Annotated in this window: 95 protein-coding genes and 4 pseudogenes (1 of these 99 only partly in view); 64 read left to right on the plus strand and 35 right to left on the minus strand. The window is 65.2% G+C overall.

The window, feature by feature from the left end:
* The 5 genes from AADX97_RS00265 to AADX97_RS00285 all read left to right on the plus strand — a co-directional run.
* Positions 1-368: the end of a phosphodiester glycosidase family protein gene (locus AADX97_RS00265; RefSeq protein ID WP_374232911.1), read on the plus strand. The gene continues 448 nt to the left of window position 1, outside the view; only the last 368 of its 816 coding nucleotides appear in the window; its start codon lies off the left edge, out of view; the stop codon is at positions 366-368.
* 1,314 nt (positions 369-1,682) lie between these two features.
* Positions 1,683-3,182, plus strand: coding sequence for a hypothetical protein (locus AADX97_RS00270; RefSeq protein WP_374232910.1), 1,500 nt, complete (start codon positions 1,683-1,685; stop codon positions 3,180-3,182).
* A 515-nt stretch (positions 3,183-3,697) separates the two neighbouring features.
* Complete coding sequence (locus tag AADX97_RS00275) at positions 3,698-7,078, plus strand: hypothetical protein (RefSeq protein WP_374232909.1); 3,381 nt, start codon at positions 3,698-3,700, stop codon at positions 7,076-7,078.
* Positions 7,079-7,093: 15 nt separating this feature from the next.
* Positions 7,094-8,371, plus strand: coding sequence for a hypothetical protein (locus AADX97_RS00280; RefSeq protein ID WP_374232908.1), 1,278 nt, complete (start codon positions 7,094-7,096; stop codon positions 8,369-8,371).
* 617 nt (positions 8,372-8,988) lie between these two features.
* Positions 8,989-9,816 carry a DUF3530 family protein gene (locus tag AADX97_RS00285; protein WP_374232907.1) on the plus strand — a complete coding sequence of 276 codons (828 nt, stop codon included), beginning with the start codon at positions 8,989-8,991 and terminating at the stop codon, positions 9,814-9,816.
* Between the two features lie 182 nt (positions 9,817-9,998).
* Here AADX97_RS00285 and AADX97_RS00290 read toward each other — a convergent pair whose 3' ends face one another.
* Positions 9,999-10,619 (minus strand): plasmid stabilization protein, encoded by a 621-nt coding sequence (locus AADX97_RS00290; RefSeq protein ID WP_374232906.1) that lies wholly within the window; start codon positions 10,617-10,619, stop codon positions 9,999-10,001.
* Positions 10,620-11,259: 640 nt separating this feature from the next.
* Here AADX97_RS00290 and bet point away from each other — a divergent pair.
* The 10 genes from bet (at position 11,260) to AADX97_RS00340 (ending at position 21,339) form a co-directional block, all read left to right on the plus strand.
* Entirely contained in the window at positions 11,260-12,294 is a 1,035-nt protein-coding gene (gene bet / locus AADX97_RS00295) for a phage recombination protein Bet (protein WP_374232905.1), read from the plus strand.
* Between the two features lie 105 nt (positions 12,295-12,399).
* Positions 12,400-13,416 (plus strand): YqaJ viral recombinase family protein, encoded by a 1,017-nt coding sequence (locus AADX97_RS00300; protein WP_374232904.1) that lies wholly within the window; start codon positions 12,400-12,402, stop codon positions 13,414-13,416.
* A 305-nt stretch (positions 13,417-13,721) separates the two neighbouring features.
* A complete protein-coding gene (locus tag AADX97_RS00305; protein ID WP_374232903.1) occupies positions 13,722-14,675 on the plus strand; it encodes an AAA family ATPase in 954 nt (317 codons plus the stop codon).
* Positions 14,672-15,034, plus strand: a complete 363-nt coding sequence (locus AADX97_RS00310; protein WP_374232902.1) for a hypothetical protein — start codon at positions 14,672-14,674, stop codon at positions 15,032-15,034. Before AADX97_RS00305 ends, AADX97_RS00310 begins: the two co-directional genes overlap by 4 nt.
* A gap of 84 nt (positions 15,035-15,118) precedes the next feature.
* A complete protein-coding gene (locus tag AADX97_RS00315) occupies positions 15,119-16,183 on the plus strand; it encodes a DUF3150 domain-containing protein (RefSeq protein ID WP_374232901.1) in 1,065 nt (354 codons plus the stop codon).
* A 114-nt stretch (positions 16,184-16,297) separates the two neighbouring features.
* Positions 16,298-18,130 carry a VWA domain-containing protein gene (locus AADX97_RS00320; protein WP_374232900.1) on the plus strand — a complete coding sequence of 611 codons (1,833 nt, stop codon included), beginning with the start codon at positions 16,298-16,300 and terminating at the stop codon, positions 18,128-18,130.
* A 262-nt stretch (positions 18,131-18,392) separates the two neighbouring features.
* Complete coding sequence (locus AADX97_RS00325) at positions 18,393-19,178, plus strand: N-6 DNA methylase (RefSeq protein ID WP_374232898.1); 786 nt, start codon at positions 18,393-18,395, stop codon at positions 19,176-19,178.
* An 81-nt stretch (positions 19,179-19,259) separates the two neighbouring features.
* Positions 19,260-19,763, plus strand: coding sequence for a RadC family protein (locus AADX97_RS00330; protein ID WP_093036220.1), 504 nt, complete (start codon positions 19,260-19,262; stop codon positions 19,761-19,763).
* A gap of 99 nt (positions 19,764-19,862) precedes the next feature.
* A complete protein-coding gene (locus AADX97_RS00335; protein ID WP_374232897.1) occupies positions 19,863-20,912 on the plus strand; it encodes a toprim domain-containing protein in 1,050 nt (349 codons plus the stop codon).
* A 166-nt stretch (positions 20,913-21,078) separates the two neighbouring features.
* The gene (locus AADX97_RS00340) at positions 21,079-21,339 is read left to right on the plus strand and encodes a histidine kinase (RefSeq protein WP_374232896.1); all 261 of its coding nucleotides are present in this window, start codon (positions 21,079-21,081) and stop codon (positions 21,337-21,339) included.
* Between the two features lie 174 nt (positions 21,340-21,513).
* Here the strand turns inward: AADX97_RS00340 and AADX97_RS00345 are convergent, their stop codons facing one another.
* Positions 21,514-22,596, minus strand: a complete 1,083-nt coding sequence (locus tag AADX97_RS00345; RefSeq protein ID WP_374232895.1) for a hypothetical protein — start codon at positions 22,594-22,596, stop codon at positions 21,514-21,516.
* A 100-nt stretch (positions 22,597-22,696) separates the two neighbouring features.
* Between AADX97_RS00345 and AADX97_RS00350 the strand changes: the two genes are divergently transcribed.
* The 12 genes from AADX97_RS00350 (at position 22,697) to brxL (ending at position 40,083) form a co-directional block, all read left to right on the plus strand.
* Positions 22,697-22,954, plus strand: coding sequence for a hypothetical protein (locus AADX97_RS00350; RefSeq protein ID WP_374232894.1), 258 nt, complete (start codon positions 22,697-22,699; stop codon positions 22,952-22,954).
* Between the two features lie 291 nt (positions 22,955-23,245).
* Positions 23,246-23,452 carry a helix-turn-helix domain-containing protein gene (locus AADX97_RS00355; RefSeq protein WP_374232893.1) on the plus strand — a complete coding sequence of 69 codons (207 nt, stop codon included), beginning with the start codon at positions 23,246-23,248 and terminating at the stop codon, positions 23,450-23,452.
* Positions 23,449-24,288 (plus strand): BrxA family protein, encoded by an 840-nt coding sequence (locus AADX97_RS00360; protein ID WP_374232892.1) that lies wholly within the window; start codon positions 23,449-23,451, stop codon positions 24,286-24,288. The genes AADX97_RS00355 and AADX97_RS00360 overlap by 4 nt, the downstream gene beginning before the upstream one ends.
* Positions 24,289-24,299: 11 nt before the next feature.
* Positions 24,300-24,836, plus strand: a complete 537-nt coding sequence (locus AADX97_RS00365) for a hypothetical protein (RefSeq protein WP_374232891.1) — start codon at positions 24,300-24,302, stop codon at positions 24,834-24,836.
* 14 nt (positions 24,837-24,850) lie between these two features.
* A complete protein-coding gene (gene brxC, locus AADX97_RS00370; protein WP_374232890.1) occupies positions 24,851-28,603 on the plus strand; it encodes a BREX system P-loop protein BrxC in 3,753 nt (1,250 codons plus the stop codon).
* A gap of 7 nt (positions 28,604-28,610) precedes the next feature.
* Positions 28,611-30,716, plus strand: coding sequence for an Eco57I restriction-modification methylase domain-containing protein (locus tag AADX97_RS00375; protein WP_374232889.1), 2,106 nt, complete (start codon positions 28,611-28,613; stop codon positions 30,714-30,716).
* Complete coding sequence (locus AADX97_RS00380; protein WP_374232888.1) at positions 30,716-31,591, plus strand: Fic/DOC family protein; 876 nt, start codon at positions 30,716-30,718, stop codon at positions 31,589-31,591. The genes AADX97_RS00375 and AADX97_RS00380 overlap by 1 nt, the downstream gene beginning before the upstream one ends.
* Positions 31,581-33,491 carry a hypothetical protein gene (locus AADX97_RS00385; protein ID WP_374232887.1) on the plus strand — a complete coding sequence of 637 codons (1,911 nt, stop codon included), beginning with the start codon at positions 31,581-31,583 and terminating at the stop codon, positions 33,489-33,491. Before AADX97_RS00380 ends, AADX97_RS00385 begins: the two co-directional genes overlap by 11 nt.
* A 22-nt stretch (positions 33,492-33,513) precedes the next feature.
* On the plus strand, positions 33,514-34,566 hold the full coding sequence (locus AADX97_RS00390) for an AAA family ATPase (RefSeq protein WP_374232886.1): 1,053 nt from the start codon (positions 33,514-33,516) through the stop codon (positions 34,564-34,566).
* Complete coding sequence (locus AADX97_RS00395) at positions 34,563-35,396, plus strand: hypothetical protein (RefSeq protein WP_374232885.1); 834 nt, start codon at positions 34,563-34,565, stop codon at positions 35,394-35,396. The genes AADX97_RS00390 and AADX97_RS00395 overlap by 4 nt, the downstream gene beginning before the upstream one ends.
* A complete protein-coding gene (locus AADX97_RS00400) occupies positions 35,393-38,017 on the plus strand; it encodes a PglZ domain-containing protein (RefSeq protein WP_374232884.1) in 2,625 nt (874 codons plus the stop codon). Before AADX97_RS00395 ends, AADX97_RS00400 begins: the two co-directional genes overlap by 4 nt.
* Positions 38,018-38,028: 11 nt before the next feature.
* On the plus strand, positions 38,029-40,083 hold the full coding sequence (gene brxL, locus AADX97_RS00405) for a protease Lon-related BREX system protein BrxL (protein ID WP_374232883.1): 2,055 nt from the start codon (positions 38,029-38,031) through the stop codon (positions 40,081-40,083).
* Between the two features lies 1 nt (position 40,084).
* Here brxL and AADX97_RS00410 read toward each other — a convergent pair whose 3' ends face one another.
* From AADX97_RS00410 to AADX97_RS00460, 11 genes are all read right to left on the minus strand, one after another.
* Positions 40,085-40,987, minus strand: coding sequence for a reverse transcriptase family protein (locus AADX97_RS00410; protein ID WP_374238597.1), 903 nt, complete (start codon positions 40,985-40,987; stop codon positions 40,085-40,087).
* On the minus strand, positions 40,974-41,285 hold the full coding sequence (locus AADX97_RS00415; RefSeq protein WP_374232881.1) for a helix-turn-helix transcriptional regulator: 312 nt from the start codon (positions 41,283-41,285) through the stop codon (positions 40,974-40,976). The genes AADX97_RS00410 and AADX97_RS00415 overlap by 14 nt, the downstream gene beginning before the upstream one ends.
* A 1,005-nt stretch (positions 41,286-42,290) precedes the next feature.
* Complete coding sequence (locus AADX97_RS00420; protein WP_374232880.1) at positions 42,291-42,599, minus strand: hypothetical protein; 309 nt, start codon at positions 42,597-42,599, stop codon at positions 42,291-42,293.
* Between the two features lie 90 nt (positions 42,600-42,689).
* Entirely contained in the window at positions 42,690-46,442 is a 3,753-nt protein-coding gene (locus AADX97_RS00425) for a conjugal transfer protein TraG N-terminal domain-containing protein (RefSeq protein ID WP_374232879.1), read from the minus strand.
* Positions 46,443-46,457: 15 nt separating this feature from the next.
* Complete coding sequence (locus AADX97_RS00430; protein WP_374232878.1) at positions 46,458-47,900, minus strand: conjugal transfer protein TraH; 1,443 nt, start codon at positions 47,898-47,900, stop codon at positions 46,458-46,460.
* On the minus strand, positions 47,897-48,886 hold the full coding sequence (locus AADX97_RS00435) for a conjugal transfer protein TraF (RefSeq protein WP_374232877.1): 990 nt from the start codon (positions 48,884-48,886) through the stop codon (positions 47,897-47,899). The genes AADX97_RS00430 and AADX97_RS00435 overlap by 4 nt, the downstream gene beginning before the upstream one ends.
* On the minus strand, positions 48,870-49,421 hold the full coding sequence (locus AADX97_RS00440) for a FlhC family transcriptional regulator (protein ID WP_374232876.1): 552 nt from the start codon (positions 49,419-49,421) through the stop codon (positions 48,870-48,872). The genes AADX97_RS00435 and AADX97_RS00440 overlap by 17 nt, the downstream gene beginning before the upstream one ends.
* 53 nt (positions 49,422-49,474) lie before the next feature.
* Complete coding sequence (locus AADX97_RS00445) at positions 49,475-49,789, minus strand: hypothetical protein (protein WP_007195496.1); 315 nt, start codon at positions 49,787-49,789, stop codon at positions 49,475-49,477.
* Entirely contained in the window at positions 49,774-50,880 is a 1,107-nt protein-coding gene (locus AADX97_RS00450; RefSeq protein WP_374232875.1) for a lytic transglycosylase domain-containing protein, read from the minus strand. The genes AADX97_RS00445 and AADX97_RS00450 overlap by 16 nt, the downstream gene beginning before the upstream one ends.
* Positions 50,873-51,163: a hypothetical protein gene (locus AADX97_RS00455; protein WP_374232874.1), complete on the minus strand. Its 291-nt coding sequence runs from the start codon at positions 51,161-51,163 to the stop codon at positions 50,873-50,875. Before AADX97_RS00455 ends, AADX97_RS00450 begins: the two co-directional genes overlap by 8 nt.
* Positions 51,132-52,160, minus strand: coding sequence for a ParM/StbA family protein (locus tag AADX97_RS00460; protein ID WP_374232873.1), 1,029 nt, complete (start codon positions 52,158-52,160; stop codon positions 51,132-51,134). The genes AADX97_RS00455 and AADX97_RS00460 overlap by 32 nt, the downstream gene beginning before the upstream one ends.
* A 660-nt stretch (positions 52,161-52,820) precedes the next feature.
* On the opposite strand from AADX97_RS00460, the gene mobI reads away from it, so the two are divergent.
* The 9 genes from mobI to AADX97_RS00505 all read left to right on the plus strand — a co-directional run bounded on the left by mobI (position 52,821) and on the right by AADX97_RS00505 (position 61,898).
* Positions 52,821-53,393: a conjugative transfer protein MobI(A/C) gene (mobI, locus tag AADX97_RS00465; protein WP_374232872.1), complete on the plus strand. Its 573-nt coding sequence runs from the start codon at positions 52,821-52,823 to the stop codon at positions 53,391-53,393.
* An 81-nt stretch (positions 53,394-53,474) separates the two neighbouring features.
* Complete coding sequence (gene mobH, locus AADX97_RS00470; RefSeq protein ID WP_374232871.1) at positions 53,475-55,712, plus strand: MobH family relaxase; 2,238 nt, start codon at positions 53,475-53,477, stop codon at positions 55,710-55,712.
* Entirely contained in the window at positions 55,709-57,529 is a 1,821-nt protein-coding gene (traD, locus tag AADX97_RS00475) for a conjugative transfer system coupling protein TraD (RefSeq protein ID WP_374232869.1), read from the plus strand. Before mobH ends, traD begins: the two co-directional genes overlap by 4 nt.
* An 8-nt stretch (positions 57,530-57,537) precedes the next feature.
* Complete coding sequence (locus tag AADX97_RS00480; protein ID WP_374232868.1) at positions 57,538-57,918, plus strand: hypothetical protein; 381 nt, start codon at positions 57,538-57,540, stop codon at positions 57,916-57,918.
* On the plus strand, positions 57,908-58,576 hold the full coding sequence (locus tag AADX97_RS00485; protein ID WP_374232867.1) for a DUF4400 domain-containing protein: 669 nt from the start codon (positions 57,908-57,910) through the stop codon (positions 58,574-58,576). Before AADX97_RS00480 ends, AADX97_RS00485 begins: the two co-directional genes overlap by 11 nt.
* Before the next feature lie 136 nt (positions 58,577-58,712).
* Positions 58,713-58,994: a type IV conjugative transfer system protein TraL gene (traL, locus tag AADX97_RS00490; protein WP_374232866.1), complete on the plus strand. Its 282-nt coding sequence runs from the start codon at positions 58,713-58,715 to the stop codon at positions 58,992-58,994.
* A complete protein-coding gene (locus AADX97_RS00495) occupies positions 58,991-59,587 on the plus strand; it encodes a TraE/TraK family type IV conjugative transfer system protein (RefSeq protein ID WP_374232865.1) in 597 nt (198 codons plus the stop codon). Before traL ends, AADX97_RS00495 begins: the two co-directional genes overlap by 4 nt.
* The gene (locus AADX97_RS00500; RefSeq protein WP_374232864.1) at positions 59,584-60,588 is read left to right on the plus strand and encodes a type-F conjugative transfer system secretin TraK; all 1,005 of its coding nucleotides are present in this window, start codon (positions 59,584-59,586) and stop codon (positions 60,586-60,588) included. Before AADX97_RS00495 ends, AADX97_RS00500 begins: the two co-directional genes overlap by 4 nt.
* Positions 60,585-61,898, plus strand: a complete 1,314-nt coding sequence (locus AADX97_RS00505) for a TrbI/VirB10 family protein (protein WP_374238598.1) — start codon at positions 60,585-60,587, stop codon at positions 61,896-61,898. The genes AADX97_RS00500 and AADX97_RS00505 overlap by 4 nt, the downstream gene beginning before the upstream one ends.
* 112 nt (positions 61,899-62,010) lie before the next feature.
* On the opposite strand, the gene AADX97_RS00510 is transcribed toward AADX97_RS00505, so the two are convergent.
* Positions 62,011-63,879 carry a serine hydrolase domain-containing protein gene (locus AADX97_RS00510; RefSeq protein WP_374238599.1) on the minus strand — a complete coding sequence of 623 codons (1,869 nt, stop codon included), beginning with the start codon at positions 63,877-63,879 and terminating at the stop codon, positions 62,011-62,013.
* 273 nt (positions 63,880-64,152) lie between these two features.
* Positions 64,153-64,446 carry a hypothetical protein gene (locus AADX97_RS00515; RefSeq protein ID WP_374238579.1) on the minus strand — a complete coding sequence of 98 codons (294 nt, stop codon included), beginning with the start codon at positions 64,444-64,446 and terminating at the stop codon, positions 64,153-64,155.
* 657 nt (positions 64,447-65,103) lie between these two features.
* Between AADX97_RS00515 and AADX97_RS00520 the strand changes: the two are divergent.
* The 9 genes and pseudogenes from AADX97_RS00520 to AADX97_RS00560 form a co-directional block, all read left to right on the plus strand.
* Positions 65,104-65,769, plus strand: a pseudogene (locus AADX97_RS00520) (VTT domain-containing protein); the annotation flags it as partial.
* 223 nt (positions 65,770-65,992) lie between these two features.
* Positions 65,993-66,271 (plus strand): annotated as a pseudogene (locus tag AADX97_RS00525) (FAD-dependent oxidoreductase); the annotation flags it as partial.
* A 108-nt stretch (positions 66,272-66,379) separates the two neighbouring features.
* The gene (locus AADX97_RS00530; protein ID WP_374232862.1) at positions 66,380-66,808 is read left to right on the plus strand and encodes a hypothetical protein; all 429 of its coding nucleotides are present in this window, start codon (positions 66,380-66,382) and stop codon (positions 66,806-66,808) included.
* Between the two features lie 147 nt (positions 66,809-66,955).
* Positions 66,956-67,036, plus strand: coding sequence for a K(+)-transporting ATPase subunit F (kdpF, locus tag AADX97_RS00535; RefSeq protein ID WP_363928884.1), 81 nt, complete (start codon positions 66,956-66,958; stop codon positions 67,034-67,036).
* Positions 67,037-67,128: 92 nt separating this feature from the next.
* Positions 67,129-68,838 (plus strand): potassium-transporting ATPase subunit KdpA, encoded by a 1,710-nt coding sequence (kdpA, locus tag AADX97_RS00540; RefSeq protein ID WP_374232852.1) that lies wholly within the window; start codon positions 67,129-67,131, stop codon positions 68,836-68,838.
* Positions 68,835-70,943, plus strand: coding sequence for a potassium-transporting ATPase subunit KdpB (gene kdpB / locus AADX97_RS00545; protein WP_374232851.1), 2,109 nt, complete (start codon positions 68,835-68,837; stop codon positions 70,941-70,943). The genes kdpA and kdpB overlap by 4 nt, the downstream gene beginning before the upstream one ends.
* A gap of 200 nt (positions 70,944-71,143) precedes the next feature.
* Positions 71,144-71,770: a potassium-transporting ATPase subunit KdpC gene (gene kdpC / locus AADX97_RS00550; RefSeq protein ID WP_374232850.1), complete on the plus strand. Its 627-nt coding sequence runs from the start codon at positions 71,144-71,146 to the stop codon at positions 71,768-71,770.
* Entirely contained in the window at positions 71,767-74,487 is a 2,721-nt protein-coding gene (locus tag AADX97_RS00555) for a DUF4118 domain-containing protein (RefSeq protein ID WP_374232849.1), read from the plus strand. Before kdpC ends, AADX97_RS00555 begins: the two co-directional genes overlap by 4 nt.
* 131 nt (positions 74,488-74,618) lie before the next feature.
* Entirely contained in the window at positions 74,619-75,308 is a 690-nt protein-coding gene (locus AADX97_RS00560; protein ID WP_374232848.1) for a response regulator, read from the plus strand.
* 2 nt (positions 75,309-75,310) lie between these two features.
* Here AADX97_RS00560 and AADX97_RS00565 read toward each other — a convergent pair whose 3' ends face one another.
* Positions 75,311-76,795 (minus strand): TrkH family potassium uptake protein, encoded by a 1,485-nt coding sequence (locus AADX97_RS00565; protein ID WP_374232847.1) that lies wholly within the window; start codon positions 76,793-76,795, stop codon positions 75,311-75,313.
* A gap of 380 nt (positions 76,796-77,175) precedes the next feature.
* Positions 77,176-78,552 (minus strand): sigma-54-dependent transcriptional regulator, encoded by a 1,377-nt coding sequence (locus AADX97_RS00570; protein WP_374232846.1) that lies wholly within the window; start codon positions 78,550-78,552, stop codon positions 77,176-77,178.
* A 370-nt stretch (positions 78,553-78,922) separates the two neighbouring features.
* Between AADX97_RS00570 and AADX97_RS00575 the strand changes: the two genes are divergently transcribed.
* Both AADX97_RS00575 and AADX97_RS00580 read left to right on the plus strand, forming a co-directional pair.
* Positions 78,923-79,501 (plus strand): Uma2 family endonuclease, encoded by a 579-nt coding sequence (locus tag AADX97_RS00575; protein ID WP_374238797.1) that lies wholly within the window; start codon positions 78,923-78,925, stop codon positions 79,499-79,501.
* 1 nt (position 79,502) lies between these two features.
* Positions 79,503-81,956: a DUF255 domain-containing protein gene (locus tag AADX97_RS00580; protein WP_374232844.1), complete on the plus strand. Its 2,454-nt coding sequence runs from the start codon at positions 79,503-79,505 to the stop codon at positions 81,954-81,956.
* 53 nt (positions 81,957-82,009) lie between these two features.
* Here AADX97_RS00580 and AADX97_RS00585 read toward each other — a convergent pair whose 3' ends face one another.
* Complete coding sequence (locus AADX97_RS00585) at positions 82,010-82,378, minus strand: hypothetical protein (protein ID WP_374232843.1); 369 nt, start codon at positions 82,376-82,378, stop codon at positions 82,010-82,012.
* 13 nt (positions 82,379-82,391) lie between these two features.
* Here AADX97_RS00585 and AADX97_RS00590 point away from each other — a divergent pair, with 13 nt between their 5' ends.
* On the plus strand, positions 82,392-82,790 hold the full coding sequence (locus tag AADX97_RS00590; protein ID WP_374232842.1) for a rhodanese-like domain-containing protein: 399 nt from the start codon (positions 82,392-82,394) through the stop codon (positions 82,788-82,790).
* Between the two features lie 199 nt (positions 82,791-82,989).
* On the opposite strand, the gene AADX97_RS00595 is transcribed toward AADX97_RS00590, so the two are convergent.
* Both AADX97_RS00595 and AADX97_RS00600 read right to left on the minus strand, forming a co-directional pair.
* A complete protein-coding gene (locus AADX97_RS00595) occupies positions 82,990-83,655 on the minus strand; it encodes a DoxX family protein (RefSeq protein WP_374232841.1) in 666 nt (221 codons plus the stop codon).
* 58 nt (positions 83,656-83,713) lie between these two features.
* Positions 83,714-84,028 carry a DUF3179 domain-containing (seleno)protein gene (locus tag AADX97_RS00600; protein ID WP_374232840.1) on the minus strand — a complete coding sequence of 105 codons (315 nt, stop codon included), beginning with the start codon at positions 84,026-84,028 and terminating at the stop codon, positions 83,714-83,716.
* Positions 84,029-84,332: 304 nt separating this feature from the next.
* Here AADX97_RS00600 and AADX97_RS00605 point away from each other — a divergent pair, with 304 nt between their 5' ends.
* The 6 genes and pseudogenes from AADX97_RS00605 to AADX97_RS00630 form a co-directional block, all read left to right on the plus strand.
* Positions 84,333-84,857: a sigma-70 family RNA polymerase sigma factor gene (locus tag AADX97_RS00605; RefSeq protein WP_374232839.1), complete on the plus strand. Its 525-nt coding sequence runs from the start codon at positions 84,333-84,335 to the stop codon at positions 84,855-84,857.
* A gap of 174 nt (positions 84,858-85,031) precedes the next feature.
* Entirely contained in the window at positions 85,032-85,499 is a 468-nt protein-coding gene (locus AADX97_RS00610) for a DUF302 domain-containing protein (protein ID WP_374232838.1), read from the plus strand.
* A 154-nt stretch (positions 85,500-85,653) separates the two neighbouring features.
* A complete protein-coding gene (locus AADX97_RS00615) occupies positions 85,654-86,511 on the plus strand; it encodes a DUF692 domain-containing protein (RefSeq protein WP_374232837.1) in 858 nt (285 codons plus the stop codon).
* Positions 86,504-87,283, plus strand: coding sequence for a DUF2063 domain-containing protein (locus AADX97_RS00620; protein ID WP_374232836.1), 780 nt, complete (start codon positions 86,504-86,506; stop codon positions 87,281-87,283). Before AADX97_RS00615 ends, AADX97_RS00620 begins: the two co-directional genes overlap by 8 nt.
* Positions 87,284-87,476: 193 nt before the next feature.
* Positions 87,477-89,435, plus strand: a complete 1,959-nt coding sequence (locus AADX97_RS00625; RefSeq protein ID WP_374232834.1) for an ATP-binding protein — start codon at positions 87,477-87,479, stop codon at positions 89,433-89,435.
* Positions 89,436-89,806: 371 nt separating this feature from the next.
* Positions 89,807-90,649 (plus strand): annotated as a pseudogene (locus AADX97_RS00630) (peroxidase family protein); the annotation flags it as partial.
* Positions 90,650-90,709: 60 nt separating this feature from the next.
* Here the strand turns inward: AADX97_RS00630 and AADX97_RS00635 are convergent.
* On the minus strand, positions 90,710-91,147 hold the full coding sequence (locus AADX97_RS00635) for a rhodanese-like domain-containing protein (protein ID WP_374232833.1): 438 nt from the start codon (positions 91,145-91,147) through the stop codon (positions 90,710-90,712).
* A gap of 223 nt (positions 91,148-91,370) precedes the next feature.
* Here AADX97_RS00635 and AADX97_RS00640 point away from each other — a divergent pair, with 223 nt between their 5' ends.
* On the plus strand, positions 91,371-91,760 hold the full coding sequence (locus AADX97_RS00640; protein WP_374232832.1) for a cupin domain-containing protein: 390 nt from the start codon (positions 91,371-91,373) through the stop codon (positions 91,758-91,760).
* A gap of 28 nt (positions 91,761-91,788) precedes the next feature.
* Here AADX97_RS00640 and AADX97_RS00645 read toward each other — a convergent pair.
* The 3 genes and pseudogenes from AADX97_RS00645 to AADX97_RS00655 all read right to left on the minus strand — a co-directional run.
* Positions 91,789-92,082, minus strand: a pseudogene (locus AADX97_RS00645) (S-formylglutathione hydrolase); the annotation flags it as partial.
* A 105-nt stretch (positions 92,083-92,187) separates the two neighbouring features.
* Positions 92,188-93,342 (minus strand): alcohol dehydrogenase, encoded by a 1,155-nt coding sequence (yqhD, locus tag AADX97_RS00650; RefSeq protein ID WP_374232831.1) that lies wholly within the window; start codon positions 93,340-93,342, stop codon positions 92,188-92,190.
* 32 nt (positions 93,343-93,374) lie between these two features.
* Complete coding sequence (locus tag AADX97_RS00655) at positions 93,375-94,259, minus strand: pirin family protein (RefSeq protein WP_374232830.1); 885 nt, start codon at positions 94,257-94,259, stop codon at positions 93,375-93,377.
* Between the two features lie 217 nt (positions 94,260-94,476).
* On the opposite strand from AADX97_RS00655, the gene mtgA reads away from it, so the two are divergent.
* Positions 94,477-95,193 (plus strand): monofunctional biosynthetic peptidoglycan transglycosylase, encoded by a 717-nt coding sequence (gene mtgA, locus AADX97_RS00660; RefSeq protein WP_374232829.1) that lies wholly within the window; start codon positions 94,477-94,479, stop codon positions 95,191-95,193.
* 80 nt (positions 95,194-95,273) lie between these two features.
* On the opposite strand, the gene AADX97_RS00665 is transcribed toward mtgA, so the two are convergent.
* Positions 95,274-96,197 (minus strand): SDR family oxidoreductase, encoded by a 924-nt coding sequence (locus AADX97_RS00665; protein WP_374232828.1) that lies wholly within the window; start codon positions 96,195-96,197, stop codon positions 95,274-95,276.
* Positions 96,198-96,409: 212 nt separating this feature from the next.
* Between AADX97_RS00665 and AADX97_RS00670 the strand changes: the two genes are divergently transcribed.
* Positions 96,410-97,111 (plus strand): SDR family NAD(P)-dependent oxidoreductase, encoded by a 702-nt coding sequence (locus AADX97_RS00670; protein ID WP_374232827.1) that lies wholly within the window; start codon positions 96,410-96,412, stop codon positions 97,109-97,111.
* An 87-nt stretch (positions 97,112-97,198) separates the two neighbouring features.
* Here the strand turns inward: AADX97_RS00670 and AADX97_RS00675 are convergent, their stop codons facing one another.
* Positions 97,199-97,558: an HPF/RaiA family ribosome-associated protein gene (locus AADX97_RS00675; protein WP_374232826.1), complete on the minus strand. Its 360-nt coding sequence runs from the start codon at positions 97,556-97,558 to the stop codon at positions 97,199-97,201.
* Positions 97,559-97,899: 341 nt separating this feature from the next.
* On the opposite strand from AADX97_RS00675, the gene AADX97_RS00680 reads away from it, so the two are divergent.
* The 3 genes from AADX97_RS00680 to AADX97_RS00690 all read left to right on the plus strand — a co-directional run bounded on the left by AADX97_RS00680 (position 97,900) and on the right by AADX97_RS00690 (position 99,587).
* Positions 97,900-98,247, plus strand: a complete 348-nt coding sequence (locus AADX97_RS00680) for a DUF4351 domain-containing protein (protein ID WP_374232825.1) — start codon at positions 97,900-97,902, stop codon at positions 98,245-98,247.
* 274 nt (positions 98,248-98,521) lie between these two features.
* Positions 98,522-98,932, plus strand: coding sequence for a DUF6444 domain-containing protein (locus AADX97_RS00685; protein WP_374232824.1), 411 nt, complete (start codon positions 98,522-98,524; stop codon positions 98,930-98,932).
* A gap of 430 nt (positions 98,933-99,362) precedes the next feature.
* Entirely contained in the window at positions 99,363-99,587 is a 225-nt protein-coding gene (locus AADX97_RS00690; RefSeq protein ID WP_374232823.1) for a hypothetical protein, read from the plus strand.
* Between the two features lie 6 nt (positions 99,588-99,593).
* On the opposite strand, the gene AADX97_RS00695 is transcribed toward AADX97_RS00690, so the two are convergent.
* The 4 genes from AADX97_RS00695 to AADX97_RS00710 all read right to left on the minus strand — a co-directional run bounded on the left by AADX97_RS00695 (position 99,594) and on the right by AADX97_RS00710 (position 102,748).
* The gene (locus AADX97_RS00695) at positions 99,594-100,376 is read right to left on the minus strand and encodes a uroporphyrinogen-III synthase (RefSeq protein ID WP_374232822.1); all 783 of its coding nucleotides are present in this window, start codon (positions 100,374-100,376) and stop codon (positions 99,594-99,596) included.
* On the minus strand, positions 100,376-101,302 hold the full coding sequence (hemC, locus tag AADX97_RS00700) for a hydroxymethylbilane synthase (RefSeq protein WP_374232821.1): 927 nt from the start codon (positions 101,300-101,302) through the stop codon (positions 100,376-100,378). The genes AADX97_RS00695 and hemC overlap by 1 nt, the downstream gene beginning before the upstream one ends.
* 331 nt (positions 101,303-101,633) lie before the next feature.
* Positions 101,634-102,383 carry an NRDE family protein gene (locus tag AADX97_RS00705; RefSeq protein ID WP_374232820.1) on the minus strand — a complete coding sequence of 250 codons (750 nt, stop codon included), beginning with the start codon at positions 102,381-102,383 and terminating at the stop codon, positions 101,634-101,636.
* 146 nt (positions 102,384-102,529) lie between these two features.
* Positions 102,530-102,748 (minus strand): hypothetical protein, encoded by a 219-nt coding sequence (locus AADX97_RS00710; protein ID WP_374232819.1) that lies wholly within the window; start codon positions 102,746-102,748, stop codon positions 102,530-102,532.
* 184 nt (positions 102,749-102,932) lie between these two features.
* Between AADX97_RS00710 and AADX97_RS00715 the strand changes: the two genes are divergently transcribed.
* The gene (locus AADX97_RS00715) at positions 102,933-105,791 is read left to right on the plus strand and encodes a 2-oxoglutarate dehydrogenase E1 component (protein ID WP_374232818.1); all 2,859 of its coding nucleotides are present in this window, start codon (positions 102,933-102,935) and stop codon (positions 105,789-105,791) included.
* The gene (odhB, locus tag AADX97_RS00720; RefSeq protein WP_374232817.1) at positions 105,788-107,044 is read left to right on the plus strand and encodes a 2-oxoglutarate dehydrogenase complex dihydrolipoyllysine-residue succinyltransferase; all 1,257 of its coding nucleotides are present in this window, start codon (positions 105,788-105,790) and stop codon (positions 107,042-107,044) included. Before AADX97_RS00715 ends, odhB begins: the two co-directional genes overlap by 4 nt.
* A gap of 185 nt (positions 107,045-107,229) precedes the next feature.
* Here the strand turns inward: odhB and AADX97_RS00725 are convergent, their stop codons facing one another.
* The 5 genes from AADX97_RS00725 to gloB all read right to left on the minus strand — a co-directional run bounded on the left by AADX97_RS00725 (position 107,230) and on the right by gloB (position 112,538).
* Positions 107,230-107,853, minus strand: coding sequence for a flavin prenyltransferase UbiX (locus AADX97_RS00725; protein ID WP_374232816.1), 624 nt, complete (start codon positions 107,851-107,853; stop codon positions 107,230-107,232).
* A 16-nt stretch (positions 107,854-107,869) separates the two neighbouring features.
* The gene (mpl, locus tag AADX97_RS00730) at positions 107,870-109,228 is read right to left on the minus strand and encodes a UDP-N-acetylmuramate:L-alanyl-gamma-D-glutamyl-meso-diaminopimelate ligase (RefSeq protein WP_374232814.1); all 1,359 of its coding nucleotides are present in this window, start codon (positions 109,226-109,228) and stop codon (positions 107,870-107,872) included.
* Positions 109,229-109,380: 152 nt separating this feature from the next.
* The gene (locus AADX97_RS00735; RefSeq protein WP_374232813.1) at positions 109,381-109,896 is read right to left on the minus strand and encodes a hypothetical protein; all 516 of its coding nucleotides are present in this window, start codon (positions 109,894-109,896) and stop codon (positions 109,381-109,383) included.
* A 72-nt stretch (positions 109,897-109,968) separates the two neighbouring features.
* Entirely contained in the window at positions 109,969-111,504 is a 1,536-nt protein-coding gene (lnt, locus tag AADX97_RS00740) for an apolipoprotein N-acyltransferase (protein ID WP_374232812.1), read from the minus strand.
* 257 nt (positions 111,505-111,761) lie between these two features.
* Positions 111,762-112,538 carry a hydroxyacylglutathione hydrolase gene (gene gloB, locus AADX97_RS00745; protein ID WP_374232811.1) on the minus strand — a complete coding sequence of 259 codons (777 nt, stop codon included), beginning with the start codon at positions 112,536-112,538 and terminating at the stop codon, positions 111,762-111,764.
* Positions 112,539-112,837: 299 nt separating this feature from the next.
* On the opposite strand from gloB, the gene AADX97_RS00750 reads away from it, so the two are divergent.
* Positions 112,838-113,743, plus strand: a complete 906-nt coding sequence (locus AADX97_RS00750) for a C1 family peptidase (protein WP_374232810.1) — start codon at positions 112,838-112,840, stop codon at positions 113,741-113,743.
* Positions 113,744-113,946: 203 nt separating this feature from the next.
* The gene (locus AADX97_RS00755) at positions 113,947-114,963 is read left to right on the plus strand and encodes a hypothetical protein (protein ID WP_374232809.1); all 1,017 of its coding nucleotides are present in this window, start codon (positions 113,947-113,949) and stop codon (positions 114,961-114,963) included.
* The last annotated feature ends 380 nt before the right edge of the window (positions 114,964-115,343 follow it).

Here is a 115,343-nt window from a genome sequence, read left to right on the forward strand (position 1 = left end):
TCCGGCGTGGCCGGTTCCAAGATCACCCGCACATCAGCGCCTTGTTGCAGACCGGACCCTATCTCGTGGAAAACGCACGCCCGGTGCGGGGCCTGTCCACCGCCGATCCGCGGCGCCGCACCTTCGTCGCCACGGATTGGCGCGGACACTGGGTCATCGGTGCGACCACGAGCAGTCTCTCCCTCGCCGAGCTCGGGGACATTCTCGCTGTCCCGGACGTCCTAACGCCTTGGAGGGTGGATCGCGCCATCAACCTCGACGGCGGATCCTCGACGGGATTCTTCTTCGAGCGCGGCGCCGACCGGGCTCCCATGACCCTGCAACCCTGGAAACGCGTGCGGAACCTCCTCGGAATCTGCCCGCGTTGATCCGTGCCGAGGGAGCGAAACCGATCGGCCAGCACCCCACTGCGAAGATGGATTCCGGAAAGCGACATCGGCATCGGCACTCGGAGCCCCCAAAGGGCAGGCGCCGGCGATGCCATCACCGGTGCCCGGCGGTAAGCCGACGGTTGCCATGAGTCTGCTCGACTTGGTGGACGCGGTCTGCTGCCAGTCGAGTCGCCGGCATTCGTGGCTCCTCCGCCCCAGGAGCGGTCAGTCGCGGATCCTTGGCACTGCGGCCCGGAAGGGGCGCTATCGGCAATACTGTGGACAGTGGAATTTTGTCCGTCGGAGTCCGCAATCGCCCAGACAGCCGACGGCCGTCCTGCGCAGGAGCGCCACATGCTGTGTCCACCGAACTTAGTGCGCCTGGAAATTCGCACTTATGCTCAGTTACCACACCGCCCAGCTAGACAAGATGCCTGTGTTATGCTGCGATTCCTTTAAAATAGAGTTCTGCGATGACATTCGGCGGCATATCTTGCGTGCAACGACATGCAAGATCTCCCTGTGCCCGCGATTGGATGCCACTTACCATTAATTTTTTGGCTCTTCTGATTGGATGATTTCTCTCAGTCATTTAGTTTGCGGTGTACCAAGAGGCAATGGTGATCTCGCTATTTGCCTGAAACACCTCGGCTCCACTTTATCCACTCTAGGCGACTATCTGGCTCCGCGCGGTAGAGTGCGTACTGTTGATAGACTCGTATCTCCGTTTCTCGCTCGTAGTGTCCTAGAAGTTGCATGTACCAGCATCATCGCGCGATGGGATCCGTTCAGAGTCTTAGCTCTAGCAAAGATTCAATCACAAGGCACCTACGACCCATCTCGTAAGGTCGCGTCCGCAATTCAGTGGTCAGGGGACGTACTAGCCAAAGATCCCGGAGGCGCTAAGCTTTGGGATAGAGAAAAGAAGCCGGATAACTTTGATCGGGCACTACTTAGTGATCATCAGGATGTAATTCTCTGGCAACCCGCTTTTGCCGTACTCTTAGACCACCTCGCCGGTTATTCTGGTGCAAGTCAGTCACTCCAAGATCTCGTTAACATGGAGCCTGCAAGAATAGTCCCGCGTCTAAGGGGTACCGCAAGTAGACTCTACTCCCGCGCTTCAAAGGGAATCCACCACGAGTTCGTACTTTCACTTTCCTCATACTACGACGATGCAACGTTAGCCGAGCTTGCAAATGAAACCCTGTGGCTAAGCGCAACGATGGGGCTTATTATCAATTTTAGCGAGCACGCCGCATTTCCCATCACCCACATTCGCGCAGTGAAGATCTACGAGGAACTCGGGCTTTGACCGACACTACAAATCACCAGTTGACGGAAGAACGCTCCCTTGTCCTAGCTGCCGAAGAGTGCCGCCCGGAGCTTTTTGATGCAATCCATAAGTTCTCGGATCATGATCAACGAACGATCCGAAAACTGCGTGCGCACGGGCCCGTCTTGCTTCAGGGGGGGCGCGGCACCGGGAAGAGCGCTTTTATGATCGCGGCCTCTCGGCAAATGGCTCCGCACAGCCCCGATTCGGATATTCTCGGGTTGTATGTGAGCCTAAGGTATGTGCCCTTGCTCAAGGCGACTGGCGACGCCTATGAAAGGCTTTTCTGTCAATGGGTCAGCGGTCGAATCCAACACTCTCTGGCTGACACTCCTTTCGAGTTCTCGGATTCTCAAGATCTAGCGCAGCTCAAAGCGAATCTATCGGAGTTATCCAAGCGCGCGGATCGACGCGTTGTTCTGCTATTTGACGATGCTGCCCACATTGGACGCGAAACGTCATTGGGCGTTTTCTTTGACATATTCCGTACTCTTTCCAGTGATTCCATTAGCTGCAAAGCAGCGATTTATCCCGGTGTCACGGAATTTGGCACCAGATTCGACGTCTACAACGACGCCAGCCTGATCGATGTTCTCAGATCGCCGGAGCAAGCTGGTTTCTCACAGCTTTTCCTCGATATACTAACTTCACGTTATCCGATACTTACCGGCCAACGTGTTACGGGCTTTTCTTTGCATGAACTTGCGGCATTTGTGGGCTCCACCGTTCTTGGCAATGTGCGTGGGTTTGTTTTTGCAGTTAATGATCTATTGGACCATCTAGAACAAGACGCAAAGATTGGCTATACCGCAGTTGGGCAGTCTTTGCTTAGACTGGCAGCTACTTACTATTGGCCGCTGCTTGAGGAAGTGCGACCTAAGCTTGGCCGCTACGCGCCAGCCGTAGAGGCGGCGCATGAAATCGCAGATACTCTTTTTCAAGCGTGCGCATCCACTGAAGCCCAATCCGTGATTGTACACAGAAAACTGGTTGCAAAATATGCAAAACCATTTGAAATACTAGAGTACGCTGGTTTTCTGACGCGACGAGAAGCTTCTCGTGCACTGAAATCGGGGGGGCGTGGCCCTAGGTTCGCAGTGAATCTCTGCAATCTACTAGAGCAGACTGCTGGCTCACGCCTTACCGCTAAACTTTTTGAAAATTGGTTGACGAGAAGCAGCCAGACAATAGAACTCCACGAACGAGGAGAGCAATTCGCAAACATACCGATCCCGGAGCCTGACCCTAACAACAATCTGGAGATCCTTCAACTACCGGTAAGCCTCCTGCGTAAGAGTCCTGCGTACCCGTATGGGTTAACGGAGCGCAAACTTGACGTCCTTCAAAACGCTGGTATTCGCACGATAGGCGAGTTAGCGGAAGCGTCCGATGACGACCTTCTTTCGCTAGAAGGAGTCGGCCCTACTTTCTTGGACCGCTTTCGATCAGTCGTCAGTCAGGCGATCTGGATGTAGATTGTGATTCCTGTCACATCAGCAAGGATCTCGGAACGGGAGGTGTCTGCAGGAGAGAGAGCAATTTGAGTTTATTTGATTTGATCGACCACATGGATAGCTCGACGGCCGGTATTGGCTCTTGAGCAGTCAGTGTGAGCGAGGTACCCAGAGTCCGCCTCGCGTAGTTCAGTAGCCCGACCTGGATCGTGGAATAGGCGCTCCGCCCCATTACCTGTCACCCAACTCTGGGGGCGATCAGGAAGGACTCTGCCATTGCAAACGCTAGCGCTTCGTAGGTCGGCGTCTGCAGTGGCCTGCTCAGCCTGCAGCCGCCGCTTTCATGAGTTACGTGTACTTTCCACAGTAATGTTTCTCAGAATTTCGAATCATTGATTATCGCTCTATGCTGGATCCTCAATGCTCGTCGAGAGGTTCATAGAATCCATTTCTTACGGAATTTTCGGGAGATGGTTCCGGGCGTTCTGATGTTGTTGGCGCGCCTTTGATGCAAAGCGAACACCTGCGACTACTACATGACCACCCACTTGCTATCCGAAACGACTGAGAACCTCCTCAGCAGACAGAAAGCAATCTTGCAAGAGGATCTAACATCCGGAGCGTTTGAGAAACTGACGGCGGCGTTGCTCAGCGAGCTACTGGGAGTGACGATCGCCGTTGCCAAGTCTGGCTTCCAACATGGAGGGGACGCAGGACCAAGCGGTCGTCAAGGGCGGCGATTCCGTATCGAGACCAAACGTTACGGCGACACAACCAGCCTCAGCGCCCGCGAGTTACTCGGCGAAATCGACCACGCCGTGAAGAATGATCCCGCTATTGAGGCATGGTTTCTTACAGCCACCCGATCCGTACCGGAACAACTTGAGCAAGATCTGCTATGGAAAAGTGACGCACTCGGTCTTCCCATCGCAGTCATCGACTGGAAATCGGACGGGTTTCCAGCTCTCGCTGCGCTCTGCACTTCCGCTCCCCATGTCATCAAGACGATGGTTTCGAAGGAGGCAGGAGACCTCGCCCAAAGCTTGGCGTCGGAGGGGGAGGACGCCCTCTCATCGCTGAGACGCGATCTCGAGAGCTGGAATCTCGGTTTTGAACGCCTGCGCGCCTTGTCGCTCGAACGGCTGACCACAGTCTGGACCACGCCAACGACCTCGATGGCGGCGCTCGGTCAGGACGCGGCGGGCGGCCACCATCCCGGGACCATCCGGCGGCAACGGCCCTTCGCCGCCCTTTCCGCATGGTGGAGCGGTCGAGAGATGGTCGATGCACCGGCTGCGGTGGTTGGATGGGAAGGGGTCGGCAAGACTTGGGCGGCACTGGATTGGCTGACCGATCGGCAGGCAGAGATGCCTATCGTCCTGGTGGTTCCATCCAGTGCAGTTGCTGAGATTGCGAGTGTCTCACTTCCCGCCGTCAAACGTTTTGTCGGTGAGCGCCTATACGAGCTGACCGAAGCGCGGGACGCCAAGCATTGGCAGATGCGCTTCGATCGACTTTTGCAACGGCCCCTCGACGAGGGGCCTGTTCTTACCTTCCTGTTCGATGGCATGAACCAGGAGCCGTCTGTGCACTGGCATGGCCTCATTCGGATTTTTCAAGACACGGTATTCTCGTGTCGAGTCCGACTCATCCTGACGACCCGTCACCTGCACTTCACGGACAAGTTGTCGTCGCTACGTGGCCTGATCACAGCGCCCGAGGTCATCGCCGTCGATCCCTACGACGATGCCCCTGGCGGCGAACTCGACCAGCGCCTTAAGGCGGAAGGCTTGAGCAGAGACGATCTGCATGAAGATCTCGTCCCTCTGGCACGGACGCCGCGTCTGTTCAATCTGGTGGTCCGCTTTCGCGATCGTCTGGTGGATGCCGGCCAAGTGACTGTGCATCGGCTTCTATGGGAATACGGACGTGACACGCTGGGAGTTCGCGCGGGCAAATCATTCAGCGAGGAGGCATGGCACGACTGGCTGCAGGAGGTAGCGCGGCGATATTTAGATGGTACGCGGAACTACAATCTGTGCGAACTCGGTCAAACAGTCGCCCGCCTTGACCTGACGCCTACAGACACGTTTCGACGTCTAAGCGACATCGCCGATGCGCAGTTTGCGACAAGCAGAACTGCGACGTGCATCGAGTTCACTCCCACCCTCGTGACGCACGCGCTGGCTGCTGCCCTGCTCACCGATATCGATGAAGTTAGGGTTCAGGATCATGCTGCCGTCGAGCGACGTCTTGTGGAATGGCTCGATCCCATCCAGAGCTTGGACGAAAAGGCCGAGATTCTTAGGGCGGCGGTCTCGATTCTGCTCGAACGGGATGCCGAGCCGCCGTCTGCGATAATTTCCAGCTTTGTCTTCGAATGGCTACATTCGCAGAACATCCCCGACGAGCACCGCAGTGAGCTTGTCCGCATCGCAGCACCGCTCTGCGACGCCCTGCTTGATACGATCGGGCGGCATGGCGACGGAACGCGCACGTCCGCTAGGCTCTGGGCAGTGAACGCACTACGCTCGGTACCTCGCGCCGACATGGACACCCTAACCAAGATTGTGGATCGTGCGATCCGCTGGCTACGCGTCGTGTCGAGGGATGTAGACCCGCCGAATGGAAGGCACGTCGATTCGGAAAGGGCGCGCGCGAACCGTCTTCTGACGCGAATCGGGTCCGATGCAGATGGGGCGCGTACTGTACTAGAAGCACGTCTAGTGTTTGTCGAGCGCCACTCTGACGCCGCAGCCGCGACAATACCATCCTTACTTGAAGGTTTCCCGCTGGCGATGGCAGTGCCCGTCTTTGAGGCTGCCGCGCTAGTCATGGCGATCCGTGGACGCGTAGATTATTGGGACGCTCTCAAATGGATGTGCTTGCTTAATGACGTCGACTTCAATGCGACGGCAGGCGCACTGCGGAGGAGATCAGCCGAGATTGCCGCACTGACTCCCGAAGCCGGCATCCATCCCGAACTACCCCTCCGCATGGCTGCGTTGCTATTGTGGCTGTCGGGGAATGAGGATGACGAGGCGGCCGCCGCGCGCTTGAACCCCCAACTCGACCAAGTCTTGTCTTACGCGCGTGACTATGCGGCGAACCCCGCGGAAAGCTGGTTCATGCTGGAACGACGCCACGCCGAACAGGTTCTGAGCGATAAGGCTATCGCATTGCACCGGAGGATCGACCGGACAAAGCGCTTCTTTTCCGATCCGAACTTCTTTCCGCCGGCCGACTTCTGCAAGGAGATCCGGGAGCATGCGGCCGGCTTTGACGTTTCGGCGCTGGACAATAGCCGGTCGTATACCATCGAGAATCATGCATTCAGGGCTCTCGCACCCGTACTTGCGCGATGCGCACCGGACGCGCTTGCCCATCTCCTGCGCAGGAAAATGGCAGGGTTCGCGTCGAGGCCGGCCGAGCAACGCTACGCAACTGCGGTACATGCCCCCGAACAGCTTCTGCTGGTGAACGAAGAGTGCGCTGCGGCGGCGCGCGTGCTTCGGGTAAATCACCTGGAGCACGATGAGAACAATGAGTTACTCGCCGCCACTCGACTGCTGGTTCTCGAGATTCTAGATCTGGCTGCACCGGATCAAATCATCGCCATCATTGATACGGACCTCAAAGACCTTCTCGAGGATCTCGCCAATGTCCTTAAGCCCCTGTCGAGCGAGGAGGCCGATTCGCTCATTCGGTACTATGCTGCCGGGACAATGAAGCAGATCTCCGACTTGGTTCGGTTGCTCTCTGAATCCGCGACCGACCTGAACCAAGAGGCTTGGCAATGGTTGGCCTCCCTCGCGAGGGTCGAAGGGTTCAAGTACCGGGGCGCCGTGTTCAAGATGCTCAACGCGACCGATCCCCAACGCTTCGGCCGGGCGCTCTCGGATGCAGGCTGGAAATAGCAACCCGACGAGGATATGTGGTGCAACCACTATGGTTCTCTGGCGCTGATTGCCGGCACGTCCGGGCTCCCCTTCGAGCAGAGCATCTCATCGATCGCGCCGTGGCTTCTGCTGAGGGCGGTCGTGGTGCGTGGCGGATCGGCGGCGGATGCGCATCTCGCGGCCGAGCTCTTCGGTGCGATTCTGGGTATTCCTGTGGCGGAGGCCCCCGATCTCGGATCGGACATTTCGGTCAACAGCGAACAGCGCATGATCGACCCGTTCAGTTTTTCAATCACAATCCGGCAGGAGGGCGAAGATGATCCATTCGCCGCATTACGACTTGCGGCAATGGACCCGGAGAAGCTGCACGAAGTCCGTCAGCGGGCCGTCGACACGGCCGTGAGCCGCATCAATGCGGCCCTAACTTCCGGTGCGAGCCTCTACCTTCATAACGTCGATGCATCGGACTTCGTACCGATCATCAAGTATGAGCCGGCAGCGATCACGAGTTGGCTGGAAGGTGCAGAAAGTGTTACCGCCGACTTCAAGCGCCGTGTGTGGCTCGCTGAAGGTGTCTACCTGGCACTCTGCGACGCGCTCTTGTCTTGGTCAACCGACCAAGCTAAGACCTTATGGAATGGTCTCCGCAAGGCTCTGGTGACCCGCTATCTGGGAAAGGCGCGGGTCGACGAGACGATCAACATGCTCTTCCGTTCATCAAGCGTACCCGAAGTGCTTCGCGAGGAACTGCTCAGCCTGACCCGGACGAACACTGACCAGGGGTTGCTTGAACTCGCCATCGCAGCAAGCACGAACGGAGCGTGGGCGTGGCTCGATCAGGTTATCGCCACCGATTTGGCTTCCGGCGTCGTCTGGCGCGAGCAGCGCGCCGGCAAACTCGCCGGATTTACCACGGGCAACGACCTGCCCGTTTCTGGGGCTTGGCCCGAGGGCCAAGCGGAGGACCTCCGGACCTCCCGGCAGAGGGAGACAGCACACTGGCGGCACAAGGAAGCCTGCGCTCGACACTGGTGGAACGTCTACTGGCATGAAGCGTCCGACGTCGATGCCTATGCTGCCTGGGTGCTTTTCTTGGAAACCGCCGACCGACGGGCGTACAAGTGGATGGCCTTCAAAGAAGGAGTGGTGGACCGCGCGGCCACTACCACTCAACGGCGGCTGGCGCACTTCCGTTTGAACGAGGGCAAGCTGAAATCAGTGATGGGCAAGCAGGAAAAGCAGTTGGACCAGCAGTTCCTGGGACGAAAAATCATTGAGGGGATCGGGCCCTGGGGAAAGGAAAGCGATTGACTGCGCAGCGTATGCCCCTTTCGTCATCACGGGTCCGGAGCATGATCGAATGCGATCCGGATATTTCAATTTGCGGAGAAACCCGGCAAACCACAAAATCGCGAGCGTTGTTCCCGTCTCGACAGCCTTTTGTCCGCGATGACCGGTTTCCGTTGTTGTGTTGCCAGACGGTGCGGCACAGTGAGTGTCAGCTCAGGGTCGTGACTTGTCACTGGTTGAAGCGCGAGGGACTTTCCGCTACCAGGATCGAACGGTCACTCGTGGTCTCTCCGGCACTCACCGGTTGCGGGGCCAAGCGGCACTGGGCTGGCTCGCCCCACTGACCCGGAGAGCAGCAGTGGGGACGCCCGACGGCCGAGCCTGTGCGCCTTGGATATTGGCCGGCCGCTGATCTGCAGCCCTTCGAGCACCGCGTTCCTGCGGGACCGGATCGAAGAGAGCGGGACTCGCGACAAGCCCGGTCTCGGTCTATGGTGATCGTTCGGAGCACAGAGCAACTCCGACCGAATAGGGCTATATGCCTGAATCCGAGGAGACTCTCGAGCTTACACGGGGCGATTTGTCGAGTAGATGCGCCCCCGCCGCACCGAGATCCGCACAGCACAGGAGGCCAACCGATGACGAAGACACCGACCACCCTGCCCACCCTGTCCATCTTGCTCGCCTTGGTCGTTGCCAGTCCGAGCGGACCGATCCATGCCGACACCGCCGCTGCGCCGATCCAAACGACCGGCTCGGATCTCGGCAAAGAGCTGCGTTGGCGCGAGCAGATCGTCGACAGCCTGATGGACGGCGAGGCCGTCGATCTCACGGCCGGCGAGGCGACCTTTCTCGGGCTTTATACCGAGGCCGAAGAGGACGCGGGCCAGGGTGCGATCATCGTGCACGGCATCGGCGTTCACCCCAACTGGCCACAGGTGGTCTATCCGCTGCGCACCGCTTTACCCCGGGACGGATGGAGCACCCTCGCCATTCAGATGCCGGTCCTGGCGAACGAGGCGACCGGGGCCGATTACGCGCCGCTCATCGCCGAAAGCGCCCCCCGCCTCGCTGCCGCCGTCGCCTATCTGAAGGCACATGGCGCCGAGCGCATCGTCATCGTCGCGCACAGTCTCGGCGCCACCATGGTCAACGACGCCCTCGCCGCCCGTTCCGACGACGTCGATGCTTATGTGGCCATCGGCATGTCCAGCAGCGGACTTCAGGCCGGTCGCGACAACGTCGAATTGGTGCGCAGGATCACCATCCCGATGCTCGACCTGTTCGGCGAGAATGATCTGCCGGCGGTCATCTCGGGGGCCCGGGAACGCGCCGAGACCGCCGCTGCGAACCCCGGCTATCATCAGGTGCAGATCCCCGGCGCGGACCATTTCTTCGAGGGATATGAAGAGCCCTTGATCGAGACCGTCGTTCAGTGGCTGGACCAGACTGTGCCGACCCCGTAATGGCTGGGGACCGCCTCACGGGGCGACCGCGCAACGACGGCGACGCGGGCTTGGTGACGCGTCGACGACGCCGACTCCGAGTGAAGGGGCGTGCCCGCCTGAGGCTCGAACCGCAGGCACAGGACGACAGGCGAACGCCGGTGATCGCCATGACCGGATCTACGGAGCGTCGGGGAAGCTGATTACGTGGCAAACTCCTCCTCGTCTCCCTCCAACTCGCCCTCCTCGTCCAACACCACCACGGAAGTTGCTGCGGCATCCCCGGCGGCGATCTCCTCCTCCTTGCCTTGGCGGCGCGCGAAATCGCGGGCACGCGCTTCGATCTCGACGATGCGTCGACCGACTGAGAGGAGCTCGTTGCGCCAGGTGTAGACCGCATCGGCGCGTTGGCGGTTGCTGAGGAGGCCGCTGAGCCAGAGTGTGTCGATGCCGACGGTGAGCCGGTCGAGGGCCTGGATCAGATTGGCGTATTGGGAGAGCTGGGGCGAGGAGATGCGGAAAGTGACCCGGCTCGGGTTGGTGTAGCGCGGCACGGCGGCGATGCCGTTGGCGCTCTTCAAGACCTCCACGCGGGCGATCTCTTCGTCCAAGCGTTGTGCGAAGGCGCCGAGCAAGCCGTCGACCAGGCCCTCGACCTCTTCCATCTGTCGGGCATCGCCGATCGCGTGGAGCACCACGTCGATCCCGTAGAGGGCGCGCGCGACACGGATCAGGCTGCGGCCGACGACGCGGTGGGCATGTGCCGATTGCAGGGTGACGGGGACGTGGAATTCGGGGCGGCTGTAACCTCTCGGGGCGGGCATGGGGATGCTCTTTGCGGCTGTTCGGGGTCGCCAGCCTATTCCGACCCCGAGCGTGTTCGCACCGGTGAAAAGAGCCCGGAAACGCTTGTTTTTCGACCAGGCGGCAGCCTTGCAATCGCCCTTCGCCTGCGCTGGAATAGGTGCGCGGTAGCTGGCCGCGGCTCCCTGCGAGCCGAAACGTCCGCCCGGACGTAACAGCCGAAACCACCTCCACCCAATCGCAAGCGGTCGCTGCGAAGGCAACCTGCCTTCAGGTGTCGTCGACAGTCCTCCACGTCGATCGCGCGCCCGTCTTCGTCGAACGTTCCGCAACGCACCGACCTTACCCCGAGGATCGACGCCGCGCCCTGTCGCTGCGTGCGTGTGCACGCCCTCGTCCGAACCCCATCGATTCCCCTGTCCCCTGCGCTGCGACCGCGTCCGTGACCCGCACGGTCCGCAGCGGACAGGCGATTCACGCGTCATCCGTTCGGTTCTCCCTGCACGAGACCGACCGACGGGGCCGCTGACCCCGGGCGTTTGCCCGAATACAGCCGAAACCAGCCGCCGGCCCTGCCGGCTCACCCGTCCCGGGGAGACTGCCGCTCCCCGGGGGCGAGGTGCGTCTCCTCGGGTTCACCCACCCGATGGAGACCATACCATGGCCACGCGCCGCAGCAGCACGACCCCAGCCCTGACCAGCTCGCTCGTCCCCAGCCGCCTCCCGGTCGCCCCGAGCGTCCTCGCCGAGATCGGCCTGGACGCCGGGACCTGGGCGGTGCTTGCCGACTCGATCTTCCCCAACGCCAAGACACCCGAGGGCGTGATCCTCGCGGTGCGCTATTGCCAGGCGCGCGGCCTGGACGTGATGAAACGCCCGGTGCACGTCGTCTCCATGTGGTCGACCGCGCTCGGACGTTACGTCGAAACGGTTTGGCCCGGCATCGCCGAGGTCCAGATCACGGCGGCGCGCACCGGCCTGTGGGCCGGGCTCGACTCGCCGCGATTCGGACCGGAGCTGACCAAGACCTTCACCGGGACGGTCAAGCGCGACGACAAATGGACCGAGGTCGCCGTCACCGTGACCTTCCCCGAGTGGGCCGAGACGACGGTCTATCGAATGGTCAACGGGGTGCGCTGCCCCTTCTCCGAGATGGTCTTCTGGGAGGAGACCTATGCCCGACAGGGCCGTGCGGAGGTGCCGAACGAGATGTGGCAGAAGCGTCCGAAGGGACAGCTTCTCAAATGCGCCAAAGCGGCGAGCCTGCGGGCGGCCTTTCCCGAGGAAGCCGGCTACACCGCCGAGGAGATGGAAGGCAAGGCCATCGAAGGGCATGCCCCCGTCGACGCCGCCGTGATCGAGGGCGAGATCGTCACCGCGCAACCGACCACGAAGGAGCCGAGCGACACGGCCACCCCGAGTCCGGTCGACCAGACCTCCGTCTCCGAAACCGCCCCGGCGGATCCCGCACAGCGGGATGCCGTCATCGACGCGCAGGTGGCCAAGCAGGTCGCCACGCTCGTGGAGCGGGCCTGTAAGGTCGGCGCCTGGGGTCAGGCCGAGGACTATGCCCGCGCCCGCTTCAACGGGGCGCATCTGGCCTACGCCCTCGCCGAGTTGGAGCAGGCGGCCGCGCTGTCGGTCGTCACGAGGAAAGCCAAGACCGCCGAGGCGCCCGTCGCCGAAGCCGCCTAGCTCCCATGACCGCCACGGACGGCGGTCATTCGATTCCGATCATCCACCCCCCGGGGCACGCGCTGCCCCTCGGGGACGGTGCCCCGTTTTATTCCGGAGCACCCCATGCACGTCATCGACATCACCCAACGCACCCCCGACTGGCACGCCTGGCGTAACGCCGGGGTCTCGGCCTCCGATGCCGCGGCCGTTCTCGGCGTCTCGCCGTACAAGACGCCGTGGCGGCTGTGGGCGGAGAAGATCGGGATGCTGTTGCCCGAAGACCTGAGCGGCAATCCGATCGTACGCCGCGGCAACGCGCTCGAAGACACCGCCCGTCGGGGCTTCGAGGAACGCCACGACACCTTGCTGCTGCCGCTCTGCGGCGAGTCCGACACCCATCCCGTCATCCGCGCGTCCTTCGACGGTCTGGACAATGACGGAATCCCGGTCGAGCTCAAGGTGCCGCACGAGAGCACCTATCTGCAGGTCCTCGAGCACGGGGTCGCCTCGGAGGCCTACCGCCTCTATTGGCATCAGGTCCAGTGTCAGATCCATGTCGCCGACGCCGCCGAAGGCTGGCTGGTGTTTCATCGGGCGCCGGGCATCGCGGTCGACTTTCGCATCCCGCGCGACGAGACCTTCATCCGGGACACCTTGGTGCCGCGCTGCCTGGAGTTTCGGGCGCGCGTGGAGAAGAAGCAGGAGCCCGAACGCGATCCCGAGCGGGATCTCTACACCCCGTCCGGCACGGACCTCGAGACCTGGACCCGGCTGTCCGGGGAGTACCGCACGCTCGCCGCCGAGAAGGCCAAGCTCGACGCCGCGCTCAAGACCCTGAAGTCGGGTCTGGACGGCATCGAGTCGCAACTGTTCGCCTTGCTGGGCGACTTCGCGATGGGCGAGAGCGCCGGGCTGCGGGTCCTGCGCTACGCCGTAGCCGGAGCGATCGACTACAAGGCCGCCCTTGCGGACGTTGCGCCCGATGTCGATCCGCTGCGTCTGGAGCGCTATCGCCGCGCGCCGTCCGACCGGGTCAAGATCACGACCCTGAAGGATGGCACGGCAAGCGTTGCGTTCGACGCGGCCGCGCTCGACGCGATGCAGGATCCCGCGGAGACGGAGCACGGCTTCTACTTCTGACCACGCGGATCCAGGCCCATGGACGGGCCTGCGATTCGCGTACGCCATCCGATCCCGCAGTCCAAGACACCCCGGCCCCGGCCGGCGGCTGTCCCGTCCCGACCGACAAAACCGCGGTCTCGATCGGACAACCGAATGACGTGATGTCCCTGCCGGACATGACGACTCCGCGAGCTGAACGGGCCGACTCTCGGCGACACAGCCAACCCCAGTCCTCTGCAACCCAAGCCCCCCGGGGAGACCTGCGCTCCCCCCACGGGAGGCGTGCGTCTCCTCGGGATCACCCACCCGATGGAGACCACACCATGACCGCCAGCCAACGTTTCGATGTCGCGACCACCTTCAACGTCAAGGCCCGTCCGGGTCTGGAAGTGATCGGTTTCGCCGACGACACCCACCCGCACATCCCGGTGCGCAAGCCCTACGTCTTCAGACCCGAGCTGCTGCGCGACGTGCTGGCCTTCCTGCACGATGCCGGCGGCGACGGCCTGTTCCTGACCGGACCGACCGGATCGGGCAAGACCAGCCTGATCCTGCAGATCGCCGCCCGGCTCGCCTGGCCGGTGCAGTCGGTCACCTGCCACGGGCGCATGGAGCTGGCGGCCCTGGTCGGCCAATTCGTGTTGGTGGAGGGCAGCACCCGTTTCGTCCACGGACCCCTGTCCACGGCGGCGCGCGACGGGCACCTCCTGGTGCTCAACGAAACCGACCTGATGGACCCGGCCGAGCTGGCGGGTCTGAACGACATCCTCGAGGGCCATCCGCTGGTGATTGCGGAGAACGGCGGGGAGGTGATCCGGCCCCATCCGAAGTTCCGGGTCGTCGCGACCGGCAACACCGCCGGTGCCGGCGACCGCTCGGGACTCTCCCAAGGGGTGCTGCGACAGAACCTCGCCTTCATGGACCGTTTCCGGGTGGTGCAGGTCGGCTATCCGGAGCCCGAGACGGAGCAGGATCTGATCGCCGCGGCGGTCCCGAAGCTGCCCGCGGAGATCATCGCGAAGATGATCCTCGTGGCCGAGGAGGTACGGCGCCTGTTCCTGGGCGCCGGGACGGAATCCGGGGAGCTGACCGTGACCATGAGCACCCGGACCCTGGTGCGCTGGGCCACGCTGAGTCTGGCGTTCAAAGGCGCTCCGAACGTCTTCGAGTATGCCCTGCAGCAGTCCTTGACCGCCCGCGCGGAGCCGGAGCAGCGCGAGGCGATCCACCGGATCGCCGCCGATGTCTTCGGCGACTACTGGGGTGCGAAACCGTGAGCCCGCTGTTTCGGCTCTATCGCTACGACCACGGCGACGGGACCGCCAAGGAATGGGCCTACGCCGATCTCGGCAACGGGACGGCGCAGATCCGTTGGGGACCGGCCGGTCGTCTGCGGCAAACCCAATCCAAGCCGTTGCCGATCGCCCTCGAGCGGGCACGCGAGAAGACGCTCAAAGGCTACGTCGCCGTCGGCCGGGCGGACATCGATGCGACCGGGGCTGTCGTGCTCCTGTCTCGGGACGGTCCGGATCAGCGGGTGACTCCCGGCGGACCCGCAACGCCCAAGCTCGACCCCAAGCCAGCCCGCGACATCGCCGCCCTCTTGGGCGCAGATGACGGCGGGTTTTACTTCTAAACCATCTCGACACACGGCCGACCGCGGCGCACGTCTTCGCCGCGAGGCGATCGCGTGCGTCCCGGTTCGCCCGGGAGCCCACCGATGCACACGATCACCCACGTCACCGACCGGATCACTCTGGTCATGTTGAACGTCGCCATCTGGTCCGGACGCAAGAAACTGCGCGCCGAGGACCTGAAGCTCGGCACCGAAGTCCCGCCCGAGGAGCTGGTCTCCTTGGGATCGAAACGGGTCTGCGACCCCGAGCCGCTCAAGATCTTTCACCGCATCAAGAAGGGTGCGGAGCGCACCTGCCTGCAGGTCGGAACCCGCTTTCTCGGCGGGTTTGCCGTACCGCATGCCCGTGCCGAGTCGATCGCCGAGAAATTGGCGGTGCTGAAGGTCGAGTTCGACGCCGAAACACAGTCCTTCCTGGCCGGTTACGACCGGGCGTTGGAGGAGTGGATCTCCAATCTGCCCGCCTGGGAGGAACCGATCCGTCGGGCGATCGAGCCGGCGGAGATCGTCGGCACGCGTCTGCGTTTCGGCTACCAGATCGTGCGGATCGCCCCGGCGGAGCAACCGGGGACGCTGGAGGAGGAGGTCCACGGGCTCGGCGACGGCATCTTCGCCGAAGTCGAGCAGATGGCCCGCGAGCTCGAAGGCAGCTTCGAGGGCAAGGAGAAGCTGCATCGCCGTGCGCTCGGCACCTTCCGGCGCATCCGCGAGAAGCTCGCCTGCCTGTCCTTCGTGGACCGGCGCATCCATCCGGTGGTGGACACCCTCGATGACTGGTTCGCCCGCCTGCCGGACGGCCCGATCGAAGGCCCGATCTTCAACGAAGGCATGGGGCTCGCACTGCTCCTCGCGGATGCCAAGCGCATGGCGCGCCACGGGGCGGGCCAGTGGGCGGTGCAGCAGGACGGCGAGCCGAACGACAGCGACATGGCATCGGACGCCACGCCGACCGAGGTCACGCCGTTGCCGCTCGCCGTGCAGTCCGCGATGGACTTCGAGGCCGAGATGGACGCCTTGTTCGGCGATGTGCCGATTGAGGCCGAGACAGGCTCCGAAGCGCGGCTCAACCAGCCGGACAACCCGCCGGAGCCCGCGTTCTCCAGGCCCGTCGAGGAGACGGTCGCGGACGTCGAGGGCTTCTTCTTCTGAACCGACCCTGAACCCGAGCCGGCGCATCCGCGCCGGCTTCCCATCAATCCACCCGACCGGGGTACACCGACCCCGCCGGGGTGGTGTGCCCCTTCTTTCACTCAGGAGCACACCATGACACCCAAGACCTTGACCGACGCACTGCCGATCGTCGCCGCCGCCTACGGGCGCAAGTTCGGTATCCCCGTAAGGGTCGGCGGCACGCAGGCCCTCACCGACGGGGGCGTGATCGTCATTCCCGCGATCGGGACCGACCCGACGGCTCGGACGCTGGCGTGGGGCTATCTGGCCCACGAAGCGGCCCATGTCCGCTATACGGACTTCGCCCTGCCGAGGGCACACACGCCGCTGGAGCGGTTTATCCAAGGCGTCATCGAAGACATCCGGATCGAGGGCGAGCTGATCGCCGTCTATCCGGGGACCCGCAGGACGCTCGACGCGGTCGTGGCCGCTCTGGTAGCCGACGGGTCGTTGTCGGCGGTCTGCGAGACCGAGCCTCCGTCCGACATCCTCGGCAACGGGTTCCTCGCCCTGGCCCGGCATCGCTACCGCAAGCAGGAGGCGCTGGCGAGCCACGCCAAGGAGGCCGACCGCGTCATGCGGACGGTCTTCCAAACACGCTTCGTCCATCGGCTGCAGGGACTCATGTCCGAGATCCCGCGGCTGGCGAGCACGGCGGCGTCGATCGACCTCGCCCGGAGGATCGTCGGGTTGATCGAGGAGGAATCGCAAGAGCCGCCGCCTCAGGCGCCGCAACAGTCCGACGCGGAGCGCGACGCGGGCTGCGACCCGGAATCCGATCCTGACGCCGGGAACGGAGCGGGGCAAGACGACGACGATGCTCAGGAAACGTCCACGGACAGTCCGTCCGGAGACGACGCCGAAAAGGGTGATGCCGGAGACGGAGGATCCGAGAACGGCGCATCGGCAGGCGATGGAGGAGAGGATCGGGACGAGGAGGACGAAAAGGGCCAAGACGGTCGAAGTACCGACTCCGGGACAGGCTCGTCCGAACAGAGCCTGAACCAGGGTCGAGAGACCGAGCAGACCAACGACCCCGACAGCACCACGACAGGCAACGACGCCGGCCGTGCACTGCAGCAGGCGCTCTCCGCCACCGACGCCGACCTTCCGGAGGATCTCTTCGCGTCAGTCGCCCAAGCTCTGAACGGGCAACACCGCGATCCGGCGACGCTGCTTCCCGCAGCGGAGGCGTACCTCGGGGACGTGCAATCGGGACGGATGGCCCTGGACCGCGTCAAGGGACACTCCGCGAAGCTCGCCGCACGTCTACAGGGCTTGATCGAGACCCACACCCTGGAACGCGCCCGAGCGGGTCGTCGCGGACGATCCTTGAGTCCACGTCACCTGCACCGCGCCGGTGTCGGCGACCCACGGGTGTTCCGGATCCGGGAGCAGGCGATCGCGCCGAATACGGCGCTGCATCTGCTGGTGGATCTGTCCTCGTCCATGAGTGCAGGCCGAGATGCGATCGCGTTGGATGCCGCCGCGGCGTTGGCGTTGGCGCTGGAGCCCGTCAAAGGCGTCTCGCGCGCGGTGACGGCGTTCCCGAGCCTGCAGGGTCACGCGGAGAAGGTGACTCGGATCCTGACGCACGGCGAGCGGACGGCGTCCCGCGTCGGGGCGTTCGTCCAACGCGGTCGCGGCGGCACGCCGATGACCGGGGCGCTGTGGTTCGCCGCAGCGGATCTGCTGGCCCGTCGCGAGACTCGCAAGGTGATCATCACCCTCACCGACGGAGAACCCGACGACAGGCGCACCGCCGCCGACCTGATCGAACGGGCCGGCGCGGCCGGCATCGAGATGATCGGCGTGGGCATCGCCGTGGACGTCGGGCGTCTGTTCCCGATCGCCGTGCGCATCGATGCCGTAGCGGACCTGAAGAGCGCGCTGTTCGGGATTGCCGAGCAGCTTCTCCTGACCTGAACTGACCCCAGCCGTCGGGACCTCGATCGGCCGTCCACCGCGGACGGCCGGTCCGGGTCCGGGAGGTGTGCTCGCCGTGGACGCGCTCGCGCGTTCATCGCCAGCACGGTTCCCCGGATCCTCGCTGCCGAGGATCCCCGAGAAGCGGTCGCTGGCCGCCCGGTCCACCGGAAACACAGCCGAACCCACTGATCCAATCCACCCCGCGGGGAGAGGCACTCTCCCGCGGGGACGGTGCGTCTCCCCTTCACCGGAGAGACGCATGTCCACACCCCACCCCGCCCGCGCGCTTGCGGGCATGATCGAAACCCTCGCACGTCGCGGCGACCATCGCCCCGATGAATGGCTGCGCTTCCTGACCATGGATGTCCTCGCCGGCTTCGGCGAGCGACTCGAAACCCCCTGGGACGAGCGGCGCCACACAGCGCTGTTCGAGCTCTCCGGCCTCTACGGACGGCTCGTCGCCGAGAACCCCTGGCGCGACATCCTGGGCGCCGTCTACATGGAGCTCAGCGCGCACGGCCAACGCAAATGGATGGGGCAGTACTTCACGCCCCAGTCGGTCGCGGATTTCATGGCCGAGATCAACACCGGCGATCTGGATCCGTCCGCCCATCCGAAGGACCGCTTCGTCACGGTCCTGGAGCCGACCAGCGGTGCGGGAATCCTGCTGCTGTCGGTCTGCAACAGCGTCGCGACGACACACGGTGCCGAGGCGCTGCGGCGTCTGTCGCTCACGGCGATCGATCTGGATCCGCTGTGCGCACGCATGACCGCCTGCCAGCTGCTCGCCAATGCGGCCCTGCACGGCCCGCTCGGGGAGATCCTGGTCTACCGCGGCAACGCGCTCGGCAACCCGGCCGATCTGGAGGTGGTGACGCATCGCCTCGCCGCACCCCGACGCGTCGCAGGCCGTCCCGAGCCGATCCCCGAGGTCCTCCCGGCCCTCGCACCACAACGCCTCGCGGCCGTCATGGCGGCCACCGAGAGCCGTCAGTTGAGCCTCTTCGACGACGCGGCCTTGCCGTCGCTGCAACGCACGGCCTAACCCGACAGCCATCCACCCCGCGGGGACACCCTTCCCCGCACGGGGGACGTGTCTCCCCGCTTGACCCCGGAGACACATCCCATGAAGAAACCCCAGCTGTCACTCCCCCTGGAACCCGACCACATGCGCCGGGCCGACCTGCCGGAAAGCGATCGAGAGCTGGTGGCCAACGCCATCCGCTGCCTGGAGCAGAAGTACCTGGTCAAGCAGGACTGCCTGACCAATCCGGAGGCCACGCGCAACTTCCTCAAGCTGCGGCTCTACGGCCTGCACTACGAGGTCTTCGCCTGCCTGTATCTGGACAACCGCCATCGCGTCATCCGCTACGAGGAGCTGTTCCGCGGCACCATCGACGGGGCCAGCGTCCACCCCAGAGAGGTCTTGCGCAAGGTGGTGGAGACCGGTGCGGCGGCGGTCATCTTCGCCCACAACCATCCCTCGGGCGTTCCCGAGCCCTCCCAAGCCGATCTGCGCCTCACCCAGCGCCTGCGCGAAGGTCTGTCGCTGTTCGACGTGCGGGTGATCGATCACATGATCGTCGGCGACGGCGAGGCCGTCTCCATGGCCGAGCGCGGCGTGCTCTGACGGTCGATCGACCATCGCAAGGAACCCGATCCATCCACCCCGCGGGGCCGATCTCCCCGTCGGGGAGGTGTGCCCCGCCCGACCTCGGAGACACACCGCATGAACCACTCGAGACGACAGATGACCATCGACGCACGCACCGTCCGCGAACAGGCCCGCGGACGCTGGATCGGCATCCTCGGTCGGCTCGCGCCGACCCTGGAGTCTGCACTGGCCCGTCCGGGTCGACACGTGCCCTGCCCGGTCCACGGCGGATCGGACGGGTTCCGGGTCTTCCGCGATGTGGCGGAAACCGGCGGCGGGATCTGCAACAGCTGCGGCCCCCGGCGCGACGGCTTCGCGTTGCTGATGTGGGCCAACGCTTGGGGCTTTCGCGAGACCTTGGAGGCGGTCGCCAGGGATCTGGGGCTCGACACGGGACACCCGCAGTCGATCGCAGCGCGACCGAGACCCGTCGTTGTAGTCCCACGCACGGATCAAGACCCGACCATGGCAGAGGCCGCGCTTCGGCGCGTCTGGTCCGAGACCCTGGACCCCGACGACCGACAGGCACTCCCGCTGCGGCGGTATCTGTCCCGGCGCGGCATCGATGCCGAACCCGACCCGCGCGTGCTCCGGTTTCATCCGGGGCTCGCCTACTACGCCGGCACGACGCGCATCGCGACCTTCCCGGCGCTGGTGGCCAAGGTGTCGGATGCCGAGGGTCGCTCGGTGTCGCTGCACCGGATCTACCTCGACCGCGCGGGACACAAGGCCCCGGTCGCGCATCCGAAGAAGATGATGCCGCCGATCGGCACGCTCTGCGGGGGAGCCGTGCGGCTCTACCCGGCCGGTCCGACACTGGGGATCACCGAAGGCATCGAGACCGCGCTGGTGATCCGCCAGCGCACCGCGATGCCGGTCTGGGCCGGGATCTCCGCGACCCTGCTGCAGCGGTTCGTGCCGCCGCCCGGGGTCGACCTGGTCGTGATCTGGGCCGATCTGGATCGCTCGGGAGCCGGGGAGCAGGCCGCCCTCGCGCTGCGCGAGCGACTTGTCTCCCGAGGCATCCGGGTGGCTCTGCACCTGCCGAAAGGGCCGATCCCGGTGGGGAGCAAAAGTCTCGACTGGTGCGACCTGTGGCGCCTCGACCTGCGCGCGGTGGCCTGACCAAACGGTGAACGCATCGACCGGCACCCCCGAGGGTGCGCGGTCGGCGAGGTGACCCGTCAACCCAAGCAAACCCGCCGTGGCGAAAGCGCCGGCGGGTTTTTTGTTGCGGCATCGAGCGGCGCGCGATACTGAACCCCTTTTGGCTACTCACCGACGATGCCCGATGCCCGAGACGACAATGCTTGATTGGTTCGATGCCGGCAGTCGCGTCCTCGAAGGCGCTCGGACGCCCGAGCTGTTTCCGCCGCTCGACGACACGGACGCCCAGCGTGCGTGGCTCGCCGGGTTCGCGGGCGCTTGGGCGGAACGCAGCGGCGACGAATCCGCCGAGGATGCCCTGGTCGCGGCCCTGGAGGGGCGCCCTGCCCTGCTGAGACAGCTTTGGGAGCAGGGTCCGGGCAAGATCGCGCGCAGCTGGTCCTGACCCTGCGGTACCCACGCGCGTCGCCGGTCAAGACCGGAGCGGCGCCCGCTCCGACGGCGCGCGTTCGGTCCCCGGCCAGGCGGAGTCACTTAGAGCGCGCCCACGCAGACCTGTCGCCCGATGCACCGCACCTCGGCTTCCACGGCGTTGGCGGACGGGGCAGGACTGCCTCAATCATCGCAGAAAACGCCCTCGACGCGTCACGTGGTCAAAGCTCCAAACATGAGCGTTAGGGGCATGGGTGCAGCGGCCGACCAAGCGCCTGCCGAAAAACTCGATCCGACCGGATTCCACTCTGACGGCGCTGCGGCCGCTCCCCTTACCACAGAGCGGGCAATCGGCGACGTAGCGCGCGAGTCGTATCTTGGGCGACTCGATGCCCCTGGGGTCCCGCCGTAGTTCGAGCACGTTCTCGTCGAACCCGCTCCATGGCTGCCAGAATATCGGTGCTTTCGCCACTCCATCTGTCACGAGCTGGACCCAGCGCCGCAAAAAAATCCAGGCAAGGAATCCTAGCCAGAGGGTCGCCATCGCATGTTGGAGGAATGCCAACGTGTTAGGAGTTGCGATGAGCAACCAAGCCCATAGCAGCGTCAAAAGCACGAGCAGATACCCTGACAAAGTCACTCCGGCCAGCAGCACACCACCGGCCCAACTCCTCGTGGCCAGGCCGTCGACAGGTAGCCATTGAAAGATCTTCGGAATCGATATGTTCTCGGCCAGATACTCGATCTCCGGCACATAGGAAAATCGCACTCGTAGCTCGGTGTGCCGCGCGGCGCCGGTTGATTCGACCTGTCGTTCATCCTGGTTCGGCAGGTCAGCCAAGATAAGGCGGTAGATGTTCGGCCTGCCCTTGCGGCCGGATTCTTTGTCGGGCTTGGCGTAGACACGCATTTCTTCATCACGAAAGCGCTGATGCAGCGCGCTGTCCTCTGCGTTGTCCTTGGTTGGCCAGATTTTTTCCGTGAGCCTCTTCCAGTGATTCCCGACCCGCACGTTCGACCGTTTCTCTGCGAACCAGACCGCGGCTTCCTTGTCTCCCTCTTCCGCCATCACCTTGGCGATGTCCTCCGCATACCAGCCGTCTTTGCCGTCAGGGCGGCCCCGCTCCTCAAGGCTGCAGAGGGCACGCAACACCAGAACAGGCTTTGTCTGGTCCCGCCAGCCCCAGTCTCGGTCCACGATTTCGCGCAGCACGGCTGCGGCGCGCTTCAGCAGCTCGGCATCATCGCGATCAGGCTGTTCAGCATCCATTGATTCAGTTTCCAAAGTGTTTTGGTTCTGTTTCGTGCTCGGTGCGCCGCGCAGTCTTGGGTCGACCACGATCCCCAAGATCAACCCGCGGAGGCTTACAGTGGAAGCGCAGAGCTCAAGTACGAAACCTAGACACCCACGTACCGCCCGCGAGCAAGGCAAGCTCGCATATCGCCAGGGCGTCGCCCTGTCCAAGAACCCGTTCCGGGACACCGGAGACCGTCTCGCCTGGACGGAAGGTTGGATCTATCAACGTACCCACTACCCGACCGCGCAGGATGCCAAGGAAGCAGCAGACGACGCCGATTGCCTGTCGCCGCGGGTTGGCGACGACGACGGCTACAAGGGTTACTGCTAAGGCCGAATCCGCCGCATCCGTCCGGGCGCGGCATCATCCTGAGCGCGAATCGTCATTTCTGCCGAGCGAATCCTGAGCGCGATGGGCGCTCAACGACCGTGCCTCTGCAAGGTGCTGTAGGTGCTCTCGCCGAGGGGATCGCCGCCTGAATCAACGGCCGTAGACACCGAGCCTGAACGATCCTCACCGACTGACGCCTGTTATGGTAGCATTGCGCCACTCACAAGAGGTGCGGAGTGCTGCCGGAATCAGCTCGCACCGTCCCAACCCGACCGTGAAGGGTATCCGTGCTTGAACACTGAGCGTTGGGTCTCCGTGGACGACGTGGCCGCCCACCTCGGGGTCACCAAAGACTCCATTTATCGTTGGATCGACAAGCGCGGGCTGCCCGCCCGGAAGATCGGCCGCCTCTGGAAGAGCAAGCTCTCGGAGGTCGATGCCTGGGTCGAAGCCGGCGGCGCTGTCGAGGACCAACGAGAGCAGCCTCGAGATCGATGAACCCTCCCGCCCGTTCACTCGATCCACTGCGCCCGCTGATTTCCGCTGCGCCCCAGGGGCAAGCGCTTAGCCGTCCGACATGCACGGTACCTGGACTCGACCCTGAGTCGCCTTACGTCTCGCGCCTATCTGCGCGCTCGGCGCTTTACAACGATCTCGCACTGCTGCTCGACGCAGCGGAGGCTCCTCTCGACGTCAACGCGTTCCGGCAACTCGTCACTGACGAGAACAGGTTGTCCCGAGGTTCCGACGCGGCACGCCGCAAGCTATGGCAGGAGCTCAAGTCGCGCTACCTGCTCGACGGCGAGCACCCACTGTTCGCGGCCTTCTGGCATGAGTGGTCGCGCTCGGCCACGGACGCAGAGCGCGCATTGACCGCCTACTGCATGCTGGCGCTCAATGACCGGCTTGTCGCCGACCTGGGCACCGAGTTCCTCTACCCGCGCCTGCGCCGCGCGCCCTTCGCGCTGCGCGTCGATGACGTCCTGACCTTCCTTCGGCACGCCCAACAGCCGCATCCGGAGGTACGCCAGTGGTCTGCAAAAACCACGGTGGCGGTGGCCCAGAAGTACTGCGCAAGCATTCGGGATTTCGGCCTCGCCAAAGGCACGAGCAACAAACAAACGATCCGCCCTGCACTCTACGGCGCGCCGACACGCCTGCTGATTCGCGCGCTGCGACTCACAGGAGCACTGGATCTCGCATTGCTCAACGCACCGCTGTTCAAGCTCCTCGCGCTGGAGGGTCCGGAGGTGATCGATGCGTTGGGCGAGCTGAATCGGGACGGTCAGCTGCGGTTTCGCATGCAAGGCGACATCGTCGAACTGGAGATCTGAGGGAAAGCGCGATGCAAGCGGGATTCGACGCACTGATCGACTTGGTTAGGAAGCCCTACCGCACCGAGGGTGGCGTGAAGACGGATCGGTCGGTTCTGCTCGTCTACACGCCGGAGCGGGAGCTGGAATTCCGCGAGCAGCTTCGGGACCACTTCCTGCCACGCATGGAGGCCGAGGGGCACGTCCACCGTGCGCTTGACGTCACCGGCTTCCTCTTCGAGGGTCTCGACCAGCAGACCATCGCCAACCTCTGCGAGGACGAGTTCGATGATTACCAATGGATGAAGCAGGGCCTGGCCTCGCGCATCGAGCTGTCGCTGACACAGCATATCACCAGCCTTGCCACCCAGATCCCGGGCGGTACGGTGATCGTCTACGCAACGCTCGCGCTGTATCCCCTGATCCGCTTCGGTGAGTTGCTCAGGGGACTGCGCGACCTGGACTGCCGCATACTCCTCGCGTTTCCCGGCGCGGAGCGCGGCGGCAAGCTCTATTTTCTTAACCAATCCGATGGCGGCAACTACCTCGCCGTCAAGCTGATGATGTAGCGGAGGCAAGGACCGTGACGACCGTTCGAGACACCATCAAGCGCGACATCGCCACGAAGGTCGAAGGCGTCGTCAAGGTCTTCGACCGTGCCGCACTCGCCGCCGAGATCCGGGAGTTCGTCGTCACCGACAAAATCGAGGCCGAGCTCAAAAAGATCTTCGACACCTTCACCCGCGTAAGCGAGGTGCTTCGCCTAGGGGGCACGCCGCTCGATGTGATGGGCATCTGGGTTTCCGGGTTCTTCGGCTCGGGCAAATCCCACTTCTCCAAGGTGCTCGCGTACCTGTTGCAGAACGACCTGTTGGGCGATGGCACGGGCGAGTACTGCATCGATGTCTTCATCAAACATCTGTCCGATACCCAGCGCGGCCAGGACCTGCGCCGGCGCTTGGCCGAGATCAAATCGCACACGCAGATCAAGACCATCGCATTCGAGATCAAAAGCCGTCAGTCCTTGAGCAACCCCAACTCCGTCGGCGAAATCCTCTTGGGGGAGTTCTATCGCAGCATCGGCCTTGCCGAGAACTTCATCGTGGCGCGCATCGAGCGCCAGATGCAGAAGCGCGGCCTTCTGAACCATCTCGCCAGCGCCTACGAGGCCAAGTACGCCGTATCCTGGCGCGGACCGGAGGGCCGGGACGACCTGATGACCGTACGCCGTCGGCTGGCCGATCTCCTACCCGATCTCGATCCCGTCGAGTATCCCGATCGGCGCGCCGCGGCCAACGCCCTCGGCGACATGTTCCGCCACGCGACCATCACCGCCGAGGGCATCGCCGACGAGCTGGTCGCCTGGGTCGATGCCCAGAAGACCACCGGCGGCAGGGTCCAGCACCTCGTCTTCGTCATCGACGAGATGGGCACTTTCATCGGGGACTCGAACGACAAGATCAGCGAGCTCAACGCGCTTGCCGAGATGATCGGCAACAAGGGCAAGGGCAAGGTCTGGCTCATCGCAACCAGCCAGCAGGACCTCGAGAAAGTCGTCGACCGCACGAACTTCCAACCGGCGCTGGTCGGTCGCTTGAACGCCCGGTTCGAGCTCAAACCGCACCTGATCTCCGACGAGATCAACAAGGTCGTCTCCGAACGCATCCTCAAGAAGCATCCGGCGGCCGAGCCGGAGCTGCGCGACCTCTACAGGGCCCACGAGGGTCCGTTTGCGCAGCTCTCCGACATCAACGCCAGCCGCCATCTGGGCAGCCTTTCCGAGCGCGCCTTTATCGACTGTTACCCCTTCCTGCCGCACCAGATTCGACTCGCGCAGGACATCTTCGAGGCCCTGTCCGGGTTTCGCATCTCCGGCGGCGTCCGCTCCATGATTGCCGTCGTCATGGAGACCATCCAGGACCTCGCCGACAAGAACCTCGGCGTTATCGCGAGCTTCAACCAGGTCTTCGATTCGGTCGAGAACGATCTGCTCTCCCAGGAGTACCTCGGCGCCTCCGGCATCCGCGCCATCCACGAGTCCGATCAGCGCGTGCAGGGTGCCCCCGTCGCGCCCGAACGCGTGCTTAAAGTGCTCTGGCTGCTGCAACGGGTCAGCTGGGTGCCCCGCGTCCCGGAGACACTTGCCAAGCTCTTGATCCAATCCGTGGATGAAGACTTTATTGCCCTGCGCGGCCAGGTCGAAGACACCCTGCACCGACTCCAAGCCGCCGGCTACGTGGCCCGCGACGAGGCCACGGGGGAGTGGAAGTTCCTCAACGAGCGCGAGCGCACCATCGAGCAGGCGATCCAGGACATGCTCCGCCCCGGTAGTCCCAAAAGCATCACCACCGCCGCGGTGCGGCGCACCTCGCAGCAGTTCTGCAAGAACGACCTGATCACCAAGCGGCGCCTGCCGAACTTCGCAGTCAGTTACGGCAAGACCAAGGCCACCTTCCCCTATGCCGTCTCATTGGATGGTGAAGCCATCGCGAGCGGCCCGGAGCTGGAGGTGGACTTCATCAGCCCCCTTGCCTCCGGCCGCAAGCTGGCCATCGAGAACGCCCGCGGCCTCAATCAGACCGCAGGCATCAAGGGGCGTCGCCTCTGGTGGGTCGCCAGCCCGTCCGATGCCCTGGAAGCCCGCCTCAAGCGCCACGAGGCCCTCGTGCAGGTCACCGGTGACAAGCGTTTCACCGAGGACACCTCCGCCGACACCCAAGATGCCCTGTCCGAGAAACGCAAAGAGCGCGACGAGCTACGCGCGGGACTGGTGCGGGACCTGGAGCGTGCGTTCCTGACCGGAACCCTGTTCTATGGCGGACAGGAAATCGAGCTCGAAGGCGAGCCCGATCTCAAAGGCCCCGTGACCAGCGCCCTGGAAAGCATCATCCCAAACCTTTACTCCGGCTTCGCCGTCGCCGACCGGGACTACGACTTCGCGCAGGACATCCGGGCACTACTGAACCCCGCGAACACCGCGCTGCACGCCGTCGCAGCAGACCTCGCCCTGTTCGACACCCAAGGCAGCCTGCAACGAGAGGCGCCGGTGATCCAAACCCTGCTGGAAGTCGTCTCCGACCTGGAGGACGAGGGCATCGATGCCAATGGCGCAACGCTGATCGACGCCGCCGACAGCAAAGGCTTCAAGGGGTTCGAGCGTGCGCCTTTCGGCTGGCCAAGCGAGATCGTGCGCCTGGGCCTCGCTGCCTGTTTTCGCGCCGGCGCCCTGTATCTGGAGCAGCATACCAGCGCCGGCACCAGCCCCCAGTACGACTACAAGGGCACCGCGGACACCTTTCTGAAAGTGACGGCTTTCAAGAAAACCGTCTTCCGCATCGCCGAGACCAGCCTGTCCGTCGACCAGATCAAGACCGCCAGCAAGGCATTGATCGGCCTCGGCATCACCGGTACACCTGAATCCGGCAACGCGATCGCCGACGCAGTGCGCAAGCTGGGCGCCGCGTTGCAGGCTGAAGCCATGGCAGCCGCAACCCTTGCGGAACAGGGGCTTCCAATACCCGACGCGCTGCTCGACGGGGCAACCGTGCTGGACAAGGCTGTGAAGGCCAAGGACCCGACGGCCACGATCGTCGCCTTCCTCGATCAACAGACCCAGTGGCAAGCGCTGCACGAGCATCTCGCGAAGCTGCGGGCCTTCATCGATGCCAAGCGCCCAGCGGACTTCGAGACATCGGTCAAGCTCGCGGAGCTGGCGCGAAACCATCCGCTTCCGGAGACGGCACCGACCGCGACGGATCTCAATCAGGCCCTCAAGGACATGGATGCCATCATCGCCGACAAGGCGGTTGTCGACCGTTGGTCCGACTATCGCGCCGCATTCGAGCAAGCCCGTGACGCCTACCGCAGCGCCTACCTCGCGACCTACGATGAAGCACGCGCCCAAAGCGAGGTCGTGCGCGCGGAGATCGAGTCCGGCAGCGCGTACTCTGAGGCGCCGGCGCCCGCTCGGGACCAGGTCATCGAGGCCCTGTTCGGCACTCGGTTCGGCATCGGCGGACCCTGCCACTACCCATCGATCACGCTGCCCACGACGCAAACCCTGCTGGAAGCTTGCGCCAAGCACAGCCTGACCGCGCTGCGACAGGCCCTACTGGCATTGCCGACCTACCGCAGCCAGGCAGAAGAGCAACTCCGCGCACTGGTGACGCCGCCCCCGCCTCTACCGCCGCCGGAACAAACCTGGGAATGGCGGCCGTACAATGCCCTCGCCGGCAAGCGATTCGAGACCACGGCCCAAGTGGATCAGGCCCTCGATGCGATCAGTGAAGAGCTGAAAGCGCAGATCGAGAAGGGCCTGGTCGTGGTGGTGAAGTAACGCCACGATGACAGGCACCAGTCACGGTTCGCCGCAAGCGGCGCTGTCCGGCACCCACAAGGACACCGTCAAGGCCTGGGTGCCCAAGGCCCGGGCGCTGCTCCAGAAGGACCTCAAGGCGCAGCTCGACCGGCTCGGGATCCCGGACTCGGGTAAGCCTAAGCCGCTATCGGCCATGCAGCTCCAGTCCGAGGCGCAGGCGATACGCGGGCGTCTTGACGCGCTGCTGCACCGCGACAGCCTGGCCGAAGGCACCGCCAAACGCGGCTACGACAACGTGCTGCGGGAGCTGACCTATACACACCTCAACCGCCTGGTGGGCCTCAAGGCCATGGAAGCACGGCAGCTGCTCTACCTGCCGCCTCCGAGCGCCGCCGCCGAAGGCGCGGTGCCCGAGGAGACCGAGGTCATCACCCCGGTCCCGGGCCAAGCCCGCTCCCGCTTCCTGCGCGACTTCCGCGCCGCAGGCGGCAGCCGCTACAAGTACGAGGACGATGCCGAAGAGGCGTTGCTCCGCGATGGCCTCACCGCCGCATACCGGCACCTGAATACCGAGATCCGGCTAGTCTTCGACCCGGACCATGAATATGCCTGCGTCTGGCCAACCCACGGCTGCCTGGTCCGGCTCATCGATATGATCAACAAGGACCTGCCCGCGGAGGCCTACCGCGCCGCCGACTTCCTCGGCTGGATCTACCAGTTCTTCAACCGAGACGAGAAGAAGCGGGTCCGCGACGAGACCAAGGGCACCCCGCGCAGCCCCTACGAGCTGTCGGTGATCAATCAGTTCTACACACCCTTCTGGGTGGTCAAAGCGCTGGTGGACAACACCCTCGGCCGCCTGTGGCTCCAGATGCATCCGGCATCAAAGCTGAAGGCTTCGGCACCCCCGCCGCTCCCCGGCGAACGGACCGACCCGCGCCCGGTCGCCGATTATCTCGTCCCCCGCACCGGCGAGCGCATCCGCTATCAGCGTCTCGGCGAGGACGGCAAGGTCCATCACTACAAGCGCGCCCGTGACATCCGGCTGCTGGACCCCGCCTGCGGCACCATGCACTTCGGCCAGTACGCCTTCGGGCTCTTCCTGCAGATGTACCTGGACGAGATCGACCATGCCGGCGAGGATGGCTGGCCCGCCGAGCCGAGTGTGCGTGACCCAGCCGAGATCCCCGCAGCGATCCTGGAGCACAACCTGTTCGGCATCGACATCGACCCGCGGGCCATCCAGATCGCCTCCCTGTCCCTGATGCTGACGGCCAAGGAGGCAGGACTCGGGCTCGGGCTGTCCCCCGCGGACGTGAAGATCCGCCGCAGCAATCTGGTGGTCGCCAGCGCCGTCAATGTGGGCGAGGAACAGCTCGGCGCCCTCGTCGACAACCTCGGACCTCGTCTCGGCTCACCGGCGCTTCGGGACCGGCTGTTCCATGCGCTCTGGGAGAACCTGCGCTACGTCGGCGAGATGGGCAGCCTGATTCAGGTCCACGAAGGCGTCTCCGCCGTCTTTGACGACTGGGTCGAGGCCCAAGCCAAGGCTAAGGGTCTGGGCAAGATCATCCCGGACGACGAGCTGCCGCTGTTCGCCCAGGCGGGCATGATGGACAGCATGGATCGCGACCTCGCCAAACAGCTCGTGCTTCAACGCAAGCTGCTGCAGGCCGAGGCCGACGCCTTGCAGCAGGAGTTGCTCGCGGCCATCGAATCCGCCGCCGGAGCCGATACCGGAAATCCCGCCGAGCGCCTATTCGCCGAAGACACCGCACGCGGCCTTGCCCTGTTGCAGATCCTCTCCCGTCCCTACGACGTGGTGGTCATGAACCCGCCCTACGGCGCCTTCGTGCCTAAGGTCAAGAAGCTGGTCGAGGCGGCTTATCCGCTGACCAAGAACGATATCTACGCCGCCTTCATCGACCGGGCCACCCGCATCGTGGAGCCCGAGGGCTACATCGGCGCGCTGGTCTCGGCGACCTTCGTCAACCTCAAGTCCTTCGAGAAGCTGCGCACCGAGATCCTGCTCAAGCGCAATCCGCTGATGATCATGCTCGATCTCGGTTTTGGCATCCTTGACGACGCCACCGTCGAGGCCGCGGCCATCGTGATCAAGGGAAGCCAATAGTGACGCAAGCGAGACCACAGATCATCTGGTGTTGGGCAGAGCGGGACTTCGGGTTCCGCTTCCGCGCCGGCAGCGGAAGACAAACGGCCGACTACTATCAGGCGGCCCGTCCCGGTGACTTTTACATCGTGGACAAGTCCAAGCGGAAGCTGCCCAAGGAGCAGGCGGAAAGCCTGGCGGAAAGCGGCATGGCGCCGACCTCGCCGCGGACCGTACCGAACCCCTGGCAGAACTACAATCAAGACTGGGATTGGATCACCACCGCCGACGGCCTGCTGCTGAACTACGCCGGTTGCTTGGATCGCGAGGAGATCGATCGGCGCGAGGACGAGGGTGTTGCCCGCGCCATGGAATATGTTGCCTCGTTGCTGGAGCGCCCCGAGCCGGTGCCCCTGACGGTTCCGCTGCTGCAACAGCTCCACCGGGAGCTGATGGGCGCCATCTACCCCTTCGCCGGCACCTGGCGTACGGTCGCGTTGCACAAGGGCGACGGCCCCACCAAATGGCCGCTGCCGCCAGGCGGCATCCTGTCCGTCATCGATGTGCTGGATCGAGACGTGCTGCGGCGCTCGCCGGTGATCTCCGATGACGACGACCAGGTCTTCGCCTACGTCAGCGAGGTCATGAACGAGCTGCTGGCCATCCATCCCTTCCGCGAGGGCAACGGGCGCACCGCCTTCATCCTGGGAAACCTGATCCTGATGCAGAACGATATGCTGCCGTTGGACGTCTACGACCGGCGGCACGACGAGGCGGCCTACTTCGCTGCCTGCGAGGCGGGACGCATTGACAAGGACTATGCCCCGCTGGCCGCGCTTCTCTCCGACTGGCATGACGCGGCTTACGAGCGTTGGGAGGCGAGCCGTGGCGCGTAAGCGGGTTGACGTTCGGGCAATCCTCGCGGACGCCGATTTGCGCCGAGAGCTGATGGTTTCGACCATTCAGGCAACGCAGGCGCGCGAAGGAATTGAAACCACAGCAGAACAAGCTGATCGGGCCTACTACGTCGTAAGAGAGGCCGAGAACGCCGTATTCTTCGATCTTGAGCGATATCGTGGAGCAAAGCGCACGCAATCGGATCAACGACAAGAGTTTTTCGTTCGAAGTATTCTTACCGACTCGCCTTTTTCTCGATTTGATGTGGCTAGACGTGATTTCTTAGAAATTGAGGGCGCCCCCTTAGCGTTCCGCAGAATCGGCCTCGTAGCCCACCTATTTCGCGAACACCCGGCCCTTGATCCGTCCGAAGGCACGGTGAAGCAAGGGCTTGCGACATCAGAGGACAGCCGCCGGTTGCGTATGTTTTGGGAGATTCCTGCGCCAAGTTCTAACCAAGAACGCAGGTGGGTTCCTTTCGCAAAAGGCGGAGAGTTCAGTCGCTTCTACTTCGACCACTACTTGATAATTAAATGGGCCAACAATGGCCAGGAGTTGAAAAGCCGAATAAAAGAAAAAGAAGGATCGGAAACCAAGCGAATTTATAGCCAAGATTGGTATTTCAAGCAAGGCTTGACATGGCCGCGGCGCACCGCTAAGGGATTGAATATGCGCAGGCTCCCTTCGGGTTCGATATTCGCCGACAAGGGACCTGCTCTATTCGTACATGATCAGGCAAACGAAAACTACCTACTTGGCGTCACGAACTCCACGCTTTTTGAGTATATTTTCCGATGTAAGACTTCCTTTTCCTGGGAGGTTGGCATAATGAAATCGATGCCCATGCCACAAGCCTCCGCCGCGACAAGATCCTGCATCGCAGAATTTGCCGACTCAATATTCGGACTCAAACTTCAATGGGATAGAGGAAACGAGATATCTACCCGTTTCATCGCGCCTTGGCTAAGTGAACCGCTTAAAGACAAGTCCTTACAAGGAAGCCTTGATGCCCTAAAAGCACAAGAAACCGAGGCGCAGCGCAACCTTGAAAACGTTTATTCCCAATTGGAGACGAGAGTTTACCGGCTTTATGCGATCCCGGACTCAACCCGCACCATAATCGAAGAGACCCTCAGCGAGCGCCCGCCCGAGATTCTCTGGCCACAAATGGAAGGCAAGACTTCGGATCAGAAGCGCATGGAGCACGTCTGGCGGCTGCTCTCCTATGCCGTCAAGCGCGTCGTCGAAGCCGACGCGGACGGCATCGTGCCGCTCATCGCCATCAGCGGCGAGACAGCGCTGGTGGACCGGGTGCGCGATGAGCTGGCAGCGCTGTTCCCGGACCAGGACGCTTACCAACTGGAGGTGGACATCGGCAACGAGCTGCGGCGCAAGGTAAAGGGCTACCGCAGCGTCGACGGCATCGACGAATGGCTGCGGGACTGCTACTTCGACTACCACGTATCGCTGTACAAAAAGCGCCCGATCTTCTGGCACATCGCGAGCCGCCCCGGCCGCGGCGACTGCGCCTTCGGCGCACTGGTGCACTATCATCGCTTCGATCAGAACCGGCTCGCGAAGCTGCGCGGCAGCTATCTGCGCGACGCCATCGCTCTTTTCCGCCGCGAGGCCGGCCTCGCGGATAAGGACGGTCGCATCGAGGACCGCCAAGAGTCGCAGGCGCACCTCGAAGAGGCCGAGGCCCTCAACGAGCGCCTGCGCTGGGTGCAGGAGGGCATCAACGGCCCGCCAGCCCCCGGCGACTGCCGCATCCGCACCCCCTGGAAGTCCGACGACGAGCTTCCCGACGGCTGGCAGCCGGACCTGGACGACGGCGTGGCCGTGAACATCCGCCCGCTCCAGACCGCCGGCGTGCTGCGGGTGGAATCGGTCCTCTAAACGGTTACGAAGGCTTCACGACATGGCTGCATCACCGCAGTTCGCGCTCACCCATCTGCACATTCGCGACCTTGGGGGCCTACGTGCGCTTGATCTGCCACGGGATGGGCTCGGTTGGATGAACGGCTTTCCGCCCGTCAGCATGGTCGCCGGCGCCAATGGGAGCGGCAAGACCACGTTGCTGAACGCCATCGCCAGTGCCGCAAAGATCCTCGCCGTGACGCTTGATGCCATGCCGCTTGAGATGCTGCCGGCCGAGTGTCGGATAGACTTCCGACTCGGCGCTGGCACCGCACGCGCGCTGAACCTGCGCTTCCTCGTCGGCAACGAGGCCTTCTGGCAGGCCCATGCAGCCGAGAATTGCTTCGGCTATGTGCTGATGGATGAGCGAGATCGCGCGATCGCCAGGACGCTCGGTCCAGACGTGGAGAATCTGCGCAAGACCCTGGGCAAGAAGAAATCGTTCCTGGACAGCGGTTGGCCGCGGCTGGTCTTCCTGCCGTCGGAAGACCGAGACCTCGTAGTGCCCGATGTCGCGTACAAGGCGCCCGGCAAGTTGGAAGATGAAGCCGGCTTCGTCGTGGTCTGGCAACGACTCGGTCCAAAGACCTGGCGCGGTTCGACCATGGAATTGCTCTTCTCCGCGCGCTGGGCGGACCTGAACGCCAAGGAGCAAGGTGAGCCGGAAGCGGCAAGCAACTTCGCTCGATTTGCCCGCGCCTTCTCGGCGCTGACGGGCGGGACCAAATCACTGGACTGGACGCCCGAAGGCGCCCTGGTCGTCCGTCTCGCCTCCGGCGGCACCCACGGGCTGGAGCGCCTGAGCAGCGGGGAGCGGCAGGCAGTGTTGCTGCTGGCCGAGCTGCGGCGTCTATGGCGTCCCGGCTCATTGATCCTGATCGATGAACTGGAGCTGCACCTGCACGATGCCTGGCAGGGCAAGCTGCTCGATATCGTCTGCGATATGCAGGCGGAGTTGGGCGGACAGGTCATCATCACCACCCAGAGCCACTCGATGTTCGAGATGGCCGACTTGGGCACGCGGGTCTTGCTGGGCCGGGAGGGCCTGCGATGAACGACAGAGAGCGTCTCGGTCGTCTTCAAAGCGATCTTCAGCGCGCCACCACCGTGATCTATCTGGAGGGCAAATCCGACCCCGCTGTCTTTTTCGCGACGCTTGGCGTCGCGCGGCCGAGAAGCGACATCCACCAGGATATCTATGTCGTCGGATTGGGCGGCAAGGCGAGCGGCGGCGCGGAGATCAAGGCTCTGGTGCGCGTGGCAAGCGAGCACGGCTTGGCCAAAGCCCCCGGAGCCGGCCGCATCTTCGGCATCATCGATGGCGATGGCCGTGGTCTGTCAGCGCTGAACGCGGAATTCCAGGCTCCGTTTGCCGGACCCTTATTCTCCTGGCCGACCTATTGCATCGAGAATCTGCTGGCACGGGCAGCCTGGCCCGCGACCTGGGGAGGCCAGCCGAACTGGCAGGACGTACTGACCGGCTATGTGCCTTACGCGGCATTGAACCGCATCCATCGGTCGATCCAACGGGACCTGGAAACACTTGGATTGCATCGATTCCGAAGCCCGGAGCAAGGGCGCCCACTAGAAACCATTGAAACGGTCGAAGCTGCATTGGCGCAAGACAAGCACCTCATCGCGAACCGCGATGTCAGCGCCGAGTTCCAGGCCGCAGTCGCCTCGGTACGAGGCGAGATCGACACCTCGATCGAGCATGGGCATGCCCAGATCAACGGCAAGTGGCTTTGCCGCCATTTCGCACGTGTGCGGACCGGCAACAGCGAGGAGCAATGCGTAAGCGAATGGGCGGATGCCGTTAGAGCCGCGGGAGGACTGCACGCGGTCCGCGACTGGTGGCAGAGGATCACCGGAACTGCGCCATGATCCTGGAAGCGCTGACCACCCAGATCGCCCAGCGCTTCCAGCACGAGAAGCGGGCGCAGGTCTGCCTCTGGTTCGACCCGGAGCGGGATTTCCTGCGCTTGCTGCCGGCCCTGCAGCGGCATCTGGAGGCCCAGGTGCCGGTACCCTTTCGTCTGCTGGTCTACGACCCCGAGCAATTCCGGGGGCAGATCTGGCTCAAGCACCAGATTCACCATGCCTTGTCCGGGCTGCCGGAGGCAGAGCGTCGCGCGTGCCGATTCCTGCTCTACCTACCCTTATCGGAGGACCGTCTGGACGGCCCCGATGAGCGCGGCGAGCACCACCTGGAGTTGTTGACCGAGTACCGGCACGCCGGTGTGGTCTGGCGCCTGGGAGGCAAGCGGCCGACGCTGTTTCGGTTTCTGCGCGCGGCCGATGTCCCCTTGCCGAGCGATCCGAAGGCCCAGCGCCAACTCTACGAGGGCGGCTTCGATTCTCTGCTGGCCAAGTATGCGGCGCGCTTTGCCGAGCATTCCGCGGCGCATTGGCAAGTGCCGCTGACGCCGGAGCTGGCGCGGGCTCAGGTGCTCGGCGATCTCGATCAACGGCTGATCGACATCGCCGCAGCACCGGAGCTGGCCTGGCGCGAACTCAAAGACCAGGGCCTGCTGCCGGAGCTGGCGAAGGCGGTGAGCGCGCGCTACGGCTTCCCGGACCAGGCCGGTATGCCCGGCCAGTGGGCCGCAGACCGCGACCGGCCGGAGCAATGGCCTGCACGGGACTGGATCGATGCCCTGGTGGGCACGCTGGCGCTCACCGAGACCTTTCTCGGTTACGGCTCGCCGGCGGACTTTCCGTTCGCGGATCGGCTGCCGCCCGCCACCCTGCGCAACCACCACACTGCGCTGCTGCAACGCTGGCTGCGGGACGCCGAAGGCCGCGGGGCGTGGGACCGCATCGTCGCGACGGTGGAGCGGGACCTGGACCTGTCCAGTTGGGCCGCGGACCGCGATGGCCAGGCCTTTGCCTTTCCGCACTTGGTGCGGTTGCGCTGGCAGCGAACACTGAAGGCACTGGAAGCCGCTGCGGCGAAGGCCTCCAGCACTGAAACCTTCTTCACAGAACGCCGCAATGCGATCAAGCGCGAGGCGGAATTCAGCCGCGCCAGCGATTCGCCGGTGGGCGCCTGGAGCCTATTGCTGCGACTCGCGGACCTGCTGGATGCCTGCAAAGCAGGGCAGGCGCAGGTCCGCCAACATGGCCAAGGCCCGGGCGTCCGAGACATGGTGGAACTCTATGTTGCGAACGCCGGCCGGATCGAACAGGCACACATGGCCGTGCGGCGCGAGGCTGATGAGCTTGGACTGCCCATGATCAGCGCCATCGCTGACCGCCATTACGCGGACTACGCCCTCGCGCTGAACGGATGCTTTTTCGAGCGCTTCGCACAGCAGGCAACCGCAGGGATCGATGGGCTGCCGGATGCCGGCGAGAAACTGGCGAGTGGTCTTTGGGGCGCGAAGGGTCGGCGGGCCGTCATCATCGTCGATGCACTGCGCTACGACTGCGCGCTCGCGCTGGGGGATGCCCTACCCGGCTTGGAGGTGTGTATCGAGCCGATGCGCGCGGAGCTCCCGACCGTCACGGCCATGGGCATGACCGCCTTGCTGCCGCTGGGTTCTGCAACGCTGTCGCTGAGCACCAGCGGCAACACCCTGCGCCCACTGGTCGACGGACAGGATTGCTCTGCCCGCGCCAAGCGCTTGGCCTTGCTCTCGGCGTTTGGTGCCGACTGCCGTGACATCGACGACGTCGAAGCGCTACCCGATGCGGACGGCCTCGGCGAGCTGCTGGTGGTGTTTGGCCACGATGAGATCGACGACATCGGCCACGGCCAGGGCAGCACCCTCATCCGCCACCTGCATCTGGAGGTGCAGCGGCTCGCGCGCCTGGTCCGTCAGCTGCACCGCTTTGGCTATCCGGACGTGCACGTGGTCACGGACCATGGCTTCGTGCTGTTGGACGAGAACCGCTTGCCGGAGCAAGTGCCCTGCGACAAGGACTGGTGCCACGTACTGAAGGAACGCTACGCAGTGGTCCCCGCCCATGCGGACCTGCCGCTGACCAGCTTCCCGACCCGCTGGGACGCCGAAGTACGCATCGCGGTGCCGCCTGGATTGTCCTTCTTCAAGCTGGAGAAGTCTTTCTCGCACGGCGGCGCGGCATTGCAGGAGCTGGTGATTCCGCATCTGAGGTCCAAAGCTGCGACGCCGCAGGAGAAGCGGATCGGTGTCGAGGTTGTCCTGCCGACCTACGAGCTGATGCGCACAGCGGTCAAGGTGATTCTGCGGCCGACCTTGGAGAAGGGAGGGCAGTCGGGGCAGATGTCGCTCTTCACGCCGAAGGGTCGGACCCTTGAGCTCGACGTGCGACGATCCGGCGCCGCGAGCGTGCTGGCGACGCCGGCACCAAAACAGGTCCAGCTCGACGCCGCCCAGATTGAGCAGCCGGTGAACTTGTTCTTCCACTCGGCACAGAGCTTCGCGAAGGGCGAGCTGCTGGAGCTGGACATCCGCGACCTCGATACCGGCGAGCAGTTTCCGCCTGGCGGCATCAAGCTGACGGTCGGCAGAGACATGTGACGAGAACCCAGATGAACGATGGCCCAATCACCCTCGACGATCTTGACCACCTTGCCACCGAGGCCTTTCCGGGGCTGGTAGTGCGCAAGGATCTGTTGCGCCGGATGCGCTCCTCGTTCGGTGTGCCGGCGTTCGTCATCGAGTTCCTGCTTGGCAAGTACTGCGCGTCCACCGACGAGGAGACGATCAACGAGGGCCTGGAGTTCGTCCGCGAGACCCTGTCCAGCAAATACGTGAAGCCGGACGAGCGCGAGGCGGTCAAGTCCGCCATCAAGCAGCAGACGACCTACGATGTCATCGATAAGCTCGACGTCAAGCTGGTGGAGACCCACGACAAATACTGGGGCCGTCTGTCCAGCCTAAACCTGGACTATCTGAACGTCGACGACGCCGACGTGCGCGCACACGACCGGCTTCTGCTCGGCGGTATCTGGGCCGAGGTCACGCTGCGCTACGACGACGCCTTCATCTTCAAGGGCCAGAACCGGCCCTTCTTCGTCGATGCCATCCGGCCGATTCAGCTCTCCAATCGAAACATCGACAGCTTCATCGAGGCTCGGCGCCGCTTCACGCGAGATCAGTGGCTCGACCTGCTCATGCGCTCCATGGGTTATGAGCCGAATCACCCCTACTACACCCAGCGGCGCAAGCTGCACTACATGCTGCGGCTGATCCCCTTCGTCGAGAAGAATTTCAACTCCGTCGAGCTGGGTCCGCGCGGGACGGGCAAGAGCTTCGTCTACCAACAGATGAGCCCCTACTGCCACCTGGTCTCCGGCGGCCAGACCACGACGGCGCAGATGTTCGTGAACTTGTCCACCGGCCAGCGCGGCTTGGTGTGTCTGTGGGACGTGGTCGCATTCGACGAGGCGGCCGGGATTCGCTTCAGCGACAAGAGCGGCCTCAACATCATGAAGGGCTACATGGAGGACGGCGCCTTCAGCCGCGGGCGCGATATGATCAACGCCGAGGGCTCCATCGTGTTCGTCGGCAACATCGACGGCGACATCGAGACCATCGTTCGTACGTCCAACCTGTTCTACCCGATGCCCGACGAGATGGATACGGCCTTCTACGACCGCATTCATGCCTACATCCCCGGATGGGAGTTCCAAAAGACCTCTGACGACGCCTATACCAGCCACTTTGGACTGGTGACGGACTACCTGGCCGAGGTCTTTCGGCAACTGCGCAAACAGAGCTTCGCGGACTATGCCGATCGGGACTTTGCCTTTGGCAGCCACTTGGGCGGCCGCGACCAGAAGGCCGTGCGCAAGACAGTCTCGGGGCTGATCAAGCTGCTGCACCCGGACGGCGAGGTCACACGGGAAGAGGCCGAGGAATACCTCGCCTACGCGATGGAAATGCGCCGACGCGTCAAAGAGCAGCTCAAGAAGATGGGTGGCTTGGAGTACTGGGACACAAGCTTCTCTTATATCGACCGCGAAACCGGCCAGGAGACCTTCGTCCCGGTACCGGAGTCCGGTGGAGGCGCACTGATCGCGGAGGGTGGTCTACCCGCAGGCAGCGTCTACACCATCGGCACCGACGCCGCTGATCATCGGCTGGCACTGTTCCTGATCCAATCCCAGATGAATCGAGGCTCCGGACGCATCATCCCGCTCGGCAACCTGTCGGCAAAGATGAAGGAGGCTATCAAGACTGCGGACGCCTACCTGAAAGCCAACCTCGGCAACCTTGGCATCAGCCACGACCTGAAGGGCTACGACTTCAGCATCCAGGCCATCAACCTGAATCAGGCAAAGGAGGGTTCCGAGACCGCGGTTGCCTTCTTCGTCTCCCTCGTCTCCTCAATCCTCGCCCGGCCCGTGCAGGATCAAACCGTCATCCTCGGCGAGATGAGCGTGCAGGGCATGCTCCTCAAAGCCTCATCCCTACCCGAACGCATGCAGCTCGCAGTTGAAGCCGGCGCCAAACGCATCCTGATCCCCAGCGAGAACAAGCGCGATGTCGCCGACGTGCCGGACGCCATTTTGACCGCGATCCAATGGCAGTTCTATGACAGCCCCACCAAAGCGGCCATCATGGCCCTTGGGTTGACCTAGCCTACGCAGCGGCTCTTGGTGGTCGAGTTGTCACTTGCTTCGCCTGTGCCTGGTACCCTTGGATCATCCGCTCAAGCAGTTCCCTTTCCTGCGCAGAGGTGCAAATCGCGATTTCGCCTCTGAGGCGACCTAGCTTCTCGTAGTGCCGATGAGGCAGCTTCGGTCCGTCAGGGCCGAGTATGACACCGGTGACTTCCCGTGCCCGCCCCTGCTGGAAGCGCTTGGCCTTGTGGTACAGGAGGCCGTTCCTGAAGACGGCTTGCTTGACCTCCCATACCAGCCGCTCCGGCACACGCGGACCAGAAATCGTGATGTCGTCCATGTACACACTCAGCCGACACTCGTATTCCAGCGCAAGGCTTGCGATCGCTGCCCACATGTCACAGTGAGCATAGAACGAGAGGATTGGGCTCGTCGGGCTCCCGGTCGGAAGGTGCCCTTGATAGGTCGAGAGCACTGCGAGAATGCCGGCAACGTCCTTTGAACACTCCATGATGCGCTGGAAAAACCAAAACACCCGTCGCGACGGCGTTGATGCGAAGTAGGACTTCACGTCGAGGCAGATCAACTCTGCCCCAGTCTCGTGGATTAGGGCGTTCTTTACGTACGATTTCCCTTTGACCGGACAGTAGAGAAAATCTGGCGGTGTAATTCTGGACAGCAGCGTGGCGACACGCTTCTGAACTCTGGAAAGCTCCGGTTTCGGTGACTCTATACGTCTCGTTTTACCGCTCTCAGATTGGTTATCCCATTCGTTGTAGCCAGATTCTTGACAATACTTTGCGATTCTCCGAAGGCCGGCAGCATCAAGCCCGAGCAGCTCTGCTAACCGGCGTTTCGATGCCAAGCGATAGAAGGGCGACTGCGTGTGCGCATAAGACACGACCGGCTTAGCCCTCGACATGAGCTCGTCCCGATCGCTCGGCGATAAACTCCAGAAGCGCAAGGATCTTTGATGAAATCATCACTCTTGCCTTGTCAACTCTCGGATCTTCGCCATCCAGACTCTCCGAGAAAAAAATAATAGATGAAGTTGGTATATCGAACGCCTCGGAATAGCGTTTAAGCAGCGCAAGCGTGGGCGTCTTCTTGCCTGACTCGATCTCCGACAAATGCGATTTCGATACGTCTAGTCGATCAGCGAGTTCCTTTTGCGTCATATCGTGAAAAAGACGCATGGTTCGAAGGGCTCGGTTAATCATAGTTCACTTTGGGATTGATAAGATGCAGGGCATACGCAAGGTACATATTCGGGCTGGCGGCTTAACATTTCAGAAGCTTCAGCAACTCGACGACAGCTCTTATTAGAAAAACAAGAACCATGCCGAGCTTGATCAGAAGCCTAAGAGTTACCGGATTGCAGAGCCAGCGCAGCCAACTCGTGCGCTCACCGGCAGTAGGCCGCCCCTGTCGTTCGTCGTGTTCGTTACCCATAAGGAAAATTTCCTCCGTTGCAGTCAACAGCACAATTGCTGTGACCGTCGCCCCAACAGAGGACGGAGCACGACAGTTTGTTACCCGAATTGCACTTTAGGCGCGGCTTCGCCGCCGCGCCTAAACGCGACGGACACCGCGGGGCATGGGACCAGGCCCCGCCGGACTGCCGGCCAGAGGTTGGAAAGGTTGACCCTTCCTCAAGCTACCGGGGTAGCTCAGTGAGTGGCGAGTATCTCCGTTTCGATCACGACTGTGGGGAAGTCTAAGGGCCGGAAGTTCTTTAGTCAAGAACCAGTTTCGCTCAGAGCGATGTAGTTGTATCTACATATGATCACATACCACAAGATATAGTAGTTGTGGCGACGCTGACGATCTTCCAGGTTCAGTCGTCGCAGCGCTTTCTTTCGGTTCCGATGCCCGCTACCGCTTCGGTGGGCGTCCTATCGCGCCCTATCGTGGAGAGTCGGGCTGGCGGTGCCGCACAGTCGTATCGCAAAGGAGTCGCAAGCCAACTGATGACCACCTGCGGCTGACTCCAGGAACCGCAGGTCTCCCTGAGTCAGGACAGATGTCACCTTCGCCAGCAGCCAGATTTCATGTCAGCCCATGCGCCGAGGTCTTGGCCCAGAAGCTGTTTCTCGGCACCCTGATCAGCGAGGGTCGCCATCCTGCATACTGATAGGATCCGCCGGCCGGGGGGAAGAAGCACCGCTCCCGTTGCTTGGGCGAACCTGCTTCTTTGCGGGTGCCCTGGGCGGGACGCGGAACCCCTAAACTCGATCTGAAAAAGCGTCCTCGCCGTAGGAATAACCGGTTGCATCGACGCCACTCGGAGAGTCCATCGGCATTCCGTTCGATGGGTTGATCCAGAAGTCATCGCTCTGCGCATCGGCCTGCTGTGCGCTCCCGTCCCGCGGGAAGGTCAACCAGAGGGCCACCATCCCGAACAACAACGCCGTGGTGGCCACGTGCCTGTCGAGCAGGAACATGCCGACGAAACCGCAGGGCACACCGATGATCCACCAGACACGCGACCGCACCGTTTTCAACGCACGCACTACGCGCTTGATCCTGTTCATCCCCAACCTCCGATCCGCTCTTGAAACTTCATCGGGACAGTGCCGTGGGGTCGAAGTGAAGAGGCCCTTCAACCTCGACGAGACGACACTTCAGGACCCCGATCGCTCGCGAATCTCACCGAGCATCGCGATCACGACACCGTAATCGATGCGGGCTTTGTTGACACCGTCTTTCTGATAGAAGCTCTCGTTCGACGCATCCTTGGGTAGCCCGGCCCAGATGCGCGACAAGTTGTGGGCGAAGTCGTGATCGGTGATCCGACCACGCATCCAGCCGCTCATATCGGCATCGTTTGCGAGTCGCAATGCCATCCGATCCTGGAGTTGACGGCTGAACAACTCCTCGCCCGTCAACCCCATCCGATCGATCAACCGGTCGAAGGTGTCCGGAATGATCTGATAGCGACCGATCGCCGAACCTCCGTTTCCGCTCTCCAAGAGTCGACTCTGGAGCGCCCGTACCTCGGAGACCGTCATCCGGGTCAGGTCGATCTCGTTCTGGTCGGCCTTGCCGAACCAGGCGTTGTAGTTGCCGCGTGATTCGGGTCGGGCCAGCAGATCCAGCACCTCGCCGCGAGGTCCCGGTGTCACGCTGCGTTCCGTGACCGGGGTTCCGCTTGGCCGGGGAGCGCCGCTCGGTCCATCAGTCTTTTTTTTTGCGCCGATGCCTTGCGTATTGTAGGTGCCGATCAAGCGCAGATCGCTGTCGTCGCGCGACACCGCCGAGCGTTCGACGAGGTCGGCCACATGTTGACCCCTCGCGCCGCCTCCCGCCTCGTCGATGACCGCTTGACGGGCCGCCTGTTGCGCGTCGCTCGGCGCGAAGGCAAACACGGAATTCGTGGCTTCCCGGAACAGGGTCTGCTGGGAATCCGTCAGGCCGTGGCCGGCAACCTGCTGCAGACGGGCGTCGATCATGGCGCCCCGTGCCTGCGTCCAGCCGACCTCGCCTCCTGCAGCCTCCCGTCCGGCGGCGACCGCCGCGGAGACATCGCCTCCGCTCGCCAGGGTGGAGCCGAAGGCCTTCGCGGCCGCGACGGTTTGCCCAATGGCAGCACTTGCTCCTGCGCGGGCCAAAGCCCCCGAGTCCGCAAGCTTCACGAACGTGCCCCCGACTTCGTTGTGGACGGCCTGCGCTGCCGGGCGCGGCAAGATCGCACGCCGGTCGATCTCCGCCCCGATGCGCTCGCGCACCTGCTCGCGCACCTGATCCTGTCTGGCGGCAAGGCCCTCTGCTGCCGACTCGCGGTTGGCGGCGTGGAAGTTGTCGGCGGCACTTGGCCGATACCGGGTTTCAACCGAACGCCCGTGCGCCTCGATGTCGCCACGCAGGCCTGCGACGTTCTCGCGAGGATCCCGCACATCGCCGTTTTCCACAGCGCCTCGAGCGGCGCCGAAGCGCGGAGCGGACTCGCGCAGATCATCGTTGCCGTGCGGGTTCACCGAAGGCGCGTGTGTTCCGAAGGTGTCCGCCAGAATGCCGTACCCGGCCTCCTTCGCGCTCTGCGCCTCCGCGGGGGTGAATCGCCGCAAGGTCGTTCCGTCCGCATGCCCGATCAACAGCGCGACACCGGCCGCAGCGCTCGCCGCGTCGCGGTTCAGGTTGCGGGCGTAAGCCCATGAGCCCGAGAGTTGCTGGTGATCCCCGGTCAGATTGCGCCGGTCGATTTCCCGGTGCAGCCGATCCATGAGCTCCGGATCGTTGGAAATCGCATTGCCGATCTCGGCGGCGCCGTAGGTACCCATGGCCCCGTAGCGGCGCGCCAAGGACTGCTCGCGTTCCAGCGAACGCGAGGAGGAGACCACATCGGCTGCGTCCTTCTCCAACCGCGCGCTTTCGTCGCTGGAGAGCCGCTCCGCGAAGACGTTGCGGCTGCCGGATTGGGAGTCGGCGCGGATTGATTCGGCAAGACGCGCCTCGAAACCGGAATCGCCCGAGACACGGCGCGCGATATCGGTCGCCATGGTGTCGGCGACCTGCTCGGACACATTGTATTGGCTGCGCAGTTGGGTGCCGATATCGCCCGCCAGCGCAGCCTGGCCCGCACCCGTGCGGCCTTTCGCCGCGACGGCTCCGGCAATGATCCCCGCCATCTGCTGCGTGCTGACGCCGCTGCTCTCATACTTGTCCGTGAACCCCCGCGCCTCGCTCATGATCGCGCGATCCGTCGCACTCCCTGTCGCCCCGTAGTCCCAGTTCATGGACCGTGAGGCAAAGGACTCGCCGGACCTCGACGCCGACGCAGTCGCAGTGCCGGCCAGCGAGGAGGAGAACCGCGTGCTCGCCTGTGCCACCGACTGCGCGCTGGATCGCAGGCTGGTTTGCAGGCTCCCGCCGACATCCGCCGACCAGAGCACGGAATTGGCGTTCGGCGTCGTCGTACCGGTGAGCGGGGCATGGGTCTTGAGCGACCCCATCGACAGGGCGGCCGCGGGGTTCACCGCATCGGGGCTCGCGATCTTCTCGTTGATGTGGTCGCCGCCTTGCAGGCGTCCGGCCAAATGGGTCGCGGTGACCGCCGAGCCGTAGATCAGCATCAAGGAGATCGCCGGCGTGCTCGCCGCGAGCATCCCGCCGACCCCGAGATAATCCGAGAGGATGAAGTCGAGCTTCCACAACGCGAAGATCGAGGGCAGCTCCAGGTTGCCCATCCCGGCATTGCGCAGGGCGTCGAGTTTGCCTTGGGTCGTCAGGATAATGTAGAGGTTGATCACGGCGAGGATCGGCTGCCAGAGCTGGATCCAGAGGCCGAACAGCAGGTACTTGCCGATCATCCGGATGCCGATGGTGCCGAGCCCGACGGCGAAGACCATCAGCGGGGAGACGGCGAACAGGAACGCCTCGAAGAAGGTCATCATGGGGCGCACGATACGCGCGAAGAGGGTCTCCTCGGCGGCCCATTGGGTGTTGCGCTGCTGGGCCGCCTGGGTGATGGTCGCGGCGGTTTCCCAGCGCCCGAGCTCCTCCCACACCTGCGCCTCGCCCTTGGGCAGGACGCTCGCCGCCACCGACATCACCATGTAGTTCTGCGCATCCACCCCGGCGCCGGCGACGGCATCCAGAGCGGTCTGCACGGCGTTGTCCACCTCCCCGGCCTGCACGGCGAGGGTCGCCGCCAGCGAGCCGCGCAACGCCGGCAGGAACTCGGTGGTGGTGTAGGCGGACAGATCCGCCCAGGCATCGTCGCATTCCTTCACCGTCGGGGCCCCGCCCAACCACAGCTCGGTGGTCGGCATCGGATTGGCCACGGCCAGGGCGCCGGTCCAGCTCGGATCGCGCAGCACGCTGTCCAGGGAGCGCTGTCCGGTGTCGACCTCGTAGAGCACGCACTCGGCAATGTAATTGACGAAGGAACGCTCGATGTCGGCGCCCGGCGTCGGGCTGTTGGCCGCACCGAGCCGCGCGCGCGAGAGGGTGCCCGCACGCACGCTCTGCAGGATCTGCAGGGGTGCGGCGAACCCGTAATCGGTCATCGCCGGGGTGGAGAACGCCTGCTCGAAGAGCCGGGTGACGCCGTACCCCACCTGCGAGAGCGCCGAGCCCACGGCGGCCACGCCCAAGGGGACGTTGTCGACCCGGTGCACGGCTCCGGAGTAGAGGTCCTCCACGCTCACCCGTGCGCTCGGACCGAACATGCCCAGGTAGATGACCAGCGCGATCAGCATCTGCTGGTACTGAGGTGCGCGCGCCTGCACCAGGCCCTGAAAGGTCACCAGGATGACGCCGATCAGGAAGCCGACCCCGGCGAGCTGGCTCATGTGGCCGGTGCCCATGAGCATGGCCACCGCATTGAGGACCGCCGCGAGGTAGGCGGCGTCGCCGATGGAATAGATTTCGAACATGGAAGCCGCCGTGCCTCAGCGTTGGTCGGGGGTGGACTCGGCCCGGCCCTTCACTTGGGCGGACAAGTCTTGGTAGTAGGCAAGCAGGGTCTGGGCGTTGCCGTAGCGCTCGGCGAGGACGGCGTATTCGCGATACACCTGCTCGCGGGCGCCCTTGATCTGCTCGGCGACCTTGGCGGTGTAGGCGCTTCCACCCATCGCGAGTGCGCTCTCCGCGGCACGCAGCAGGTCGGACATGATCAGCTGGGCCATTTCCAGCGCGATCACCGGGGCCGCCTGCTTGGCGAAGATCCGCGCCAGACCCGCGTCGTGACGGGCGAGGTTGCGCAGCTGTGCCCCGATGCCGTTGGGGGCGAGCTCCATGAAGGCTTGTTCGCGGGCGGTCGGTGCGCTCGCGCCCAGACGAAACTTCTGCACCAGACCGACGCTGCCCGCGACGTTCGGATCGCCCAGCAGCAGATGATCGGTGTACTGCACCAACCCCACGGTCTGGGTATCGGCGATCACGCTCGGCGCCATGCAGCCGTTGACCGCGGTGTCGTTGCAGCTGTAGCGCCGCACGACATGGTTGACGGTGCTCTGACCGGGCCCGGTGTCCTCGTGCGCGCTGCTGCCCCAGAGCAGATCGCGCACGCTCATGAGGTTGCCCGGCAGCGGGGTGACCCGGAAGTTGTCCCCGGCCCCGTCGGGCGCGGGCTCGGGCGGACCGAGAATGACCGAGCCGGTCACGCTCATGATGGCTTCGAGCAGGGCATCGTCGCCGCCGACGAACCAGCCGGCCGCGCCTTGACGTTTGAGCGCCTGCCAGACCAGATTGCCCTGCAGATCGGCCTCGGCGCGCTGCTCCTCGGTCAGGTTGTTCGCGACCTGGTTCACCGGGCTTTCCCCGGAGGTCAGGCTGCGGGTCTCGAAGACGTCGCCGAAGCCCTTCACCATCGCCACCAGCGAGGTGTTGTCCTTGTGCTGCACGTCGAAGGCGCTCGCCACGTCGTTGACCAGACCCTTGGCGAGCTGGCAGGAGTTGGCGTAGCCCTGATTGAGCGCCTGGAGCTTGCGCTGCAGCGACTCCATGACCTCGACACAGGTCGGGCACATGGCGGTCAGGGCGACCTCGAAGGCGTAGCCGGTCGCGTTCGCCGCAATCGAGCGCATCAGTTGTTGGAACTGATCGGAGGAGATGAAGCTGAAGGAGCCGGCGAACATGTCGATGCCCCCGCAGCCGGCCTCGAAGGACGGCGGCACGACATGCCAGAGCGACTCGCTCATGAGGCGATTGCGGTTCACCACCGACCCGCCCGAGAAGGCGCCGCGGCGCTGCCCCATGTGCGCGGAGGGGTTGGTGAGATTGACCATGCTGTCGAACATGACGCTCGACTGGGTGGCGATGCCGGCCGCCTCGACGGCGGGTGTCGCCGTCACGGCGATCAGGACAAGGGTCGGTGCGAATCGCATCTTCATCGGGTGGCCTGACTGGAATCGGATCGGGTGTCGGGAAGAACGGTGGCGCGCAGTGCCTCGAGCAAGGCGGTCGGGTCCTCGGGGAGTGCGGCGAGGGTCGCGGCAGTGCTGCGCGCATCGGCCGGACCCGATCGGATGCGGCTCGCCTCGGCTTCGGTGACCCAACCGGCCTGGACGGCGGCGAGGACGATGCGATCGCGCAGCTGGGCGAGCGAAAGCAGTCCCTGGGCGATCGGCGCCAGCGCGCCCTGATCCGGGCGGGCGAGGAACATCGCCGGGGTGGAGATCACGCCCAGCGCCTCGGCCTGACCGCGGTCGATCTGGAAGGCGGGAAACGTCCCGTCCGCAAGGCCCGCCCCGTCGAGCGACACCGCCAGCACCGTAAAGCCGTAGCGCTGCGCGAGGGCCTCCAGGAGCGGTGCCTGCGCATCGCAATAGGGACAGTCCGAGCGGAAGAAGAACCAGAGCGCGGTCTCCCCGGCGAGGCGTTCGAGCAGCGCATCGCCGGCAGCGCTCGCCTGTTTGTCGGCCAGATTCGCCCCGAAGTTGGCGGTGGGTCGGCGGGTGATCTCGTCGAGGACGGGATCGCCCTGCACCACGCGCTCGGACACCCGGGCGAACCGCGAGGACTTGTCCATCGCGATGCGCTGCAGGTGCAGGTAGACCGCCACGTTCTCGGGGGACGGATCGTCGATGGCGCGGTCGCGGTAGGTGTCCAGGTGCTCGCGGAACCATTGGGCGGACAGCGGCGCCGGCGCCCGGATCGGTTCCGGCGCCGGCCGTGACGCCGCGACGGGTTCGGACGGCGTCTCCTCGATGGGCTTTGGAGGCTGCTCCGTGATCGGCGCAGGGACCGGCGGCTCCCGATACCAGAACCAGCCTTCGGCATCGCGCGCGTAGAAGCCGCCCGCGGGAGCCGCCGGCGTCGGCGCGGCCGTCAGCGCGACCAGGAGGCCCGCGGCGAGGGCGTCAGCGCGAGGTCGCATCGGGGTGCCCTGCTCGCCGAGGAGAGGCGCGTCCGCCGGCCCGCGCATAGAGGGCGCACAGCGGACAGCCGATCAGGATCGCGTCGCGCATGGCGATGTAACGGGCCTCGCAGGACGGACACCAGGCGATCGCGGCGAGCCCGGCGCGCAGATCCCGCGCGACGATCCAGGCTTGGTTGATGCCCAGCACACCCGCATGCGGGCCGTCGATCAGCGCCAGATAAAGCTCGTAGGCGCGCACCAGCCCGTGCGGGTCGATCATGCGCCCGAGGGCGCCGTCGCGACGGTGCTCGGCATAGACCACGCCGAAAAGCGAAGCCGCGGCGTGCTCGGTGCGGGTGCGGATCATCGACCCGGCACTGTCCGGCAGCGGACCGCGCGGCGGCGCCTGCCCGTGCAGCTGTCGATACCAGCCGGCAAGGACCGTGCTCTTCAGACCCGTGGCCCAATGCACGACCCCGACCCGTGCGCCGTGCCGCAGCAAGGCGAGTGCAAGCGTCTCGGCGTCGTGTCGGGCGAGGTGTGGATCCCACACGTGTGCACGGACGTACCCGAGGGCGATCGGGCCGGGCTTCAATGGATCGGCGCTCAACCCGCACCCCCGGCGGCACGCAGCGCCAGATGCAGATTGCGCAGGGCCGGCGGCACCTGCGCCCGGGCGAGCGGTGCGTCGAGGCTCGCGCGGAAGGTCACCACGGGTGCCTCGGCCAGATCGAGGACCGCCTCGAGCGTGGCGCCGCCGAGCCACTCGGCCAGCTCCGGGGTGACGCCGAACAGCGTTGCGGCCACCTGCGGCGAGACCCGGGCGGCATCCCGTGCGCCGATCCAATAGAGGCGATTGCAGCGTCGCACGGTGTCCTGCAGGTCGGGGATTCCGGGGTGCGGCATCAGGGCTGTCGGCATTGCAGATACTCCGATCGGGATTCGAGAACGCGGGGGACATAGGTGCGGGTCTCGCGATAGGGCGGGATGCGGTAGCCGTGCTTGATCACGGCGCCCTCCCCCGCGTTGTAGCCGGCGGCGACCAACGCGGGATCGCCGTCGAACATCCCGGCCAGATCGCGCAGGTAGCGCACGCCGGCGTCGATGTTCTGTTCCAGATCGCGCGGATTCGCGCCGTAGCGGGCGGCGGTCGCGGGCATCAGCTGCATCACGCCGGTCGCGCCCTTCGGGGAGACCGCCGTCTGGCGGAACGCGCTTTCGCGCCGGGCGATAGCGAGCGCGAACGCCGGATCCACGCCGTGGCGGCGCGCGGCGGCTTCCACGAGGGCCGCCACGGGTTGTTTGTCCGGGGCGATGCACCGGGCATGACGGTGTGCAACGACGGTGCGAATGCGCGGGCCGGCTGCCGGAGCGCCGGAAGACGCGGGCAATGACGCGGGAGGCTGTTCAGGAGACGGCGCAAGCCCGCCGTCCGGCTCGCTCAGCGCCTCGGCGAGCGCGAGAATCCGCGCGCCGAGGGTTTCGGCAGCGGTGTCCGACGCGGCACGATACTGACCGATCCCGCGGGCCGGGTTGCTCGGATAGGCGCGCAGGCCGACAGCGATCAGTGCGGCCCCGCGCGCGAGATTGCGCTCCGGATCGAGCAGCTCGGCGGGCGTGCCGCCGAACCACAGGTTGCGCACCGGCACGGCCAGGAGCCCGACGGCAAGGTCTGTCGCCTCGTCCGTCGACGTGGCCTCCAAGGCGCGTTGCGCGTCCTCGCGGGTGGCGTAGTGGAACCGACGGCCGTTGATGACGAGCGTCCAAGGCCACGGCGAGGCCTGACCGTTCGCAATCCGCCCGCTGGCCGAGAGCGCGGTGGCGTAGAGTAAACGTGGCTCGATGCCGTGCGCCCATGCCGGCTCGGCCCAGACCGGCGGCAACGGTGATTCGGCGGCGCCGGCGGGTGTGCCGGCGGGTGCGCCGTCGTTTGTTCCAGGCGCGGCATGGACCGGCGCAGACATGGCCAGCACGGCGCAGAGCACACCGACAAACCAGACAGGTCTAATCATCGACGCGCCCCAGCCGACCGACGAGCCGATCCCGGCGCCGTTGCGCCGACGCGTCGGGAGGCGTCGACGGAGCCGGTGCGACCTTGGCGAGCACGCCGGCTCCGCCCTTGATCGCCAACAGCCCGACGGCGGCGAGGTGACGCAGCCGGGCGGCCCGCGAGCGCTTGGGCAGCTGCACGAGATCCTCCAGCAGCTCGGGCTGGGACGGGCCGATGTTGACCACGGCGCGCAACGGATCGCCGGAACGCGCCTCAGCCGGCATAACGATGAAACCCGCGCGCATTGGCAGCGATCGGATCCGCGGCCACCACGACCGTCGCGCCCGGAAACAGCCCGGCCGCCGCACGCACATAGAGGCTGCCGCCGCCCCCGGCGATCAACACGAGATCCACGCTCGCGCTCTCGCGGCGCAGGGATCGGCGCAGGCTCTCCAGCGCGACCGCACAGACCGGACCGGCCGCGCGCCCCATCAGGCTCGGCACCGACAGGCGATGTCCGGCCTGCAGCACGTGCGATCGTCCGGCCCTCAGCGCGGCCTCCAGCCCCAGCGGCTGGGGTTTTCCGCCCGCCTCGGCCGCGGCCTCCTGTGCGGCCCGCTCCAGCAGCACCGACATGGCCTCCAGGCTGGTGCCGCTGGCGCTGCGGCGCAGCTCCCCTTTGACGACGAGCGCCCAATCGAAGGAATAGAAGCCGGCGTCCAGCACGATGACGGTGCCGGTCTCGATGCGCTCGAGGATCTCCTCGTCCGTGGCGGTATAGACCAGATCGAGGTAGGCGCCGATCGGCTGCGGAACGACCCGCACCTCGCCGACCTCAAGGCTCGCCTCGCCGAGGCCGTGCCGCCCGGTCAGGAGGCGCTTCAGCCGCTCCCGACGGCGCACGTCGCCAGCTTGGGCGACCGGCAATCCGGTCACGACCAGGTCGATGGCGCGCTGCCCCGTCAGCTGCAGCGCGGCCAGGGCCAGCGCGTGGTAGCTCGGGGTCGCCGGATAGTCCTCGTGCAGCGGGCGCTGCCAGTCCTCGAAGCGCTCGGGCTCGATCGCCGCTGCCCAGGGCACGCCGTCCAGATCGACCGGGACCGGCCGCTCGGCAACTTCGCCCGTCGCGCTCCCGCCCTCCGAGTCCGCGCCGATGCGCTCGCCGAGACGTTCCAGGGGAGCGGCTCCGGCCGGGCGCAGGATCAGTCGCGGCAGCGCTCCGCGAGGCCCAGCGGCGATCTTCACATTCGAATAGCCGATATCGAGTCCGACGACGTACATGGCTCCGCCCAATTGGTTCACACCGAATGCACTGGCGGTACACGAACGCGCTTCACGTCGTCGCCGAACCGATGCATTCCAATGACAAGGTTCACAAGAGATTCGCGATCGGCGCACAAAAAGGCGACAGCGAACGCTCCGCATTCTTGGCGTCGAGGCGGTGCAACGCCAGCCAATTAAATGACCGAAAACGGTGTCTTTCCGGGCGGTGCCCGACGCATGACGCGTGCTAACCTCCCTGCGCCCGACGGCAATGGAGAACGGCCGCCGTTCGCGGGAAAGCGAAACAAACGCGACCCGCATAGCGGATAGGTTCCGGATATGAAACGGGAATGCCGATCGGTGAGAACGCGGCGTCCGCTTTTGCGGTCCTGCAGTGGAGAACAGGGATCCACGAATGAAACCCCGAGCGGCGTTTTGCGCCCTCCGGCGACACCCACCCGATGGATGAGCGAATACGAACGCCCGTCCCGAACGATCAGGGATCAACCCATGGCACGACGACCGAACGGCACTATGGAAGACCTAAATCAAGGGTTCCACTCTGCACGAGGAGAGTGCGACGCGCCGACCGACCGAGGGGCGACGGAACTGCCTGCCCTGACCGGAAGCCTCCCGCGGCAAGGGAGAACAGCGGGCGCTGTTTCACCAAAGATAAGAGGGTGCGAACGCCCGGACGGCGTGCCGCCTGCCCACACGCTCGAGGCAGCCTTCCGGGCAGGCCCGCTCGGCGTTGCGGGCAGGGACGCGGAGGAGGACGACGCCGCCGAGGAGGACTCCGCACCGAGCGATATCGCGGAGGCGCTCGACGCCTGGATCGCGCGCAACCTGGCTGCCCTGCAGGAGCGCGCCGAGCAAGGATGCAACGCCTTCGAGCAACGCCTGGCGGAGGCCGGTCGGGGGCTGCCGCGCAGTGCCCGGGGTCGCATCGGCGTGCGGGTGCGCCCGCAGCGGGCGAATCGGGCCACCCCCGGCGCCTTCTCGATCGAGTGGGTCACCTACCGCCATGTGCACACCGCCGCGGGCGTCGTCTATCTGTCGGACTACATCCGCAAGGGCGACGGGGATCGCTACCCGAAGAGCGCCTTTCGCGGCATCGCTCGGGACTGGCAACGCCCGCTCGTGGAGGAGGCCGAGCAGGGATTCGGCGCCATCCGCGCCGCCGCGCGTCAGCTCGCCGAGGTGCGCACCCGCTTTCGGGCCGCCGCCAAACGGTGCCGCGAGCTGGGTCTGGACGATGAGGCCGAGCGCTGACGCCCGATCCGCCGCAAAGCAGACCCGGACGCGCGGTTATCGCCATGGCCGGGCGCATCCCGCGCGGTGCAGGATGCCCGGATGACACTCTTCGATCTGTTTCGCCGCTCCAAGCCGGCCGCATCGGGCCCCGAACATGCCCGGCCGACGCTCCTACCGAGTGCCGATGTGATCATCGAATCGGCCCCCGATCCGGACGAGGACCTGCTGCGCTATCCGCCCTTCATCAAGGGCCTGCCGGCGTCCGACGTGGACGCGCTGCTCGCCAAGCAAACCGAATTGATCCGGCGTCTGCAGGACGGGGTGGGCATGACCGACACGGATTACCGCGAGCTGGTCCTGCCGGTCGTGCGCCGCCTCGCCGCCTTCGTGCATCTGCTGCCCGCCTCCGAGGCCCATCATCACCGCGGCTCGGGCGCGTTGCTGCGCCATTCCCTGGAAGTGGGATTCCTCGCCGCGCAGGCGTCGATGCGCCACGTCTTCGCGCTGGATCGCGAGCCCAAGGATCGTTATCACCTGGAGCCGCGCTGGCGGGTCGCGAGCGGTCTGGCCGGGCTGCTGCACGATATCGGCAAGCCGGTCGCCGACCTCACGGTATCGGATCGCGACGGCACCCTGACCTGGTGCCCGCATGAAGAGCCGCTGCTCGACTGGGCCCGCCGGCACGCCCTGCAGCGCTACTACCTGCGCTGGCGCGAGACGCGCCGCCACAATGCCCATCTGCAGATGGGCACCTTGGTGGTGCACGCCATCCTCACCCCCGAGATCAAGACCTGGCTGAGCCGGGATCCGGCGATCCTCGCCAACCTGATCGCGGTTGTGGGCGGACAGGAAGCCTCCTCGGTCCTCGGCACGGTGGTCGGCAATGCCGACCGGGCGAGCGTGGCGCGCGATCTGCGCGAGAACCGCATCGATCCCGACGCCTTCGCGCTCGGCGTGCCGGTGGACCGCTACCTGATCGACGCCATGCGCCGTCTGGTGCGCGACGGCACCTGGACCGTCAACACCCCCGGCGCACGGCTGTGGATGCTCGCCGACGGGCTCCATGTGGTCTGGCCGCAAGGCGGCGAAGACATCGCGGTCCTGCTGGCGCGGGACAAGATCCCCGGCATTCCCAAGGCCCCCGAGACCATCGCCGACATCCTGGTCGAGCGCGGTCATGTGACCACCTATCGAGAGGAGGAGCGCGATCGCTTCTACCGCCGCATCGCCCCGGCGCCGCTCGTGAGGGACGGCAAGCCGGTGCAGCTGACGATGCTGCTGCTCGCCTCGCCCGAGTTGGTCTTCGCCGGGCATCCGCCGGCGCCGGTGGCGCGCTGGCAGGACGGTGCGACCTCCGCGCCGGTCCGGGATGCGGACCCAGCCGAGCGCATCATGGGCGCCGTCGATGCCCTCGCAGATCCCGGCACCGACGGGGCTCTGGCCGCGCCGTTCGACTCGATCACCGAGGCGGAGCAGATGGCCGGTCCGGACGCTGCTGTGGCGGCGACGGCGTCATCGCCCCGATCGTGCGCCGATTCCGAGCCCGTACCAAATGCTGCGGTCGAGGCTCGACCGCAGCCGAGGACGCCGGACGACCCCGCCTCCTCGGCCCTCAGCTGGCTCGCCGGCCGCGGCAACGGCGGCCTCGCATTGATCACGCTGCTCCGGTCCATCGCGGACGGCGAACGCCCCGCCGAGATCCTCGTCCGACGGGACCGCCATCTGCTGATCCCCTACCCCGAGGGGTTGACGGCACTCGCGGTGCCCGGCATCGGGATGGAACCCGCCGAGGTCCTGCACGCCTTGTGGGAGGGCGGTCTGCTCGCGATCGATCCGCGCCGCCCCTTGCTGCGAGTGCGCGAGATTGACGGGCGGATGAAGGCAATGCTTACGGTCGAGGCCAGTGCCGCGGTGACGGCGCTTCTCGATCGGCTGGTTGAGGCTTCGGGCGACCGCGTTGCGACGGATGGCCTCGGAGTCGAGACTGTCGCGGACGGTCCAGTCGAGTCCGAAGCCCCCGGCAAACCCTGCCGCCAAGGAGACGCCACCGACACCCCCGAGGCACCATCCGGCGCGACCGCCCTTACAACCGACCCGCCCAAACCGCCCCCGCGCAAAAGCGCCTCCCGCGCCTTCGCCGAGGACTTGGCGGCACAGTGCCGCGCCGGGCGGGTGCCGACGACGGCGCTCCCGAACGGTCTGCTGATCGACCACGCCACCCTTGCGGCCCTGGCCGCCGAGCACCGCATCCCGCCCTCGAAGCTGCTGCGGCGCCTCAAGCATCAGCCGGACTTCATCCCCGACACGCGCGGGATCATTCTCGCGGGGCGTCCGTGAGCACCTATGCCAATCCCTGGCGCCCGCTCTTCGAGCTGCCGGCGCTGCTGCTGTGGACCGGCATCGCGGCCGTGTCCTGGGCCACCGCGGAGCTGTGGGATCTAAACGCGGCCTCGTTCCGGTGGCTCGCGGTCGGCAGTCTCGTGATGGCGCTGACCTGGCTGCCCGGCACGGTGCGCGGCATCAACCGGCGCGATTGGCTGCGGGGGCGCCCGCAACAATTCATCGACCCGCAGGAGTTCGCCGCGCGCGTACCCTCCTGGCCGGGATTGTTGTGGATGGGCCGCGGGTTCGATTGGGAGGCCCGACATGCCCAGGAGGCGCTCGATCTGATCCGGCTCGGACCCGAACGGTTCGCCCCGCGCGATCCCGCCCGTCTGGGCGCGACCTGGATCCACGGGCTCGGCGGTGCCGATGCGGAGATCACCGTCCCGCTCGCCCACACCGAAGGCCATCTGCTGATCGTCGGGACCACCGGGTGCGGCAAGACGCGTTTGTTCGATCTCCTGGTCACCCAGGCGGTGCTGCGCGGGGATGCGGTCGTGATCCTCGACCCCAAGGGCGACCGGGGGCTGCGCGCCGCCGCCGAGCGTGCCTGTATGCTGGCCAGAACGCCGGAGCGCTTCGTCTCCTTTCATCCGGCCTTTCCCGCGGAATCGGTGCGGCTCGATCCGTTGCGCAACTTCCAGCGCGCCACCGAGCTGGCCAGCCGGGTCGCCGCACTGATTCCCTCGGAGACCGGCAACGATCCCTTCAAGGCGTTCGGGCAGATGGCGCTCAGCCATGCCGTGCACGGGCTGCTGGCCGTGGAGGAGCGCCCGACCCTGGTGACGCTGCGCCGCTATCTGGAAGGCGGTGCGGACGCCCTGGTCGAACGTGTTCTGCAGCGCTACTTCGACACCCATCTGCCGCACTGGCAGGAGCATGCCGGCCCCTACCTCAACAAGGCCCGCGATACCAATCGGCGCGCGCGGGGTCTGCTCGCCTTCTACCGCGAGCGCGTGCGCGGCGAGCATCCCTCGACCGTGATCGACGGACTCGGGGGCCTGCTCGAGCACGAGGCCGTGCATTTCGGCAAGATGGTCGCGAGCCTCATGCCGGTGATCGTGATGCTGACCTCCGGACACCTGGAGGGTCTGCTCTCGCCCGACGAGACGGACCCGAACGATCCGCGGCGAGCGGCCTCGATCGGGGAGATCATCGCCCGGCGCGAGGTCCTCTACGTGGGTCTCGACAGTCTCTCCGACCCCATCGTGGGCAGTGCGATCGGCTCGATGCTGACCGCCGATCTGGCGGCCGTGGCGGGCTCCATCTACAACCACGAGGCGCACCCGCGCCCGACCGACATCTTCATCGACGAGGCCGCCGAGACGGTCTCCGATCCGTTGATCCAGCTGCTCAACAAAGGGCGCGGGGCGGGTCTGCGCCTGACCATCGCGACCCAGACCTTCGCGGACTTCGCCGCGCGCATGGGCAGCGAGGAGAAGGCGCGCCAGGTACTGGGCAACCTCAACGGACTGATCGCGATGCGCGTGATCGATGCGAAGACCCAGGAGTACATCGCCGAGAGTCTCCCGGCGGTGCGGCTGTGCACGGTGGTGAAGAGCCAGGGCTCCACGACCGCGAGCGACCAACCGTTGCTCTACACCGGCAATGCCGGGGAGCGCCTCGACGAGGCCGAAGCGCCCTTGTTCCCGGCGGCGCTGCTCGGGGAGCTGCCCAACTTCGAGTATCTGGCCCGCTGGCCAGGCGGGCGCGTCTCCAAAGGCCGCCTGCCGATTCTGGGCGAGCCCCTGCCGCCCCCGGCGGAGCGGTGACGACACGGATGCCGCACCGTCTCGATCCGACCGGTCGGCTTGCGCTGTCAGCCCTGTCGCGGGCCGACGCCCGGACGCTTCGCACCCTGGAGCTGGAGTGGCCGGATGCCGTCGGACTGCTGGCACGGGTCGCACTGCTCGCCTGCCCGCCGTCCGGGGACGACCCTGCCGAACCCGCGCTGGCGCTGGTGCGCGCGGGTATCGCCGCCTACCGTCGCGCCCGCAGCGACGGCGAGGACGATCTTGCGCGCTTTGCGGCCTTCGTCGACGGCATCACCCTGGCGCTGGCACGCCGACACCAGTATTGCGTGGCGCGGGCGCTGACCGAGCCGCAACGCCGGGTGCTGGCCCGGCGCCTGCCCCCGAGACATCTGTCCCGTGTGGGATAGCGCGAGCACCAAAGAAGGTCGCGGCGTGTGGCTGTGGGCGGCTGCCTCCACCCTGCTGCTCTTCCTGCTCGAACTGATCCTCTTCGCCTCCTTCATCCCGAGCGATTGGGCGCACGGCGTCGAGCAGACCGAACGGCGCGTGCTCGTGGAGACCCTCGGGGCCGACGCGGCGCAGGCGATTGTGGCGCGCGGCACGCGGTGGTACGACACGCTCTTCGTGGAGACCGGCATCGCGCCCTGGACCTATCGCCTGGTCGCGACCGGACCGGGCGTGGAGTCCGGCTACGGCCTGGAGCCGATCGGCGCGAGTCCTGCCTGGGCCTGGTTGCGCGGACGCCTGGACGTGATTTGGGGCGCGTTCGCGCAGGCCCTGCGCCGGATCGCGCTGCTGCTGGCGTGGTGGCCCTTCATGGCGATCGTGCTGGCGGCGGCGATCGGCGACGGCTGGCTGCGCCGTCGCATCCGGCAATACGGGTTCGTCTACGCCAGCCCGCTGGCGCATCACACCGCGCTGCGGATCCTGCTCGCACTCTGGCTGATCGTCGGTCTGCTGCTGTTCGCGCCGATCGCGATGCCGGTTCTTGCGATTCCGGTGCTCGGCGTCGTCTCGGCGCTGTGCGTGGCGTTTGTGGTGACCCATACGCAGAAGCAGCTCTGAACCGCGTGATCCCGCCTTCAAGGCGAGGCCGTTCCACCTGCGGCAAAGCGGGCGTTTGGAGCGAGTTTTCGCCGTCGCGGGCCGGAAAGGCGTGACGCACCATGCGCTCACGTCAAAACCGCGCCACAGGCCCCCGATGGAGACCCTCGACTTTCCCCACCACATCGACGAACCGCCCACGCTGCTCTTGTGGCGTATGGACGATCTGATGCCGCTGGTGCTGGCGCTCGTCGCCGGCATCCTCGCCGGACAGCTCACCATCGCCCCGCTGCTCGGCGCCCTGCTCTCGCACGGTTACCGGCGGTTTCGCGATCGCCAAGCCGACGGCTACGCGCTGCATCTGATCTACTGGTTCGGCCTTATGCCGCTCGGGGCACGCTCCACGCCCAATCCCTTCGCGCGGCATTACGTGCCATGACCCTCGGCGAGTTTCTCTCCACCTGGCGCGGCACGACACTCGAGAACCGCGTCTGGCGCATCACGGTGCTGGTCCTTGTCGCCTCCAACCTGATCCTGGTCGGACTGGTCGGTCAGGTCGAGCGCACCGTGGTGCTGGTTCCGCCGGTGTTGGAAGGCGAGGTCACGATCGCGCGCGAGTACGCGAGCCAGGAGGTCGAGGAGTCCTGGGGTGTCTACGTCGCCCAGCTGCTCGGCAATGTCGGCCCGACCACGGTCGACGGGCTCGTGCGCGTCCTCGACCCGCTGCTCGCCGGCGGGCTGCATCGCGAGGTCATGGCCTCGATCGCCGATCAGACCGAAGCGATCAAGCGCGAGAACATCGCCATGCATTTCGCCCCGCAAACGGTCGCCTACGACACCGCCACCCGCACCGTCTTCGTCACCGGACAGCACAAGACCGAAGGCCCGGCGGCCGCCCCCGTGCTCAACCGACGCACCTACGAGCTGCGCGTCGAGTTCCGCAACTACCGCCCGCTGATCACCCATCTGGAGGTGTATCGCGGCGATCCGCGCAGCGCGCGCGATGCCCACCCCGAGGACGCGAACACATGATCACCCGACGCATCCCCATCCTCGCCGCCGTCCTGGTCGCGTCGAGCGCACTGGCCGAACCGGCCTTCGAGGTTCCCCCGGTCCCCTGCACGCTGCTCGACGCCGGGTGCCCGCCGAGCGCCCTCTCCTCGGTCCTGCAGCCGTCGCGCTCCGAGGCGTCGCCCGAGGGCCTGATCCGCACCGTCATGGGCGGCGGAGCCACGCCGGCTCGCACCGGCGGCAACCTGCCGGTGACCCTGGAGCTGGATCCGCGCAACCTCGCCGTCACGCCGGGCACCACGGTGCTGATCGAGATCGCCATCGGACACCTCAACCGCATCGTCACGCCCTTTGCCGACCCGGTCGTGCATACCGTCTCCAACGCCTCGACCCAGGTCGACGGCAGTGTGGTCTATGTCGCCACCGACACCGAAGAACCGGTGGCCCTGTACATCGGCGACGGCCAAGGCAGCACCCTCGCGCTGGCGCTGACCTTGGCGCCGCGGTATGTCCCGCCGCGCGAGGTCCGCCTCACGGTGCCGGGGTATCGAAGCAAGCGTGCCGGGAACGCGACCGCCACGCCCGCCGCGGTCGAGCCGGTGGCCGCGATGCCGATGTTGGCCAACGCCTCGGACCGCGACGGCGACGGCAACGGACCGGCGTACGTCTCGGACCTGGTCGAGCAGTTGCGCGCGCTGGCGCAAGGTCGTATGCCCGAAGGTTTTCGGATCGCGAAGGGATCGAGCGGAGCAAAGCTGCGTTGCGCCGAGGGGCTGAAGGTGCGCAGCGGCGAGCGCGCCGAGGGTCCGGCATCCGACCTGCTCAAGGCCAGGGTCGCCAACACCGCCGCGCATTCGATCACGCTCGAGCACGACACCTGCCGCCCGGATGCCGCGACCGCCACCGTCGCCGCGATGGCCGCCTGGCCGCGCAGGGTCATCAATCCCGGCGAGGAGACCGAGGTCTTTCTCCTCCTCGCCCGCGACGCGCCTCCGCATCGCACGAGCGGACAGCCACGATGATGCATCGACACTGGGAGAGCCTCTCGCCGAACGCCAAGCGGGTCGCCGCGCTCGGCGGCGGCGTATTCGTGGTTTCGGTCCTGACGGCGGGGAGCTTTCTGTTCGCCCCGGCACAGACCCCGGGCCTGCAGTCGCCCTCGCCGCGCGATACCCTGGTGCGCAACATCCTCACGGATGCGGATCCGCGTCAACTCGGGATCGAGGCCCTGGTCAATCGCCTGGAGCGCATGGAAAAGCGCATGAGCGAGGTGCAACGCAACCTCGAGCGCGGCGCCACCGCCGCACCGAACACGCCCGCGATCGGGCCGGCGCAGCGCGAGCAGGATCTCGGCAACGCGCTCGAGCTCGAGGCGCTGCGCGGAGAGATCGATCAGCTCCGGGAGGCCCTCGCCGCGCAGGCGCGGCAAGGGGCACACCCGCCGGGACTGCCGCAACCGGAGCTGCTCGGCGATGCGGCGTCGGCATCGCCGGCCGGCACCGCCGCGGAGCCACACCGACCGGCGCCGATGGAGGCGCTGTTCGGACCGCCGACGACACCGCCGGCCGCGCCGGGAGCGGCACCCTCCTCCGCCGTCCCCGCACAATCGCCGGGGCGCACCTTGCAGATCCGCACGGTCGCCGCGCCGGCGTCGACGGCGCCGCCCGCCGCAACAGCCCCCGGAGCGGCCGAGCCCGGATCTGTCTATATCCCCGCCGGCGCCATCCTCAAGGGGGTGCTGCTCAACGGCATCGACATGCCGACCGGACAGAACGCCCGCAAAGATCCCGTGCCGGCCCTGATCCGGGTCAAACACCAGGCGATCCTGCCCAACCGGGTCCGCGCGGATCTGCGCGAGTGCTTCCTGCTGGTCGGCGGCTTCGGCGATCTGGCCTCCGAGCGGGCCTATCTGCGCGGGGAGACCTTCAGCTGCATCCGCAACGACGGCGGAGTGACCGAGATCCCCATCGACGGCTACGCGGTGGGCGAGGACGGCAAGGTCGGGGTACGCGGGCGGGTGGTCTCCAAACAAGGCGTCCTGCTCGCCAAGGCGCTGCAGGCGGGCTTCCTGCAATCCTTCTCGCAGATCTTCAACCGCATGCCGACGATCCCGGTCAACACCGGCAACGGCACGGACCTGCAGTTCCAGTCCATGCTCACGCCCCAAGCCCTGAGTGCCGCCTCGGCACAAGGCGTCGGCGGCGCAATGGATCGGCTGGCCAATTACTATCTCGACATGGCCGAGCAGCTGCTGCCGGTGATCGAGGTCGATGCCGGACGCGGGGCGGAGTTCATCCTCAACCGCGGGGTGTCGATGAAGCTGGCCGACTAGCTCGGGAGCCCGTCGGAACAGGCAGCGAGCGGAGCGTATCGAGACACTGCAGGCAGGCTCGGAAACCATGGGGCTCGAAGCTCCCCGGAAAACCTCGTGATCTTCTCCCGACTCATGCATCCTCGCCTGTGCCCGGGACCGGCTTTGTTCTGCGTCCGATCAGCCCAGAGAAGCGCAGCCGTTCCTCGCCGTCGTCGTCGCGAATCATCCGCAGGGTCTCGCCGCGGGTCCGTCCAAGTCCGAGGATGATCGCCTCGTCCTCGGAGACCGCCCGCAGCGGCACCTGAATCGCCGCGGCGGTGAGGTACGGCATGCGGTAGCTGAAACACAGATGACCTTCGCGCAGCTTGAGCTCGACATCGACGATGGGAAAACCGGGATCGGCGTTGAAGATCGCGTAGGTGCCGACACGCGCACCCCAGGACGGGCTCGTCTCGGGTGCAGGCGCCTTCTCCCCGAGCAGCATCTCGCGATCGCCGCGTCGCGCGATCACCACTTCGCGCCCGTCACGCTGCTGGCTCTGAAACTGCATGTCGGCGAGCGGGCGAAAGGCGGGAGGCAAGGTCTCGACACTGTCCGGCGCGATCCCGAACCAGCCCTCGGGCAGCGGCACGAGTCCAAAGGTATCGCCCGAGAGGCAGGCGCAGAGGGTGGCTTGCTCGGGTCGAAAGGCGATCAGCCCCAGATCGGTGGCATAGTCGCCTTCGAGTGCCATGACGGGCGCCGGCCCGGGCGAGCGCTCGGCCGGCGCCAGGAACAGCTGCGCGGAGACCGGCTGAGGCGCGGCGCTCAACACGCGGCTCAGGGTCTCCTCGGCCAGTCGTTTGATGACGCTGCGCGCACCCTCCGCATTGGCCAACACCGCGATGCCCAAACCCTCCTCGGGCAAGAGGATGCACTCGCCCGCGAATCCGGGCGTGGTGGCGCCGTGGCGGAGCACGCGCCCGCAACTCGGGATCGTGTCCTGCTCGAGAAACCAGCCCAAGCCGTTGAAGATCTCCATGTCCAGGAGGTTGTCCGGGTTCTGGACCTCGGACATCGCCTCCACCGTGCTCGGGGCGAGGATCTGGTGACCCTCGAGCGCTCCGCCGCCGAGCAGCGCACACATCAGACGACTCAGGTCGGCAGCGGAGGTCTCGATGCCGTGGGCCGGCAGATCGCGCACCGGCAAGAGCCCGATCGGCGCGCCCTCGCGGTAGCCGCGGGCGCTCGCGGGCGAGGCCCGCGCGAGGAAGCGGGTGTCGGTCATGCGCAGCGGGCCGAACACATGGGCGTCCATATAGCGCTCGAAGGGCTGACCCGAAACCGTTTCGACGAGATGGCCCAGAAGACTGTAGCCGAGGTTGGAATAGGAGAAGACCAGCTCGGGCGGAAAGGCGGCGTACTCCTCGCGCAGTGACTCGACGACGCGCGTAAAGGGCTCGTCCGTCCACATCCCCTTGGTCAGGTCGGTCGGCAGACCGCTGTGGTGGCAGAGCAGACTTCGCACGCGCACGGGCGCGTTCGGGCTCTCGGTGCGCGTGCGTACGGAAAATCCCTCAAGGTAGGCCGACAGGGGCTGATCCAGATCGATCCTTCCGGACTCGACCAGCTGCATGACGGCAATGGCGGTGAGGGGCTTGGCCAGCGAGCCGGCGCGGTAGCGGGTCGCGGCGGTGGCGGCGATTCCGGCTTCGACATCGGCCTGACCGTAGCCTTCGGCCCAGAGGACCCGATCGGTGTTGACCAGCGCCAGACTGAGCGCCGGGATCTTGAAACGGGCCTGCGCCTGGATGATCTGCGGCGTCAGGGCATCGCGGATGGCGCGCACGTGCGCATCCGTACCGGGCAAGAGGGCGGTTGCAGAGGCAGAGGCAGGCGGGTCCGCACGAGGCGCTGCGCCGGATCGTGGCGAGGCGGACCAGCTCAACCCGGAAGAGCCCGCCAGCACGGCGGCGAGAAAGCGTCGGCGATCGATCGATGTGAATCTCGATTCACTCATGCGCATGCGCCCTCGTGTCGTCGACGCGGTTCCGAGCCGGGAGAGGCCCGGCACCGCCGGAGCGGTGTCGAGCGGGTTCGACATTAAACCGCGCCCGATGCGGTATGCGATGTTTTCGGATGGGATCGGCCCCGGAAGACTTAACGACCGTTTAAGTCAGCGCGGTTTAAGATATTGAAACATATCAAATTCTAAACCGCGCCTCCGCAAAGGTCGGAATAATCCTTGAGCCCGATACACAAGGAAAACGACGCATTTCACCCTGGACGCGATTTAGTAGCTCAAATCCCCGGTGGGTCCGAAGTTCCCGTAGATATCGGGACGTGGGCCGTGGTTCTTGTCGTCCTGCACCGGACTGAAGAGCTCCGAATTGCCGTCGGCAAGCCCATGATACAGATCGAAGCTGTCGCCGACGCCGGGTTGGATCCCGACCGCCGGGACCGATTCGCGGGAGTATACGAAGAGATCCGGATTGCCGTCGGCGAAACCCTGGTAGACGGTATCGGCGGCGATGTTGGCGGCGAACAGCGTCACGGCGAGTGCGAGTGCGGATTTGGTGATGGACATGGTCGTGCTCCTGATTGGATGGGTTCGGATCATCGTGCTTGCAGCGACCTATCGTCGTTGCTTGACGGTGATACAGCAGTCGCCGTGCCAGCCTTCTAGAACCCGAACTTTTCCCTTTTAAAACAGTATCTAATGATCTTAAAAGGTCCCGGAGCTGCCGCTCTCACACCCGATCCGATTAAACGAAGCATGATGGCCTTTCAACGTTTCGTGACGTCGAATCGTGGCATCGGACTCGGGATGGTGACTCGGTCGCGATCGGGCGGTTTCCTGATCCGAGCACGCGCGTGATGATGGTGATGAAAGAAACCGCCATCGGGGGCTCTCTCGGGAAGAGACGGAATGATCGAAGCCGGATCCGGCACCCGTTCCCGCCACGACCCATCAGAATCGCTACCCGAGAGGAAAACCATGAAGAAGCTCGCCCTGTTGCTGGTCATCCTGGCTGCGGCCGCGGCCTTTTTCGCCTTGGGCCTGGACCGCCATCTGACCCTCGACGCCCTGAAGGCCGGCCAGGCGGGCTTTGATGCCTGGTACGCGGCGCGTCCCGCACTGGTGATCGGCGCCTTCTTCACCGGCTATGTCGCGGTGACCGCCTTGTCGCTGCCGGGGGCCGCCATCATGACGCTCGCCGCCGGCGCCCTCTTCGGGTTGGGTATGGGCACCCTGATCGTCTCCTTTGCCTCCAGCATCGGCGCGACCCTGGCCTTTCTGGTCTCGCGCTTCCTGCTGCGCGATGCGGTGCAGCGACGCTTCAGCGCGCGTCTGGCCACGCTCAATACGGGCATCGAGAAAGACGGCGCCTTCTACCTCTTCACCCTGCGGCTGGTGCCCATTTTCCCCTTCTTCGTGATCAACCTGCTGATGGGGTTGACCCCGATCAAGCCCCTGACCTTCTACTGGGTGAGTCAGGTCGGCATGCTCGCCGGAACCCTGGTCTACGTGAACGCCGGCACCCAACTGGCACGGCTCGACAGCCTGTCGGGGATCCTCTCCCCCGCCCTGCTCGGCTCCTTTGCGCTGCTCGGCGTCTTTCCGCTGCTGGCCAAATGGGTGGTCGAACGGATCAAGGCGCGACGGGTTTATGCCGGATGGCCGAGACCCCGTCGCTTCGATCGTAACCTGGTGGTGATCGGCGCCGGCTCGGGCGGTCTGGTGAGTGCCTACATCGCCGCGGCGGTGAAGGCGAAGGTCACGCTGATCGAAGGCGATCGGATGGGCGGGGATTGTCTCAACACCGGCTGCGTCCCCTCCAAGGCGCTGATCCGCAGTGCGCGCTTTCTCCGCCGGGTCCGCCGAGCCGAGCGCCTCGGCGTCGTCGGGGCGAGCGCCGAGGTCGACTTCGCGCGAATCATGGGGCGCGTGCATCGGGTCATCGCCGAGGTGGAGCCCCACGACTCGGTGGAGCGCTATACCGCGCTGGGCGTCGAGGTGATCCGGGGTCGGGCACGGCTCGTCTCGCCCTGGAGCGTGGAGATCGATACGCCTGCCCAAAGAGGACGAGGACACCATCGCGCTGATCGAGGCGGCCTTGCGCGAGGACGGGGTGCGCCTGCTGAACCACACCCGGACCCTGCGCTGCGAGGTGGTGGACGGGGAGCAGCGCCTGGTGGTCACCTCCGGGCCGGGCGTGCATCCGGTGGGCGCGCATCCGGATCAGCGCTCCGGCGGCGCGGAGGAAGCGCTCCCCTTCGATCTCCTGCTCTGCGCGATCGGGCGACGCGCGCGGGCCACCGGCTTCGGACTGGAGGCGCTGGGCATCCCGCTCACCCCGGCCGGCACCATCGAGACCAACGCCTCTCTGCAGACCCGCTATCCCAACATTCTCGCCTGCGGCGATGTGGTCGGCCCTCATCAGTTCACCCATGTCGCCGCTCATCAAGCCTGGTACGCAGCCGTCAACGGCTTGTTCGGCGGCATCAAGCGCTTCAAAGTGAATGATCGCGTGATCCCGCGCGTCACCTTCACCGACCCGGAGGTCGCACAGGTCGGCTTGACCGAACGCCAGGCCCAAGCCCGAGGCATCCCCTACGAGGTCACCCGCTACGGACTCGACGACCTCGACCGCGCCATCACCGAGAGCGCCGCCCAGGGTTTCGTGAAGGTGCTGACCGTGCCCGGCAAGGACCGCATTCTCGGTGCCTGTATCGTCGGCGAGCACGCCGGCGAGCTGCTCGCCGAGTTCACCCTGGCCATGAAGCATGGTCTCGGACTCGAACGCATCCTCGGCACCATCCATCCCTACCCGACCTGGAGCGAGGCGGCCAAGTATGCCGCCGGGAACTGGAAACGCGCACATGCGCCGCAAATCGCACTGACTTGGCTGGGACGCTTTCACGACTGGATGCGAGGATCAACCTGACACTCGGGGCATACCGCCGACTGCGACGGCCCGTCGTCGAAGGATTTACGAAGACTTTACGCCGACGCCCGCCGGGTCACATAGTGCCTTGACGCCCGGCCTCCCTAGAATGCGTATCCACGAACCTTCGAACGAGACCCGCCTTCGATGGATACCGCCCTCCTCCTCATCGTTGTCGCCCTCGCGGGCTATCTGCTGTTTGCACTGATCCATCCCGAGCGGTTTTAGCCGGCGGTGATGATCATGGCGATCCTCGGCGTCTTTATCCTTCTGAGCCTCTTCGGGCTCTGCTTCCTCTTCATCGACTGGGTGGACCGGCTATGAACGAGGTGTTCTTGATTTACGCCGTCGTCTTGCTGCTGGCTTGGCCGCTGGGGCGCTACCTCGCATTGGTCCATGCCTCCACGCCCACCCCGCTGGATCGGGTGTTCGGCCCCTTGGAGCGCATCCTCTACCGCGCCATGGGGATTGATCCTGCCGCCCGGACGGGCTGGGTCGCCTACGGCAAGGCGCTGCTCGAGCTGCATCTGGTCATCGCCCTGATCGCATTTGCGATCCTGATGCTGCAAGGCTGGCTGCCGCTCAACCCGGACGGGATCCCCGGCATGGACTGGGACCTGGCGCTGCACACCACGGCCGCCTTCATTACCAACACCAACCAGCAGCATTACGCGGGTCAGGCGCAGCTGTCCTATTTCGCGCAGCTCTTCGCCGTCGTCGCCATGCAGGTGATCACGCCGGCGGCGGGGATCGCCGCATTGGTCGCCACCCTGCGCACCCTGCTCGGACCGGAGGGTGCGCAGGTGAAAACGGCATCGGGCGAGGTCGCGGTCGGGCACTTCCACGTCGATCTGGTGCGCACCATCGTGCGTCTGCTCCTGCCGCTGGCCTTCCTGACGGCGTTGCTACTTGCCTGGCAGGGTGTCCCGAGCAGCTTCGAGGGGGCTCGGGTGGTCAAGCCCTTGGACGAGAGCGCCGCGCTCGCCGAGCAGCGCATCCCGGTCGGCCCGGTTGCGCCGATGGTCGCGATCAAGCAGCTCGGGACCAACGGCGGCGGCTGGTACGGCGCAAACAGCGCGGTGCCGCTGGAGAACCCGACACCCGTGTCCAATCTCGTCGAGACGGTCGCGATCCTGCTCATTCCGGTCTCCTTGCTGGTTATGGCAGCGTATCTGACCGGACAGCGACGTCTGACCCTGTCGATCCTCGCGGTCATGCTGGTGCTGTCGGCGTCTTTGTCCGGCCTGGCGATCTGGTCGGAGAACCAGCCCAATGCGGCCTTCGCCGGCATCGCTGCGGACGGGCCGAACCTCGAAGGCAAAGAAGTCCGCTTCGGCGCCACCGCCACGGCGCTCTGGGGCAGCTTCACCACCCAGACCTCCAACGGCTCGGTCAACGGCATGCATGATTCCTTCAATCCATCGGGCGGCCTCGCCACCCTGATGGGCATGCTCATCAATGCCACCTTCGGCGGCGTCGGGGTCGGTCTGATCAACTATCTGCTGTTTCTTCTGCTCGCCGCCTTTCTCGGGAGCTTGATGGTGGGGCGATCGCCCGAATTCCTCGGCCGACCCATCGAGGCGAAGGAGATCAAGCTGATCTCGATCGCGCTCGTGTTGCAGCCCCTCTTGATCCTGTCCCTGGCCGCAGCGGCGGTCACGGTCCCCGGCCTGGCGCAGACCTCCAATCCCGGCTTCCACGGCTTGAGCCAGGTCATCTATGAATACACCTCGGCGTATGCGAACAACGGATCGGGCTTCGAAGGCTTGGGCGACGACACGCCCTGGTGGAACCTGAGCTGCGCGCTTGCCCTGATCCTCGGCCGATTTATTCCGATCCTGGCGCCGCTCGCGATTGCCGCCGGCATGGCCGGCAAACGGGTCGCGCCGCCTACCTCGGGCAGTCTGAACGTGGCCACACCCACCTTTGCGGTCCTCACCTTGGGGGTGATCCTGATGTTCGCACTCTTGAGCTTCTTTCCGGCACTCGCCCTCGGTCCCTTGGCCGAGCAGTGGACGCCCTTGCCATGAGCAGCCTGTCGCCAAAGCAGGAGTCCACCCTGGGCGCTGTCCCGCACGGATCGCACAAGCGGCCCGCCCGGTTCGATCCCCTGGCCGGCGGAGGTCTCCTCCGGCTCGCCGGTCAGGCCGTCCGACGTCTGGATCCGCGCTCCCTGGCGCGCAACCCGGTCATGCTGGTCGTCGGGGTCGGCACCCTGGTGACCATCTGGCTGACCGGCGAGGCGATGCTGGATGGTCGTCCCTTCGGCTTCGATCTGGCGATCGCCGCCACACTCCTCTTCACCCTGCTCTTCGCCAACGCCGCCGAGGCGCTGGCCGAGGCACGTGGTCGCGCCCAAGCCGACAGCCTGCGCTCCACCCGAGATAACCTGTTCGCCAACCGACTCGCGGGCGAGCGCGAGGAACAGGTCCCCGCTCGGGATCTGCGCATCGGCGATCGGATCCGGGTGCGCGCCGGGGAGCTGATCCCGGCAGACGGCGAGATCGTCGAAGGCGCGGCGAGCATCAACGAGTCGGCCGTCACCGGCGAGTCCGCGCCCGTGCTGCGCGAGGCCGGGACCGACAACAGCGGTGTGACCGCCGGGACCAAGGTCATCTCGGATGCCATCCTGATCGAGGTCACGGCCGTCTTCGGGCAGACCCTGCTCGATCGCATGATCGCCTTGGTCGAGGGGGCGAAGCGGCAGAAGACGCCGAACGAGATCGCGCTGACCGTGTTGCTGACGGCCATGACCCTGGTCTTCCTGATCGTGGTCGCCACCCTGCTGCCCTTAGCCCGATTCGTCGGCACGGAGGTGTCGCCGACCGTCCTGGTGGCCCTGTTGGTCTGCCTCATCCCGACCACGATCGGCGGGCTGCTGCCGGCGATCGGCATCGCCGGAATGGACCGGGCGATGCGGGCCAATCTGGTCGCCAAATCGGGCAAGGCGGTGGAGGTCGCGGGCAACATCGACACCCTGCTGCTCGATAAGACCGGGACCGTGACCTACGGCGACCGTCACGCCACGGATTTCCGCCCCGTCGGGGAAGCGATCGAGACACGGCTGCGCGATGCTGCGCTGCTCGCCTCGCTCGCCGACCCGACCCCGGAGGGCAAATCCATCGTCGCCCTCGCCCGGCAGCGTGGGGCGAGCGCGGCGGCCGGGGTCGATGACCGCTTCGTGCCCTTCTCGGCGCGCACCCGGCTCTCCGGGATCGACCGGCCCGACGGCGGACGCATCCGCAAGGGCGCGCCGGATGCGATCCGGCGCTTCGTGACCGAGAACGGCGGCATCTATCCGGCGGAGACGACCCGAGTCGTCGAGGAGGTCGCGCGCGGCGGGGCGACACCGCTGGTGGTGGCCGAGCTGCTGCCCGCGGACCATTCGGCAGCGGATCGGGGACGGGTGCTCGGCGTCGTCCCGCTTGCCGACATCATCAAGCCGGGGATCAAAGAGCGTTTCGCGCGTCTGCGTGCCTTCGGCGTGCGCACCGTCCTGATCACGGGCGACAATGCGCTGACCGCGGCGGCCATCACCGCGGAGGCCGGACTCGACGACTATGTCGCCGAGGCGACACCGGAGCAGAAGCTGGAGCTCATCCGCCGCGAGCAAGCCGAGGGGCGCTTGGTCGCCATGATGGGCGACGGCACCAACGACGCGCCCGCCCTGGCCCAGGCCGATCTGGGCCTCGCCATGAATTCGGGTACCCAGGCGGCCAAGGAGGCCGGCAACATGGTCGACCTGGATTCGGATCCGACGAAGCTGCTCGAGGTGGTGGAGATCGGCAAGCAACTCCTGGTCACGCGCGGGGCCTTGACCACCTTTTCGCTGGCCAACGATGTGGCCAAGTATTTCGCGATCCTGCCCGCGGTCTTCGTCGCCGGGGTGCCGGCGATGGCGGCGCTCGACCTGATGCAGCTGCATAGCCCGGCGAGCGCCGTCCTGGCCGCGGTTATCTTCAATGCCCTGGTGATCCCCTTGCTGATCCCCTTTGCATTGCGCGGGGTGCACATCCGCCCGGCGAGCGCGGATGCCCTGCTGGGCCGCAATCTGGCGATCTATGGCCTGGGGGGGCTGCTGCTGCCCTTCGTCGCCATCAAGGGGATCGACCTCGGACTGAGTCTGTTGATTTAAACCGCGCCCGGAGCGGTATGCGATGTTGTTGGATGGGATCGGCCCAGGCAGACTTGACGACCGCTGGAGCAGGCGCGGTTTAAGATATTAAAAAATAAGTTATTTTAAGCCGCTTCCACGCTACAAGGTTGTGGATGCACTAAATGCCGATCTCACTCGAAAGTGAGCATCTCGCTCTGGACGCGGTTTAGGAGCCTACGATGACAGCGAAACGCCAAGCGCACCGACATACACCGCCCGCCGACTTCCCCGGAACGGGGTGGCTGAACTCCATGCGCGCCGCCCTGGTCTTGATCCTCCTGTGCGGCGGACTCTACCCCCTAATTGGCGTTTGGTCCGCGGCCGCGCTCTTTCCGCACCAGGCGACCGGGAGCCTGATCGAGCGCGAGGGCGCGCTCGTCGGCTCCGCGCTGGTGGGCCAGGCCTTCGTCGATCCGGGTTATTTTCGGGGTCGACCCTCGGCGGCTGGGTATGACCCCTTCCGGGTGTCCGGCTCCAATCTGTCCCCCGGCAACCCGCAGCTTCGGGCACGCGCCGAGACGACCGCCCACGCCCTCGCCGCCGAGTACGCTGTCGATCCGGCGAGGATCCCGGTGGACCTGATCGCCGCCTCGGGCTCGGGCATCGACCCGCACATCAGCCCGGAGGCGGCCCGGATGCAGGTGGCCCGTGTCGCCGAGGTGCGCGGTCTGCCGCAGGCACGGGTCGCGGAGCTGGTGACGGCGCAGGTGGTGCCGCCGGTCCTCGGCGTGCTGGGACAGCCTCGGGTCAATGTGCTGCGATTGAACCTCGCACTCGACGCGCTCTGGCCTAGAGAGGGGCCGTGACGGAGTCGGACCCGCATCGTCCGGATCCCGATGCCCTGCTCTCGGAGGTCGCGCAGGAGGGCCGCGGCGGACTGAAGATCTTCCTGGGTGCCTCCCCAGGCGTGGGCAAGACATTCAAGATGTTGCAGGCCGCCCAAGAGGCCCGGAGCGAGGGTGTCGACCTGGTGATCGGACTGATCGAAAGCCACGGGCGCGCCGAGACCGAGGCCCTTGCCGAGGGATTGGAGCTGATCCCGCGGCAACGCATCCCCTATCGCGGCCGGCTCTTCGAGGAGCTGGACCTGGATGCGATCCTGCAACGCGCGCCCGCGGTCGTGCTGGTCGACGAGCTCGCGCACCGTAACATCCCCGGTACCCGCCACCCGCGTCGCTACCAGGACATCGAGGAGCTGCTCGGACGCGGGATCGATGTCTGGACCGCGGTGAATATCCAGCATCTGGAAAGCCTCAACGACGCCGTCGCGCGCATCACCGGCGTGCGCATGCGCGAGACCGTCCCCGACGCCCTGCTCGCCACGGCGCGCGATCTAGTGCTGGTGGATCTGACCCCGAGCGAGCTGATCGACCGCCTCAAGCAGGGTAAGGTCTACGTGCCCGAGCAGGCGCGCGCCGCCTTGGATGGTTTCTTCAGCCCCTCGAACCTGGCCGCGCTGCGCGAGCTCGCGCTTCAGACGGTGGCCGAGCGCATCGACCTGGATGTCCGCGCGGCGATGCGGCGACGCGGTGTCGAGGGCCCCTGGCCGGTGCGCACCCGGATCCTGGTCGCGATCGACGGCGTGGGCAACAACGAGGAGGTCGTGCGCCTGGGGCGGCGCCTCGCCGAGCGTCGGCGTGCACCCTGGAGTGTGGTCTATGTCGAGGCGAGGGACAGCGACCCGGAGCGACGCGCGCGGGTGGAGCGGGTCTTCCATCTCGCCGAGCGTCTTGGCGCGGAGGTGGTGACGCTGCGCGGACAGGATCCGGTCGAGGAGATTCTAAGCTATGCGCGCGCCCGCAACGTCACGACCCTGGTGATGGGCCGCAGTCGGAGCCGGCCACTGGCGGGAATGCTGGGCCGGACCCTGAGTCAGCGACTGCTGCGCGAGGGGGGCGAGTTCGAGATCACCTTCGTGCCCTCCTCCGTCGCCCGTGCGCGGCGACGCGATCCGGGGCGGCGCCGGCTGAGCGAGGCGGGCGATTACCTCGTGGCCGCAGGCGTGATTGCCGCATCGGTCGCGATCGCCGCACTTCTCGAGCCGCTCCTGCCCTTGGCGAACCTCTCGCTCATCTTCCTCGCGGGGGTACTCTGGGTCGCGGTGCGCTCCACGCTCGGACCGGCCCTGCTCACGGCACTCGTCAGTGCGGCGCTCTACAACTTTCTCTTCACCGAGCCGCGCTACACCTTTTTGATGCACCGCACGGACGAGCTGCTGACGATCGTCTTCTTCCTGCTCATGGGGTTGGCGGGAGGTCAGTTGGCGAGTCGCCTGCGTCGGCAGATGCTGGCCCTGCGCGCGACCAATGCCCAGACCCAGACGCTATTGGATCTCGGGCGGCGCCTGACGGCCGCCGCCGATCTGCCGAGCGTCCGCCGCGAGACGGTGCGGTCGCTGGCCGAATCCCTGCGCGTGCGCACCGTCCTGTTTGCCCCCGCGGATGACTCGGGTGCCTTGCGGGAGGCGATCGGATCGGACTCGCATCCCGATGCAGCCGCAGCCTTGGACGAGAAGGCGCGGACCGCTGCTCAGTGGACCTACGACCATCGTCAACCCAGCGGCGCTCAGACCGAGACCCTGTCGGGCCTGACCTGGCGGTTTCTCCCGCTGGCCATCGAGACGGAGGCGTTCGGTGTCATCGGGCTCGACTTCGCCGGCACGCCGCCGGTCTCGTCCGCCCAGTTGGCCGCGCTCGATGTGCTGGTCAGCCAGGCCACGCTCGCCATGGCCCGGACCCGGCTGGCCGATCGTCTGGAGCAGGCCAAGGTGGCAGAGGAGACCGAGCGGCTGCGCTCGGCGCTCCTGTCGTCCGTGTCGCACGACCTGCGCACGCCGCTCGCATCCATGATAGGCGCGGCCAGCAGCCTGCGCGCACTCGACGGCACGATCTCGCCGGAGGATCGCGCCGAGCTGCTCGATGCCGTCCTGAGCGAGGGCGAACGACTGAATCGCTACATCCAGAATTTGCTCGACATGACCCGGCTCGGCCACGGCACCCTGCGGATCGAGCGGGATTGGATCGGCATCGACGACCTAATCAACGCGGCGCTGCGACGTCTGCGCGAGCCGCTCCAGGGGCTGCGCGTGACCCGTGCCATCGCCCCGGACCTGCCGCTGCTCTATGTGCACCCCGCGCTCGTCGAGCAGGCGCTGGTCAACGTGATCGAGAATGCCGCGCGCTTCTCCCCCGCGGGCGGCGAGATCCGCTTGACGGCGACGCGGGCCGGCGAGAGTCTGCGCCTGACCATCTCCGACCAGGGGCCGGGGATCCCCGAAGCGGACCGCAAACGGGTGTTCGACATGTTCTTCACCGGGAGCAAGGGCGATCGCAGCAAGCAGGGCAGCGGCTTGGGCCTTGCGATCTGCAGCGGGATGATCGGTGCGCACGGCGGACGGATCGAGGCGCTCGAAGGCCCCGGCGGTCGCGGGGCGACCATCGCCATCGCACTGCCGATCATCGAGATGCCCCCCAACGCCACTGGCGAGGGTGCAGACCCCGACGGGGAGACGGGCGGTGAATGAGTCTAGTCGACTCTCACGGAGACACGGAGACACGGAGAAAAAGAGATCTCTCCTTCGTGTCTCCGTGTCTCCGTGTCTCCGTGAGAGATCCTAAAAAGCCGATTGGTCCCAAGCTCGATGAGAAACGACCCGTGACCACCGCCCGTATCCTGGTGATCGATGACGAGGAGCAGATCCGACGGTTCCTGCGGATTAGTCTCAAGAGCCAGGGCTATCAGGTCATTGAGGCCGATAACGCGGAGGCGGGTCTAGCGTTCGCCGCGACCCAGACCCCGGATCTGGTCATCCTCGACCTCGGACTCCCGGATGCGGACGGCAAGACGGTGCTCGCCGAGATCCGTGCCTGGTCGTCGGTCCCGGTCCTCGTCCTTTCGGTGCGTGACTCGGAGACCGAGAAGGTTCTGGCCCTCGACGGCGGCGCCAACGACTATGTCACCAAGCCCTTCGGGGTACAGGAGCTGCTTGCCCGGGTGCGCAATTTACTGCGGATCGTTGGCGACGCGGCCAAACCCGGCGGACTCTTCGACGACGGCCACCTGCGGATCGATCTCGGTCTGCGCTTGGTCACGCTCGACGGTGCGCCCATCCACCTCTCGCGCAAGGAATACGCCGTCCTGCAGGCCCTGGTCGCCCATTCCGGCCGGGTCGTTACCCAATCCCAGTTACTGCGCGAGATCTGGGGGCCAACCCATGTCGAAGACACCCACTATCTGCGCATCGTGATCGGCAAGCTGCGGCAGAAGCTGGACGACGACCCGAGCGAGCCCGGCTATCTGGAGACCGAGCCGGGCGTGGGGTATCGGTTTATCGGTGAGCGGTGAGATCAATCCCGCCAAAACCCCGGCGTAAACAACACCAACAAGGTGAAGATCTCCAGCCGCCCGAGCAGCATCGCCAGGGCGCAGATCCATTTTTCCGCGTCGGAGACGGCGGCGAAGTTGCTCGCCGTCTCCCCGAGCCCCGGGCCCAGGTTGTTCATGCAGGTCGCCACCGAGCCGAACGCCGTGATCGCGTCCATGCCCAAGGTCATCAGCGCCATCATGAGCACGACGAAGGTCCCGACATAGAGCCCGAAGAAGGCCCAGACCGCCTCCAATGTCCGGTCTTTGATGACCTGTCGTCCGACCAGGAGCGGCTGGACGTGCGAGGGATGGACCAGGCGGCGCAGCTCGATCCCGACCTGTTTGCCGAGGACCACGAAGCGGATGACCTTCATGCCGCCGGCGGTCGAGCCGGCACAGCCGCCGACAAAGCTGATGAAGATGAGGAGCATCGGCAGCAGCGTGGGCCACACCGAGAAGTCGTCGATGCCGTAACCGGTGCTGGTGATGACCGAGGCGACGGTGAACGCCGAGTAGCGCAGGGCCTCGCCGGGCGACGCTTTCGCCCCTTCCAGGTAGAGCACCAGGGTCGCGATCAGCACGACCCAGAGGACGACACCGAGAAAAGCCCTGACCTCCGGGCTGTCCCAATAGGGCCGGAGCGAGATCCGCTGCCAAACCAGATAATGGACACTGAAGCTGATCCCGCCGATCAGCATGAAGACGGTTGCGATGCCCTCGATATAAACGCTGTCGAAATAGGCCAGGCTTGCATCGTGCGTCGAGAAGCCTCCGGTCGAAACGGTGGTCAGGCTGTGGGCGATCGCATCGAAGGGGGTCATCCCGGCAATCCAGTAGAGCAGCGCACAGACGCTCGTGATCGACAGATAGAGGATCCAGAGGGCTCGCGCGGTATGCGCGATCCGCGGCGTGAGCTTGTCGTCTTTCATCGGGCCCGGTGTCTCGGCCCTCATGAGCTGCATCCCGCCCACGCCGAGGATCGGCAGAAGCGCGATCGCCGAGACCACGAAGCCGATCCCGCCGAGCCACTGCATCTCCTGGCGGAAAAACAGAATCGACGGCGGGACATCGTCGAGCCCGACGATGACGGTCGCCCCGGTGGTGGTGAAGGCGGAGACCGACTCGAAGACCGCATCGGCCGGATCCAAGCCCAATCCAATCATCAGGGGCAGACTGCCGAGCAGGCTCATCGCAACCCAGAGCATGGCCACGATGACAAACCCGTCGTGGTTGCGCATCGCTTGCCGATACCTGAGGGTCGGCAGCCAGAGCAGCAGGCCGACAGCGAGGCTCACCAGCAAGGACAGCGCGAAGTGAACCGCCTCGCCGTCACCGTAGAGAAGCGCAACTGCCAGCGGCGGCAACAAAGCCGCACTGAAGAGAACGAGAAAGATTCCGAGCGTTCGAGCGACCAGCGCGGCCTGCATTCGATGGGACATCCGAGCCGAGGGGTGATCGGTGGACATTCTCCATGTCCTCGGCATCGGCTCCCGTAAAAAGTCCGTAAATTCAGGTCGGCCCAGACCCCACCCTTCGAGAACCAAAATCGTTGCGAGCCGCCTGAAAGAACCGAGCTTTCTCCCGGGTCTTTAGCGGTGATGGCCGAGCAGGGGTTCACAACTCCGAGACGGCTCGTAGGCGACCCGCCCTGGCCATCACAAAAACCAGTCCGGATTTCCCGAGACCGGAACGCCGCGCTCGGCTCGGCTAGTGCAGCACGGCAGATGTATCGAGACCGTTCGTTGTCGTTGTCGTAATCGACCATCGATGCGACGACAACGACAACGACAACGACAACGACAACGACAACGATCTCGGACGGTCTCGGAATCTCTGCACTGCTCCATTAGGGCATTCGCAGCGCATACTTTTCGATCTTGCGATCGAGCGCCGGTCGCGAGATACCGAGGATCTCGCAGGTCTTGCCCTTATGTCCTCCGGTATGGTCCAACACCCGCTGAACGTGCTCGGCCTCGACCGCGTCGAGTGTTCTCAGCACCTGGTTCTCGGTCGGTTTGCCCGGCACACCGCCCGCGGCCGGACCCGGTGCCGCCGTGGGCTCGGTCTCGGCGTCGAGCTCGAGCAGATCGGCCGTGATCAGACCCGTGCGCGCCTGCACCATTGCTTGCGTCAAGCGGTTTTCGAGCTCCCGCACGTTGCCGGGCCAGTCGTGGCGGCACAGTTGCGCCAAGGCCGCCTCGGCGATGCGCGGTCGCGCTTGGCCCAGACGCTCGGCGATGCGCGCAATCAGACCTTCGACCAGGAGCGGGATGTCGTCGCGTCGCTCGCGCAGCGGCGGCATCTGAATTTGAATGACCTTGAGCCGATAGGCCAGGTCTTCGCGAAAGCGCCCGGCCGCGGCCTCGGCCATGAGATCCCGGTTGGTCGCGGCGACCACGCGGGCGTCGGTCGCGATCGTCTCGGTGCCGCCGACGCGTTGGAAGACACGCTCCTGCAAGGCGCGCAGCAGCTTGGCCTGCAGGGTCGGGGCGAGCTCGCCGATCTCGTCCAGAAACAGGGTCCCCGCGCTCGCCTGCTCGAACTTACCGAGCTTGCGTGACTGTGCACCGGTGAAGGATCCCTTCTCGTGCCCGAACAGCTCGCTCTCGAGCAGGGTCTCGACGATCGCCGCACAGTTGACGGCCACGAACGGGCCGGTCCGACCGCTGTGCTGATGGACCAGACGTGCCACCACCTCCTTGCCGGTGCCGGACTCGCCCGTGATGAGCACGGTGGCAGAGCTGCGGGCACTCAGCGCAATGGTCTTGCTTACCGCCAGCATGGCGTCGCTGCGCCCAATCAGGTCGCGCGCCACACCCGGCCCGGCCTCCAAGCGTGCCGGCGCCTGCTTGGCGGCCTTGCGTTGACGCAACAGGCGCTCGAGCGTCTGCTGCAGCTCGGCGAGCTTGATCGGTTTGTGTACGAAATCGGCGGCACCGCGCTGGATCGCCTCGATCGCCAGCTCCAGGTCGTGCTGACCGGTCATCATGATCACGGGCAGATCCGGGTTCGCCTTCAGCAGCGACGCGATCAGGTCGCTCCCCTGCCCGTCCGGGAGCTGTTGGTCCAACAGCACCAGATCGACAGGCGCCGCCTGCACGCGCGCCAGCCCCGAGCGACAGGTCTGGGCGACCTCGACCGCGAAGCCGACATCCTCGAAGTGCATCGCCAGCATCTGCCCCAAGGCCGGATCGTCTTCGATGATGAGCAGTTGTCGGGGCATCGCGGTCGACTGCCGTTTTCAGGGTTAAGGTCAGGGTACGGTCGCATGCACCGGCGTGCAAGAGATCGCCGGCGTGCCGGGTCTTGTGGAGATAGGAAGGCCCGATGCGTCAGATTCGGCGTCGGTCGCCAGGCGTCCGAGAGAGCACGAACTCTCACCGCTCTGCAGAGCGGCAGGTCTGGACCGTTGAATCATCTGAACCACCGAGTGCTAAGCTGGATACTCTGATAGCGACAGCCACTGCTTCGATCCCGGTTTTAACCTCAACCCATTGGAAGCCGTCCGAGTCCGTGGCACGCATCAAAACGCGCGCTGCCGGGCCTATAATCGGGCCAGCACCATCCCCCGCAACGACCCACCGGAGGCCATGATGTCCGCCGCACCTCAACCGCATCTTTCGTTCGACGACTGGCTCGCCATCGAGCGGACCGCGACCGACCAACGCAGCGAATACCTTGCCGGCGAGGTCTTTGCGATGGCCGGCGGCACCGAGGAGCACAACCTGATCGTGCTCAATGTCGGCGCCGAGCTGCGCAACCAGCTCAAGGATCGACCCTGCCGCGTCTACCCGAGCGACATGAAGGTCCATATCGCCGCCGACGACGTGGGCACCTACCCCGACGTGATGGTGATCTGCGGCGAGCGCCACTTCCACGACGGCCGGCGCGACGTCGTCACCAATCCGATCCTGATCGTCGAGGTCCTGTCGGACTCCACCGAGGCCTACGACCGCGGCGACAAGTTCCGACATTATCGAAGCCTCCAATGCCTGCAGGCCTACCTGCTGCTGTCGCAGTATCGGATGCAGGCCGAGCTGTTTCTCCGCCAGCCCGACGGAACCTGGAGTCTGAGCAGCTACCAGGAGCCGTCCGAATCCATCCCGCTGCGCATCGTCGAGGCCGAGCTGTCGCTGGCCGAGGTCTACGATAAGGTGGAGCTGTCGAGGTAGCATGAACCGCCGACGTGTCGGTCTTTGCCTTCTACTGTGTCTGACCATCGCGCAGGTCGGCAGCGTCGGTGCCGAGGACCGCGACGACGCGCAGGCGGCAGCGGACGTCTCGGCAACCTACCCGCCCGAGCTTCAACGCCGGCTAGCGGCGGCACTCGCGGCCAAGGGACCGGACTACCGCCCGCACACCGAACACCTGCTCCCCGATGGCCGACCTCGCTACACCAACCGCCTGATCCTGGAAGATTCGCCCTACCTCATCCAGCACGCCCACAATCCGGTGGACTGGTCTGCCTGGGGGCCGGAGGCGTTCGAGCGCGCCCGCCGCGAGAACAAGCCGGTATTCCTGTCCATCGGTTACTCGACCTGCCACTGGTGCCATGTGATGGCGCGCGAGAGCTTCGAGGACAGCGCCATCGCGGAGCTGCTCAACACCCATTTCGTGGCGATCAAGGTCGATCGGGAAGTGCGCCCCGACATCGACCAGGTGTACATGACCGCCGTGCAACTGCTCACCGGCACGGGCGGCTGGCCCATGTCGAGCTTCCTCACACCGCAGGGCGAGACCATCGTCGCCGGGACCTACTTCCCGCCCGACGATTTCAGCGCACTTCTGCAAGGCATCAATGCCCAGTGGCAAGAGCGACCGGAACAGATGCGCGCCCGGGCTGCCGAGATCGCCCGTGCCGTCGCCGAGGCGCTCGCCGCCGAGGCACAAGCTGCCGAGCTCGGAGACCGGATCGTCGATCAGGCCATCGCGGGGCTACTCGAGCAGCATGACGATCTGCAGGGCGGATTTGGTGACGCCCCCAAGTTCCCGCAGCAGCCGCGGCTCGCACTGTTGCTCGATCAGGCGCTGCGCCGGAACGATCAGGCCGCGCTGACGGCGGCCGTCTTCACGCTGAAGAGCATGGCACGCGGCGGCATTCAGGATCAGGTCGGCGGCGGCTTCCATCGCTACGCGATCGACAACGACTGGCTGGTGCCCCATTTCGAGAAGATGCTTTACGACCAGGCGCAGCTTGCGCGCCTGTATCTGGCCGGGTGGCGGCTGACCGGCGACCCGGAGCTGGCACGCGTGGCCCGGCGCACGCTCGACTTCGTGCTGCGCGATCTGACCTCCCCGGCGGGCGGCTTCTACTCCGCCACCGATGCCGAGAGCGAGGGCGAAGAAGGGTTGTTCTTTCTCTGGACACCGGACGAGCTGAGGTCCGTGCTGTCGGCCGAGGACGCCGAGCTCGCCATCGCCCTCTACGGGGTGACCGAATCCGGCAACTTCGAGGGGCGGAACATCCTGCATCTACGGATCGCGCCGGAGTCGTTTGCCGCCGCCCGCGGCTTGACCCCGGCAGCGCTGTGGTGGCGCCTGGACGCCATCAATCAGCGCCTCTATCGGCACCGCGAAGGGCGCCCGCACCCGCATCGCGACGAGAAGATCCTCACCGCTTGGAACGGCATGATGATCGCCGCACTCGCCGAGGCCGCCGATGCCTTGGGTGAGCCGCGGTATCTGAGCGCTGCCGAACGCGCGGCGGAGCTGCTCTGGGGCGAGCTGCGTCCGGCGCCGGGTCGGATCAACCGCGTCTATCTCGACGGACGCGCCACACAGCCGGGGCTTCTGGAGGATTACGCCTTTCTCGGACAGGCCATGATCGCGCTCTATGACGCCACCGGCGAGCAGCGCTGGTTGACGCGGGCCCGCGAGATGGCCGATGCGCTGTGGGAGCGCTTTGCCGATCGCAGCGAAGGCGGCCTGTTCATGGGCGAAGCCACCGAGGAGACGCCGCTGATGGCGCGGCCCAAAGACGTCACCGACGGGGTCATGCCGTCCGCCACCTCGGCGGCCCTGCAGCTGCTGGCGGAGCTGTCCCGTCGCACAGATGAGCTCGCTTACGAGCGGCACGCGACAGAACTGTTGGCGAGCACATCGGGCCGGATCGCGCAGAACCCGAGCGCCTTCCCGTCGCTGCTGGCGGCACTGAACCTGCTGCGAGACGGCGACACCGGCCCCCTGCAATACGCGGCGCGGGGCGCCGTGCGCGCCGAGGCACACATCAGCGACCGAAAGAGCTTGGGCGAGAACGACAGCGCGAACCTGGTCGTTGATCTGACCCTGCGACCGGGCTGGCACGTCAATGCCCACCGACCGCTGCAGAACGCGCTCATTGGGACAACCCTGCGCATGCGCGGTGACCGTGCGGACTGGCGGATGGCGACGCCCAACTACCCGACCCCGGAGATCCTCCGACTCGGCTTCCAGCGCGAGCCGCTGGCGGTCTATCAGGACCGGGTCCGGATCGAGGCAACGCTCGAGGAGAACCCACGACAGCGGGCCGATCCCAGCGAGGCTCCAAGCGCATGGCTGCCCTTGGAGCTACGTCTGCAGGCGTGCAGCGACGCCATCTGTCTGGCCCCGGAGACCCTGGTCCTGCAGGTGTCGCTGCCTGCCCGCTGAAGCAGTCCGCCTTCGGACGGGTTGAAGTTTCGACTTTCTTTTTCCCGCTGCCGCTAAAGCGTCAGGCGAGCCACGGTCCCCTCGTCGGACGTCCAACTGAGTGAGAATCGCCAATGATGGGCTTGGGCGATGCGTCGGACATACCAACGGCATCGCCTGCAGCGACCCAAACACAGGTTGATGGTCGCCAACGGATTGCGGAGCTGATGGATGATCATCGCGACGAGCTCACCCATCACGGCAAGCCGCTCGATCGCCGCATCGGCTTCCTTGCGCCGGCTGACATCGCGCAGCAGCGCCCTGTATCTGGGCTGTTCGCGGCTGCCGTAGGCACACACGCTGACCTTGCTCGGAAAAACGCTGCCGTCCTCGCGCCGGTGCCGGGTCTCCAGCAGGCGCGGGCGGTCGATCTCCAATCGCAAGCAGCTGAGCTCGTTGGTCCAGCCCGTTCCGCAAGCCCGCACGTCGCGGGCGATCGGTTTCTACCTCCTCGCAAGGCTCCACGACAACCCGACAGACACACGAACGTTCGAGGCCGACTTCGTTCTGGCGCGCGCCCGTGACGGGCTGGTGCCGGAGATCGACGTCCACCCGCCGCAGGAGTATGCCCAAGGGCATCTGGTGGGTGCACTGAACGTCCCGCTTGAACAGTTGGAGAGCCGGCTCGGCGAGCTGCCCAAAGATCGCGTGGTGGTCGCCTACTGCCGGGGTCCCTGGTGCGTCCCCTTTTTCGAAGCCGTGGCGCGCCTGCGCGAAGCGGGGTTTCAGGCGAGGCGACTGCATGACGGTCTGCCCGAGTGGCGACGGGCCGGATTGCCGGTCGACGCGGCCTGAGAGCCCATCGGGGTCATCGCCGACGGCATGCCGGCGGCGATGACGATCCCCGTCGAGACCGGGTACTTAGAATTCCGGAAACCTTCATGCCAAGGGCGTAGGTTGTGCCGAGCCGTGCGAGGCACAACCAACCGTAGGCGCAAGTTGTGCTTCCTATCGTCAGCACAACCTACGGGTATGGACGTTTGCAGAAATCGCCTTACGACAGACGCGGTGTGGCGGCCGCCCGTCTGCCCCCGAAGCGTGCCCCGACGGACCACGCGGGCGCTGCCGCGGCGAAGCGGCGGGCCAACCAGAAGTCGACACTCAGATAGCGCCCGGCGCCGATGAAGAAGAGCGCGAGCAGCATGATGAAGTAGGTCGTTGCGAACTCGATACCGTTGTTCAGGATGACCAGGCTGCCGTTCTCGGTGAGCCAGCTGTAATTGCCGTGCTCGCGCAGAATGTCCTTGGCACGGTCGAGCCGCTCGATGGCGCCGATCGTGCGGTCGCTCGCAAAGAGTGACCCGGTCCCCTCGGCGATGGCGAGCCAGCCGTTCTGCCAATGCACGGTCACGGCGGCGACGACCATGGTGACCATCAGCGGGAGCGAGATCCAACGCACGCCCAGACCGACGACCAGCAGGATTGCACCCAGGACCTCGGTGCCGGCGGCGAGGAAGGCCAGGAGCGCCGGGAACGGCAGACCCAGACCCCAGTCGGGGTTGCCGAACCATTGCACGGTGCTCTCGAAGTCGGCGAACTTCTTGGTCCCGGCCATCCAGACGACGGGGGCCAAGTAGAGTCGCAGGGCCAGCGGGGCCAGGAAATCCAGTGCACGGGTGGTGTCGAGCAAGCCTTGGAATCGGCGGGCGAGCCTGATCATGGGTCGTTCCTCATCGTATTGCGGTGGGTCGGGGTGTCGGGCAAGCCGCGGCACAGATTCAACGTCGGCGTGCCGCAATGACAATCTCGTGCCAGTTGAGGATGGCGATCGGGTAGGCGCGCGCCTCGGCGCCCAGATTCAGGCCGAGGATCCGGTCGTCGGGTGCCGGGAAATCGGCCTGCGCGGCGGGGATGAATCCGGGATCCGTCAGGGCCGGAATACCGTCGCGCGGCGGCCCGCCGGCGTGGATCTCCTCGGCCGAGATCGGACTGCCGCGCAGATCGAAGGCGTTGGCGGCCATAACCGCTCCGGTTGCTGCGATCAGCAGGAGTGCGAGCGGAATTCGCAGCGGTTTCGCGTGAACAGACAGCATGAGGGGTTTACCTCGCAGGGTTGCCGGGGCTTTTCGAAGGTACTCGGGGGGTATGACCCGACTCCGGGTCGGTCTCTTTCGCGCCTCGGCGGGAGGAGCGCATCTGCGGGGGCCGTGCGTCGGGCAGATGCGACGAATCGTGACGGGAAGCGCGGCGGGTACGGGCGTCGTCACGACTCGTTACAACGCTTCGTTCAATCGAGTCCGGACGAATCCGAATAAAGCTCTATTTTTCAGGGTGATAGAGACTGGCACGAGAAATGGCAGTGTTTCGGCGACTCCACCTCATCGCCGGGACATCGCCATGAACACCGCCCTCGCCGACACCACACCCCTTGCGACCACACCCGAGACGCCCGGCTTCGCAGAACTGGTACAAGCCTACGGCCGCGATCTGCACCGCTATGCCTATAGACTCTCGGGCAACCTCCATACCGCCGAGGACTTGGTTCAGGACACGCTGCTGCGGGCTTGGCGCTCGCTGGACAAGCTGCAGGACCGCGACGCCGTGAAGGGCTGGCTCTTCACGATCGTGCGGCGCGAAAACGCCCGCCGCTTCCAGCGCGTCCAAGGACAGGTCTCGGACATCCCGACCGAGGAGCTCCCCGACAGCCAGGTGACCTACGACACCTCCACCGAGGCCTTCGTCCTGCGTCGCGCCATCCGCGAGCTCCCCGTCGAGTATCGCGAGCCGCTCGTCCTGCAGGTGCTTCACGGCTTGTCGCAGCAGGAGATCGCGGATCGACTCGGCCTGACCTCGGCCGGCGTGGGAACGCGCCTGTTTCGGGCGCGGCAGAAGCTGCGCGCGTGCCTGGGGGAACGGGTATGAGCGTTGCCGATGCCTTCTCCCGCCGGCCGTCGATGCGGTCTTGATCAAGCCGGTATCGATACGATTCTCGTTGGGCCTCTTGGGAACCGCCTGCCGAGCGGCAGCGGACGTCGTAGCCGAAATCAGGCACACTCGGGATCCGGCGATACAGCCGCCTTCATCGGAGCACTCACCATGCAGATACGCGGACTCTTCAGCCTCGCATTGATGTTGATCGCAACGGCTTCTTGGACACTCGCCGGCGATGGACCGAGCAATGGACTGGTGGCGACAACCAGCCCGCACGGGGTCGCCGAGACGACGGATCGTGCCGCAGCGGCCATCGCCGAGCGCGGTCTCGGTGTCTTCGCCCGCATCGACCATGCGGCCGGGGCCACCAAGGCGGGTCTGGAACTGCCGCCGACCGAGCTGCTGATCTTCGGCAACCCGACGGCAGGCACGCGACTCATGCACTGCAACGCAACCGTTGCGATCGATCTGCCGCTGAAGCTGCTGATCTGGGAAGGGACCGACGGTGTGACGCAGGTGGCGTACAACGCGCCCGCCTGGCTCGATACCAGGCACGGCCTCGGCGAGTGCGCGGCGGTCTTGGGAAACATCGACAAGGTGCTGGCCGAGATCGCCGCGGCGGCCGTCAAGTAGATCCCGACGCGGGCAATCGCGGGCAGCGGTGGTCGCGCCGGCACCCGAACACGCCCTCCTCTGTCGCAACGACCTCGGACAGCCGGCTGAAAGAACGCCTGCGATCGCGCGGTCTTCATCCGTATGACGATTCAAACCGGAGCTTCTTGACGGCATGACTCCAGAACCCTACCCCGTTCATGGCGCCGGTCTCGGTCTGCGGCGCTCCTTTCTGGGCGCCTTGGCGGAGCGCCCTCCGCAGGCGGTCGATTTCTACGAGATCGCCCCCGAGAACTGGATCGGCATGGGCGGCGTGAACGCGCGTCGCCTGCGCGCACTGACCGAGCGTCATCCCTTCGTCTGTCACGGGCTTTCGCTCTCGATCGGCGCGCCGACCCCGCTCGACCCGCACTTCGTGCGGCAGATCAAGGCGTTCCTGGACGAGCACGGGATCCGCGCCTATACGGAGCACTTGAGCTACTGCTCCGACGACGGCCATCTTTACGACCTCCTGCCCATCCCCTTCACCGAGGAGGCCGTGCGGCATGTCGCCGGGCGCGTTCGTCAGGTGCAGGAGATCCTGGAGCGGCGCATCGCCCTGGAGAACGTCTCCTACTACGGCGCGCCGGGACAGGCGATGTCCGAGATCGACTTCATCAACGCCGTGCTGGCCGAGGCCGACTGCGACCTGCTGCTCGACGTGAACAACATCCATGTCAACGCCATCAACCACGGCTATGACCCGCGCGCCTTCCTGGCCGCCCTGCCGGGGGAGCGCATCCGCTACGGCCACATCGCCGGGCATTATGTTGAGGCCGAGGATCTGCGGGTCGACACCCACGGCGCGGACGTCATCGACCCGGTGTGGGAGCTGCTGGGTCTGGCCTACGCGCGCTTCGGGGTCTTCCCCACGCTCTTGGAGCGTGACTTCAATATCCCGCCGCTGGATGAGCTGGTTCGGGAGGTCGATCGGATCAAACAGGTCCAACAGGCCCATGCGGCGCGATCGGTGCGGAGCCCGGCCCATGCGTGAGCAATCCGATCCCAACCAACCGGATTTCATCCAACGCCAGCGCGCGTTCGCCGCGCATCTGCGCGATCCGACGCAGGTCCCCGGCCCGGAGGATGTCGAGGATCGCCGGATGGCGATCTATCGTGAGCTGGTGTTCAACAACGTCTCGGCCTTGCTCGCGGGCAATTTCCCGGTGATTCACCGGATTCTGCCCGACGCGCACTGGAACGGCCTGATCCGGGACTTCTTTGTCCGTCATCGCGCCAAAACGCCGCTCTTCCTGGAGCTGGGACAGGAGTTTCTCGACTTCCTGCAGACGGCTCGCACGGGCGATCCTCGTGATCCGCCCTTCCTCCTGGAGCTGGCACACTACGAATGGGTCGAGCTGGCGCTGCAGATCAACGACGCCGAGCCGGACCGCACCAGCATTGATCCGACCGGCGACCTGATCGACGGTCGCCCGGTGGTCTCGCCGCTGGCCTGGAATCTCAGCTATCGCTTCCCGGTCCATCGCATCGGGCCGGACTGCCAACCGGATGCACCGCCGGGCGAGCTGACCCATCTGGTGGTCTATCGTACGCCGGACGACGACATCGCCTTTCTCGAGATCAACGCCGTGACGCAGCGACTGTTGATCTTGCTGGAAGCGGAGACCCCGCAGACCGGGCGCGAGGTGCTCCTCCGGATCGCAGCGGAGCTCGGCCATCCGAATCCGGATCAGGTCATCGCCTTCGGAGCCGGATTGATGGAGGATCTGCGCACCCGGGGGGTCTTGCTCGGGACAAGCCTCTGAGCGACGCGCCAGCACCTGTGCGATGGCGAGTGGCTGGCGATCGCGCATCTGTCCATTCCTTCGCAGCTGTCGCATCCTTCGCGTCTTAAACCGCGCCGACTCCAGCGGTCGTCAAGTCTGCCGGGACCGATCCCATCCAAAAACATCGCGTGCCGCCCCTGGCGCGGTTTAATGTTCAACGGCCATCCTCGACATGACTCTCGCAGAGCGCTTCTCCAGCCTCGGCTTTCAGCTCACCGCCGGCTTCCTCGGTCTGGTCCTGCTCTTTGCCGGTGCGGGTCTCTATGCCGTCGGCGCCTTTCAACGCCAATTGGCCTACGACGCCCTGGTCGAGATCGCCGGACGGCTCGAGCTGACCGCCGAGCAAATCCACGCCCAGGGGATGAACTACAAGCAGAACGCCCCGCGCGACTATCCCACCTACTACCGCGATGTCCGACTCTACTATCGTGATCTGACCACCCACGTCGCGACCTTCGATCAGGTCGTCGATGCCTTTATGAAGGGCGACTTCAGCTACGAGGTGCCGACCCCGTTGCCCTGGATGATGCCGCGCCTGGGCAGCGGAGTGACACTCGCCATCCGGGACCTGGAGCAGGCCTGGGAGGGCTGGCGTGGCGCGCTCTTCGAGGCGATCGGCGAGGACACCGAGGAGCCGCGTCTGGAATGGGCGGCCGAGCACGTCATCGCCGAGCATGCCGTCCTCGGCGACGCCACCGCGACGCTGACCCGGGCCCTGCGCGACTGGACCGCAAGCGAGTATCGGAAGGTGGTCCAAGGCGCGCTCGGCGTGGCCATCGTCGTGGTGCTGATCGTGGCCGGCTTATTGCTGATGCTGCGCTATCGGGTGCTTGCGCCGCTGCGGCGCACCATCAGCGGCTTCCATCGCGTCGCCGACGGCGATTTCGGGCATCGCCTCCCGGTGGAGGGCAGCACCGAGATCCGGGAGCTGACCGGCAGCTTCAATCGCCTGTCGGTCCGACTCGATCTGCTGCATCAGCTCATTCGCCGGCTACAGCAAGGCAGCGATCTCGACGAGCTGGTGGGGTTCTTGAGCAGCGAGTTTCGGGATCTACTCGGATTCGACTGGATCGGCGTGGTCTTCATCGACGCTGCGCGCGCCAACGCGCATGTCGAGACCGGTTGGCTGGACGGCAGCCCCCAGCCGAGCGATCGGCGGCTTTACCGGTTGCAGGGCACACTGCTCGAGTCCGCGCTGGCCGACGCCGCGCCGATCCATGTCGCCGATGCGGCTACCCAGGTGCGCCAGAATCCGGCGTACGAGTTTCTCGCTCACCTAGTCGCCGTCGGCATGCGCGACGCGATCTTCCTGCCCCTGACCGTGCAGACGCAAACGCCCGTCCCGGCGGTGGTGGTCTTCGCGACCCGTCGCCCCGAAGGCTTCGATGCCGCCCGACGGCGTCTCTTGGCCAACATCGCACAGCTCCTGACGCAAGCGTTCGGGCGCACCGCCCGCTTCGCCGAGCAAGGCCGCCTGGCCGCCATCGGGGAGTTCGCCTCGGGCATCGCCCACGAGCTGCGCACCCCGCTCACGACGGTGTCCATGGCGCTGGAGTCGCTCGCCGGACTCGCGCTGGAGGAGCGCGCGCAGCGGCGCATCGCCCTGGGCTCGGGCGAGGCCGAGCGGATGCGGCGTCTGCTCGAAGAGATGCTCCTCTATGCCAAACCTCTGAGCCTGAACCTGCACGCGATCGATGTCGTCTCGACACTCGCCGACTTCGTCGCGGGCTATGCGGACGGCGATCGGCAACACCCGATCCGCATCGCGTCGATACCGACAACGGCGCACATCCTCGCCGACCACGATCGCCTGCGACAGATCTTCGTCAACCTGACCGACAACGCTTGTCAGGCCGCGCCCGAGGGCACGCCGGTCACCTGGCGCATCGAGGAGCAGGTGTCGGAGCAGCGCATCCTGATGCGCGTGCACAATGGCGGCGAGCCGATCCCGGCGCATTTGCTCGCGCGTCTGACCGAGCCTTTCTTCAGTACCAAGGCCAACGGGACCGGACTGGGCCTCGCCATCGTGCGGCGTCTGGTCGAGCAGCACGGCGGGGAGATGCGCATCGCCTCGGATCACGCAACGGGTACCGAGGTCCGCCTGACGTTTCCGACCTTGACACGGGATTGAGCGCAATTCTCGATGCGGCAACAGGCCGAGACGACGGCGCACCAGGAGTGCTTTGCTCCCGTCTGAAAGACCGCCGGGTTCTGGTCGGCGGTCTCCATCTGGATTGCCCGCTCGGGAAGATCGGTTGCCTGCCAGCTGCACGCAGGAGGCGGCGAGATCAAGACGCGCCGGGGTCAGGCCCGATCCGACACGCTCCCCGAGGAATGAAATCCCTAGCCATTCCGATCGTAAAATAAAAGTTAATCGGCCATAACGATCTTTCGAACCTAGCCAAACGAAACGATTAGCCATATCCGTTGGCCGTCCGTATTCACGATCGGCACTCGACGAACGCCCAAGATCGACCGACGTCAGACACTCAAGCCACGAGCAAGGAAGAAGACAAACCCGTCGATGTCGAGGATCCCTCGATCCGCTCCAACCCGATCATGACCGATGCCGACATGGCCATGAAGATGGACCCGGCATATCGGGAGATCTCCGAGCGGTTTCACAAGGACCCCGACGCCTTGTCGGATGCCTTTGCGCATGCCTGGTTCAAGCTGACGCATCGCAATCTGGGACCGAAGACGCGCTACATCGGCCCCGATGTTCCGCAGGAGGACCTGATCTGGCAGGATCCGGTTCCCGCAGGTCGGACCGATTACGACGTCGACGCGGTGAAGACCAAGATCGCGTCCAGCGCTCTGAGCGTCGGCAACATGGTTGCCACGGCATGGGACAGCGCCCGCACCTTCCGCGGCTCGGATAAGCGCGGCGGCGCCAATGGCGCGCGCATTCGTTTGGCCCCGCAGAAGGACTGGGAGGGCAACGAGCCAGGGCGTCTGGCCAAAGTGCTTGGCGTGCTCGAGCCCATCGCGGCCGAGACCGGCGCCAGCATGGCCGATGTCGTCGTCCTTGCCGGCAATATCGGTATCGAGCAGGCGGCCAAGGCAGCCGGTTTCAACATCGGCATTCCCTTTACCCCGGGTCGCGGCGATGCCACCGATGAGATGACGGACGCCGAGTCGTTCGACGTGCTGGAGCCCGTCCATGACGGCTATCGCAACTGGCTCAAGAAGGACTATGTCGTCAGTGCCGAGGAGTTGATGCTCGACCGCACGCAGCTCATGGGGCTGACGGCACATGAGATGACGGCGCTGGTCGGCGGCATGCGCGTGTTGGGCACCAATTATGGCGGCACCAAGCACGGAGTCTTCACCGATCGCGCGGGAGGCGATCGGCAAGCGTGAAGATCGGGCGAACGCCTAGAGGTGATTAGCCGGTCCCCGTCTTCAGCACGTCTTGCAGCTTTCCACCGGTAGCCCTTGGCGCACCCAGCCGGGACCGGCTCGACTACCCGCCATGCCTTCCGGCACATGCGAGACGTTTTTGAACCCCAGCTTTTCGAGTGCGCCTCGGGTGTAACCGGTCCGATTTCCGGTTCGGCAAATCAGCACGATGGGGGCATTTAGATCACCCTCGACGGCCTTCAGGACGTCTTGCACGAAGGTCGGCGCGGTCATGTCGATCGTGAGCGCGCCGGTCGCAACGCCGGTCTGTCGCCATTCGGCAGGGGTTCGGATATCGATGAAGGTAATCTCCCCGGCGCGGGCCTTCTCCAGCGCTTCGGTGGCAGACAGGGTCGAGTCGGCTTGCGCCACGCAGCCCAACAGGGAGAGCGCGGCAAGGACGACAATGGTGTGGTGGCGGACGGATCGAAGAATGGACATGGTGACAGGCTCCTTTTTGAACTGCTCGCTTGGGATTGGCGTGGAACATCGGGTCGCGCGGCATCAATCCAAGGCACGCGTGCGCGCCGTCTTCGGGAGGCAGAGCTCCGCGGACCGAAAGCTCATCCGGGCTCGGACCGGCGGGTCCGTTGACGAGGGCATCGACCGCCGCCAACTCAGTGTCAACGGCGTCGATGCGCTCCGACCGACAGGTGATCTTCTGATGAACACCCCCATGCACACCCTAGATATGCCACCCCCATCATCCCCGGCATTGACCGACGTCAATGCCGACGAGACGCAGCGCGTAGTGGTTGAGACGACGTCCATGACCTGGGAGCCCAGCCCGAGCGGCACCGTGTGGCGCAAGCCGCTGTATCGACAGGGTGGCGAGTCCGGGCCCGTGACCAGCCTGGTGCGCTATGCACCGGGCGGGGCCTTCCCGGAGCATACCCACCCGCAGGGCGAGGAGATTCTGGTGCTGGACGGCGAATTCGCCGACGAGCATGGCCGCTATCCTGAAGGGACCTGGATCCGCAGTCCGCACATGAGCCAGCACACCCCCTTTTCGGATGCGGGGTGTCTGATCTACGTGCGCGTCGGCGGGCTATGACACGGGCCGATCGGGCGTACGCGCGAGCTCAGCTGCGGGACGTCAAGGCGCGTGCGTGGTAGGCCAGATGCTCCCCGATAAAGGCGGCGATGAGGTGATAGCTGTGGTCGTAGTCGGGCTGCAGCCGCAGGATCAGCGGGATGCCGCGTTCTTTGCAGGCTTGCGACAGGGCCTCGGGGATGAGCGGCAGCGCGCGTTCCACCAAGGCCGGCAGCTCCAGATTCACGTAGTCGAACATCCGATAATGCGCGGCCCAGGGCTCACGCGCGGCGTTGATGTAGTAGCCCGCGCCCTGCCCCAGATCGTATATTGGCGTCTCCCCCCTCGCGGGAGGGGGTTAGGGGGAGGAGGTCTAGACGGCAACCTGCTGGTCCCGAAGAATAGCGGAAGAGGTCGACTGCAAGTCGACGCTCCCGCGGAGTCGGGGTTAGAGCGCCAGCTCCAGCACCTGTCGCGAGCGTGCGAGATCGACATCCTGCCGCTCGCCGAGCGAGGTCATGCCGTGACGCTCGAGCTGATCGACCAGCGGCGCGATCGCATCGGCGCCGATCCCGTAGCCCGAAAGGCGTGTCGGGACCTGGAGCGACTCGAAGAAGTCGCGGGTGCGCTCGATGGCCGCATCGATGCGCGCGTCCTCGTCGCCGTCACGCAGACCCCAGACCCGTTCGGCGTATTGCAAGAGCTTCCCGCGCTTGTCGAACCGTCTGACCTGCAACATCGCCGGCAGGACGACGGCCAGGGTCTGGGCATGATCCAGCCCGTGCAGCGCGGTGATCTCGTGGCCGACCATGTGGGTTGCCCAATCCTGCGGCACGCCGGCACCGATGAGTCCGTTCAGCGCCAGGGTCGCGGTCCACATGAGGTTGGCGCGCACCGCGTAGTTCTCGGGCTCGGATAGTGCTTTGGGACCTTCCTCGATCAGGGTCAGCAGCAGCCCTTCGGCGAAGCGGTCCTGAACCTTGGCATCGGCCGGATAGGTCAGATACTGCTCGGCGACGTGCACGAAGGCATCGACCACGCCGTTGGCGACCTGCCGCGGCGGGAGCGTATAGGTCTTGGTCGGGTCCAGCACCGAGAAACGCGGGAAGACCAGCGGATGGATAAAGGCGAGCTTGTCGTGCGTGGCGCGCCGCGTAACGACCGAGCCGGCGTTCATCTCCGAGCCGGTCGCCGGCAGTGTCAGCACGCTGCCGAAGGGAATCGCGGAGTTGATCGGCGCCTGCTTGGCGAGGATATCCCAAGGCTCGCCCTCAAAAGGGATGGCCGCGGCGATGAACTTGGTCCCGTCGATCACCGAACCGCCGCCGACGGCGAGCAGAAAGTCGATCTTCTCGCGGCGGGCGAGCTCGACCGCCTGCATCAGGGTCTCGTAGGTCGGGTTCGGCTCGATGCCGCCGAATTCCAAATAGTCCGTTGCGCCCAGTGCCGCCTTGACCTCGGCCAAGGTGCCCGTCTTCACGACGCTGCCCCCGCCGTAGGTGATCAGCACGCGGGCGCCGCTCGGGATCTCCGGGCCGATCGCCGCGATTTGACCTTCACCGAAGAGGATTCGGGTGGGATTGTGGAAGACAAAGTTCTGCATGCGTAGGCTCCGTTGTGAGGCGTGCTCGTCGCTCAGGCCAGACGCCCGGCACTATAGTCACGCACCGCTTGTTGAATCTCTTGCATCGTGTTCATGACGAAAGGGCCCTGTTGCACGATCGGCTCGCGCAGAGGGTTTCCCGCAACCAAAAGGACCCTCGCGCCGCCCGATGTCTCAGCCGCTGTCTCCAGGCACACACCGTCGGCGTCCGCATCGTTGGCGAGGATCGCCATGCGCTGCGACGGAACCGACTGCCCGGCGATTCCAACCGCTCCGCGATACACATAGATGAAGGCATTCTGCTCGATCGGAAGCACTTGCTCGAATCGCGTACCCGCCGGCAGATGCAGATCCAGAAACAGCGGCGCCGTCGTCTCGCGCGTCACCGCGCCGATCGCGCCGTGGGTCAGCCCGGCGATCACCGTCACCGCCACGCCCGCCTCGGTTTTGAAGCGCGGCAGCTCGTTCGCGGTGAAATTACGATACCAGGGCGGAATCATCTTCTCGCGCGCCGGCAGGTTGAGCCAAAGCTGGAAGCCTTCCATCCGCCCTTCGGCCTGTTGCGGGATCTCGGAATGGACCAGACCGCTGCCCGCGGTCATCCACTGAACGCCGCCGGTCTCGATCAGACCTTCGTGCCCCGCACTGTCGCGATGCAGCATGCGACCGGCGATCATATAGGTCACGGTCTCGAAGCCGCGGTGCGGGTGATCCGGAAAGCCGGCGATATAGTCGTCCGGATCGTCGCTGCCGAAGGCATCGAGCATCAGGAAGGGATCGAGCCGCTCCTGCAACGGCTGGGTCAGCACCCGGATCAGGCTCACACCGGCGCCGTCGGTGGTCGCTTGACCGACGACCAGCCGCTCGATGGTGCGGGACTGCCGCACGGAATCGGTTTGAAAAATGGTTTCTGTCATCTGGATCACTCCTATCGGCTAACGCTGATCGACATGCTCGAAGCGGCGCCGGGCGGTGCGCCCGGAAATCTTTGGCCCGGATGACCGTTCCGGACCATCCTTCAGCGTTGATCGGTCGGGTTTGACCCGCCGAATCCGGGTCCGGATACTGCGGTAAAACCCTCTTCCACGGATCGCTCCACAGCGGTCCGCCCATTCGCTGGTATCGCCCGCAATCATGGCCGCTCGAAAACAACGCTCTCGGAAAATCTTGTTGCGCCGGATCGGGCTCGTGCTGGCGGGAATGATGGCGCTGTCGATCCTACTGGTCTTGATCCTGCGCTGGGTCGACCCACCGACCTCCGCCTTCATGATTCGACGCTGGGTCGCCGCCCATTTCGAGCCCGGCGAGCCGCCGTACATCTATCACGAGTGGGTCAACTGGGACGCCATCCCGGGGGCCGTGAAGCTCGCCGTCATCGCCGCAGAGGACCAGCGCTTCCCCGGCCACCGCGGCTTCGACACCATCGAGATCGAACGCGCGTGGACACGCTATCGAGCCGGCGAGCGGCTACGCGGGGCGAGCACCATCAGCCAGCAGACGGCGAAAAACCTCTTCCTCTGGTCCGGCCGGGACCCGATTCGCAAGGGACTGGAGGTCTGGTTCACCCTCCTGATCGAGACGCTTTGGCCCAAGGAGCGGATCCTCGAGGTCTATCTCAACATCGCCCAGCTCAGCCCGAACACCTTCGGCGTCGGGGCCGCAAGCTGGCGCTATTTCGACCGCCCGGTGATGGCGCTGAGCACCTCGGATGCCGCCCTGATCGCCGCCGTGCTGCCGAATCCAAACATCTATCGACTCGAAACACCCTCCGCGACCGTCAAGCGCCGCGCCACCTGGATCCAGCGTCAGATGGCGCAGCTTGGCGGCGTGTCCTATCTCAACAAGCTCTGATCGCGCACACCGCGTAGGTTGTGCTGACGATAGGAAGCACAACGCTCGACGGTTCACTTGGGGGCGTACGTCGTGCCGACCTACCGATTCAAGTACCCCAGCTGATCCACTCCGAAAGGTGTCGGGATCAGGCCGAGCCGCGCAAAGCTGTCGTTCTCGAAGCAGACGTTCCCCTCCATCAACATCTTGATCTGATCGCGCGAGATGGGAAACCAGGGATAGCGGTCGAGCAGACTCGCGGCCGCCTTGATCGCCATGGCCGGGGCCGGCAGCATCAACTTCGTCTTGCCGGACGCCGCAGCGATGGTGGCCAGGATCGCCTTCCAGCTCAAACGTTGGGGTCCGCACAAGCTGTAGGTCTGGGACTCGGTGCGCGACTCGTTCACGGCCAGCACGAAGGCCGCGGCGACGTCGTCGATATGGACCGGGGCCAGCTCGAAACCACCGGCATTCTTGGGGATCAGCCCACTGTAAAACAGCGGCGCCGGCATCGGGCTGTCGATGATGTCCTTCTTGAGCTGGGAGCAAAACTCCATCCGACCGTCCGGATCACCGAAGATGACCGAGGGGCGGAAGATGGTCCAGCGCAGCCCGGATGCCTTGAGCGCCGCCTCGGCAAACGCCTTGCTGCGTTGATACGGTGTGCCCGCGACGTGGACCCCGTTGGCGCTCATCAGAATGAACCGAGCCACGCCTTGTCGTTTCGCCGCCGCGATGGTGTCCTCGACACCGACCCGCTGCAGCGCATCGAAGGTAATGCCTTGGCTCGGAAACTCGCGCAGGATGCCGATCAGATAGATCACGGCATCCGAACCCTCCAAGCAGCGATCGAGCGCGACCGGATCGGCCACGTCGCCCGGGACGATATCGCAATGCTCCGACTGCGCAACCTTCTGCTCGCTGCCCGACCGGACCAGAAGCCGGGGCCGATGACCGGCGGCGATCAAGTGCCGAGAGATGTTGGTGCCGACAAAACCGGTACCGCCGATGATGGCGATCTTCATAGGAGCCTCCTTTCGCGTTGATGGGGTGTGGCGGACGACGTGCCGTCATCCGGCCTAGATCGAGAATATCGGGGCGAACCGAACCGCGACGAGTCCCTTCCGAAGGTGCGTACCTTGTCCAGGATCGCAAGGCACGCTGTCCAGGTCTTGCAAAACTTTCGCCCAGCCTGAACCTGCCTGGTACATCGCAATCCGTTTCATAAGGGCTCGAAATGTCGAAAACCTACTTGATCGTCGGCGGCACGTCCGGCATCGGCGCCGCGCTGCTCGGGAAGCTTCTCGAGCGCGGCCATCGTGTGATTCAACTCTCGCGTCACCCGGAAGCGGCGCCGGATCTCCCGGCGGTCACCAGTCTGCACTGGGACGTCCGAACGAACGACTTCCCCGCCGATGCGTTGCCGACGACACTCGACGGTCTCGTCTATTGTCCCGGCACCATCCGGCTGCGCCCCTTTGAGCGGCTTGCCGAGAAGGAGTGGATGGAAGATCTCGAGATCAATCTGCTCGGTGCGGTGCGGGCCCTACAGGGTGCAATGAAGGCGCTGAAGGCGGCAGAGTCCGCCGGCATCGTGCTGTTCAGCACAGTCGCCGTCGGCACCGGGCTGCCGTTTCACGCCTCGATCGCGAGCGCCAAGGGCGCGGTGGAAGGACTGACGCGTTCGCTCGCTGCCGAGCTCGCCCCGCGGATCCGGGTCAACGCCGTCGCGCCGACCCTGACGACGACACCGCTCGCCGAGCGACTGCTCGGAAACGAGTCAAAGCGCTCCGCGGCGGCCGAACGGCATCCCTTGCGAACGATCGGAGAGCCCGAAGATGTCGCGGGTGCGGCACTGTGGCTGCTGGAAGACGCCCGGATGACGACAGGACAAGTGATTCGAGTCGATGCCGGGTTGGCCACCTTAAGAACAAACTGATCACGTCCGAAGCGGGTCGGCGAACGAACCGCTTCTGGGTGTTGCCATCTCTATTTTTGCGTGGGCGATCGCCGCGCTTGTCCGGAATCAACCTCCGATGGCGTGTGTTGCGGTGCTCAAGGCGCCGTGGGGAGGCGTGCGGGGGAGAATCACTTGACGGCGAATCCGCCGCAGGTTGCGGCGGGCGAGTCCGAAGACCTCGTCGATGGCTTCCTTCGCCGTCTTGCGGGCGTCCCGGACGACGATCTGGCGCCCGTGGGCGATCTTGGCAGAGAGCTCACAGCGGACGCGGTGGCCGTGGAGCGGGTCGAATTCTTCTTGGATGGTGGCCCGTGCCTCGAGCTCTTCACCGGGGAAGCGTGCCGCGAGCTTGGCCACTTCCGTCTCGATATGACGGCGGATATCTCCGTCCAAGGCGAGGGTATCCCCGCCGATTTTGATCAGCATACTCTTCGAATCTCCGAAGACCCTGGCCAAGCGGACAACTGAGGTTGCCTCGTTCGGTCGGGGTCGGTCTGTGGGGGCGAGCGGTGCGGAAGGACGTGTGTCGGATATGACTCCGAATCGGAGGGGACACAAGGCGATGCTTTCGCTCAAGGCGGATCATGGCGTTCGGCGCGCTGAAAAGCAAGGCAATGGAGCAGCGCAAACGCGATGGGCATCCCAGAGCCGCACGTCAAACCATCACCACCATCCCCGCAGAATTTCCGACCAGATTCTGTCGAACTTTTTGACCGCGGACGCCTCGAATCTCGCGAGTCTCTTCGGAGGCTTTCTGACTCCTTGTCGTGTTCCCCGCCTCTGGCGGGGTTTTTTTATCCGTCGGAACAACCGACGGCTACAGGTTCGCCTGCTGGCCAACGGCAATTTGCGCCAAGACTGCACACATCCTGCTGCACTTACCGATCAGCGACGTAAAGAAGACCCGGTTGTACCCAGAGGTTTTCGGCGAAGGTCGAGAAAAAGGCCGGCTCGAACCGGTTCTTAACCAGCGCACCCGGCGCTGCGGTGCGCTGACGCCGACGCACCTCGACAGGACCCATGCCCTCGACAGTACACAGCTCGGAACGCTCGGCGAGGCGCTGTTGGATTTTGGCTCGGTCGCCGATTTGGACGCCTGGCTACGGGAGCACTGAGCGTGCGGTGATTCGGCACTCCGGTTATCGCGGTCACGCATCGCCCGGCGCATCTAAGCCGATTGGCAGGCGAAGTATGCTCACAGCCTCCACTGCCTGGAGAGCTTTGTCGATACCAGCCTGTATCGCGGTATCTGTTATCGGGCCGCCAACTGGCAGTTTGTCGGTGAGAGCACGGGGCGCAGCCGTAATGACCGCCGCCATCGCCTGTGCGTCCCGACGAAGGCGATCTACCTCTATCCCTTGAGCCCGGATGGCCGCCGCCGGTTGTGCGATGACACCTGAGCAGGCACAGGCGATCGACGTCGCTGGCGAGCAGACCGTGGTCGAGCGCCTGTGCGCGCTCGCTGCGCAAGTGCAGGCGGCTCGCCAAGAGATCGAGGCGCTGCAGCGCAAGCTCGCGCAACGCTCGAAGGACTCCTCCGACTCTAGCAAACGGCCGTCTTCCGACGACATCACCAAGCCCAAGAAAGGCGCCAAACAGACCCCCGAAACACCGGGCAAGGCCAACGCCATCGGCGGACAACCCGGCCATCCCAAGCACTCCCGCGCGCCGTATCCGCCCGAGACCCTCTGCGACGTCCATGAGCACGCATCCGCGGCCTGCCCGCACTGCGCCGGCAAGGCGACCTTACCAGGAGCTCCTCGAGCGCATCCCGCTGGAGGCACGCCTGAACGTCGATGAGACCGGCCACAAGGACAACGGGGATCGCTTCTGGACCCAGGTCTTCAAGGCCGATCTCAATGTGCTGTTCCGCATCGATTAGTCACGCGGCTCGCAAGTCTTGATCAAGGTCTTGGGAGAGGAATTCGAGGGGACCTTGGGCTGTGATGACAGCTAAGACGACCGTTTCTCCATCTCGGGTTGCTTCGCCTCAAGCTCGCTTCCCGATACCTTGTGCTCGTTCGCTTGCGTTTGTGTCCCCTCGCGGGTTCGCTGCCCGGGTGCGACGATGACCCTGACCGCGCCTGGCCCGACTCTTGACCAGCGTGCCTCACCGGTGCTCTCCACAAGGAGATGACGGTCCTCTCAAGTTCCCGGGCGGGAGTTCCACCCGCTAGAACAGGCGGCCTTGCCAGGCCGCACCGTCCCTGGAATTTCTGGACTGTGGGCGATGGCGCAGCTGGAGCTCGCCACCGAGGAGAACCTGGTGTGGCTGCGCGCGCAAGGCTATCGCTACCCTCATGCTAAGCGCAAGCCCGTCGAGTACCGCACCCTGCCGGGGCCGCGCTTCCTCATTCGTCAGGCACACTCATCCCAACTCGGGATGCATCTCACGGAGACACGGAGCGCACGCAGGCAAGTTCTTGCTTTCTCCCTGCGCTCAGTCTCTCCGTGAGAGATTTCAGAAACCGATTGGTGCTGATGCCGGGTCCAGCGCACACAAGGCCCGGACGATCGCCGCATCCTCGGCGCGCTCGGCCACCTCGACCTGGGCAAAGCCCAGCCCACGGGCCTTCTCCGCAGTGCGTTCCGCCACGACCACCAAGGGTGTGGCGAGCAAGGGAGCACGGCCCTCGGGGCCGAGCATCTCCATCAGGTTCAGCATGATCTCGTCGCTGGTCACGGTGACCATCGCCACCCTGTCGGTCCAGCGCGACATAAGCGGTGCCGGATCGAACGCCGGACGCACGCGACGGTAGACCTCGGCAAAGCGCACCTCGGCCCCGCGCGCGCGCAAGGTATCGGCGAACAGGGTACGCCCGCCTTCGCCGCGGACGATCAGGACCCGACGGCCGCGCATGTCGGCCAGCTCGGGCATCGCGAGCAGGGTCTCGCTGTCGAAGCGCTGATCCGGGACCAGCTCCGGCGTGCGCCCGGCGTCGGTCAATGCCTGTGCGGTCGCTCGCCCGACGGCAGCGACCTTCACGACCCTCGGCCACGAACCGTCCGGCGCCAAGGCGAGCGCCTGCTCGACCGCGTTCGGGCTCACAAAATAGAGCATGTCCCAGGACTGCGCCAGCAGCGCCGATGCCTCGCGCGGATCGGCGGCCGGCGCGATTTCGATACTGGGCACGCGGACCGCGCGACCATTGGCCGCCTCGATCAAACGGCAGAGGCCATCCGCTTGGGCCGCGGGCCGGGTCACCAAGACGCCGCGCCCGCCGAGATCACAGGGCGCGGGCATCACAGCTCCTGCAGAGCACTCAGGATTTCGTCGGCGCCCTGCGCGAGCAGTTCGTCGGCAACCCGCGTTCCGATGGCCTCCCAGTCCTCGCGCGGGCCTTCGGATTCGGCGCGCAGGATCCGGGATCCGTCCGGCGTCCCGACCAATCCCTTGAGGACGAGTCGGTCGCCCTCGATCAGGGCGTGTCCGGCGATCGGGACCTGACAGCCGCCGTGCAGACGCGCGTTCATCGCCCGCTCGGCGAGCACCCGATCCGCAGTATCACGGTGATGCAGGGGCTCGATCAGATCATTGATGCGCGGGTCCGCGCTGCGACACTCGATCCCGATGGCGCCCTGCCCGATCGCCGGCAGACTGTCCTCGGGCGAGATTCGGCCGCGGATGCGCGTCTCGAAGCCAAGGCGCATGAGTCCCGCGGCGGCCAGGATGATGGCGTCGTATTCGCCGGCATCGAGCTTGGCGAGACGCGTGTTGACGTTGCCGCGCAAGGGCTCGATGCGCAGGTCCGGGCGCCGGTCGGCGAGCTGACACTGGCGACGCAGGCTCGAGGTACCGACACAGGCACCCTGCGGCAGGCCGTCGAGATCATCATAGCGGTTCGACACGAAGGCATCGCGCGGGTCCTCGCGATCCATGATCACTGACAGATGAAGGCCCTCGGGAAAGTCCACCGGGACATCCTTCATCGAATGCACGGCGATATCGGCCACGCCCTCCAACATCCCCTGCTCGAGCTCCTTCACGAAGAGACCCTTTCCGCCGACCTTCGCCAGCGGCGCATCGAGGATCTTGTCGCCCTTGGTGGTCATCCCGACGATCGCGATCTCGAGCCCCGGATGGAGCTCGGTCAGCAGCGCGGAGACATGCTCGGCCTGCCACATGGCCAAGGGCGATTTACGGGTGGCGATGCGGATGATGTTCGACATGGCAGATCCTAAAGGGGGGTCTCGATCGGAGACTGGGTCGGAAACAGGGACGTACGATCACGCCCGCGCGGACGAGACCACTGGACCACGAAGGCGGCTAAAGGGTGAGATTGTGTCACAGCCGACGCGGGGATTCGAACCGGCTAAACTGCGTCTCGCAGCGACAAGGCTGCTCAAACCCTTTTTCAAGGCTGCAGGCACCCACGAACGACGGAGCGGACGCAGTTCAAAAAATTGTTTTTAATATCCTAAACCGCGTCCCAGACAGATCATGATGGGTCTGCCGTCCGCCGCCACCAACTGAAGGATTTCGCCCCACTAAGGACGCGGTTTAGCTGGGGACGCGGAGGAACGGGGTTTCATCCGGCCTCCCTTCCGCATGCAGCCAGATCGGCCCGCTACTGTAGCCGGGATAGAGGGGGATGGCGATCAGCGCCGAGGATCGCGTGCCGAACCCGTCGGGCCGCTCGAACGTCATGGCGACGTTGGATCCCGCATCCGGGCGGCCCTGATCGGATGCCAGAAGGTCCCGCCAGGCTGTCCACTCGTCGGCATCGGGATCCGGGGTTTGCGCCGCGAGGAACTTCGGAAAATGCTCGGCGATGCGCGGGTCGGCGAGATCGTCGAGCTCGCCTGCACTCAACATGTGTAGACCGGCGGCGATCGGGTAGACGCGGATCTCGCCGTCGCCTCCGTGACGCAGCCAATAGGCCGAGCGCGGATCGGCCAGCACCAGATTGAAGGGCCGATAGGCCGCCGGATCGAGATCCGCCAGCGCCCCGGCGGCCTGGGAGGCTTCGGCATGGTCGAGTGCCTCCAAGACCAGCTCGCCTCGACTGCGCTTGCCGGGCAGTGGTCCGAGCGTCCCCCGATGGTTCATGACCGCGGCGACGAGGCCATGATCGTTAACTCCGAGCCAGCTCCCGCCGGACTCCAGGTCGAGCCCGGCGCGCACCTCCAAGCGGTCCGGCCAATGTCGGCCCGGCGGGCGGCTCGGTCGCGTGCGCATCTCGTCGCGATTGGCCGCGATCAAGACCGGCCAGGGATGACCCGGACGCCTCAGAATGACGAAGATACACATGAATTGAAACCCCTCGGGCAGGTTCGCCCTGCGATGCGCTGTGATGATGCTGGATTGGCATCACATCGAACCATGACAGGGCAAGACGCGTTTCCGATCGAATAAAGATCATCGGACCCTTACATTCGGATTCGGTCGGTCGCGGCTCAACCCGGTTGTTCTCGCTGGACCTTTGCGACCTTGGTCGAGACGGTCTTGAGTAAGAGCTCGAACGCCTTGCGCTGGGTCAGTTGATTCGCGCTCGTCGGCTCGCCGATCATCTCCAGGCGCGCCTGAAAGTAGGCGATATCGGCCTCGAGCCGCGCCAAGCGGATGCGACGACGCTTGCGATCGGTGAGGTCCGCCGCGGAGTATTGCGGTTCCATGTGAGCGCCGGCTCCGTCGGTCACGACTCGGGCGACGACACACCGCAAGATCGGCGATGATGCTCGCCCGGTCCTTGTCGCGCGACGTCGGTCGGCCTGAACCGGCTTGCCAAGCGCTTCGAGACTTGTGTTATAAACATCGGTTATCCATATATAAAATCAACCTAGAGAAACAACACCGAGCATGAGCGCAATCCTCGAGCTGTTTCGCAGTTCCGGTGCCCTTTACGGCGGCAATGCAGCCTTTATTGAAGACCTCTATGAACGTTATTTAAAGGACCCGGAGAGCGTCGATTTAGCTTGGCGAGAGCGCTTCCATGTCATGCACAAGGAGGCGGCCAACGAGGTCGCGCACGGGCCGGTACGCGAGAACTTTCTGCGGCTCGCTCAAGAGAGCCGTACCCGTGCACGCACACGCTCCACCGAGCGGCTCGAGCCCGCCGCCGCGGAAAAACAGGCCGCGGTGCTCTCCCTGATCAACGGCTACCGCTACCGCGGCCATCAGGTCGCCAACCTCGACCCGATCAAGCTGCGCGACACGCCGAAGATCGCGGACCTGGATCCGGCCTTCCACAACCTGGAGCCGGACGACATGGACCAGGTCTTCCATACAGGCTCGCTCTACGCGCCGGATCGCATGCCACTGCGCGACATCATCGCGATGGTCGAGCAGATCTACTGCGGCCGGGTCGGCTCGGAGTACATGCATATCACCGATACCCAGGAAAAACGCTGGATTCAGAAGCGGCTCGAGGGGTATCGCGCGACACCCGAGCTCGACACCGCCGATCGGCGTTGGCTCTTGACCCTGCTGACCGCCGCCGAGGGCTTCGAGAAATATCTCCACCAACGCTATGTCGGTCAAAAGCGTTTCTCGCTCGAAGGCAGCGACGCCCTCATCCCGCTGCTGGACGAGCTGATCCAGCGCGCCGGACGCAAGGGCCAGAAGGAGCTGGTCATCGGCATGGCCCACCGCGGGCGCCTCAGCGTGCTGACCAACATCTTCGGCAAGCCGCCTCAGGACATCTTCGACGAGTTCGAGGGCCGGGTCCAGATGGACTGGCGCCAGATGGCCGGCGACGTGAAGTATCACATGGGCTTCGCGACCGACATCGATACCCCCGCGGGGATCGTCCATCTGGTGTTGGGATTCAACCCCTCGCATCTCGAGATCATCAACCCGGTCATCGAGGGCTCGGTGCGCGCACGCCAGCGGAGGCGCCACGACCGCAGCGGCGATCAAGTCCTGCCGGTGCTCATCCACGGCGACGCGGCCTTTGCCGGCCAGGGCGTGGTCATGGAGACGCTGCAGCTCTCCCAGACCCGCAGCTACGCCACCGGCGGCACCGTCCACATCGTCATCAACAACCAGATCGGCTTTACGACCAGCAACCCGCTCGACACCCGCTCCACGCTCTACTGCACCGATGTCGCCAAGATGGTGCAGGCGCCGGTCTTTCATGTGAACGGTGACGATCCGGAGTCGGTCATCTTCGTCACACGGATGGCGCTGGACTTCCGCAACCAGTTCCACAAAGACGTCATCATCGACTTGGTCTGTTACCGGCGTCTCGGCCACAACGAGGCCGACGAGCCAGCGGTGACCCAGCCGATGATGTACAAGAAGATCCGCCGCCATCCGACCCCGCGGGCCGTCTATGCCGATCGCCTCCTCGCCGACGGCCTCGTCGCCAAGGAGGAGGCCGATGCCATGGTTGCGGATTATCGCGACTCCATCGAGCAAGGCGTCGTGGTCGCGCGTCCGGTCCTGTGCGGGCTGGATCACGCCTACCGCGTCGATTGGGGCTTCTGCCGCAACACGGACTGGAATCAAAGCATCGACACGGGCGTCCCGGTCGAGAAGCTCCGCGAGCTCAGCGATTCCATGCTGCGGGTCCCCGAGGGCTTCGAGCTTCACCCACGGGTCGAGAAGCTGTGGGAAGAGCGGCGCAAGATGGCCCAGGGCGATCAGCTCCTGAACTGGGGCTTCGCGGAGAATCTCGCCTACGCCACCCTCCTCGACGCGGGTACCCCGGTGCGCCTGTCCGGACAGGATGCCGGTCGCGGGACCTTTTTCCATCGTCATGCCAAGATCCACGACCAAGTGACCGGCAACGCCTACACCCCGTTGCAGCACATCGGCGAGCATCAGGGCGCCTTCATCGCGATCGACTCGCTCCTGTCCGAGGAGGCGGTGCTGGCCTACGAATACGGTTTCGCGACCGCGGAGCCGAACGCGCTGACGCTCTGGGAAGCCCAGTTCGGGGACTTCGCCAACGGCGCCCAGGTGGTGATCGATCAGTTCATCACCTCCGCCGGAACCAAGTGGGGTCTGTGCTGCGGGCTCGTGATGCTGCTCCCGCACGGACTCGAGGGCCAGGGCGCCGAGCACTCCTCCGCCCGTCTGGAGCGCTTTCTGCAGCTCTGCGCCGAGCACAACATCCAAGTTTGCGTGCCGACCACGCCGGGCCAGATGTATCACCTGCTGCGCCGCCAGATCGTCCGCGACTACCGCAAACCGCTCATCGTCATGACCCCAAAGAGCCTGCTGCGCCATCGTCTCGCGGTCTCCGCGCTCGATGAGCTGACCAGCGGTCATTTCCAGACGGTCATCCCGGAGACCGACCCGATCGACCCCGCGCAGACCGAGCGCGTGGTCTTCTGCTGCGGTAAGGTCTATTTCGATTTGCTCGAAGCGCGGCGTGCGCGCGGCTTGACGAATGTCGCCATCATCCGCATCGAGCAGCTTTATCCCTTCCCCAAGGAGCACTTCGACCGCGCGCTCGAGGCCTACGACACCACCGAAGAGATCATCTGGTGCCAGGAAGAGCCGCAGAACCAAGGCGCTTGGGACCAGATCAAACATCGCTTCCACAACCTGATGCAGGACGGAAAGCGGCCCTATTATGTCGGCCGTCCATCCTCCGCGGCACCGGCCGTCGGCCACCGCGCCGCCCATGTCGAGCAGCAGGAGCGGTTGATCGACGAGGCCCTGACCGGGCATTTCAACCCCAGCATGAATAAAAGGATCCCGCCACAATGAGCAGCGAAGTCCGCGTCCCCGCCCTCCCCGAGTCGGTTGCCGACGCCACGGTCGCAACCTGGCACAAACGCCCGGGCGATCCGGTCAAGCGCGAGGAGAACCTGGTCGATCTGGAAACCGACAAGGTCGTGCTCGAGGTCCCTTCGCCGATCGACGGCATCCTCCGCGAGATCATGGCCAACGAGGGCGATCTGGTTCAGTCCGATGCCGTGCTGGCGTTGATCGAAGCGAGCGACGCCGGGGCGACGCCGCCGGCGCGCACGGCATCTCCGCCGCCTGCCAAGGCCGCTCCAGCCAAGGCCGCGTCGCCGAGCCCGGCGGCGAAGAGCGCACCTGCCGGCGCCGAGCCTCAGGTCGCACCCGCCGCACGGCGTTTGGTCAAAGAGTTGAATCTCGACCCCCACGCGATCCCCGGCACGGGCCGCGACGGGCGCATCCACAAGGCCGACGTCATCGCCTATCTGGACGAACGCGAGCAGGCCGCGCCGGCCAAGGACCCCGAGCTGACCCCCGCGGCGCCCGCGCCAAGCCCGAGCCTCACTGGCGAGGCCGGCCGCCCCGAGCAGCGGGTGCCCATGACCCGCCTGCGTGCCCGCGTCGCCGAGCGTCTGGTCCAGGCCCAGCAGAACGCGGCCATGTTGACCACCTTCAACGAGGTCGATCTCAAGGCCGTTCTCGCGCTGCGCAGCCGTTACAAAGACCAGTTCGAGAAGACCCACGGGGTGCGGCTCGGCTTCATGTCCTTCTTCGTGAAGGCTGCGGTGGAGGCACTGCAACGCTTCCCGGTGATCAACGCCTCGGTCGACGGCGACGACATCATCTATCACGGTTATTACGACATCGGCATCGCGGTCAGCTCCCCGCGCGGTCTGGTCGTCCCCATCCTGCGCAACTGCGATCAGCTCGGCATGGCCGATGTGGAGCAGGGCATCGTCGCCTTCGGAGAAAAGGCGCAGAACGGAAGCCTCAGCTACGAGGAGCTCACGGGCGGTACCTTCTCGATCACCAACGGCGGGGTCTTCGGCTCGCTGCTCTCTACGCCCATCCTCAACCCGCCGCAGAGCGCCATCCTGGGGATGCACAAGATCCAGGAGCGCCCGATCGTCGAGAACGGCGAGATCAAGATCGCACCCATGATGTATCTGGCCCTGACCTACGACCACCGGATCATCGACGGACGCGAGGCGGTGCAGTTCCTGGTCAGCATCAAGGAGACCCTGGAGGATCCGGCCCGGTTGCTCCTGAGGATCTAAACCGCGCCCAGCGCGCCATGCGATGTTTTTGGATGGGATCGGCCCTGGCAGACTTGACGACCGTTGGAGTCGGCGCGGTTTAAGGAGCCCGGACACGGCTCGAAGACTTCTATCCCGAAACGACCGACTGACCGAGCCATAACGCCCGGCCCGATGCTCGGCACGCTCATACCGCCTTCGCGGCGCTACTCACCCCAACGGGCCATCAGCCGATGCGGCACGCCAAGATGGTCCAGGATCCTGGCCACCATGAAATCGACGATCTGCTCGACGCGCGTGGGCTTGAAGTAAAACCCCGGATTGGCCGGCATAATGACCGCGCCGGCGCGCGCAAGACGCAACATGTTTTCGAGATGAATGGCGGTAAAGGGTGTCTCGCGGATCACCAGGATCAGCTTGCGTGACTCCTTCATCGTCACATCCGCCGCACGATCGATGAGCGAGGTCGAGACACCGGCGGCGATGCTCGCGAGCGTTCCCGTGGTGCAGGGGCAGATGACCATGGCGTCGGGTGGATTGGAGCCGCTCGCGACCGGAGCGGTCCACTGCTGGCGACCGAAGACACGCAGCTGTCCCGGTTGTGCCTTGAAGTAATCCAGGAAGAAGGCCTCCGCCTCGGCGGGCCGGGCCGGCACCTCGAGATCGGCCTCCATCTTCAGCACGACCTGGCCGGCCTGGGAGATCAGCAGATAAACCCGCATCCCGGCGGCGAGCAGGCACTCGACCAGCCGCAGCCCGTATTGGGATCCGGAGGCCCCGGTCAAGGCGACCGTGATCGTCTTGTGCCAGTCTTGAAGCGGCTCGGACATGCGCGTCCCCTCGTCCCTAGCGCGCCTGCGCCAGTCCGTCCAGGAGCTTCTGGTGGATCCCGCCGAAGCCACCGTTGCTCATGACCAACACCTGATCGCCCTCACGACACTCGGCCACCACCGCAGCGGCGAGGACGTCGAGATCCGCATGCACCGCCGCACGCTCGGCAAGCCCCGCGAAGACGGCCGCGGCATCCCACCCCAGATCCGCAGGAGCGAAAACGAAGATCCGATCCGCCGCATCGAGCGATGCGGCCAGCTCGCGATTGTGCACACCTAGACGCATGGTATTGGAGCGCGGCTCAAGCACGGCGAGGATGCGCTGCTCGCCGACACGACGGCGCAATCCCTGCAGCGTCGTCTCGATCGCCGTCGGGTGATGGGCGAAGTCGTCGAAGACACGCACGCCCGCGACCTCGCCGCGCAGCTCCATGCGACGCTTCACCCCCTTGAACCGACCCAGGGCGGTGATCCCGGCACCAACCGGGACACCCGCGTGTCGGGCCGCGGCCAAGACGGCGAGCGCGTTGTGCACGTTGTGCAGACCCGTCTGACCCCAGTCGACCTCGCCCATCGCCTGACCGTCGAGCATCACGTGGAAGCGCGAGCCGTCCGGGGAGAGCAGCCGAGCGGTCCATCGCCCCGCCTCGCCGAAGGACTCGGTCGGGGTCCAGCAGCCCATCGCCATAACCTGATCGATCGCCGGTTCGGCACCCGGATGGACGATCAGACCGCGACCCGGGACGGTGCGCACCAGATGATGGAACTGGCGCTGGATCTGGCCAAGATCCTCGAAGATGTCGGCGTGGTCGAACTCCAGATTATTGAGGATCAGGGTGCTGGGACGATAGTGGACGAACTTGGAGCGCTTATCGAAGAAGGCGGTGTCGTACTCGTCCGCCTCGACCACGAAAAAGGGTGTAGCGCCGAGACGCGCGGACAGCCCGAAATCCAGCGGCACCCCGCCGATCAGGAAGCCCGGCGCGAGACCGGCGCCCTCCAGGACCCAGGCGAGCATGCTCGCGGTCGTGGTCTTGCCGTGCGTGCCGGCCACGGCCAGCACCCAGCGATCCGACAACAGATTCTCGCGCAGCCATTCCGGACCCGAGCAATAGCGCAGGCCGCGATCCAGCATGGCCTCGACGGCCGGAATGCCACGTTTCATGGCATTGCCGACCACCACCACATCGGGCGCAGGCTCGAGGTGGCTCGGATCATAGCCCTCCATCAGCCCGATGCCGGCCGCCTCGAGCTGGGTGCTCATCGGAGGGTAGACATTGGCGTCCGAGCCGGTGACCCGGTGACCGAGCGACCGCGCCAGCAGTGCGATACCGCCCATGAAGGTGCCGCAGATGCCCAGGATATGCAGATGCATGGGTGTTCGAGCTCCTCGGAACCGTTCAAAAACAATCAACACAACGCGACGAGCGAATACCTTTACCAACTTTATTCGTTGTCGTTGTCGTTATCGATTACGACAACGACAACGATCAGGTTCGGTGCTCGATTGATTTCTGACACCTTACCTCAGGCGCCCCCGACGGCGATGCCCATCAACAGGACCACGCCGACCTTGAAGGCCACGGCGATCGCCGCGCCCTGACCGAGCGTGATCTGAAAGGTGTGACGCAGGATGTGGCCGGACACCACCACGCTCCATACGAAGACCACCAGAAGCAGGAGCGCGCCGAGAGCGGCCAGATCGGTCTCTTGTGAGTCGGTGGGATTGAAGCTGAGCGGAATCAGCGCGATCGCACCGATCACGACCCCGCTGCCCAAAAGAGCCGTCGCAGACTGAAAGAAGCGCGCATCCAGACGCATGAGGCGCAAGGCGACAAAGAGTGCCCCGAGCGTCATCGCGAGCTCGAACAGGGTCTGCGCAAGGCTCGCGCCGATCGACAAACCGGCGACGAGGCCGATCATCACCCCGACGACGAGGCTCGCAAGCGCCACGACAGCGAGCAGGATCTCCGAGGCCGGAAGATCCTGCGGGGTTCTGCGCAACGCACACAGCTCAACGAAAAATAATATCAGGGCCTGCACGGTCACATCCTTCGGCGAAACCTGACTCAATCATAACCGCCCGAGTCGCTGCTGCGGCAATCTTCATCGCGATCACCTGTCGATCGAGCGCGAGGACACACGGCGTCCAAAACCCGCACCGAGCAGCACCATTCCCGCCGCGAGTCCAATCGCCGGAGCATTGCCGAACCGCACATAGGGCGTCGCGCCGGCAAAGGGTCGCACCTGTGTAGCGAAGTCCCCGCGCTCGAAGGAGGGCACCGTCCCGAGGACCCGTCCGCGCTGATCGATGATCGCCGAGATCCCGGTGTTGGTGGCACGCAGAAGGTAGCGCCCGTTCTCGAGCGCCCGCATCCGCGCCATCTCGAGATGCTGATGCGGGGCCAGCGAATCGCCGAACCAGGCATCGTTGCTGACGTTGATCAGGAACTCGGCCTCGGGCAAGGCCTGCGAAACCTCCGCCGGGAAGGCGTCTTCGTAACAGATGGAGACACCCGCCAGGCGATCGCCGACCGCAAGCAAGGGACGCTCGGCGCTGCCGCGACTGAAGTCGGACATGGGGACCTCGAAGAGATCAACCAACGGTCCGAGCCATGCCTTGAAAGGCATGAATTCGCCGAAGGGCACCAGATGGCGCTTGGCGTAAAGATCCTCCCGGCTACCGAGACTCAGCAAGGCATTGAAGTGGCGCCCGGTGTCCGTCTCCAAGACCGGGATGCCGAGGACGATCTCGGTCCCTTCATCCCGCGCGCGAGCGGCCATCGGCTCGATCAGGACATCGCGCACATGATGTAGAAAATCCGGGATCGCCGTCTCGGGCCAGACCACCAGATCCGCACCCAGATTGCGCTCGGTCAGATCCCAGTAGATCTCCATGGTCGAGACGAGCTGATCGGGATCCCACTTCATCGCCTGCGGGATGCTCGCCTGCACCACTACGGCCCGAAAGCTCGGGCCGGACGGCGCGGTCCAGGACACCTGCTTCAGCAGCATCCCACCGCCCCAGATCAAGACCAGCGCCGCGGCAGCCACGATGCGACCCCTGCCGGACCAGCGCCCGGACCAGCGCAGGAGCCCCCAAAGCAAACCCGCCGACAGCAGGATCAGCAGACCGACGCCGTAGACGCCGAGGATCGGGGCAAAACCGCCGAGCGGTCCGTCGATCTGGGTATAGCCCAAGCTCAGCCAGGGAAAGCCGGTGAACAACCAGCCGCGCAGCCACTCGACCAGGAGATAGAGACCGGGGAACAGCAAGAGCGGGACCCGCCAGGCCGGCCCCCGATCCAGACGCCGAACCAACCAACCCAAGAATCCGTAAAAGAGCGCCATTGTCGACACGAAGACCCCGGTCATTAGATGCGCGACCCAGGCATCCATGTTGCCGAACTCGTTCAGGCTGATCCGGATCCAGAAAACCCCGAAGCCCATCAGACCGACGCCGAAGAGCCAACCCCTGAGAAAACCGATCCGAGGCGATGCGCCGTTCAGTGCGGCCAAGAACCCCAAGAGGCCGATCAAAACGAACGGATACCAACCGAAAGGGGCGAACCCCAGCACCATGACGGCACCGCTTGCGCAGGCGAGCACGGCCGACAAGAGCGGGGCAACGCGAGAGGCCGGTGACAACATGGATTCACGTCCTGGGGTTTAGGGTGACCGCGCGGGTTCTAACAGCCGATGCGATTCCGGTCAAACCTAAACCGCGTCTGGAGCGGCATGCGTCGTCATTGGATTGGATCGGCGACGGATGAAAATACGCGTGCCGGAGCTGACACGGTTCAGGATGGTCAGAAATAGAAATTCTAAACCGCGTCCCTTCCAAAGGTTCCGGGGGAGCCCTCGCCATTGAGCTCACTGCGAGCTCTACATCTCACTCTGGACGCGGTTCAGTCGTACGCCTCGTCTTTCCATTGACGCAGCGCCTTGAAGACCTCGCGAGCGGAACCGAGCGGGCGTCCCGCGGCATGCTCGGCGGCTTCTACGACCCCCGGCACACGGGTGCGCAGAAAGGGGTTGGTGGCAAGCTCGAGCTTGAGCGGCGACGGGACCGTCGGCAGATCCGCATCCCTGCGGTTCCGCTCGAACGCCATCCGAGCGCTCAACGCGGCGTTGCCGGGCTCGACCCAGTCGGCAAAACCGAGATTCGCGAGGGTGTACTCGTGTGCGCAGTACACGAGGGTCTCGGGCGGCAGCGCGGCGATCCGGTCCAAGGAATCCGAGAGCTGCTCGAAGGTGCCGTCGAAGACGCGTCCGCAACCGCCGGCGAACAGTGTATCGCCGCAGAACAGGCTGCCGGCTCCCAAGTAGGCGATGTGTGTGGAGGTGTGACCCGGCACCTCCATGATCCGAAAATCGACGCTCAGGCCCTGCGGGCGCACGACCGCCCCCCCGCCCAACGGATCGGTCAGGTCGCGAATCCTCCCGTCGACGGGGCCATAGATGCGCGCATCGGGAAAGACCGAGCGCAGCTCGCTCAATCCGCCGATGTGATCGCCGTGATGATGGGTGATCAAGACCGCGGTAAGGCGGCGATTCTCCGCGCGGAGACGATCCAGGACCGGATCGGCATCACCCGGATCCACGACCACTGCCGTTCCCGGCGCCTCGGTCAACAGCCAGATGTAATTGTCCTCGAAGGCAGGGATCGGGCGAATCTCAAGCATGGGAGGCTCCATGGCTTCGGTTATCCAAGTCGCACTTCGGCAACGTTGCCGCAATGCCGGTTGTCAGTTCTGACGAGTCCGTCACAGATCGTCACCTCGACGTCGCGCGACCCAGGCGCACTGACTAAGCTGTGCTTGGACTGGGACTCGCCGGCAACCAAATCCCCGATCGAATCCGGGACCGCGAGACGGAACAGTACCCATTCAACCGCGCCGACTCCAGCGGTCGTCACGTTTGCCGGAGCCGCTCCCATCCAAAAACATCGTATACCGCGCCGGGCGCGGTTTAGGAGTCTCGCATGAAGAATCTCGCGAACATGCTCGTCCTCGGCAGTCTGCTCGGAGGCATGCAGCCTTCCGCCCTGGCCATCGACCTCGTGAATGTCGAACAAGCCATTGCCGATCGTGGCGCGGCCTGGACGGCGGGCGAGACGGCATTGTCACGCCACACACCTGAGCAGATGAGACTCCGTTTGGGTTTAAGGTTGGACGAGACACCCGAACCCGCCGAGTGGCTCTTCGTCGCCGACGGGGCGACACTCCCCGCGTCCTTCGACTGGCGCGACCATGACGCGGTGACTCCCGTTCGCGATCAAGGTCAATGCGGGAGCTGCTGGGCATTCGCGACCGTCGCCGCCTTCGAGTCGGCCGCAATCATCGACGGTTTCGATCCTTGGGATGAATCCGAGCAGTTCCTTGTCTCCTATTCGTATCGAGATCAAGGCTGCGACGGTGGAAATCTATCGACCGCCGCCGCGTTTCTGGAACGCATCGGCACCGTCTCGGAAGACTGTCTCGCCTATCGCGCGGACGATCGTCTGCGTCCGCCGCCCTGTCGTACCTGGATCGCTCAGCGCGATGTCTTGAACCTGTGGGCCGGCGTTCCACGCACACTCGCAGATCTGAAGCAGGCTGTCTTCGAGGCACCGGTCGCGGTCGGGTTCAATGTCTTCGATGACTTCCGGTTTTACCAAGGCGGTATCTACACGCATGTCAGCGGAGAGCTCGCCGGCGGGCATGGCGTTCTGATCGTCGGATGGAACGATGCCGAGGAATACTTCATCGTGAAGAACAGTTGGGGTCCGGACTGGGGCGAGGATGGGTATTTTAGGATCGCTTATTCCGAGGTCGACAACGATGTCGAGTTCGGGATGGACGCCGTCGTGCTCATGGGCATCCGTTCGAGCGCGCCTCGTAACGATTGAGTCTCACGAAATCCTTTGGCCTCTGCCCCTCGATCACGACAGAGGCCATTGCTCATGCCGCAGACAACGCCCAGCCGGGATCAATAACCCGATATTTGATGATGTTGTGGACTGAAACACGGGGGTTACAGTAAGCGCTCGGAGAGGCGGCGACTGGAAACCGCAACGTCCTCTCGCCCCATCCGCTGCCGGCGAGGGTTGCCATGAGCTCGCATCCACTCACTCACCACGAGATCTTCACCCTGGTGGAGCCCTTCACGCGGCGCGGACGGCATGTCGACCTCGCCGCGAGCGACCGTATCGAGCGACGACTTCTGTTCAAGTCGTTCGATCACGGCGAGGACAAGGTCGAGCTGAAAGGCGTGCGGGAGATCCTGCTGCTCGAGAACCCCAAACCGGACAAATTTCGGCTCACGCGTACACTGTGCCATCCCGACGACTTGGAGGCGGATCTGGTGGTCGAAGGCCCGGACCCCGGCGACCTTCTCGATCGCATCGAGTCCATCGATCCACGCCGTCATTTTCGCGAGAAAAGCAGATACAGGATCGCCCGAAGCTACCGTTTGGAATCCACCACGGGAGGTGCCGTCGACGCCACCACCCCGACGCGCCTGCTCTTGACGCGCGGCGCGGCCCAGGTCGAGGGTCTGACCCTGACGATGAAGGCACAAACCGGCCGCGGAATGCCGGCCGAGCTGGAGCTACACGCCGAGGACGGCGATACCATCGCGTTGCCGGAGGACATGCTGGCGGTGATCGGATGGGATTGGCGCCGTCTGAATCGTGTCAAGACCTGTTGGAAGAGCACCCTGCGGTTACGTGGGAAGGAGCCCGACCGTAGCCGCGACGCCGAGGTCAAGCTAGCCCGGACGGTCGAGCATCTGGCCGAAACGCTCCGCGAGTCGCCAGCGCACTACCATGAGCGGCTGGTCGCGGCACGTTGGCATGTCGCCTTTCGGCGCGCACTCCCGCTGCTGATCGGTCTGGGTCTGATCTTCGGCGCACCCGCGATCCAGTTCCTGGAGCTCTCCGAGGAATCGCTGATTCGAATGCTGATCTTTCACTCCCCACCCCTGCTCATGGTGCTCTTCTTCACGATGAAGGAGATGCCGCGCATCGAGATCCCGCCCTTCCCGAAACCCTTGAACACGTCCGCTTGGCGAGAAGCGCCGTCGAGTCCGACCAGCGAGATGCCGAAGACCTCGACGCAGGAAGCATGACAGTGCCCTGCGCCGAAATCGAGACGCGATTGGATTGGGCATCGTCCAAGACTGCAACCGACTTAGGAACGGCTAAAAAACAAGTAAAACAACTCGACGAGAGAAATCCTTTGCCACGGTTTTCGTTGTCGTTGTCGCAATCGTAATCGACAACGACAACGACAACCACAACCACAACGACAACGACAACGACAACGACAACGACAACGACAATGATTGGACCCGTAGGTTGGGCAAAGCGCAGCGTGCCCAACACACTACCGGCTTCTCGGACCAGAAGAGTTCACTTGAACCGCGTCCGCTTTGACGCGCATTGAGATCACGACAAGCCGAGCCACCTTAATCAATGTGCATGTTGCACCGGGTCGCGGTTAAACCTT

The organism is Thiocapsa sp. C2-2m (genome assembly GCF_041903745.1).
GTDB lineage: Bacteria > Pseudomonadota > Gammaproteobacteria > Chromatiales > Chromatiaceae > Thiocapsa > Thiocapsa roseilacustris.

Coding starts and splice junctions, on each gene's coding strand:
- AADX97_RS00705 (WP_374232820.1), bottom strand. CDS start 102,383: ATGTGTATCTTCGTCATTCTGAGGCGTCCGGGTCATCCCTGGCCGGTC.
- AADX97_RS00625 (WP_374232834.1), top strand. CDS start 87,477: ATGACTCTCGCAGAGCGCTTCTCCAGCCTCGGCTTTCAGCTCACCGCC.
- AADX97_RS00580 (WP_374232844.1), top strand. CDS start 79,503: ATGAACCGCCGACGTGTCGGTCTTTGCCTTCTACTGTGTCTGACCATC.
- AADX97_RS00360 (WP_374232892.1), top strand. CDS start 23,449: ATGAACCCTCCCGCCCGTTCACTCGATCCACTGCGCCCGCTGATTTCC.
- AADX97_RS00570 (WP_374232846.1), bottom strand. CDS start 78,552: ATGCCCCGACAACTGCTCATCATCGAAGACGATCCGGCCTTGGGGCAG.
- AADX97_RS00620 (WP_374232836.1), top strand. CDS start 86,504: ATGCGTGAGCAATCCGATCCCAACCAACCGGATTTCATCCAACGCCAG.
- lnt (WP_374232812.1), bottom strand. CDS start 111,504: ATGTTGTCACCGGCCTCTCGCGTTGCCCCGCTCTTGTCGGCCGTGCTC.
- AADX97_RS00610 (WP_374232838.1), top strand. CDS start 85,032: ATGCAGATACGCGGACTCTTCAGCCTCGCATTGATGTTGATCGCAACG.
- kdpA (WP_374232852.1), top strand. CDS start 67,129: ATGAACGAGGTGTTCTTGATTTACGCCGTCGTCTTGCTGCTGGCTTGG.
- AADX97_RS00390 (WP_374232886.1), top strand. CDS start 33,514: ATGGCTGCATCACCGCAGTTCGCGCTCACCCATCTGCACATTCGCGAC.
- AADX97_RS00305 (WP_374232903.1), top strand. CDS start 13,722: ATGACCGCCAGCCAACGTTTCGATGTCGCGACCACCTTCAACGTCAAG.
- AADX97_RS00600 (WP_374232840.1), bottom strand. CDS start 84,028: ATGCTGTCTGTTCACGCGAAACCGCTGCGAATTCCGCTCGCACTCCTG.
- AADX97_RS00450 (WP_374232875.1), bottom strand. CDS start 50,880: ATGATTAGACCTGTCTGGTTTGTCGGTGTGCTCTGCGCCGTGCTGGCC.
- gloB (WP_374232811.1), bottom strand. CDS start 112,538: ATGCTTGAGATTCGCCCGATCCCTGCCTTCGAGGACAATTACATCTGG.
- AADX97_RS00715 (WP_374232818.1), top strand. CDS start 102,933: ATGAGCGCAATCCTCGAGCTGTTTCGCAGTTCCGGTGCCCTTTACGGC.
- AADX97_RS00315 (WP_374232901.1), top strand. CDS start 15,119: ATGCACACGATCACCCACGTCACCGACCGGATCACTCTGGTCATGTTG.
- AADX97_RS00670 (WP_374232827.1), top strand. CDS start 96,410: ATGTCGAAAACCTACTTGATCGTCGGCGGCACGTCCGGCATCGGCGCC.
- AADX97_RS00285 (WP_374232907.1), top strand. CDS start 8,989: ATGACGAAGACACCGACCACCCTGCCCACCCTGTCCATCTTGCTCGCC.
- AADX97_RS00480 (WP_374232868.1), top strand. CDS start 57,538: ATGCCGCACCGTCTCGATCCGACCGGTCGGCTTGCGCTGTCAGCCCTG.
- AADX97_RS00445 (WP_007195496.1), bottom strand. CDS start 49,789: ATGCCGACAGCCCTGATGCCGCACCCCGGAATCCCCGACCTGCAGGAC.
- mpl (WP_374232814.1), bottom strand. CDS start 109,228: ATGCATCTGCATATCCTGGGCATCTGCGGCACCTTCATGGGCGGTATC.
- kdpF (WP_363928884.1), top strand. CDS start 66,956: ATGGATACCGCCCTCCTCCTCATCGTTGTCGCCCTCGCGGGCTATCTG.
- AADX97_RS00300 (WP_374232904.1), top strand. CDS start 12,400: ATGCACGTCATCGACATCACCCAACGCACCCCCGACTGGCACGCCTGG.
- AADX97_RS00655 (WP_374232830.1), bottom strand. CDS start 94,259: ATGACAGAAACCATTTTTCAAACCGATTCCGTGCGGCAGTCCCGCACC.
- AADX97_RS00495 (WP_374232865.1), top strand. CDS start 58,991: ATGACCCTCGGCGAGTTTCTCTCCACCTGGCGCGGCACGACACTCGAG.
- kdpB (WP_374232851.1), top strand. CDS start 68,835: ATGAGCAGCCTGTCGCCAAAGCAGGAGTCCACCCTGGGCGCTGTCCCG.
- AADX97_RS00345 (WP_374232895.1), bottom strand. CDS start 22,596: ATGGATGCTGAACAGCCTGATCGCGATGATGCCGAGCTGCTGAAGCGC.
- kdpC (WP_374232850.1), top strand. CDS start 71,144: ATGACAGCGAAACGCCAAGCGCACCGACATACACCGCCCGCCGACTTC.
- AADX97_RS00420 (WP_374232880.1), bottom strand. CDS start 42,599: ATGAACAGGATCAAGCGCGTAGTGCGTGCGTTGAAAACGGTGCGGTCG.
- bet (WP_374232905.1), top strand. CDS start 11,260: ATGGCCACGCGCCGCAGCAGCACGACCCCAGCCCTGACCAGCTCGCTC.
- AADX97_RS00575 (WP_374238797.1), top strand. CDS start 78,923: ATGTCCGCCGCACCTCAACCGCATCTTTCGTTCGACGACTGGCTCGCC.
- AADX97_RS00665 (WP_374232828.1), bottom strand. CDS start 96,197: ATGAAGATCGCCATCATCGGCGGTACCGGTTTTGTCGGCACCAACATC.
- AADX97_RS00500 (WP_374232864.1), top strand. CDS start 59,584: ATGATCACCCGACGCATCCCCATCCTCGCCGCCGTCCTGGTCGCGTCG.
- AADX97_RS00685 (WP_374232824.1), top strand. CDS start 98,522: ATGACACCTGAGCAGGCACAGGCGATCGACGTCGCTGGCGAGCAGACC.
- AADX97_RS00375 (WP_374232889.1), top strand. CDS start 28,611: ATGACAGGCACCAGTCACGGTTCGCCGCAAGCGGCGCTGTCCGGCACC.
- AADX97_RS00320 (WP_374232900.1), top strand. CDS start 16,298: ATGACACCCAAGACCTTGACCGACGCACTGCCGATCGTCGCCGCCGCC.
- AADX97_RS00750 (WP_374232810.1), top strand. CDS start 112,838: ATGAAGAATCTCGCGAACATGCTCGTCCTCGGCAGTCTGCTCGGAGGC.
- AADX97_RS00365 (WP_374232891.1), top strand. CDS start 24,300: ATGCAAGCGGGATTCGACGCACTGATCGACTTGGTTAGGAAGCCCTAC.
- odhB (WP_374232817.1), top strand. CDS start 105,788: ATGAGCAGCGAAGTCCGCGTCCCCGCCCTCCCCGAGTCGGTTGCCGAC.
- mobH (WP_374232871.1), top strand. CDS start 53,475: ATGACACTCTTCGATCTGTTTCGCCGCTCCAAGCCGGCCGCATCGGGC.
- AADX97_RS00400 (WP_374232884.1), top strand. CDS start 35,393: ATGATCCTGGAAGCGCTGACCACCCAGATCGCCCAGCGCTTCCAGCAC.
- AADX97_RS00425 (WP_374232879.1), bottom strand. CDS start 46,442: ATGTTCGAAATCTATTCCATCGGCGACGCCGCCTACCTCGCGGCGGTC.
- AADX97_RS00335 (WP_374232897.1), top strand. CDS start 19,863: ATGAACCACTCGAGACGACAGATGACCATCGACGCACGCACCGTCCGC.
- AADX97_RS00640 (WP_374232832.1), top strand. CDS start 91,371: ATGAACACCCCCATGCACACCCTAGATATGCCACCCCCATCATCCCCG.
- yqhD (WP_374232831.1), bottom strand. CDS start 93,342: ATGCAGAACTTTGTCTTCCACAATCCCACCCGAATCCTCTTCGGTGAA.
- AADX97_RS00290 (WP_374232906.1), bottom strand. CDS start 10,619: ATGCCCGCCCCGAGAGGTTACAGCCGCCCCGAATTCCACGTCCCCGTC.
- brxL (WP_374232883.1), top strand. CDS start 38,029: ATGAACGATGGCCCAATCACCCTCGACGATCTTGACCACCTTGCCACC.
- AADX97_RS00275 (WP_374232909.1), top strand. CDS start 3,698: ATGACCACCCACTTGCTATCCGAAACGACTGAGAACCTCCTCAGCAGA.
- traL (WP_374232866.1), top strand. CDS start 58,713: ATGGAGACCCTCGACTTTCCCCACCACATCGACGAACCGCCCACGCTG.
- AADX97_RS00635 (WP_374232833.1), bottom strand. CDS start 91,147: ATGTCCATTCTTCGATCCGTCCGCCACCACACCATTGTCGTCCTTGCC.
- AADX97_RS00595 (WP_374232841.1), bottom strand. CDS start 83,655: ATGATCAGGCTCGCCCGCCGATTCCAAGGCTTGCTCGACACCACCCGT.
- AADX97_RS00605 (WP_374232839.1), top strand. CDS start 84,333: ATGAACACCGCCCTCGCCGACACCACACCCCTTGCGACCACACCCGAG.
- AADX97_RS00340 (WP_374232896.1), top strand. CDS start 21,079: ATGCCCGAGACGACAATGCTTGATTGGTTCGATGCCGGCAGTCGCGTC.
- AADX97_RS00325 (WP_374232898.1), top strand. CDS start 18,393: ATGTCCACACCCCACCCCGCCCGCGCGCTTGCGGGCATGATCGAAACC.
- AADX97_RS00510 (WP_374238599.1), bottom strand. CDS start 63,879: ATGAGTGAATCGAGATTCACATCGATCGATCGCCGACGCTTTCTCGCC.
- AADX97_RS00505 (WP_374238598.1), top strand. CDS start 60,585: ATGATGCATCGACACTGGGAGAGCCTCTCGCCGAACGCCAAGCGGGTC.
- AADX97_RS00725 (WP_374232816.1), bottom strand. CDS start 107,853: ATGTCCGAGCCGCTTCAAGACTGGCACAAGACGATCACGGTCGCCTTG.
- AADX97_RS00690 (WP_374232823.1), top strand. CDS start 99,363: ATGGCGCAGCTGGAGCTCGCCACCGAGGAGAACCTGGTGTGGCTGCGC.
- AADX97_RS00410 (WP_374238597.1), bottom strand. CDS start 40,987: ATGTCGAGGGCTAAGCCGGTCGTGTCTTATGCGCACACGCAGTCGCCC.
- AADX97_RS00280 (WP_374232908.1), top strand. CDS start 7,094: ATGTGGTGCAACCACTATGGTTCTCTGGCGCTGATTGCCGGCACGTCC.
- AADX97_RS00615 (WP_374232837.1), top strand. CDS start 85,654: ATGACTCCAGAACCCTACCCCGTTCATGGCGCCGGTCTCGGTCTGCGG.
- AADX97_RS00565 (WP_374232847.1), bottom strand. CDS start 76,795: ATGTCCACCGATCACCCCTCGGCTCGGATGTCCCATCGAATGCAGGCC.
- AADX97_RS00695 (WP_374232822.1), bottom strand. CDS start 100,376: ATGCCCGCGCCCTGTGATCTCGGCGGGCGCGGCGTCTTGGTGACCCGG.
- AADX97_RS00395 (WP_374232885.1), top strand. CDS start 34,563: ATGAACGACAGAGAGCGTCTCGGTCGTCTTCAAAGCGATCTTCAGCGC.
- AADX97_RS00330 (WP_093036220.1), top strand. CDS start 19,260: ATGAAGAAACCCCAGCTGTCACTCCCCCTGGAACCCGACCACATGCGC.
- AADX97_RS00430 (WP_374232878.1), bottom strand. CDS start 47,900: ATGAAGATGCGATTCGCACCGACCCTTGTCCTGATCGCCGTGACGGCG.
- AADX97_RS00435 (WP_374232877.1), bottom strand. CDS start 48,886: ATGCGACCTCGCGCTGACGCCCTCGCCGCGGGCCTCCTGGTCGCGCTG.
- mtgA (WP_374232829.1), top strand. CDS start 94,477: ATGGCCGCTCGAAAACAACGCTCTCGGAAAATCTTGTTGCGCCGGATC.
- AADX97_RS00710 (WP_374232819.1), bottom strand. CDS start 102,748: ATGGAACCGCAATACTCCGCGGCGGACCTCACCGATCGCAAGCGTCGT.
- hemC (WP_374232821.1), bottom strand. CDS start 101,302: ATGTCGAACATCATCCGCATCGCCACCCGTAAATCGCCCTTGGCCATG.
- AADX97_RS00675 (WP_374232826.1), bottom strand. CDS start 97,558: ATGCTGATCAAAATCGGCGGGGATACCCTCGCCTTGGACGGAGATATC.
- AADX97_RS00515 (WP_374238579.1), bottom strand. CDS start 64,446: ATGTCCATCACCAAATCCGCACTCGCACTCGCCGTGACGCTGTTCGCC.
- AADX97_RS00455 (WP_374232874.1), bottom strand. CDS start 51,163: ATGCGCGCGGGTTTCATCGTTATGCCGGCTGAGGCGCGTTCCGGCGAT.
- AADX97_RS00415 (WP_374232881.1), bottom strand. CDS start 41,285: ATGATTAACCGAGCCCTTCGAACCATGCGTCTTTTTCACGATATGACG.
- AADX97_RS00755 (WP_374232809.1), top strand. CDS start 113,947: ATGAGCTCGCATCCACTCACTCACCACGAGATCTTCACCCTGGTGGAG.